The sequence below is a fragment of the Arthrobacter sp. B0316-1-20 genome (assembly GCF_059091865.1).
The window spans coordinates 57,672-168,422 of record NZ_JBNHHC010000009.1 but is presented as its reverse complement, the minus strand read 5'-3'; the positions used below and the strand labels follow the sequence as shown (position 1 = coordinate 168,422).

General features: G+C 67.7%; 106 protein-coding genes and 2 tRNA genes (1 of these 108 cut by a window edge). 51 read left to right on the top strand and 57 right to left on the bottom strand.

The window, feature by feature from the left end; all coding sequences use genetic code 11:
• The 3 genes from AC5RW2_RS16805 to AC5RW2_RS16795 form a co-directional block, all read right to left on the bottom strand.
• Positions 1-345, bottom strand: partial view of a hypothetical protein gene (locus AC5RW2_RS16805; protein WP_494074328.1) — the beginning only. The gene continues 531 nt to the left of window position 1, outside the view; only the first 345 of its 876 coding nucleotides appear in the window; the start codon lies at positions 343-345; its stop codon lies off the left edge, out of view.
• Between the two features lie 102 nt (positions 346-447).
• Entirely contained in the window at positions 448-795 is a 348-nt protein-coding gene (locus AC5RW2_RS16800) for a GNAT family N-acetyltransferase (RefSeq protein WP_494002200.1), read from the bottom strand.
• Between the two features lie 34 nt (positions 796-829).
• The gene (locus AC5RW2_RS16795; RefSeq protein WP_494002201.1) at positions 830-1,843 is read right to left on the bottom strand and encodes a pirin family protein; all 1,014 of its coding nucleotides are present in this window, start codon (positions 1,841-1,843) and stop codon (positions 830-832) included.
• Between the two features lie 84 nt (positions 1,844-1,927).
• Here AC5RW2_RS16795 and AC5RW2_RS16790 point away from each other — a divergent pair, with 84 nt between their 5' ends.
• The gene (locus tag AC5RW2_RS16790; RefSeq protein ID WP_494002202.1) at positions 1,928-2,551 is read left to right on the top strand and encodes a DedA family protein; all 624 of its coding nucleotides are present in this window, start codon (positions 1,928-1,930) and stop codon (positions 2,549-2,551) included.
• A gap of 44 nt (positions 2,552-2,595) precedes the next feature.
• Here AC5RW2_RS16790 and AC5RW2_RS16785 read toward each other — a convergent pair whose 3' ends face one another.
• The 3 genes from AC5RW2_RS16785 to AC5RW2_RS16775 form a co-directional block, all read right to left on the bottom strand.
• Positions 2,596-3,870: an ArgE/DapE family deacylase gene (locus tag AC5RW2_RS16785; protein ID WP_494002203.1), complete on the bottom strand. Its 1,275-nt coding sequence runs from the start codon at positions 3,868-3,870 to the stop codon at positions 2,596-2,598.
• A 135-nt stretch (positions 3,871-4,005) separates the two neighbouring features.
• Positions 4,006-5,334: an MFS transporter gene (locus tag AC5RW2_RS16780; RefSeq protein ID WP_494002204.1), complete on the bottom strand. Its 1,329-nt coding sequence runs from the start codon at positions 5,332-5,334 to the stop codon at positions 4,006-4,008.
• Between the two features lie 186 nt (positions 5,335-5,520).
• Complete coding sequence (locus tag AC5RW2_RS16775; RefSeq protein WP_494002205.1) at positions 5,521-6,717, bottom strand: helix-turn-helix domain-containing protein; 1,197 nt, start codon at positions 6,715-6,717, stop codon at positions 5,521-5,523.
• A gap of 162 nt (positions 6,718-6,879) precedes the next feature.
• Here AC5RW2_RS16775 and AC5RW2_RS16770 point away from each other — a divergent pair, with 162 nt between their 5' ends.
• Together AC5RW2_RS16770 and AC5RW2_RS16765 are read left to right on the top strand one after the other, a co-directional pair.
• Positions 6,880-8,574 carry an amidohydrolase gene (locus AC5RW2_RS16770; RefSeq protein ID WP_494002206.1) on the top strand — a complete coding sequence of 565 codons (1,695 nt, stop codon included), beginning with the start codon at positions 6,880-6,882 and terminating at the stop codon, positions 8,572-8,574.
• Positions 8,571-9,824, top strand: a complete 1,254-nt coding sequence (locus AC5RW2_RS16765; RefSeq protein WP_494002207.1) for a M20 family metallo-hydrolase — start codon at positions 8,571-8,573, stop codon at positions 9,822-9,824. The genes AC5RW2_RS16770 and AC5RW2_RS16765 overlap by 4 nt, the downstream gene beginning before the upstream one ends.
• A 27-nt stretch (positions 9,825-9,851) precedes the next feature.
• Here AC5RW2_RS16765 and AC5RW2_RS16760 read toward each other — a convergent pair whose 3' ends face one another.
• The 4 genes from AC5RW2_RS16760 to AC5RW2_RS16745 are packed head-to-tail and all read right to left on the bottom strand — an operon-like array spanning position 9,852 to position 13,662.
• On the bottom strand, positions 9,852-10,292 hold the full coding sequence (locus tag AC5RW2_RS16760) for an ATP-binding protein (protein ID WP_494002208.1): 441 nt from the start codon (positions 10,290-10,292) through the stop codon (positions 9,852-9,854).
• Complete coding sequence (locus AC5RW2_RS16755) at positions 10,285-10,617, bottom strand: STAS domain-containing protein (RefSeq protein ID WP_494002209.1); 333 nt, start codon at positions 10,615-10,617, stop codon at positions 10,285-10,287. Before AC5RW2_RS16755 ends, AC5RW2_RS16760 begins: the two co-directional genes overlap by 8 nt.
• Positions 10,601-12,553 (bottom strand): glycosyltransferase family 2 protein, encoded by a 1,953-nt coding sequence (locus AC5RW2_RS16750; protein WP_494002210.1) that lies wholly within the window; start codon positions 12,551-12,553, stop codon positions 10,601-10,603. Before AC5RW2_RS16750 ends, AC5RW2_RS16755 begins: the two co-directional genes overlap by 17 nt.
• Positions 12,550-13,662, bottom strand: a complete 1,113-nt coding sequence (locus AC5RW2_RS16745) for a response regulator (protein WP_494002211.1) — start codon at positions 13,660-13,662, stop codon at positions 12,550-12,552. Before AC5RW2_RS16745 ends, AC5RW2_RS16750 begins: the two co-directional genes overlap by 4 nt.
• Positions 13,663-13,720: 58 nt before the next feature.
• Between AC5RW2_RS16745 and AC5RW2_RS16740 the strand changes: the two genes are divergently transcribed.
• A complete protein-coding gene (locus tag AC5RW2_RS16740; RefSeq protein WP_494024395.1) occupies positions 13,721-15,478 on the top strand; it encodes a sensor histidine kinase in 1,758 nt (585 codons plus the stop codon).
• 205 nt (positions 15,479-15,683) lie between these two features.
• Here the strand turns inward: AC5RW2_RS16740 and AC5RW2_RS16735 are convergent, their stop codons facing one another.
• The gene (locus tag AC5RW2_RS16735; protein ID WP_494002213.1) at positions 15,684-16,907 is read right to left on the bottom strand and encodes a glycine cleavage T C-terminal barrel domain-containing protein; all 1,224 of its coding nucleotides are present in this window, start codon (positions 16,905-16,907) and stop codon (positions 15,684-15,686) included.
• Between the two features lie 430 nt (positions 16,908-17,337).
• Here AC5RW2_RS16735 and AC5RW2_RS16730 point away from each other — a divergent pair, with 430 nt between their 5' ends.
• Entirely contained in the window at positions 17,338-17,859 is a 522-nt protein-coding gene (locus AC5RW2_RS16730; RefSeq protein WP_494002214.1) for a CarD family transcriptional regulator, read from the top strand.
• 110 nt (positions 17,860-17,969) lie between these two features.
• On the opposite strand, the gene AC5RW2_RS16725 is transcribed toward AC5RW2_RS16730, so the two are convergent.
• Positions 17,970-18,653, bottom strand: coding sequence for a pullulanase X25 domain-containing protein (locus AC5RW2_RS16725; protein ID WP_494002215.1), 684 nt, complete (start codon positions 18,651-18,653; stop codon positions 17,970-17,972).
• 99 nt (positions 18,654-18,752) lie between these two features.
• Complete coding sequence (locus AC5RW2_RS16720) at positions 18,753-19,805, bottom strand: NAD(P)-dependent alcohol dehydrogenase (protein ID WP_494002216.1); 1,053 nt, start codon at positions 19,803-19,805, stop codon at positions 18,753-18,755.
• 102 nt (positions 19,806-19,907) lie between these two features.
• Between AC5RW2_RS16720 and AC5RW2_RS16715 the strand changes: the two genes are divergently transcribed.
• The gene (locus tag AC5RW2_RS16715; protein ID WP_494002217.1) at positions 19,908-20,630 is read left to right on the top strand and encodes a TetR/AcrR family transcriptional regulator C-terminal domain-containing protein; all 723 of its coding nucleotides are present in this window, start codon (positions 19,908-19,910) and stop codon (positions 20,628-20,630) included.
• 213 nt (positions 20,631-20,843) lie between these two features.
• Here AC5RW2_RS16715 and AC5RW2_RS16710 read toward each other — a convergent pair whose 3' ends face one another.
• Positions 20,844-23,438, bottom strand: coding sequence for an ATP-dependent Clp protease ATP-binding subunit (locus AC5RW2_RS16710; RefSeq protein ID WP_494002218.1), 2,595 nt, complete (start codon positions 23,436-23,438; stop codon positions 20,844-20,846).
• 211 nt (positions 23,439-23,649) lie between these two features.
• Here AC5RW2_RS16710 and AC5RW2_RS16705 point away from each other — a divergent pair, with 211 nt between their 5' ends.
• Both AC5RW2_RS16705 and AC5RW2_RS16700 read left to right on the top strand, forming a co-directional pair.
• Positions 23,650-24,024 (top strand): LexA family protein, encoded by a 375-nt coding sequence (locus AC5RW2_RS16705; RefSeq protein WP_494002350.1) that lies wholly within the window; start codon positions 23,650-23,652, stop codon positions 24,022-24,024.
• On the top strand, positions 24,017-25,372 hold the full coding sequence (locus tag AC5RW2_RS16700) for a Y-family DNA polymerase (RefSeq protein ID WP_494002219.1): 1,356 nt from the start codon (positions 24,017-24,019) through the stop codon (positions 25,370-25,372). Before AC5RW2_RS16705 ends, AC5RW2_RS16700 begins: the two co-directional genes overlap by 8 nt.
• 106 nt (positions 25,373-25,478) lie before the next feature.
• Here the strand turns inward: AC5RW2_RS16700 and AC5RW2_RS16695 are convergent, their stop codons facing one another.
• The 6 genes from AC5RW2_RS16695 to AC5RW2_RS16670 form a co-directional block, all read right to left on the bottom strand.
• Complete coding sequence (locus AC5RW2_RS16695; protein ID WP_494002220.1) at positions 25,479-25,694, bottom strand: hypothetical protein; 216 nt, start codon at positions 25,692-25,694, stop codon at positions 25,479-25,481.
• A gap of 74 nt (positions 25,695-25,768) precedes the next feature.
• Positions 25,769-26,248: a hypothetical protein gene (locus tag AC5RW2_RS16690; protein WP_494002221.1), complete on the bottom strand. Its 480-nt coding sequence runs from the start codon at positions 26,246-26,248 to the stop codon at positions 25,769-25,771.
• 62 nt (positions 26,249-26,310) lie between these two features.
• On the bottom strand, positions 26,311-26,529 hold the full coding sequence (locus tag AC5RW2_RS16685; RefSeq protein ID WP_494002222.1) for a hypothetical protein: 219 nt from the start codon (positions 26,527-26,529) through the stop codon (positions 26,311-26,313).
• Between the two features lie 82 nt (positions 26,530-26,611).
• A complete protein-coding gene (locus AC5RW2_RS16680) occupies positions 26,612-27,682 on the bottom strand; it encodes an NAD-dependent epimerase/dehydratase family protein (protein WP_494002223.1) in 1,071 nt (356 codons plus the stop codon).
• A 141-nt stretch (positions 27,683-27,823) separates the two neighbouring features.
• Positions 27,824-29,473, bottom strand: a complete 1,650-nt coding sequence (locus AC5RW2_RS16675) for a catalase (protein ID WP_494002351.1) — start codon at positions 29,471-29,473, stop codon at positions 27,824-27,826.
• 362 nt (positions 29,474-29,835) lie between these two features.
• Positions 29,836-31,062, bottom strand: coding sequence for an MFS transporter (locus AC5RW2_RS16670; protein ID WP_494074259.1), 1,227 nt, complete (start codon positions 31,060-31,062; stop codon positions 29,836-29,838).
• 225 nt (positions 31,063-31,287) lie between these two features.
• Here AC5RW2_RS16670 and AC5RW2_RS16665 point away from each other — a divergent pair, with 225 nt between their 5' ends.
• A complete protein-coding gene (locus AC5RW2_RS16665) occupies positions 31,288-31,767 on the top strand; it encodes a TetR family transcriptional regulator (RefSeq protein WP_494002225.1) in 480 nt (159 codons plus the stop codon).
• A 157-nt stretch (positions 31,768-31,924) separates the two neighbouring features.
• On the opposite strand, the gene AC5RW2_RS16660 is transcribed toward AC5RW2_RS16665, so the two are convergent.
• Together AC5RW2_RS16660 and AC5RW2_RS16655 are read right to left on the bottom strand one after the other, a co-directional pair.
• Positions 31,925-32,293 carry an iron chaperone gene (locus AC5RW2_RS16660; RefSeq protein WP_494074258.1) on the bottom strand — a complete coding sequence of 123 codons (369 nt, stop codon included), beginning with the start codon at positions 32,291-32,293 and terminating at the stop codon, positions 31,925-31,927.
• A gap of 58 nt (positions 32,294-32,351) precedes the next feature.
• Positions 32,352-33,287, bottom strand: a complete 936-nt coding sequence (locus AC5RW2_RS16655) for an NADP-dependent oxidoreductase (protein WP_494074327.1) — start codon at positions 33,285-33,287, stop codon at positions 32,352-32,354.
• A 170-nt stretch (positions 33,288-33,457) separates the two neighbouring features.
• Between AC5RW2_RS16655 and AC5RW2_RS16650 the strand changes: the two genes are divergently transcribed.
• Positions 33,458-34,084, top strand: a complete 627-nt coding sequence (locus tag AC5RW2_RS16650; protein WP_494002227.1) for a malonic semialdehyde reductase — start codon at positions 33,458-33,460, stop codon at positions 34,082-34,084.
• A 194-nt stretch (positions 34,085-34,278) separates the two neighbouring features.
• Here the strand turns inward: AC5RW2_RS16650 and thiD are convergent, their stop codons facing one another.
• Both thiD and AC5RW2_RS16640 read right to left on the bottom strand, forming a co-directional pair.
• On the bottom strand, positions 34,279-35,112 hold the full coding sequence (gene thiD, locus AC5RW2_RS16645; protein ID WP_494002228.1) for a bifunctional hydroxymethylpyrimidine kinase/phosphomethylpyrimidine kinase: 834 nt from the start codon (positions 35,110-35,112) through the stop codon (positions 34,279-34,281).
• A gap of 121 nt (positions 35,113-35,233) precedes the next feature.
• On the bottom strand, positions 35,234-35,686 hold the full coding sequence (locus AC5RW2_RS16640; RefSeq protein WP_494002229.1) for a hypothetical protein: 453 nt from the start codon (positions 35,684-35,686) through the stop codon (positions 35,234-35,236).
• A gap of 199 nt (positions 35,687-35,885) precedes the next feature.
• Here AC5RW2_RS16640 and AC5RW2_RS16635 point away from each other — a divergent pair, with 199 nt between their 5' ends.
• Positions 35,886-36,593: a queuosine precursor transporter gene (locus AC5RW2_RS16635; protein ID WP_494002230.1), complete on the top strand. Its 708-nt coding sequence runs from the start codon at positions 35,886-35,888 to the stop codon at positions 36,591-36,593.
• Here the strand turns inward: AC5RW2_RS16635 and AC5RW2_RS16630 are convergent.
• Positions 36,560-36,796 (bottom strand): hypothetical protein, encoded by a 237-nt coding sequence (locus tag AC5RW2_RS16630; RefSeq protein WP_494074257.1) that lies wholly within the window; start codon positions 36,794-36,796, stop codon positions 36,560-36,562. The two genes, AC5RW2_RS16635 and AC5RW2_RS16630, sit on opposite strands and share 34 nt — an antisense overlap.
• A 321-nt stretch (positions 36,797-37,117) precedes the next feature.
• Here AC5RW2_RS16630 and AC5RW2_RS16625 point away from each other — a divergent pair, with 321 nt between their 5' ends.
• From AC5RW2_RS16625 to AC5RW2_RS16615, 3 genes are all read left to right on the top strand, one after another.
• The gene (locus AC5RW2_RS16625) at positions 37,118-37,831 is read left to right on the top strand and encodes a TetR/AcrR family transcriptional regulator (RefSeq protein WP_494074256.1); all 714 of its coding nucleotides are present in this window, start codon (positions 37,118-37,120) and stop codon (positions 37,829-37,831) included.
• A 234-nt stretch (positions 37,832-38,065) separates the two neighbouring features.
• Positions 38,066-38,491 carry a GNAT family N-acetyltransferase gene (locus tag AC5RW2_RS16620; RefSeq protein WP_494074255.1) on the top strand — a complete coding sequence of 142 codons (426 nt, stop codon included), beginning with the start codon at positions 38,066-38,068 and terminating at the stop codon, positions 38,489-38,491.
• Positions 38,488-38,805, top strand: a complete 318-nt coding sequence (locus tag AC5RW2_RS16615; protein WP_494048889.1) for a hypothetical protein — start codon at positions 38,488-38,490, stop codon at positions 38,803-38,805. Before AC5RW2_RS16620 ends, AC5RW2_RS16615 begins: the two co-directional genes overlap by 4 nt.
• Positions 38,806-38,931: 126 nt before the next feature.
• Here AC5RW2_RS16615 and tgt read toward each other — a convergent pair whose 3' ends face one another.
• On the bottom strand, positions 38,932-40,191 hold the full coding sequence (gene tgt / locus AC5RW2_RS16610; RefSeq protein WP_494074254.1) for a tRNA guanosine(34) transglycosylase Tgt: 1,260 nt from the start codon (positions 40,189-40,191) through the stop codon (positions 38,932-38,934).
• A gap of 129 nt (positions 40,192-40,320) precedes the next feature.
• Here tgt and AC5RW2_RS16605 point away from each other — a divergent pair, with 129 nt between their 5' ends.
• Positions 40,321-41,379, top strand: a complete 1,059-nt coding sequence (locus AC5RW2_RS16605) for an FUSC family protein (protein ID WP_494074253.1) — start codon at positions 40,321-40,323, stop codon at positions 41,377-41,379.
• Positions 41,380-41,421: 42 nt separating this feature from the next.
• On the opposite strand, the gene AC5RW2_RS16600 is transcribed toward AC5RW2_RS16605, so the two are convergent.
• The gene (locus tag AC5RW2_RS16600; RefSeq protein ID WP_494074252.1) at positions 41,422-42,198 is read right to left on the bottom strand and encodes an SRPBCC family protein; all 777 of its coding nucleotides are present in this window, start codon (positions 42,196-42,198) and stop codon (positions 41,422-41,424) included.
• Positions 42,199-42,253: 55 nt separating this feature from the next.
• The gene (locus tag AC5RW2_RS16595) at positions 42,254-43,162 is read right to left on the bottom strand and encodes a DUF6707 family protein (protein ID WP_494002238.1); all 909 of its coding nucleotides are present in this window, start codon (positions 43,160-43,162) and stop codon (positions 42,254-42,256) included.
• Between the two features lie 359 nt (positions 43,163-43,521).
• Between AC5RW2_RS16595 and AC5RW2_RS16590 the strand changes: the two genes are divergently transcribed.
• Entirely contained in the window at positions 43,522-43,773 is a 252-nt protein-coding gene (locus AC5RW2_RS16590; RefSeq protein WP_494074251.1) for a hypothetical protein, read from the top strand.
• Between the two features lie 107 nt (positions 43,774-43,880).
• Here AC5RW2_RS16590 and AC5RW2_RS16585 read toward each other — a convergent pair whose 3' ends face one another.
• Entirely contained in the window at positions 43,881-44,420 is a 540-nt protein-coding gene (locus AC5RW2_RS16585) for an NUDIX hydrolase family protein (RefSeq protein WP_494002240.1), read from the bottom strand.
• 118 nt (positions 44,421-44,538) lie between these two features.
• Positions 44,539-45,297 (bottom strand): VOC family protein, encoded by a 759-nt coding sequence (locus tag AC5RW2_RS16580; protein WP_494074250.1) that lies wholly within the window; start codon positions 45,295-45,297, stop codon positions 44,539-44,541.
• A gap of 79 nt (positions 45,298-45,376) precedes the next feature.
• Between AC5RW2_RS16580 and AC5RW2_RS16575 the strand changes: the two genes are divergently transcribed.
• Positions 45,377-45,970, top strand: a complete 594-nt coding sequence (locus AC5RW2_RS16575; protein ID WP_494002242.1) for a YdeI/OmpD-associated family protein — start codon at positions 45,377-45,379, stop codon at positions 45,968-45,970.
• A gap of 105 nt (positions 45,971-46,075) precedes the next feature.
• On the opposite strand, the gene AC5RW2_RS16570 is transcribed toward AC5RW2_RS16575, so the two are convergent.
• Positions 46,076-47,236 carry a glycoside hydrolase family 76 protein gene (locus tag AC5RW2_RS16570; RefSeq protein WP_494074249.1) on the bottom strand — a complete coding sequence of 387 codons (1,161 nt, stop codon included), beginning with the start codon at positions 47,234-47,236 and terminating at the stop codon, positions 46,076-46,078.
• A gap of 154 nt (positions 47,237-47,390) precedes the next feature.
• Here AC5RW2_RS16570 and AC5RW2_RS16565 point away from each other — a divergent pair, with 154 nt between their 5' ends.
• From AC5RW2_RS16565 to AC5RW2_RS16510, 12 genes are all read left to right on the top strand, one after another.
• Entirely contained in the window at positions 47,391-48,167 is a 777-nt protein-coding gene (locus AC5RW2_RS16565) for a 3-hydroxyacyl-CoA dehydrogenase (RefSeq protein ID WP_494074248.1), read from the top strand.
• 271 nt (positions 48,168-48,438) lie between these two features.
• Entirely contained in the window at positions 48,439-51,441 is a 3,003-nt protein-coding gene (locus tag AC5RW2_RS16560) for a phosphoenolpyruvate carboxylase (protein ID WP_494074247.1), read from the top strand.
• Between the two features lie 538 nt (positions 51,442-51,979).
• Positions 51,980-52,666, top strand: a complete 687-nt coding sequence (locus tag AC5RW2_RS16555) for an HD domain-containing protein (protein WP_494074246.1) — start codon at positions 51,980-51,982, stop codon at positions 52,664-52,666.
• 351 nt (positions 52,667-53,017) lie between these two features.
• The gene (locus tag AC5RW2_RS16550) at positions 53,018-53,812 is read left to right on the top strand and encodes an IclR family transcriptional regulator (protein ID WP_494074245.1); all 795 of its coding nucleotides are present in this window, start codon (positions 53,018-53,020) and stop codon (positions 53,810-53,812) included.
• Between the two features lie 317 nt (positions 53,813-54,129).
• Complete coding sequence (locus AC5RW2_RS16545; protein ID WP_494074244.1) at positions 54,130-55,404, top strand: cytochrome P450; 1,275 nt, start codon at positions 54,130-54,132, stop codon at positions 55,402-55,404.
• 4 nt (positions 55,405-55,408) lie between these two features.
• The gene (locus tag AC5RW2_RS16540) at positions 55,409-56,599 is read left to right on the top strand and encodes a PEP/pyruvate-binding domain-containing protein (protein WP_494074243.1); all 1,191 of its coding nucleotides are present in this window, start codon (positions 55,409-55,411) and stop codon (positions 56,597-56,599) included.
• Between the two features lie 148 nt (positions 56,600-56,747).
• Positions 56,748-58,616, top strand: coding sequence for a PEP-utilizing enzyme (locus AC5RW2_RS16535; protein ID WP_494074242.1), 1,869 nt, complete (start codon positions 56,748-56,750; stop codon positions 58,614-58,616).
• A 104-nt stretch (positions 58,617-58,720) separates the two neighbouring features.
• Complete coding sequence (locus AC5RW2_RS16530; RefSeq protein ID WP_494074326.1) at positions 58,721-59,524, top strand: SDR family NAD(P)-dependent oxidoreductase; 804 nt, start codon at positions 58,721-58,723, stop codon at positions 59,522-59,524.
• A 23-nt stretch (positions 59,525-59,547) separates the two neighbouring features.
• Positions 59,548-59,868, top strand: coding sequence for a 2Fe-2S iron-sulfur cluster-binding protein (locus tag AC5RW2_RS16525; protein ID WP_494002250.1), 321 nt, complete (start codon positions 59,548-59,550; stop codon positions 59,866-59,868).
• A 2-nt stretch (positions 59,869-59,870) separates the two neighbouring features.
• Positions 59,871-61,181 (top strand): NAD(P)/FAD-dependent oxidoreductase, encoded by a 1,311-nt coding sequence (locus tag AC5RW2_RS16520; RefSeq protein WP_494074241.1) that lies wholly within the window; start codon positions 59,871-59,873, stop codon positions 61,179-61,181.
• A gap of 39 nt (positions 61,182-61,220) precedes the next feature.
• The gene (locus tag AC5RW2_RS16515; RefSeq protein WP_494013088.1) at positions 61,221-61,991 is read left to right on the top strand and encodes an HD domain-containing protein; all 771 of its coding nucleotides are present in this window, start codon (positions 61,221-61,223) and stop codon (positions 61,989-61,991) included.
• Positions 61,988-63,532 carry an aldehyde dehydrogenase family protein gene (locus AC5RW2_RS16510; RefSeq protein WP_494074240.1) on the top strand — a complete coding sequence of 515 codons (1,545 nt, stop codon included), beginning with the start codon at positions 61,988-61,990 and terminating at the stop codon, positions 63,530-63,532. Before AC5RW2_RS16515 ends, AC5RW2_RS16510 begins: the two co-directional genes overlap by 4 nt.
• Positions 63,533-63,590: 58 nt before the next feature.
• On the opposite strand, the gene AC5RW2_RS16505 is transcribed toward AC5RW2_RS16510, so the two are convergent.
• The gene (locus AC5RW2_RS16505) at positions 63,591-64,610 is read right to left on the bottom strand and encodes a glycosyltransferase family 4 protein (protein WP_494002254.1); all 1,020 of its coding nucleotides are present in this window, start codon (positions 64,608-64,610) and stop codon (positions 63,591-63,593) included.
• A gap of 160 nt (positions 64,611-64,770) precedes the next feature.
• Entirely contained in the window at positions 64,771-66,918 is a 2,148-nt protein-coding gene (locus AC5RW2_RS16500) for an amylo-alpha-1,6-glucosidase (RefSeq protein WP_494074325.1), read from the bottom strand.
• Between the two features lie 371 nt (positions 66,919-67,289).
• Between AC5RW2_RS16500 and AC5RW2_RS16495 the strand changes: the two genes are divergently transcribed.
• The 3 genes from AC5RW2_RS16495 (at position 67,290) to AC5RW2_RS16485 (ending at position 68,346) form a co-directional block, all read left to right on the top strand.
• On the top strand, positions 67,290-67,643 hold the full coding sequence (locus AC5RW2_RS16495; protein WP_494002255.1) for a DMT family transporter: 354 nt from the start codon (positions 67,290-67,292) through the stop codon (positions 67,641-67,643).
• The gene (locus tag AC5RW2_RS16490; RefSeq protein ID WP_494074239.1) at positions 67,643-67,960 is read left to right on the top strand and encodes a DMT family transporter; all 318 of its coding nucleotides are present in this window, start codon (positions 67,643-67,645) and stop codon (positions 67,958-67,960) included. The genes AC5RW2_RS16495 and AC5RW2_RS16490 overlap by 1 nt, the downstream gene beginning before the upstream one ends.
• 77 nt (positions 67,961-68,037) lie before the next feature.
• Complete coding sequence (locus AC5RW2_RS16485; protein ID WP_494013084.1) at positions 68,038-68,346, top strand: hypothetical protein; 309 nt, start codon at positions 68,038-68,040, stop codon at positions 68,344-68,346.
• Positions 68,347-68,370: 24 nt separating this feature from the next.
• Here the strand turns inward: AC5RW2_RS16485 and AC5RW2_RS16480 are convergent, their stop codons facing one another.
• On the bottom strand, positions 68,371-69,225 hold the full coding sequence (locus tag AC5RW2_RS16480; RefSeq protein WP_494024367.1) for a TspO-related membrane protein: 855 nt from the start codon (positions 69,223-69,225) through the stop codon (positions 68,371-68,373).
• Between the two features lie 26 nt (positions 69,226-69,251).
• The gene (locus AC5RW2_RS16475) at positions 69,252-69,911 is read right to left on the bottom strand and encodes a DedA family protein (protein ID WP_494074238.1); all 660 of its coding nucleotides are present in this window, start codon (positions 69,909-69,911) and stop codon (positions 69,252-69,254) included.
• A 46-nt stretch (positions 69,912-69,957) separates the two neighbouring features.
• Between AC5RW2_RS16475 and AC5RW2_RS16470 the strand changes: the two genes are divergently transcribed.
• Positions 69,958-70,479, top strand: coding sequence for an O-acetyl-ADP-ribose deacetylase (locus AC5RW2_RS16470; protein WP_494074237.1), 522 nt, complete (start codon positions 69,958-69,960; stop codon positions 70,477-70,479).
• On the opposite strand, the gene AC5RW2_RS16465 is transcribed toward AC5RW2_RS16470, so the two are convergent.
• From AC5RW2_RS16465 to AC5RW2_RS16455, 3 genes are all read right to left on the bottom strand, one after another.
• Entirely contained in the window at positions 70,476-71,354 is an 879-nt protein-coding gene (locus tag AC5RW2_RS16465; RefSeq protein WP_494074236.1) for an FRG domain-containing protein, read from the bottom strand. The two genes, AC5RW2_RS16470 and AC5RW2_RS16465, sit on opposite strands and share 4 nt — an antisense overlap.
• Positions 71,354-72,097: an MBL fold metallo-hydrolase gene (locus tag AC5RW2_RS16460; protein ID WP_494074235.1), complete on the bottom strand. Its 744-nt coding sequence runs from the start codon at positions 72,095-72,097 to the stop codon at positions 71,354-71,356. Before AC5RW2_RS16460 ends, AC5RW2_RS16465 begins: the two co-directional genes overlap by 1 nt.
• A gap of 61 nt (positions 72,098-72,158) precedes the next feature.
• Entirely contained in the window at positions 72,159-73,040 is an 882-nt protein-coding gene (locus AC5RW2_RS16455) for a manganese catalase (protein ID WP_494074234.1), read from the bottom strand.
• Positions 73,041-73,318: 278 nt separating this feature from the next.
• Here AC5RW2_RS16455 and AC5RW2_RS16450 point away from each other — a divergent pair, with 278 nt between their 5' ends.
• Positions 73,319-73,666, top strand: a complete 348-nt coding sequence (locus AC5RW2_RS16450; RefSeq protein WP_494074233.1) for a hypothetical protein — start codon at positions 73,319-73,321, stop codon at positions 73,664-73,666.
• Here the strand turns inward: AC5RW2_RS16450 and AC5RW2_RS16445 are convergent.
• On the bottom strand, positions 73,663-74,706 hold the full coding sequence (locus tag AC5RW2_RS16445) for an SDR family NAD(P)-dependent oxidoreductase (RefSeq protein WP_494074232.1): 1,044 nt from the start codon (positions 74,704-74,706) through the stop codon (positions 73,663-73,665). The genes AC5RW2_RS16450 and AC5RW2_RS16445 overlap by 4 nt on opposite strands.
• Positions 74,707-75,033: 327 nt before the next feature.
• Here AC5RW2_RS16445 and AC5RW2_RS16440 point away from each other — a divergent pair, with 327 nt between their 5' ends.
• Entirely contained in the window at positions 75,034-75,513 is a 480-nt protein-coding gene (locus AC5RW2_RS16440; protein ID WP_494002266.1) for a DUF4383 domain-containing protein, read from the top strand.
• Positions 75,514-75,558: 45 nt separating this feature from the next.
• Here the strand turns inward: AC5RW2_RS16440 and AC5RW2_RS16435 are convergent, their stop codons facing one another.
• The 12 genes from AC5RW2_RS16435 to AC5RW2_RS16380 form a co-directional block, all read right to left on the bottom strand.
• Positions 75,559-76,554, bottom strand: coding sequence for an RluA family pseudouridine synthase (locus AC5RW2_RS16435; protein ID WP_494013751.1), 996 nt, complete (start codon positions 76,552-76,554; stop codon positions 75,559-75,561).
• Positions 76,555-76,598: 44 nt separating this feature from the next.
• Positions 76,599-78,551: a DUF6541 family protein gene (locus AC5RW2_RS16430; RefSeq protein WP_494013077.1), complete on the bottom strand. Its 1,953-nt coding sequence runs from the start codon at positions 78,549-78,551 to the stop codon at positions 76,599-76,601.
• A 146-nt stretch (positions 78,552-78,697) separates the two neighbouring features.
• Complete coding sequence (locus AC5RW2_RS16425) at positions 78,698-79,486, bottom strand: Fpg/Nei family DNA glycosylase (protein WP_494013076.1); 789 nt, start codon at positions 79,484-79,486, stop codon at positions 78,698-78,700.
• Positions 79,479-84,449 carry an Lhr family helicase gene (locus AC5RW2_RS16420; RefSeq protein WP_494074231.1) on the bottom strand — a complete coding sequence of 1,657 codons (4,971 nt, stop codon included), beginning with the start codon at positions 84,447-84,449 and terminating at the stop codon, positions 79,479-79,481. The genes AC5RW2_RS16425 and AC5RW2_RS16420 overlap by 8 nt, the downstream gene beginning before the upstream one ends.
• A gap of 76 nt (positions 84,450-84,525) precedes the next feature.
• A complete protein-coding gene (locus AC5RW2_RS16415; RefSeq protein ID WP_494048866.1) occupies positions 84,526-85,167 on the bottom strand; it encodes a DUF4232 domain-containing protein in 642 nt (213 codons plus the stop codon).
• A gap of 99 nt (positions 85,168-85,266) precedes the next feature.
• Entirely contained in the window at positions 85,267-85,983 is a 717-nt protein-coding gene (locus AC5RW2_RS16410; RefSeq protein ID WP_494074230.1) for a YcnI family copper-binding membrane protein, read from the bottom strand.
• Between the two features lie 101 nt (positions 85,984-86,084).
• Complete coding sequence (locus AC5RW2_RS16405; RefSeq protein ID WP_494024650.1) at positions 86,085-86,711, bottom strand: hypothetical protein; 627 nt, start codon at positions 86,709-86,711, stop codon at positions 86,085-86,087.
• Positions 86,708-87,175 (bottom strand): 23S rRNA (pseudouridine(1915)-N(3))-methyltransferase RlmH, encoded by a 468-nt coding sequence (gene rlmH, locus AC5RW2_RS16400; RefSeq protein ID WP_494002273.1) that lies wholly within the window; start codon positions 87,173-87,175, stop codon positions 86,708-86,710. Before rlmH ends, AC5RW2_RS16405 begins: the two co-directional genes overlap by 4 nt.
• Positions 87,172-88,032 (bottom strand): thioesterase family protein, encoded by an 861-nt coding sequence (locus AC5RW2_RS16395; protein WP_494074229.1) that lies wholly within the window; start codon positions 88,030-88,032, stop codon positions 87,172-87,174. The genes rlmH and AC5RW2_RS16395 overlap by 4 nt, the downstream gene beginning before the upstream one ends.
• Positions 88,033-88,113: 81 nt before the next feature.
• Positions 88,114-89,739 carry a hypothetical protein gene (locus tag AC5RW2_RS16390; RefSeq protein WP_494074228.1) on the bottom strand — a complete coding sequence of 542 codons (1,626 nt, stop codon included), beginning with the start codon at positions 89,737-89,739 and terminating at the stop codon, positions 88,114-88,116.
• A 9-nt stretch (positions 89,740-89,748) separates the two neighbouring features.
• A complete protein-coding gene (locus tag AC5RW2_RS16385; RefSeq protein ID WP_494074227.1) occupies positions 89,749-92,034 on the bottom strand; it encodes a transglycosylase domain-containing protein in 2,286 nt (761 codons plus the stop codon).
• A gap of 463 nt (positions 92,035-92,497) precedes the next feature.
• Positions 92,498-92,707, bottom strand: coding sequence for a hypothetical protein (locus tag AC5RW2_RS16380; RefSeq protein WP_494013068.1), 210 nt, complete (start codon positions 92,705-92,707; stop codon positions 92,498-92,500).
• Positions 92,708-93,000: 293 nt separating this feature from the next.
• Between AC5RW2_RS16380 and AC5RW2_RS16375 the strand changes: the two genes are divergently transcribed.
• The 13 genes from AC5RW2_RS16375 (at position 93,001) to AC5RW2_RS16315 (ending at position 103,114) form a co-directional block, all read left to right on the top strand.
• Entirely contained in the window at positions 93,001-93,189 is a 189-nt protein-coding gene (locus AC5RW2_RS16375) for a hypothetical protein (protein WP_494013067.1), read from the top strand.
• Between the two features lie 126 nt (positions 93,190-93,315).
• Positions 93,316-93,669: an ArsR/SmtB family transcription factor gene (locus AC5RW2_RS16370; RefSeq protein WP_494074226.1), complete on the top strand. Its 354-nt coding sequence runs from the start codon at positions 93,316-93,318 to the stop codon at positions 93,667-93,669.
• A 298-nt stretch (positions 93,670-93,967) separates the two neighbouring features.
• Positions 93,968-94,576, top strand: coding sequence for a gluconate 2-dehydrogenase subunit 3 family protein (locus AC5RW2_RS16365; protein ID WP_494013065.1), 609 nt, complete (start codon positions 93,968-93,970; stop codon positions 94,574-94,576).
• A complete protein-coding gene (locus AC5RW2_RS16360) occupies positions 94,569-96,287 on the top strand; it encodes a GMC family oxidoreductase (RefSeq protein ID WP_494048859.1) in 1,719 nt (572 codons plus the stop codon). The genes AC5RW2_RS16365 and AC5RW2_RS16360 overlap by 8 nt, the downstream gene beginning before the upstream one ends.
• Positions 96,288-96,299: 12 nt before the next feature.
• Positions 96,300-96,500: a tautomerase family protein gene (locus AC5RW2_RS16355; RefSeq protein ID WP_494013062.1), complete on the top strand. Its 201-nt coding sequence runs from the start codon at positions 96,300-96,302 to the stop codon at positions 96,498-96,500.
• An 83-nt stretch (positions 96,501-96,583) separates the two neighbouring features.
• Positions 96,584-97,396 (top strand): cyclase family protein, encoded by an 813-nt coding sequence (locus tag AC5RW2_RS16350; protein WP_494024350.1) that lies wholly within the window; start codon positions 96,584-96,586, stop codon positions 97,394-97,396.
• Between the two features lie 153 nt (positions 97,397-97,549).
• Positions 97,550-98,959, top strand: a complete 1,410-nt coding sequence (locus AC5RW2_RS16345; protein ID WP_494013060.1) for an MFS transporter — start codon at positions 97,550-97,552, stop codon at positions 98,957-98,959.
• A 74-nt stretch (positions 98,960-99,033) separates the two neighbouring features.
• Positions 99,034-99,432, top strand: a complete 399-nt coding sequence (locus AC5RW2_RS16340; protein WP_494074225.1) for a GlcG/HbpS family heme-binding protein — start codon at positions 99,034-99,036, stop codon at positions 99,430-99,432.
• 9 nt (positions 99,433-99,441) lie between these two features.
• The gene (locus AC5RW2_RS16335; RefSeq protein ID WP_494074224.1) at positions 99,442-100,197 is read left to right on the top strand and encodes an SDR family NAD(P)-dependent oxidoreductase; all 756 of its coding nucleotides are present in this window, start codon (positions 99,442-99,444) and stop codon (positions 100,195-100,197) included.
• A gap of 256 nt (positions 100,198-100,453) precedes the next feature.
• On the top strand, positions 100,454-100,657 hold the full coding sequence (locus AC5RW2_RS16330) for a cold-shock protein (RefSeq protein ID WP_494002279.1): 204 nt from the start codon (positions 100,454-100,456) through the stop codon (positions 100,655-100,657).
• Between the two features lie 328 nt (positions 100,658-100,985).
• Positions 100,986-101,165 (top strand): zinc-ribbon domain-containing protein, encoded by a 180-nt coding sequence (locus tag AC5RW2_RS16325; protein WP_494074324.1) that lies wholly within the window; start codon positions 100,986-100,988, stop codon positions 101,163-101,165.
• Between the two features lie 269 nt (positions 101,166-101,434).
• A complete protein-coding gene (locus AC5RW2_RS16320) occupies positions 101,435-102,742 on the top strand; it encodes a Glu/Leu/Phe/Val family dehydrogenase (RefSeq protein ID WP_494074223.1) in 1,308 nt (435 codons plus the stop codon).
• A 174-nt stretch (positions 102,743-102,916) separates the two neighbouring features.
• Positions 102,917-103,114, top strand: a complete 198-nt coding sequence (locus tag AC5RW2_RS16315; protein WP_494002281.1) for a hypothetical protein — start codon at positions 102,917-102,919, stop codon at positions 103,112-103,114.
• Positions 103,115-103,250: 136 nt separating this feature from the next.
• On the opposite strand, the gene AC5RW2_RS16310 is transcribed toward AC5RW2_RS16315, so the two are convergent.
• A tRNA-Ser gene (locus AC5RW2_RS16310) sits at positions 103,251-103,338 on the bottom strand.
• Positions 103,339-103,399: 61 nt separating this feature from the next.
• The gene (locus tag AC5RW2_RS16305) at positions 103,400-103,879 is read right to left on the bottom strand and encodes a nucleoside deaminase (RefSeq protein ID WP_494074222.1); all 480 of its coding nucleotides are present in this window, start codon (positions 103,877-103,879) and stop codon (positions 103,400-103,402) included.
• 60 nt (positions 103,880-103,939) lie between these two features.
• Here AC5RW2_RS16305 and upp point away from each other — a divergent pair, with 60 nt between their 5' ends.
• Positions 103,940-104,575 carry a uracil phosphoribosyltransferase gene (gene upp, locus AC5RW2_RS16300; RefSeq protein WP_494002283.1) on the top strand — a complete coding sequence of 212 codons (636 nt, stop codon included), beginning with the start codon at positions 103,940-103,942 and terminating at the stop codon, positions 104,573-104,575.
• A 569-nt stretch (positions 104,576-105,144) separates the two neighbouring features.
• Entirely contained in the window at positions 105,145-106,008 is an 864-nt protein-coding gene (locus AC5RW2_RS16295; protein ID WP_494074221.1) for a winged helix-turn-helix domain-containing protein, read from the top strand.
• Between the two features lie 26 nt (positions 106,009-106,034).
• Here AC5RW2_RS16295 and AC5RW2_RS16290 read toward each other — a convergent pair whose 3' ends face one another.
• Entirely contained in the window at positions 106,035-107,486 is a 1,452-nt protein-coding gene (locus tag AC5RW2_RS16290) for a dihydrolipoyl dehydrogenase family protein (RefSeq protein ID WP_494074220.1), read from the bottom strand.
• A 55-nt stretch (positions 107,487-107,541) separates the two neighbouring features.
• On the opposite strand from AC5RW2_RS16290, the gene AC5RW2_RS16285 reads away from it, so the two are divergent.
• Positions 107,542-108,063 carry a SixA phosphatase family protein gene (locus AC5RW2_RS16285; protein WP_494013019.1) on the top strand — a complete coding sequence of 174 codons (522 nt, stop codon included), beginning with the start codon at positions 107,542-107,544 and terminating at the stop codon, positions 108,061-108,063.
• A 66-nt stretch (positions 108,064-108,129) separates the two neighbouring features.
• Here AC5RW2_RS16285 and AC5RW2_RS16280 read toward each other — a convergent pair whose 3' ends face one another.
• From AC5RW2_RS16280 to AC5RW2_RS16270, 3 genes are all read right to left on the bottom strand, one after another.
• Positions 108,130-109,218 (bottom strand): NAD(P)-dependent alcohol dehydrogenase, encoded by a 1,089-nt coding sequence (locus AC5RW2_RS16280; protein ID WP_494074219.1) that lies wholly within the window; start codon positions 109,216-109,218, stop codon positions 108,130-108,132.
• Positions 109,219-109,319: 101 nt separating this feature from the next.
• Positions 109,320-110,210 (bottom strand): RNA polymerase sigma factor SigJ, encoded by an 891-nt coding sequence (sigJ, locus tag AC5RW2_RS16275; RefSeq protein WP_494074218.1) that lies wholly within the window; start codon positions 110,208-110,210, stop codon positions 109,320-109,322.
• 315 nt (positions 110,211-110,525) lie between these two features.
• Positions 110,526-110,602: transfer RNA gene (locus AC5RW2_RS16270), tRNA-Arg, on the bottom strand.
• Positions 110,603-110,751 lie beyond the last annotated feature (149 nt).

The following is a 110,751-nucleotide window of genomic DNA, read 5'->3' as shown; positions in this document are numbered from 1 at the left end:
GTCCCGGCCGGCGGGTTGCCCGGGCCTGCCGTCGCGAGGCTGCGGCCGGGACGGATACCTTTGACCGCCGTCGCCCCCGCCACGGTTGTACCCGCCGTCGTAGCCGCGGTCCTGCCCATAACCACGGTCCTGACCGTAGCCGCGGTTGTAACCGCCGTCGTAGTTAGGGTCCTGGCCGTATTCGCGGTTTTGGCCGCGCCCGTAGCCTGCCTCCTGGCCGTAGCCGGGTCCCCGGCCGGAGTCCTGGGGCCGCGGCGGGCGCTGCTGTCCGGTGCGTTGGGCCAATTGCTCCTTGGCGTACTGGATGGCCTTTTGCTTGCCCTTTTGGACCAGCTTGTCAAACATTCCCACGGTTCCGCTCCTTGCCTGCCCGGTGGAAGCCGGTGCACGGGGTCATCTCTCCCCGTTAAGAACTGTTGGCGACGGCAAAGGGTTCCGGCGGTCTCCCTAGCCCGCGACGCGTTCGACCGCTTGCACGTGTTCGGGCCGCACCGGGGTGGTCTGGGGCAGGTACTCCGGGTGCTTTTCGACGTAGGCCTTAATGTAGGGGCATACGGTCACCACGGACACCCCGGCAGCGGCCGTGTCATCCAGCGAGTAGCGGGCCAGGCGTCCGGCCAATCCCTGCCCGGCATACTTCTCGTCAACGGTGGTGTGGAAGAAGACACGCTCGGGGCCCGACGGCCCCTCGAACGGCAACCAGTGGGCCTTGCCGATCACCTTGCCGCCGTCCACCAGTTCGTAGCGGCGCCGTCCGGCATTGCTGCGGACGGCGATGGGGGCGTCGGCTTCCATGGTTACTCCTGATGATGGGTCGGTCCGGCAGTGCTCAGCCGCGGGGTCGCAGCTGGACGGTCGGCAGCGTCGGGGCGGGCAGCGGTGCGGGCGTCCCGTCGGGGAAGGGGCCGAACCGGGGATACGGGGCACCGTCCGGATAGGTGCCGTTTTCGGGTTCCGGCGCGGGGTCGACGTCGATCTCGGCCTGCCAGGCGGCGCGGTACGCCACGATCTCCTCATGGCTCCGGCCCACGAAGTTCCACCACATGATGATCTGCTCGCCCAGCGGCTGGCCGCCGATGAGCAGCAGCCGGGCCGGGGCGTCCCCGGCCTCGAGGACGAGGCGCTTTCGCCCGGGGGCGAGGTAAACCAAGTGGTCCACCGGGACGTCGTTTCCGTCCAGCCGGAGGTCGCCGGTATCCAGCAGGACTCCGTGTTCGAACCCGGCGTCCAAGGCGAGTTCCAGCCGGGACCCCGCACGCAGCGTGGCCTCGGCACCGAGCAGCGGAGGGGTGTAGGTGTTGACGGGAGACGTGGAGCCGGCCAGCGAACCGAAGAAGACGCGCAACTCCGTCCCCTCGCCGACGACGGGTTCCGGTGCGTAATGTTCGAACGTCGGCGGCATGTTGCGGGTCGAGTCCGGAAGGGCGAACCAGAGCTGCGCGCCGTGCAGGACGGTGGTGTCCGGCGTCGAAAATTCCTGGTGGGAGATGCCCCGGCCGGCGATCATGAGGTTCACTTCCCCCGGGCGCACGATGGCTTCAAACCCGGCCGAATCCCGGTGCGCGATCTTGCCGGAGAACAGCCAGCTGACCGTGGCCAGGCCGGTGTGCGGGTGGCGGGGAACCTGCATGCCGCCGGTACCGGACACCAGGTCGGGCCCGTAATGATCCAGGAAGCACCAGGAACCGATCAGGCTGCGCCGTTTCTGCGGCAGGGTGCGGCGGACGTTCATGGCCCGGATGCCGCCCAGCGGGACGTCACGCGGCGCCAGGACCTCCGCGTCGGCGGAGTCTGCTTCCAGTGAACAGACAACTTCCCTCGGTGCCGCCTCCAGGTTGCTCATGGCCTCAGTTTAGACGGGCGCTTGCAGCGTGCCGCCAGATGCAGCGTTGCACCTGCACCGCCGTGCATCGGGGAGGATGGGGGGATGGACGAACTCGGCGAACTGCTGCGCAGCCTGGATTACTGGTGGATCTACCCTGCCGGTGCGCTCTTCGTGACCGTTTCCGCGCTGGTTCCTCCGGTGCCGAGCACCACGCTGTTCGTCGCGCTGGGGTCGCTCTCGGTGCACTCGGACCACCTCGACCCTTACGTACTGGCGGCCGCCATGCTGGCCGGCGCGGTAGCGGGTGACGCCGGCACGTTCTTTCTGGTGCGCCGCTTCAACCTCGCCGAGCGGAAGGTGTTCTCCGGGCGACACTGGCAGTCAGGCTTCCGCAAGGCCCGCACCGGGCTGGGCCGCAAGGGGCTGCCGCTGGTGCTGACGTCCCGGTTTGTTCCCATGGGGCGGGTGACGCTCAATGTGGCCGCCGCTATGATTCCCCAGCCCGGCCGCCGGTTCCTGGCGCACTCCGCCCTGGCCGGTGTGCTGTGGTCCGCCTACTCGGTGGGCATCGGCACCGCGTCGGGCGTGTGGCCGCAGCTGTCCACCGAGTTCGCGGTGCTGCTCGCCATCGCAGCGTCCTTGGTGCTCGGGTCGCTGATCAACCACACGTTGAAGTGGTGGGAAAACCGGCAACGGATGGAGTCCCTCCAGAAGCGGGGCCGCTAGGCGGTCGCCGGCACCGGCAGGAAGCGCGGGTGCCGGCGACTGTGTCAGGCCCGCTCTTCCACGCCGCACCAGTTGGCGATGAACAGAGCGATGCTCTTGGTGATTCGACGGACCGATTCGATGGATACCCGCTCGTCGAAGCCATGGATCGCTTCGGAGACCGGGCCGTAAACAAGCGCGGGCGTGTCGGCATAGAGCGCGAAGACACGCCCGTCCAGGTAGCCGGGAGTGGTGAAACTGCCAAGCTCCTGACCGAAGACTTGCTCGTGCGTGCTCTCCAGCAGGGACTCGGCTTCGCTGCCGGGCTCCAGCACGTAGCCTTCGGAGAAGAATCCGGTTTTGGTGGCGACGGCCTTGATCGGCTCGGGGCCGGCCCCCAGCCGGGCGAGGCATTCCTGCAGTTCGTGCCAGGCCTGCTCGGCCGGGATCCCGGGGTAAATGGCCGCCCGCACATCGAATTCACACCAGGCGGGCACGCTGGAGGGCCAGTCGCCGCCGATGATCTGCCCGAAGTTGAAGTTAATGGGGTGTTCCAGGTCCTCGAAGTAGCGGTGCCGGCCCCGCTCCGCGTTCCACTTCTCCTCGACTTCGCGCAGGGCGGTGATGGCGGTATAGGCGGCGTCGATGGCGTTGAAGCCGGTGCCCATCTCGCGCGGATGGGTCGGGTTGCCGGTGACACGCACCTTGAACCAGAGCACCCCGACGTTGGCCCGGACCAGCATGTCCTCTTCGGGCTCGGGAATGATGACCGCGTCCGCCCGGTACCCGCGCATCAGCGCGGACAGGGAACCGTTGCCGGTGCATTCCTCTTCGACGACGGACTGGAAGTGGATGCGGCCGGCGGGGTCGAGGCCGGCCGCCTTGACGGCGTCGAACGCGAAGAGGTTGGCGGCCAGGCCGGCCTTCATGTCGCCGGCGCCGCGGCCGTACATCCAGCCGTCGATGATGGGAGCATCCCAGGGGGAGCGCGACCATGCCTCTTCCGGCCCTTCCGGCACCACGTCGACGTGTCCGTTCAGGATGAGCGAGCGGCCGGTTTCGGCGGCAGGCCGGTAGGTGCCGACAACATTGTCGACGTCGTCGTAGGAGACGGTGACGGGGCCGAAGCCCGGATGCGTGGCGAGCTCGTCGGGATCCAGCTGCCAGCGGTCCATTTCCAGGCCGCGGGCGGCCATCGCCGTGTGCAGCAGGTCCTGGGCGCTGCCTTCCGCGGTCCGGAGCGACGGGTGCTTCACCAGCTCCTGGGTGAAGGCCAGCTGCGCGTCGAACGCGGCGTCGACGGCATCGAGAATACGTTGGGACTGTTCGTCATTGATCATCCGAATGCTCCTTGATATGGCGCGGGGGAGCCGCCCGGCTGGACGGCTCCCCCGCGAGGTGGTGAGAGGCTGGCTTCCGGAGGCGGTGTCCACCGGAGGCCGGAGCCCGCCCCGGGGTGGGGCGGGCGTGGGGACTTAGCTGTCGGCTACGATCTGCTTGTCCTTGACCCGCAGCCGTTCGCCGAGGAACCCGCCGAGGGCCGTGAGCAGCGCGATGATGGCAAGGATCATGGCCGCGCCCCAGGATTGGTTGCCGGAGACGCCGAGCATGGCGGTGGCGATCATGGGCATGAAGCCGCTGGTCGCGCCGGCGATGTTGTAGCCCAGGGCCACGCCGGAGTAACGCAGTTTCGCCGGGAACAGTTCGGTCAGCAGCGCGCCGTTGACCGCGTACGCCACGGCGATCAGCATGATGCCGAAGGTGATGGCCAGGGTGATCAGCAGCGGGGACTTGGTGTCGATCATGGCGAACAACGGGAAGGCCAGGACGGCGGTGAGGATGCCGCCCCACATGGTGACCTTGCCCGGGCCGATCTTTTCCGCGAGCCGGCCCATCAGGATGGTGACGATGATCTGGGCGACGGCGGCGATCAGGGTGGCGTTGACCATCACGTTGCGGTCCACACCCAGGGTGTTGACGCCGTAGCTGACCACGAAGGTGGTGATCATGTAGAAGCCGCCCACGCCCAGCAGGGCGGCGAGCACGGCAACCACCAGGCGGCCGCCGGCGTTGCGGAAGACGTCGAAGGCCGGGACCTTGGAGGTCTCTTCCTGGGCCAGCAGATCCTTGAAGATCGGCGACTCCTCCACCTTGAGCCGGATCCACAGGGCGATCAGGAGCATCGGGAAGGCCAGCAGGAAGGGAATGCGCCAGCCCCAGGCGTCAAAGAAGTCGGACGGGAAGAGCAGCACGAGGGTGAACGCCGTGGAGGCCAGCAGGGTCGCCACCGGCGAGCCGACCTGGACCAGGGCGGCGTACCGGCCGCGCTTCTCGGCCGGGGCGTGCTCGACGGCCATCGTGACCGCGCCGCCCCATTCGCCGCCCACGGCCAGTCCCTGGACGAGCCGCAGGACGGCGAGCAGGATCGGGGCCGCCAGGCCGATGCTGCCGAAGTCGGGCAGCAGGCCGATCAGGCCGGTGGCGACGCCGATCATGACGATGGTGGTCAGCAGGGCGGGCCGGCGGCCGTACTTGTCGCCGATGTAGCCGAAGAGCATGGCGCCGATCGGGCGGGCTGCGAAGCCGACGCCGAAGGTGGCGAATGAAGCCAGCAACGCGGCCGTGGGATCCAGTTCGGTGAAGAACAGGCGGTTGAACACCAACGCCGCGGCCGTGCCGAAGAGGTAGTAGTCGTACCACTCGAGAGCCGTTCCGACGAAGGCGGCCCGGGCGATCTTGCCTGCGTCCTTGCCGGAGACTTTCGGCGGAGCGCCGGGGGTGTTGAGAGATTGCGGCGTCGTCACGTGTTGCCTTTCAAGCTGTGCGGGGCCGGCATCGTTGGAGGAGGCAGCGGCAGCCCGTAATTCCTATGGCCCTGAACGGAGGACATCCCGAGGTAGAGCTGTGAAGTACCTCTCGACTGTAAGGTAGTGCCATTCCCCTGAACAATGACAATACTCACCGGCTTGACAACGCTTACTTGTGCCTTTTCACAACTTGTGCCCATTTTTGTAGTCCGCGAGCGCCACGAGTGCGAGCGCTGCCTGCGCCGGAACCGTCATGTCCAGCCCGATGACTTCCTCCAGCGAATGCAACCGGTTGACCACCGTGTTTCGGTGGCAGTAAAGTTCCTCCGCGGTTTCCTTGATCGAACCGGTGCGGCCGTAACTTTGCGCCACCTGCAGCAACCGCTGGCGCTCATGCGGCGTGCAGTGGTCCAGTGCCGTGGTGACGGGGAGCGAGAATCCGGGGAGCGCCTTCTCCAGGAGGTCCCGGGCGATGGACATCCAGGTGCCCGCGATGGTGGCCAGCCCCGTATCGGCACCGTGCTTGGCGGCCAAAACCAAAGCCGCCGCTGCCGCCTGCGGAATCGCGGCCAGGCCCTCCACGCCGGGCATATAGCCGGCCGGAAATTCGGGCGGATCGTCCTGCCAGGTCCGTCCGGCTCGGCTTACCCGGAAAAGGTAGAGGGCGCCGGCGCGTTCGTAGGAGAAGGTGTGACGGTCGGCCGCCGGCTGGTCCGGCAACTTCGCCGCGGCCTCCTTGGTGACCGCAATCAGTTCAAACACGTCCGAGCTTTCTACTTCCAAGCCGGCGGCGATGTCGGAGACCTCGCCGGTGTTTTGGGTGTCGGTGTTAAAGAGCCGCGAAAGCAGCCGTTGCCGGTGCAGCTGCTTGTCGCGGGCAAGCAGGGCTTCTTCTTCCGAAAACGCCTGCTGGATGCTGCTGACATATCTCTCCACAGTGTCCAAGACCCGGTCCATGTTGGCAACGAGCACGTCGGTGCCGTGCCCCCGCGCAACGCGTTCAAGGCCTTTCCACAGGACCCGGAAGTCGTTGCGTACCGCGCTCAGGAAGGCCTCCAGCGGAACCCCCTGGCGTGCCCGGCGGGAAGCCACATCCCTCGGCAGGGACCGAAGATCGGGCGGCAACTCGAGGCCGGCCATCTGGAACAGGAACATCTCCATCGTGTCCACCGCTGTCCGGCGGACATCCTCGTCCGGAACCAACGCCCCCTCATAGGAGATGGCCGCAAAGCGCGCCAGGAAGTCGCTGACCAGTAAATCGCGTTCCTGCCACAGGCGCCGGATAAGTTCGGTCCACTGAGGTTCGGCCGACGGGTCGGGATTGAAGTCCCAATGCCGGCTGGCGTCGTGGGGGAAGGGCTCTACGCGCGGCTCGCTCATGCATCCATCTTATGCATTTGCCTAATCCTTCCGCCGGAGATGGCGTCTTTTGTCCATTGAGCGTGACATTGCTCCAGTGTTGAAATGGAGGCGGCGCCGGGCACGGCTGGCTGCGCCATCTACCGCTCCGGGCACGCCGCAGCGAAAGCACGAAGAGGACTCATGCTCGTCGATCTCCTGATCCGCAACGCCCGCATACTGACCCAGGACCCCGGACATCCGGTGGCAGAAAACCTGCTGATCCACGACGGGAAGGTGCTGGCACTCGACGTCGACCCGCAGGCCGCGCCCCGGGCCCGGAGGGTCGTCGACGCCGCCGGTGCGGTCATCGTCCCCGGCTTCAATGACGTGCACGCCCACAGCGTCTGGTTCGGGCTCGGCCTGATGGAAGCGAATTTGGGGACCGTCGCCAGCCTCGATGAGGCCTATGCGGTGATAGCCGACGCCGCGTCCACGCTGGCGGAGGACGAATGGGTGGTGGCCTCGGGGTACAGCCCGCTGCTGCACGGCGGAGCCCAGCCTGACCGCGACCGGCTCGATGCTGCCGCCGGCGGCCGCCCGGTATGGATCAAGCACTCCTCCGGCCACGCCTGCAATGTCAACGGTGTTGCACTCGATCTCATCGCCGCACGCGGCGCCGACCTTGCCGCGCCGATCGATGGCGGCGTCGTTGTCACGGATGCCCAGGGCCGGCCCACCGGGCTGCTGGAAGAGAACGCCATGCGGTTGGTGCAGGACATCATGCTGCCCTACCCGCTGGCGACCATCGAACGCGCGCTGGACCTCGCGACCACCCACTATCTGACCGAGGGCATCACCAGCGTCACCGACGCAGGCATCGCCGGCGGCTGGATCGGCTACTCACCGCGCGAGTTCGGCGCCTACCAGAGTGCACGGGACAAGGGGCTGCTGAGCGTCCGGATGCAACCCATGCTGGTTCTGGATGCCCTGCACGAGGTTCCAGGGCACGACGCAGACCCGGTCTCGCGCGGCCTCGATGCCGGCATCCGCACCGGCTTGGGGGACGACTGGCTCCGGCTGGGACCGGTGAAAATCTTCAGCGACGGATCGCTGCTGGGCAGCACCGCCTACGTCACCGAAGAGTATGTCGGCTGCCCCCACAACCACGGCTACCTGCAAATGGACGCCGAAGTGCTGCGCGCATCGTCCCTCGAGGCGTACCGCGCCGGGTGGTCCATCGCGATGCACGCGATCGGGGATCACGCCATCGACCACGCGATCGACATCATCACCGAAGCCCAGGAAACCTACGGCCACAGGCCGCTGCCCAACAGGATCGAGCACGGCGGCGTGATCCGGCCGGAGCAGCTGGACCGCATCGCCGCGGCCGGCATCGTCCTGGTGCCGCAGCCGCATTTCATCACCGAGTTCGGCGACGGCATGGCGCGGCTGCTCGGTCCGGAGCGGACGGCGACGTCCTACCCGGCCAACAGCCTGCTGCGGCGCGGCGCTACGTTGCCGGGCAGCTCGGACCGACCGGTGTCCAACGGCCGTCCGCTCGACGTGATCCAATCGTTCGTGGAGCGGCTGACCCCGTCCGGCGAGGTATACGGCCCCGACGAGCGGATCACCGCGGCCGAGGCGCTGGCCGCCTACACCGTCGGTTCCGCGGCGGCGACGGGAGCGGGGGACATCAAGGGCCGGTTGGTACCGGGCCTGCTGGCCGACCTGGTCTTTTTGGACCAAGACCCCACCGCCGTCGAGCCGTCGCGCATCGGCGCCACGCAGGTGCTGGCCACCATGGTGGGCGGCGACATCCGCTTCGGCGCGGAGAAATTTCCGGCACTGGAATCCGCTGATGCGGCGACGGCGTCGACGGGGGAGGAAGCACGATGAGCACGACCGGCCAGGAATTTCTTGACGACTTCGGTGCCATGTCCGGGTTCGGCGCGACCGCCGGCGGCGGCGTGGACCGGCAGGCCGGTACGCCGGAGGACCATGCCACCCGCCGGTGGTTCGGCGAGTGGCTGGCGCGGCACGGCTTCACGGAAAAGGTAGACGCCGCCGGAAACCAGTTCGGGACCCTTGAACTTGTTCCCGGTGCTCCCTATGTCTTGCTCGGCTCGCACCTGGACTCCCAGCCGTTGGCCGGGCGGTACGACGGCGCCTACGGCGTGTTGGCCGGGGCCCACGCCGCGGCCCGCGTGGCGGCCGAAGCTGCCGCGGGCGGGATCGACCCGGTCTACAACGTGGCCGTGGTCAACTGGTTCAACGAGGAAGGCAGCCGCTTCACGCCCAGCATGATGGGCAGTTCGGTTTTCACGGGGAAGCTGCCCCTGGAAGAGGCGCTGGCCACCGCGGATCCGGCCGGGACGACGGTTGCCGCGGCCTTGGCCGCCGGCCACCGCACCGCCGACGACGGCGCCCCCCGGCTCGCCGACGTGGCCCGTTACGCCGAGATCCATATTGAACAGGGCCGGAGCCTTGAGGAAACCGGCGCGCAGGTCGGAATCGTGGACCGCACGTGGGCGGCGAGCAAGTACCGCGTCACGGTGGACGGGGAGCAGTCGCATACCGGCTCCACCCGGATGGAGGACCGCAGGGATGCCCTCTACGCAGCCGCCCTGGTCATCTCCGCCGCCCGCGACCTCGCCGCGGAGTTCGCCCCCGGCCAGCTGCACACCTCGGTCTCCGAGATGTACGTGTTGCCCAACTCGCCAGTGACCATTGCGCGCCAGGCCGTCATGAACCTGGACCTGCGGTCGCCGGATGAGGACGTCCTGGCCCGCGCCATGGAATTGCTGGACAAAAGGATCGCCGAGGCGGAGGCCGTGTCCCGGACGACGGTCGGTTTGGAGCTGACCCACCGGTGGGGACTGGTGTCCTACCAGCCCGCGGGCGTGGCGCTCGGCATCGCCAGCGCGGAGCGGCTCGGGTTCAGCCACACGGATATCATGACCGTGGCCGGCCACGACTCGACGAACCTGAAGGACGTTGTGCCGACGGTCATGCTCTTCGTTCCCAGCGTCGAAGGGATCTCCCACAACGAGGCCGAATTCACCCGGGACGACGACGCCGTGCGCGGCGTGGAACTGCTGACCGAGGTCGCGCGGCGGCTGGTCGCCGGGGAGCTCGCGGCCGGCTAGGAGCCGGTAAGCAGCCGGACGGCGGCTTCAGGCGCTGTCCTCGGAGGCATGGCGGCAGAGGACCCATACGTTGTCCTCGCCGTGGCGCTCGAAGGTGACGGTGCTGACCAAGGCATGGATCAGGTTGAGTCCGCGCCCTGACTCCGACTCGTCGTCGACGTCGTGCTCTTGCGGGTTCGAGATGCCGGGGCTGGAAGGTGCTGCGCCGATTTCGGAAATGCGTGCTTCCAACCGGCGGGACCAGATGGTGATCTCAACACCGAGCTGGAGGGGAGTTTCGGAAGCAGGGACGGCGTGCTGGACCACATTGGTGGCGGCCTCGATCACGGCAGTCGAGAAGGCCATCCGGTCCAAGTCCGGAACGAAGTCGGCTTTCGTCCACAGCGCCTCGAAGTCCTCGTGCAGGGCCTCGACGGTTTCGGCCGTGGCCAGCCCCTGGCGTGTCGTTCGGGCGAGGACCTCAGTCATCGGAAAACGCCGCGTCGACGCTCTGGTAAGGAGTCAGCACGCGGTGCATGCTGGTCAGCTCAAGCACCATCCTCACCTGCGGCTGCACGTTCGCGATGCGGAGGTCGCCCCCGGCTTGCCGGGCGATCTTCAGGCAGCCGATGAGCGCCCCGAGGCCGGAGGAGTCCATGAACTCCGTACCCGCCATATTCACCACCACATGGTGGTTTCCTTTAGCCACGACGGCCGCGACAACTTCCCGGAGGCGGGGTGCTGCGACCATGTTGAGCCGGCCGCTCCCGATGACTTCGGCATAGGCGGGCGTGGTCTCAACGGTGAACTGCATCCACGTTCCTTTCGTCGGGCTTGAACCCTTTGTACCTGACGGCCTTGACCAGCACGCCCAGAATCAGCAAATCAAACATAACCCAGGCCACGTTCACCAGCGTGCCCACGGGTTCGTTCAGTCCGGCCGCCAGTCTTGCCGCGCCCGTCAGGAGGGCAGCAACCAGCAAAGCCATGGTGACCAGCTGGGGTGTGATCAGGTTCCAGCTGCTCCCCCCGGATTGGCGGGCTTTCGGAGTGACGGCAAAGCCGAGGGGCCGTCCCAGCCACACGTTGCGGGCCGCCGTCGTGCAGGCCTTGATCCAGGTGGGGAAGAGGGCGAGGCTGTACTGCTGCCCGCGCCAAGTGCTGACGCCCTTGCCCACCACGGCGAACAGCAGTTGGTTGACCACCATGAACGGGATGAACCGGATGAAAAAGTCCGTGCTCAGGCTGTTGACGGGGAGGATGCCCAGGGTGAGGTAGACGATTGGCGCGGCGAAGTAGATCACCGCGGCAAAGCCACTGAGGTAACTCCACATCGTGGAGAAGTACATCAACCGTTGGCCGAGCCTCAGCCCGCGTTGCGCCAGCGGGCTCTCGCGCAGCATGACCTGGACGGTGCCCTGGGCCCAGCGCAGCCGCTGGGTCAGCATGGTTTTGAGGTCCTCCGGGGCCAGGCCGTGGGCGAGTACCTCGTGGTGGTAGACGCTGTGCCACCCCATCGAATGCAACCGCATCGAGGTCGCCATGTCTTCTGTCACGGAGATAGTGGCCAACGGCATCACCGGCTGGGCCTCGTCGGGGCGTTCTATCGAGACGGCGTCCAGCACCGCCTGCACTGATCCCAGCGCCCCCAGCGGCGACCAATCCCGCCGGGACATCCGCTCGACCGCGCCGTCCAATTCGTCCGGCTCGGGCACACCGGCCGTGCCCCCGAGTTCCATGGCGGCGATCTCGGCCAGGTCCGCTTCCACGGCCGCGAAGTTCTCGGCAACCAAGGACCGCACGGCGTCGTCGACCTTCTTCCGGAGGTCATAAGTGATTTCGCTGAGCGACCCGCCGCTTCGGAGGCTGGCGCGGGCCGTGTCGGTGGCGGCCTCCACGTCGTCGAGCAGCATTGCCACGAGTGGATCTGCCGCCTCCGGGGACCTTCGGGCCTTGCGGATGGCACTTCGCGCCCCTGCGAGCGCGCGGTGAACCCCGCGGTCGACTTCGGTGACATAGCCGGCCAGGCCCAGCTGCATCAACGCTTCGCGCCGGAGCAGGGCATTGGAACCGCAGAAGAACGCTGCGTTCCAGCCGTCCTTGCCTTGCTGAATGGGCCCGTAGAACAGCGGGGCCTGGCTGCCCAGCGGATCGTCGGCCGGAACGTTGCTGAAGTACTGGGGGGTCTGGACGAGGGCGACCCTGCGCTGGTTGAAATACCCCAGCGTCTTGTCCAGAATGTCAGGCCGGGGGACCTGGTCGGCGTCGAGGATCAAGAGGAATTCCCCGTGGGTCATCATCAGCGCGTTGTTCAGGTTGCCCGCTTTGGCGTGCCGCGGCTTGTCCGCCCAGTCACCGGTGCGGGTCAGGTAGCCCAGCCCGTGGCGGGCGGCCAGTTCGCCCAGCTCCGGCCTGGCGCCATCGTCCAAAATCCAGGTGCTGTGGGGGTAACGGATGTCCCGCGCCGCCAGCGCGGTAGCCATGACGAGGTCCAGCGGCTCGTCGTAGGTGGTGATGAAAACGTCGACGGTGGCGTCCGCAGGCGGTGGCGGCGCTTTGCGCTCCCGGAACCGCCAGACCGTTAAACCAAAGAGTCCGACGTCGATCAGGCTGTAGGTCTCGGCCAGCACCAAGGGGACGGCTATCCACCACGCCGACCAGTTGAGCGAGTCGAGCCATCGCCACGCGAGGTAGTTGGTTCCGAGGATGACCGTCAGAACCACCAGCAGCCGTATGGCAAAACGTTTCACAAGGGTACCGGGCTGTCCGCCGGGCACCGGCGCAGCATCACGGCGGTGATGTCGTCCGCCACCGCGGCGCCGGCCAGGTCCAACACGGCATCGCAGACGTCCCGGACATCGTCACCGGAGCTGGCAACGGCGGCCACCGCGTCCATGGCTGCATCCACCGAGTCGAAGGCGTCGAGAAGCCCGTCGCTGAGTACAAGGAGCGATTCGCCGGGCTCCAGCAGCAGGCGGCTTGCGGCCCACGTGCTGCCCGGGACGGCACCGACGGGCGGGCCACCGGAGGGCAGGCGGCGCAGGCCGCCGTCGTAGAGGTGCAGCCCAAGCCCGTGCCCCGCGTCCACGTAGTCGACCGTTGAGTTCCCCGCGTCCAGCCTGGCGTGAAAGATGGTGACGAAGGAGTCGGACTGGGCCAGGTCGCTCTCGAGCGACTGGCTTGCCGCCTGGAAGGCCGGGACGATGTCCGCGTGTCCGTGGGAGGCGCGCAACACCGCGCGGACCGTCGCGGCGATAAGGGCAGCGCCCATGCCCTTGCCCATGGCATCGGCGACCGTCAGTTGCAGTCCGTTTTCCGTGGCGCACCAGTCGAAAAAGTCCCCGCCCACGCTTCGGCTGGGCCGGCAACGGCCGCCGATCTCATAGCCTTGAAGTCTCAGGGGCTCGGCCGGCAGAAGGCTGCGCTGAACCTCGGCTGCGCGTTTCTGGTCTTCGCTAGGAATCGCCTCAACGGGTTGGGATCGCGGGCGGCGGAAAAGCGCTCCGATTCTTGCCTGGAGCTCCCGGGGGCTGAACGGCTTGCTGATGTAATCGTCGGCGCCCGTGTTCAACCCGCTGAGCCGGTCCAGCTCCTCAGCGCGCGCGGTAATCATCAGTATGTAGGCGTCGGAAAAGGTCCTGACTTGCCGGCAGACTTCAATGCCGTCTAAATCGGGCAGGTTCAAATCCAACGTAATGAGGTCGGCGCCGCCGTTGCGGACCAGCTCGAGGCCGTCCCGCCCGTTTTCTGCCTCCGCAACCGTGAAGCCTTGGTCGGAGACGATTTGGGCCAGCAACCGGCGGATGTCCGCGTTGTCCTCGACTATGACGGCACGGCGGTTGCTGGGGGCAGCTGGCATGCTTTCATTAAGGCGGTTATCTTCCCGTTTGTCACATCCGTCACTGCAGAATCCGCCCGTGACGACGATATTGGAGTTCGCCGCCATGGAAAAAATCCTCGACCTGCTGACCCTGCATCGGGTAAAGTTCCACGACCTCTCACTGCGCGGGCGGGTAGTGCTGAGCCAGTTGCCGCTGTCCATCACCATGCTGTTCCTGGGGGTGGGCACGTGGCTTTTTTCTCCCCCGCTCCTGGTGGATCCGCTCTTTGAACTCAGCATGGTGCTCAACGCGGTACTGCTGGCGGCGTGTTTCCTCGTTCCATGGGAGAAGCTGCCGTACCCGTCGTTCCTGATCATCCCGCTGCTGGATTTCATTCCGATCGGCCTGCTGCGCGAAGGCGCCGGGTCGCTCCTGACAGGGGTAGGGCTGCTGGCCGCTTTCCCGGTGATCTGGCTGGCGGCCTCCGGACAACTGCCGCGGCTGTCCGTCATCGGGGGCGCGCTGGCCGCCCTGGCGATGGTGTGGATTCCGGTGTTCCTCAAGCAGCCTGCCGTCACTTTCGATGCGTTAATCCACCCGCTGCTCATCCCCTTCATGATGCTGGCCATCGGAATCACCGTCCGGGTCATGACCGCGAGCATGCTGGAACAGCAGCAGGTGGTCGAGGCCAAGGACGCAAGGCTCCGCGCGCTGCTGGAAGCCAGCGACAAGCGCGAACGGCTCCTGTCAGCCGTCGTCAACGCCGTGAACGTGGGGGTCCTGGCCGTCGATGAGGACGGCAACCCGACTCTGCGCAACCGTCGGCAGGAAGAGCTGCGCCGCCTGGCGCTGCCGCCGGGCGACGAGGACGCGCCGGAATCCAGGCTCGAGCTCTATGCCGACGGAGGCAAATCGCTCATGCCCGTCCAGGATCGGCCCATCCGCCGCGCACTGCGCGGCGAGTCGTTTGCCGAATACCTGGTCTGGTTCGGCCGGCCCCCGCGGCAGCGGGTACTCTCCGCGTCCGCCCAGGCGATGGTCGACGGCAGCGGCCGGCGCGAAGGCTCCGTCCTCGCCTTCAACGACGTCACGGAACTGGTGTCCGCGCTGGAAGCGAAGAGTGATTTCCTGTCCAGCGTGTCCCACGAACTGCGAACTCCGCTGACCTCCATCCAGGGGTATGCCGAGTTGCTGGCGCTGACGCCGGACTTGCCGGAGAACATGGCGGCAGGCCTGGACACCATCCTCCGCAATTCGCACCAGTTGCTCGCCCTGGTCAAGGATTTGCTGGGGACGGCCGCCGGCTTCTCCGAGCTGCAGCCGGTTCCTGCGGATCTCGGGGATATCGTGGCGCAGGCCGTCGCAGCAGCAGAACCCCGGGCCGCCGCCGGCGGCATCACGCTCGCCGTACAGGCGCCGCCTGCCCTGCGGGTGGTCTGCGACCCGGCGCGGGTCCGGCAGGTGTTGGATAACCTGCTGTCCAACGCCATCAAGTACTCCCCGCAGGGCGGTGACGTCACGGTCAGCTGCACCGGCGGCGACGAAATGGTTCGATGCGAGGTGGCTGACCGGGGCATGGGGATGGGCGCCGAGGAAAGCCGCAACGTCTTCACGCGGTTTTTCCGCAGTCCCGCCGCCCGCCGAAGTCCCATCCCGGGGCTGGGCCTCGGACTCGCCCTGTCCAAGGACATCGTGGAACGGCACGGCGGCAGCATCAGCTGTGAGAGCGAGCCCGGCCGGGGCAGCGTCTTCACGTTTACCCTGCCCGTCGCTGGGCCGCCCCGGGACGATGAATCCGAAGCCGATAAGACCAGCGTCCAAGGCGCCACCGCCGGCGCCCGGCAGGAGCCGTAACCCCGCCGCCCTGCCGCAACCTGATCGTGCAAAACATCGGGCACGCCACCACGCTGCCCGCCAGCTGCCGGGTCGGCTTCTTCCCGCTCAAGCTCACCGCAGCGGACGGCGCCCCGGTGCGCGACGTCGCCTGGACGTAGCTGCGAACGACGGCGGGGCCCGCCTTTTACAGGTGGGCCACGCCGTCGTTGTGGTTTTGGCGGTTTCAGTCCTTGGGTGTGGACTTGGCGGGGTCGACGAAGGGCTTTTGGACGACCTGGCCTTCGCGGACTCCCTCGGGCGTGTGGATGGACAGCGTGGTGCCTTCGCCGCTGAGGTCGATCGGCACCATGGCCAGGCCGATGTTCCGTTCCAGTCGCGGGGAGTGGCAGGCGCTGGTGACCTCCCCGATGGGGGAGCCGTCGCCGACCGAGACCGGGAACGGCTCGATCATGGAGCCGTCGTTGTAGCTGCCCAGCGGCTCGCCGCCGATCTCCACGCCGACCATCAGCCGGTCGATGCCCTTCTCCCGGATGCGGCCGAGCGCTTCCTTGCCCACGAAGTCCGCTTCCTGGTCCAGATCCACCATCCAGTTGTAGTCGTAACCAACCTCCAATGGGTTGGTGCCGAGCGTGATGTCGCACCCGTAGGCCAGCATGCCCGCCTCGATCCGGCGGATGTGGCAGGGACCGATGACCCGCAGGTCGTGCGCCTGCCCGGCTTCCCAAACCGTGTCCCAGAGGCGCCCGGCGTTTGCGGTGGCGTTGTAGAGGTAGATCTCGTAGCCGACTTCGCCGGTGTAGCCGGTCCGGCTGACCACCACGTCCATGCCGTTGAGGGTGTGGTGCTGCATGTAGTAGTACGGCATGTCCAGGATCTGCGGGCCGAACAGGTCGGACATCAGCCCCTTGGCCTTCGGGCCTTGGACCTGGACGGGCGCCACGTCCACCTCTTCCACGGTGACGTCCCAGCCGCCGGCGTGCGCCAGGCCCATGGCCCACAGGTGCACGTCGCTGTCCGCCAGCGAGAGCCAGAACTTGTTCTCCTCCACGCGCAGCAGGATGGGGTCGTTGATGATGCCCCCGTCTGCGGCGGTGATGAAAGCGTACTTGCACTGGCCCACCTCGCACTTGGTCAGGTCCCGCGGGGTGAGCATGTTGGTGAAGTCGAAGGCCTGCGGGCCGCTGATCTGCAGCTGCCGCTCCACGCCGACGTCCCACAGGGTGACGTCGTTCAGCAGCGACCAGTACTCGCTGACCGGATCGCCGTAATGGCGCGGGTGGTAGGTGTGGTTGTACACGCTGTAGGCCGCGACGCCGTGCTCCCGCGACTTCCAGAAGTAAGGGGACTTGCGCAGCCGCGTGTAAAGGGTGACGGCCGGGTTGGGGTTAACGCGGGACGAATCGGTGCCGTTGAACTGGGCGGAGCCAGAATCGAGAATCTCCGACATAGGGGCTTACTCCTTCGAGGTTCTGGCGCCAGCCGGACCTGAAGAGTTGCGCATGATGCGCAACTTTGCGCCATGTGAGACTGCCATGGTGGCAGTCGCTCCGCCGGGGAGTCAAGGGGCAGCGCCAACCGGTTGCGCGGCGCCGCGGCGCCCCATCTGCCGGCGCGCGCCCCCGGACTCGAGGGGTCCCACCGGTTGGTACTCCCGGGGACATCAGGCGCACGCGTGAGATAATTGAGGCAGCCAAGCTCGCGGGTTTGGGGCGGGTCCATCCGCATGGATCCGAGCCGGTCCGCGTGCTCACAATATCGAAGCTCCGGTCTGCTGGCCGCGGTTTCGGTCCGTGGGACGACCGTCTGGCGCGAGGGCCCCGGGGCGCTCCGTCCACTGATGTCGAGTGTGGCGCTCGTGCGAATCAGAGGACTCTTAAATGCTGTTTGCTGAAGGTCAAACCCTTGTTCACCCACACCACGGTCCGGCCGTTGTCCGAGGCATCGGGACCCGGCCCCTGCGGCAGGACGCGGAATGCCGCTACGTCATGCTGGAAGTTAAGAACTCGAACCTGACGGTCGGTGTCCCGCTGGAGCGTGCCGAGCAGGTCGGCCTGCGGCCGGTCTTCGACGAGGGACAGCTGGAGGCACTGTTCGACGTGCTGCGCGCCGCCTCGCGGGAGGAGGATCCGCAGTGGTCCCGGCGCTTCAAGGACAACCAGGAACGGCTCCGCACCGGCGACATCTTCGTGATCGCGGGACTGGTCCGCGACCTCGCCCGGCGCCTGCACGCCAACGGCAACATGTCCCATGCCGAGAAGGACATGCTGCAGTACGCCAAGAAACCGCTCGTCACCGAAATTGCGCTGTCCAAGGGCATTGACCTGCAGGAAGCCGAAGAGGTCCTCGAGTCCGTGGCGACCGGTTCGGGGCCGGAGGTGGAGCACCTGGCCGGCGCCTGAACGACGACGACGCGCAGTGCGACCGTGCATGGGGTCCCTGCTTGGCGAGGGCGGGCTTGGACGACGGCGCGTATGACGGGCGGCGCGCATGACGCGCTCATCACGAAGGGTCAGGCGCGGACCAGACGGGACGTCGCGGCCAGGTCATGGATGGCGTGGTCGTACGCGATGGTGAGCGCGCCGCCGTCGTGCTGGAACTCGTGGTTGGCGCCGTCAAGCACGCCGTACGCCCCGTAGTTTTCCTCCCACGAGCGGTTCAGTGCGAACTTGAAGTTATACCGGCCGGCGGGCAGCTCGGCGTCCAGCTTCCACAAGCCGTCCGTGGCGTCGAAGCGCATCTGCACCGCCCCGTCGGCCGGGTCCCAATCTTGGTCGGCGCCGAGCAGCACGCCAAAGTCGCCCACCACGGCGACTCCAGCAGGTTGGTCGGCGGGCAGGGCGGGCTCCGCCGCCGGCGGCGACGGTTCCGGCAGCGGGGTTCCCGCCGCGAGGGCCGCGGCCAGTTCGGCCGCATCGGGAAAGGCGGTGACCGCCCGCAGCCCCTCCTCGGTGATGGCCCACCCGCCGCGGCCCTTCGACATCCAGCCGGCTTTCACCAGCCGCGCGGTCGCCGTCGTCAGGTTTTTGAAGCCGCGGGGCACACCGCCGCTCAGCAACTCCTTCTCGTGCGCGGTCGGCGGTACGCGCCGCAAGGCCTCGCTGATGACGTCCCTGGCGTCAGGCCGGGTGCCGGTTGCGGCTGCCGCCGCCAGAATCTCGAGGACAGGTTTGAGACGCAGATGGGTTTTGAGCATGGCCGTGGCTCCTTCGCGGGGCTGCCGGAACTGGTGACGCTCCCAGTCTGTTACCCGGCCATGCCGAGCACCACTATTTGGCGTTGTGTGTCGGCTCCCCTAGACCTTGATGACCACCTTGCCCCGCACCTCGCCGGCCTCCAGGCGGCGGAGTGCTTCCGGCATCTGCTCCAGCGGATAAGTGTGGTCGAGCACGGGCTTCAGCTGCCCCGAGACGATCAGCTCACTCAGCCGTTCGAGGTCCGAAGCCGCCTGTCGGGCCATGAACATGACAACACGCTGCCGGTTGAAGAGGGACAGGATCATTCCGCCCAGCGGCCTGAACAGGCCGCCCGTCCAGCGGTCGCCGTGCTCGCCGCCGACGATAACCGCCGTGCCGTCCGCTGCAAGGGCCCGGCGCACGCGCGACAGGGACGGGTTCCCGGCGATGTCCACGATCACGTCATACTTGTGTCCTGCTGCCGCAAAGTCTTCGCGGGCGTAATCGATGACGGTCCCGGCACCGAGGCTCCGCACCAGCTCCGCCTTGGCTGCGCTGCAGACGCCGGTGACCGTGGCGCCCAGGGCCGTGGCTATCTGCACGGCGTAGGTGCCGACGCCGCCGGAGGCCCCCGTGATGAGTACGCGGTGCCCGGCCTGTACGCGGCCGGCGTCCCGCAGCGCCTGCAGCGCTGTCACGCCGGAGACCGGAAGGGCCGCTGCCTGCTCGAAAGTCAGGTCTGCCGGCTTTCGGGCCAGCAGCGACTCCGCTGCCACCGCAAATTCCGCGAAGGAACCCTTGCCGAAACCGAAGACTTCGTCTCCGATCGAAAATTTCGTGACGGCACTGCCTACCGCCGCAACCGTTCCCGCGACGTCAAGCCCGGGGACCGGGTTCTTCGGGGACTTCCACCCGGAGACGGCGCGGACCGGGTACGGCAGGCCGGTGGCCATGTGCCATGTCCCGCGGTCCAGGCCTGCGGCGCGGACCTTGATGAGGACCTGGTTTTCGCCGACCTCCGGTACTGCGATTTCTTCGGGGTGCAGGGCATCGGTGACTCCGTACCGGGTCTGCACTATCGCGCGCATGGTGGGTCTTGTGGGGTCGGGGGAGCCGCTGCCGGGAACCGGCTGCGTGTTCGCGGCCGAAGGGGTGGATTCTGTTGGTTCCATGGGACTTCCTTCTCGAGGACGTGGATGACGTGGAGCCCAAGTACTTCGTACAATGTACGAAGCTACCGTACAATGTACGAGAATGCTATAGTCGCGGGAACAATGATCAAAAAACCGGGCAGCGCCCCCGCGCAACGTGAGCCACTCAGCAGGGAACGGGTGCTCCGCGCCGCCATGGAAATCGCCGACGGCGGCGGGCTGGCCCGCCTGACCATTCGTTCACTGGCCCAGGCACTGGACGCCAAACCGATGTCGCTCTACCACCACGTGCGGAACAAGGACGAGATCCTCGACGGCATCGTCGACGCCGTCTTCGAAGAGATAGAGCTGCCGGTGCCGGGCCGGGAGTGGAAGGCGGAGTTGAAGCGGCGTGCCGCCTCCGCCCGCGACGTGCTGCGCCGGCACCCGTGGGCCATAGCCTTGATGGAATCGCGCACCGCGCCGGGACCGGCAAACCTGCGCCACCACGATGCGACCCTGGGGACTCTTCGGGCTGCCGGGTTCTCGCTGCCGCTGGCGGCCCACGCCTATGCGGTGCTCGATGCGTACGTTTACGGGACGGCTCTCCAGGAGGCATCGTTGCCTTTCGACGGGCCGGACAGCCTGGCGGAGGTCGGCGGGCCGATGGTGGAGATGTTCACCGTCGAGGACTATCCACACCTGCGGGAGTTCGCCGTGGAGCATGTGCTGCAGCCCGGATACGACTTCAGCCACGAGTTCGACTTCGGCCTCGACCTCATTATCGGCGGCTTGGCGGCGTCGCTGCAGGGCCGCTCCGGGACTGGGGAAGAGACACCAGAGCGGGCCGAGGCGCCCTCGCCCTGAACCACCGGGTCGCGGGCGAGGCCATGGGCCCGGAACCCCTGGAACGCGATTGCAGGCAGGAGGGCCCGTGAGGCCCCGCCTTTATTCCGCATTGTCGTTGGCCTGAACCGGAGCGGCGGGACACCCCACTCCGGTGGAGTGCCCCGCCATCGCTCCGGGGTTGCGATTGGTGCGCGCGGGCACATCAACCGCGCCCGGCGTCAGTCGCCGCCGCTATGCCGCAGCGGACATGCTGTCTGCCGCGACGCGCAGCCCGTCGTCGCCGGCGGCCACGCGGATTCGCCCGCCGTCTGCAACGGCCTCGGCCACCAGCAGGTCCGCGATCCGGTCATCCAGCTCGCGCTGGATCACGCGGCGCAGGGGCCGGGCGCCGTATTCGGGCTCGTAGCCGGCCTCTGCGATCCATTCCACGGCGTCCTCGCCAACCTCCAGCGCGATGCCCTGGGCCGCCAGCCGGGCTTCGGTCTTGCGCAACTGCAGCCGCACGATGGAACGCAGCTGCTCCTGATCCAGCTTGCGGAACAGCACGATCTCGTCGATCCGGTTCAAAAACTCCGGCCGCATGGTTTCGCGCAGCCGGCCCATCACCCGGGCGCGCAGATCCTGCTCGCTTCCGAAGCCGTCCACCCCGTCGTTGGCGGTGAAGCCCAGCGCTCCGCCCTTGCTGGCCAGGAACTCCGAGCCGAGATTGGAGGTCATGATCACAACGGTGTTGCGGAAGTCCACGGTGCGGCCCTGCCCGTCCGTAAGACGTCCGTCGTCGAGGACCTGCAGCAGGAGATTGAACACGTCCGGGTGGGCCTTCTCCACCTCGTCCAGCAGCACCACAGAGTACGGGCGCCGGCGGACGCGCTCGGTCAGCTGGCCGGCCTCGCCGTAGCCGACGTAGCCCGGAGGGGCGCCGACCAGCCGTGAGACGGTGTGGCGCTCGCCGTATTCGCTCATGTCGAAGCGCACCATGGCGTCCTCGTCACCGAACAGCGACTCCGCCAGGGCCTTGGCCAGCTCGGTTTTGCCCACACCGGTCGGGCCCAGGAACAGGAAGCTGCCGACGGGCCGGCCCTCGTCCCCCATGCCGGTGCGGTTGCGCCGCACGGACCTGGCGATAGCGGCCACCGCATCGTCCTGGCCAATCACCCGGGCGTGCAGGTCCTCCTCCAACCGCGCCAGCCGCTGCCGGTCGCCCTGGGTCAGCCGGGCGGCCGGAATGCCGGTGGCGCGGGAGATGATCTCGGCGATCTCGGCCTCGCCCACCACATCGGAAGACGCGACGCCGGGGCGGGCCCCGCCGTCGTGGTCTTCCGTGGCACCCGGGGCCGACTGCTGGGCGGAGGCGGCTTCCAGCCGGGCCTTCAGCTCTTCGATCTCGTCGCGCAGCTTCGAGGCGTCCTCGTAGCGTTCCTCGGCGACGGCGGCGTTTTTGGCCGACTCCAGCTCGGCCAGCCGGCCGCGCAAGGCCTCCACGTCAACGCGCGGGCCGCGTCGCAGGCTCAGCCGCGCGCCGGCCTGGTCGATCAGGTCGATCGCCTTGTCCGGCAGGAACCGGTCGGTGAGGTAGCGGGAGGACATCTCGACGGCGGCCCGGATCGCTGCCTCGGTGTAGGCCACCTGGTGGTGTTCTTCGTAACGGTCCTTGAGGCCGGACAGGATGCGGACGGCGTCCTCGATCGAGGGTTCTGAGACCATGACGGGCTGGAAGCGCCGCTCCAGGGCAGGGTCCTTCTCCACCTTGCGGTACTCGCCCAGGGTGGTGGCGCCGAGCAGGTGCAGTTCGCCGCGGGCCAGCCGGGGCTTGAGGATGTTGCCGGCGTCCATGCCGCCCTCGCCGCCGCCGCCGGCACCGATCACGGCATGCAGTTCGTCGATGAACACGATCAGTTCGCTGCTCGCGGCGCTGATCTCGTCCAGGGTCTTGGTCAGGCGTTCCTCGAAGTCGCCGCGGTAGCGGGTGCCGGCCAGCATGCCCGGCAGATCCAGCGACACCACACGCTTGCCGCGCAGCTGTTCCGGGACGTCGCCGGCCACGATGGCCTGCGCCAGCCCCTCGGCGATGGCGGTCTTGCCCACGCCGGCCTCGCCGATCAGCACCGGGTTGTTCTTGGTCCGGCGCGCGAGGATTTCGATGGTCTGGGCGATTTCGTCCGCGCGGCCGATCACCGGGTCCAGCCGGTTCTCCCGGGCCAGGGCCGTCAGGTCGGTGCCGAACTGGTCCAGCATGGGGGTTTCCGACTCGGTGCCGGTGCTCTGTTGCGGGCCGGTTGCAGGGGTGGGGCCGTCGGGCTGCGCCGCAGCTGTCTCCGCCGCCTGCTGCAGTGCCTGCGGGGTGACGCCCGCGCCGGCCAGGATCTGGCCTGCGGGGGTCTCCTGGTTCAGCACGAAGGCGGCGAAGAGGTGCTCGGGGTCGATGTAGGTGGAGCCGAACGCGCGGGCCACTTGGTGCGCATCCAGCAGGGCACGCTGCGCCGACGGCGTGAGCGACGGCGTTTCCCGGGTCGGACCGGTCTTTTCCGGCAGGCCCTGCTCCGCGGAACGCGCGATGGCCTGCGGGTCCGCGCCGGTCAGCTTGATCTGGCTGGCGGCCGGCTCCTGGCCGACCATGACGTGCAGGATGTGCAGCGCGTCCACCTCGATGTGGCCGAGGCCTGCGGCGAACCGGGCTGCCTGCGCCAGCACCTCATGGGTGCGGCGGCTGAGCAGCCGGGTGAGGTCGACCGTGCGGGATTGGGCCGCCCGCTGGCCCTGCAGGTAGCGGGCCAGGAACTCGTCGAATGAACCGTTGCCGGAAGCTGGTCCGAAGAACAGTGGCATGGATAATCCTCCTGTGGAACGTGAGTGTCTTCGACTCATGTTAACGCCTCTACGGCAGGATTATTCCAGAAGTTACCCAAACTTGAGTGGAGCTGGCTCATATGTAGGCCACGGCGGGCCGGTGCTAGTGTTGTGTTCGAAGCTTTGTTCGAAGACGGGGGTCGGGATGTTCGGTGTAGAGCAGCCGTCGGGTGCTTCGGCGGGCCCGGAGATGGGCAGCGGAGCGCCCGAGGAGGCGCGCGGTTTCCCGTCGCCGGCCAGGGACTACTTCCACGGCGGCATCGATCTGAACCGGCACCTGATCCGCGACCGCACCAGCACCTTTGTGATGCGGGTGGCCGGAAACTCGATGGCCGCGGCCGGGATCAGTGATGGCGATGAGCTGATAGTGGATCGCTCTTTGACCCCGCGCGACGGTTCGGTAGTGGTCGCGGTGCTGGACGGGGAACTGGTGGTCCGGCGCCTGCATCTCACCGCGGACGGCGTGCGCTTGCAGGCGGACGACGGCGGCGTTCCCACCGAGGTGGGCGAACTCGCCGACCTGAGGATCTGGGGCGTCGCCACCCGTTGCCTGCACCATGTCTAGCGTCCCCGTGCCCGGGGCAGGCGGGGCGACCTCCGGCCAGCCGTCGGGCTCCGGCGGAGCGACCTCCGGCCGGCCCGGCGAACGGATCGCGCTGGTGGACGTCAACAATTTCTACGTCTCCTGCGAGCGGGTCTTCGATCCGTCCCTCGAGGGACGCCCCGTCGTCGTGCTCTCCAACAATGACGGCTGCGTGGTGGCGCGCTCCGAGGAGGCCAAACAGCTGGGGCTGAAGACCGGGACGCCGTGGTTCCAGGTGGCGCCGCGGGCCAAGGCCTGGGGGCTGGTCGCGCGGTCCAGCAACTACGAGCTGTACGGGGACCTGAGCGCCCGGGTGATGGAAGTGCTCGGCCGGTTCGGGGCCTGGCAGGAGGTCTATTCGATCGACGAGTCGTTCCTGGGCCTGCCCGGCGACGAGGCCCAGTTGCTGGAGACCGCCGGCCGGATCCGTGCCGCAGTTAGTCGTCAGGTGGGCGTGCCGGTCAGCGTCGGCGTGGCGCAGACCAAGACGCTGGCGAAGTTCGCCAACCACGTTGCCAAACGGAATCCCCACATGGCCGGGGTGTGCTCCTTGGGTTCGATGCCCGCTTCCGACATCGCCTGGATTCAGTCGCGCGTCCCGGTCACCGGGCTGTGGGGCGTGGGCGGACGGACGGGGAAACGGCTGAACGCCCTCGGGATCGAGTCGATCGCAGACCTCAAGGCCGCCGACCCGCAGGCAATCCGCAAAAAGTTCTCCGTGGTGCTGCAGCGAACCGTGCTGGAACTGAACGGGACGCCCTGTATCCCGCACGCGGAGGAGCGGGCCGACAAGCAGCAGATCATGTTCTCGCGCAGTTTCTCCACGCCGGTGACCACCCTCGAGGAGATGGACCAGGTGATGGCGGTCTATGCCCAACGCGGGGCGGCCCGAATGGCGGCCGAGGGGCTCCGCGCCTCGGTGCTGACGGTGACTGCGGGGACCAGCAGGTTCGCCGGCGGCGAGGCATCGTTTCCCGCGGCCAGCGTCAACTTGGCGGCGCCTACTCAGGATCCGATCCAGCTGACCAAGGCTGCCGTGGCTGCCATGCGCGGCTGCCTGACTCCGGGCGCCCACTATGTCCGGGCCGGGGTCCTGCTGTCGGGGCTGGAGCCTGCGGCCGGCCAGCAGACCTTCGACCCCTTCGTCAGCGATTTGGAACAGCGGCACATCGGCGACCTGCTGGGCGCGGTGCGTACCAAGTTCGGCGAAGCCTCGATCGGCCTCGGGCAGGGCGGGCTGGCGGCACCCGCGGCGTGGTCAATGAAACGCGAATTTTCCTCGCCTCGCTACACCACCGAGTGGAGCGACCTGCCGGTGGTCAAGGCGTAGCAATGGCGGCCCAACGGTCGCGGCAGCGGCCCAACGGGCACGGCAGCGGGCGAACAGGGCACGGCAGCGGCCGTATCCCGACGACCGCTGCCGTGCCCGCGGTGGATCAGTCGCTCGGGCTCGTGTCGGTGGTGAGCCCGCGGTCGTCCGGCGTTTCCTGGTCCTTCTCTTCAGCCGGCCCGGGCGCGATGTTCATGCCCTCCTTGCCCTCGGGCTCGGGGGCGGAATCGGCCGCCTGCTGCTCCTGAGCATCCGGCGGATCTGCCGGGGTGCCCGACTGGTCCCGCGGACCTTTGACCTGGCCGGTGTCGTTCTCCGTCATGCCAGTCCTTCCCTCTGCCGTTAATGCAGGCGGAGCCCCGGCGAGGGGCCGGGCCCGCCAAAATCCCGGGCGGGTTACACACCGGGCGGGCGCAGGTCGTCGTCCCTGTTGAGGGTGGCGGGTCCGTCCGGCATAGTGCCTCCCTCGCCCGTCCAGCTCTGCCCGAGTTCGTCGTTCTGCGCCGGATCCGACATCGTGGTGTCGCCCAAGGTGGTGCCAGTGGTGTCGCCGAGGGTGGTGGTGCCCGTGGTGCCGCCGGCGGTGGTGGTGGGGCCCGTGGTGCCGCCGTCGTCCTTACCCGAACCGTGGTTGCCGGGCAGCTTGGAGGTTGCCGCGGACCCTGCCTTCTTGGCCGCTTCGGTAACACGGTCGGCGACGCCTGGTGCCTTTTCCTTGACCATGTCGGTGGCTTCGTGCACTTTTTCCTGTACCGCTGGGTTCTGCCAGAACTCCTGGCTCTTGGCCTTCAAGGAATCGTAGGCGGACCTTCCGGATTTCGAACCCAGGACGAATCCGAGGGCGATGCCGGCGCCGAATGTGAGTTTCCCTTTCACAGCGTGCTCCTGTCTGTAGACGGTTGATGGGCGGTGCTAGGTAGAGGTGCGGGCGGTGCCAGTCAGCCGGGGAAAGGCGCGTTGGGCGCGTCCCCGCGGCCGTCCTGGTCCTTGTCGCCGTAGGCCTTCTTGACCAGGTCGTCGGCGAGTTTCTCGTCACCGTGGACCGGGATGTGGGCCTCGTTGACTTCCTTGTCGATGCCGCCTGCGTCGGCGGGAGTCAGAGTGTCGTCATTCGCGTCGTCCGGGTGTTCCGGGCGCCGCTCCTCGTTCGGATTCATCAGGTCCTCCTTCTCGAGCGGGTCGTCCTGTGGGATCAGACCGGGCAGCTGCGCTTTTCGCGCGGCTTCCCATGGGGCCACACTACGCGCCGGTCTCCGGCTTCGCACGGGTCCAGCGGCTGCGCGGGCGCATCGCGGGGGATTCCGTGACCCCTCCGGCCCCGGCCATTCCCGCCAGGACTTCACGGATCGCCGACAACGAATCCACCTGCGGTATCCAGCCGAGTTCGTCCCTGGCCCGGCTGGTGTCCATGACCGGAGCGTAGCGGGCCATGTCCACCCAGCCGGGGTCGCTGGCCAGCAGCCGGAGGGACCACGCGGCGCCGACCAACTGCCGCACCAGCGGCACGGGAACGGGCAGCCAGCGCCGGGCACCGAACAGGGAGGCGACGAGTCCGGGCGTTACCACCGGTTCGGCCGCCACGTTGAAGGCGCCCCTCGCGCCCTGGTCCAGCACCCGCCAGTAGGCGTCCGCCACGTCGTTGGCATGCAACGCCTGGAAGATGAACTCCTCGGGGAACGGGAACAGCGGCAGCCGCAGCCGGTTGACGAAGAACTTGGGGATCCACCGGCCCACAAAGTAGCGGCCGATCTGGCTGCCGGCCTCGGCTTGGAAAATCAGGCCGGGCCGCAGCCGCGCCACCTTGATTTCCGGGTGATCGTCGGCGAACTCGTCCAACAGCGCTTCCTGCTGGCCCTTGAACCGGCTGTAGTGCGAGCTGGCGATGCCTCTGGCGGGCCAATCCTCGCGGACACGGGAGTGCTTCGGTCCGGGGCTGTACGCGCCGACCGACGAGGCGCAAACCACTTGCCCGACGCCGGCGTTGGTGGCAGCGGCGAGCACGTTCGCGGTGCCGTCCACGTTCACCCGGCGCAACTGCTCTTCATCGTGGTTCGGTTGCAGCAGCCACGCGAGATGGACGACGGCGTCGCATCCCTTAAACGCCTGGGTCAGCCTTTCCCGGGCATCGCGGGAGGCGATGTCCAGCGAAACCCACGTGACGCCGTCGTACGGTTCCGTCGTGGCATCGGGCAGCCGCCGCGCGATGCCGACGATCTCCACGTCGTCCGCGCGTTCGCCCCGCGCCTTCTGCAGCCGGCGCAGCACTGCTGTACCGACGTTCCCGCTGGCTCCGACCACGGCGACTCGCATGGACAGACGCTACCGCGGATGCCACGGCTTGGCGAGGGCCCGGCTGGGCGGCCGGCCGCCGGAATTCGGGCTGGATTCGGCCGACGTCCGGGATTTCCGCAGGTCAGCCGCCGCTTAAACGTGGAGGTCGCGCGGTGACGGCTACCGCTCCACTTTGACACGTTCGTTGGGCACGCAGTGCGTCATGGTCAGCCCGGAAACGTCCCGCGGCCCGTTCTTGCCGAGGTTGGCCATCCACTGCTGCTCCGCTTCGGAAAGGTTCTGGCTGGCCAGAGGCCCAAGGTCCTTCACCTCGTCCAGCGAGATGCCGATGCCGCCGCCCACGCCCTGGCCGAGCTCGTCCGCAATCATGTAGAGGTGCCAGAGCATGCGCTCCTGGATCGGCCGGTCGCACTGCGCCAGCGCGTTGGTCAGGTTGGTGATCAGGTCCTCGCGCTCCCAGTCCTCTTGCAGGTAGAACCGCTGGCCGGCCTGCAGGTAGTCGTTGGTCCGCTCGATCCGTTCCCTGGTCAGCCGGCCGCCGATCTCGGGACCGACGGCGTGGTGGTAACCGGAATCCTTCGCCGCCTCCTGCAGCCCGCCGGTGATAGTCGGCTCGTAGTTCACGTGCGGGTTCTGGCCCGGCGCGGTGTCCACAAAGTGCGTCAACTGGCCGTCCCGCTGGTTGGTGGCCACCGGCACCTTCGGGCTGTTGACCGGAAGCTGCAGGTAGTTCGGGCCCACCCGGTGACGCTGGGTGTCGCTGTAGGAGAACGTCCGGCCCACCAGCATCTTGTCGTCGGAGAAGTCGAGGCCGTCCACCAGCACGCCGGTGCCGAACGCGATCTGCTCGCTCTCGGCGAAGAAGTTCTTGGCGGTGCGATCCAGCACCATCCGGCCGACCGGCCGGGGAGGGAACTGCTCCTCCGGCCAGACCTTGGTATCGTCCAGCGGGTCGAAGTCGAGCTCGGGATGCTCGTCGTCGGACATCATCTGCACCACCAGCTCCCACTCGGGGTAGTTGCCGGCTTCGATGGCGTCGTAGAGGTCCTTGGTGTGTGACCCGAGGGTCTGCGCCTGCACGTTCGCGGCGTCCTCGGCGGTCAGCGACTTCACGCCCTGCTTGGGCATCCAGTGGTACTTCACCAGCACCGTCTCGCCGGCGGCGTTGACCCACTTGTAGGTGTTCACGCCGAAGCCCTGCATATGCCGGTAGTCGGCGGGGATGCCGCGCGGGCTGAAGACCAGCATGACCATGTGCATGGATTCGGGGGACTGGCTGAAGAAGTCCATCGCCCGGTTCGGCACCGACGCCTCGAACGTTACCGGGTCCGGCTTCTGCGAGTGGATGAAGTCGGGGAACTTGATCGCGTCGCGGATGAAGAACACGCCCAGGTTGTTGCCGACCATGTCCCAGTTGCCGTCCTCGGTATAGAGCTTCACGGCGAATCCGCGCGGGTCGCGGGCCACCTCGGAGGAATCACGGCCGCCGGCCACGGTGGAGAAGCGGATGGCGAGGTCGGTGCGCTTGCCCGCTTCCTGGAACAGCTTGGCGCGGGTGAACCTGCCGATCGGCTCGTCCCCCCACTTGCCGTAGGCCTCGAAGTAGCCGAAGGCCGTGGTGCCGCGCGCATGCACCACGCGTTCGGGCACGCGCTCGCGGTCGAAGTGGCTCATCTTCTCCAGGAACTGGTAGTTCTCCAGGGTCGCCGGGCCGCGGGCGCCGATGGTTCGCGTGTTCTGGTTGTCGTAGACCTTGTGGCCCTGGCGGTTGGTCAGGGGCTGGTCCGGGAACTGGGCCGCATCGGTCATCACTGATCACTCCTGGGGAAAAGGGGGAGGCCGCTCGCCGTGATTCCAGCTTCCTCCTCGGCCGCGGCGAGGGCAAGAGCCCGACGACGACGCGGCCGGGCTTCGCGGAGGAGTGCCCGTCGCGGTGCGGCGGGAGCCTCGCGGGAGTGGACGTGGCGGTGCGACGGGAGCTTCGCGGGAGTTCCCGGTGGCGGTGCTTTTCGCTCCCACGTCTTGGCAGCGGCTCCCGGCGTTTCGCCTAGTCAGCGCGCTTTAGGGGTAGCCAAAGATGGGCAGTTAGTCCGAGACATGGGAGCGAACACACCGGACGCCCGGTCCGGACCCCGGGCCCGGGCCCGGACCCGGCCCCGCCCCGCCCGGACCTACCGGTGGGCGAAGCTAAGCCCCAGGCGTTTCTCGCTCAAGTACACGCTCAGGCCAATGCCAAGGGCCGCGAACGTGCAGGTCATCCACCAGGTGGACTGCCAGCCGCCGGTAACCGTGGCCAGCCAGGCGATCATGGCCGGGCCGGTGAAGTTGCCGACGTTGAAGATCTGCTGCATCAACCCCATGGCGGCTGGCGGGGACCCGTCCGCCGGCGCCAAGTCCACGGCCATGCGGGTGAGCGTGGACGGGATCACCGAGCCCACCATGGAAAACAGCGCCACACAGGCGAACTGGATGGCCATGCCGCCCGGCGCAACGGTCCAGTCGATGCCGAAGGTGAGCACCGTCGTCGTGCCCATCAGGATGAAGGTGGGGATCATCAGCAGCCGCGGGGGGACGCCGCGCTGCAGCAGGGGAGCGGCGCCGATGGCCCCCAGCGCGTTCAGGCCGCCGACCACCGCGGACAGGATGCCCGGCCAGATCCCGGTGACCCCGTTCTGCTCATAGATGGTAGGCAGGAAACCGACCACGGCCATCCACTGGACGGTGTAGCAGGCGAACACCACGCCGGCGATCCACGGCTTGGGGGACCGGACGGTGCGGCCGATGCGACGGGTGGCCGCGGGCAGGCCGGAACCGTCGCGCCGCGGGTCCTGCGGCACGAACTTCAGCACCAGCGGGATCGGAATGAGCGTCAGGGCGGCCATGATCCACCACCACGTGTGCCAGCTGGTGGCCTGCAGGATAAGCGCGCTGGCCACCAGGCCGGCGAAGGTCGCGAAGCCCTGGTACGCGCTCCAGAAGCCGACCGCCAGGTTGACGCGGACCCCGGCAGTGTTCGCCCGGATGAGCCCTGGCGCCACCACCGTGGTCAGCAGGAAGCCCGCCCCTTCAAGTGCGCGGCAGGCCATCAGCACGGCGGCCGAGTCGGCGAACCCCCCGATGACCGATCCGATGATGAGCAGCCAGAGGCCGGCCAGCAGGCAGCGGCGTGCGCCGATCATTTCCGCCAGCAGGGAAACCGCCAGGCCACCGACCATGCCGGCCACCTGCACCACGCCCAGCAGCACCCCGGCCTGCACCAGGGACATGCCGAGCTCGTCCCGGATCACGGGAATGGCCGACGGCAGCTTCCAGATGTGCATGGCGGCCGTGACGCCGGCCAGGACGACGACGATCCATGCCGCGTCTGCCCGCGGCCGGATGGCGCTGGTGGTGGCCACGCTGCTCCTTTCCGGCGGGTTCGATTAGTTGCCCGTACAGACTATCCGCGGCCGGAGAAGGGGGACGCGCGGCACGTAAGACGGGCGCCGGCGTCGTAATAGTTGACTACGATATGGGCGGAGCCGGGCTGGCTCGGCGCACCATGCCGAGGCGCGGCGGCACCGCACCGCCGTGGATAGACTGGCCAAGGCGGCAAACCCGCCGGGGAACTACGGGAGGGCAACATGTTCGAACCTGGGGCGCCGATCGACGAGGTCGAGCGCGACGTCGAAGCGATCATCATGGAATTGGTGCACGAGCTGGGCGAGCGGGCCGACGCCGATCCGGAGCCGCTGGGCGCCGAGGAGCGCGCCTACATCGCGGCGTTTTCCGACGCCAGGGCCAACAACGACCGCAACCAGACGGCGTTGCTGTCGACGGCGATACGGCAGCCGAACCTGGCCGAGTCGCTGGTCTACCTTAACCAGCGCCTGGACCGGCAGGATCTTGACCCGCGCGAGCCCGTGGGCATCATCGGGATCATCGTCCGGCTGGCGATGGACGGCCTGTGGGTCTCCGACATGCTGGACAGCACGCGGTTCAAGCCGGAGGACCGGCGCCGGATCACCGACGTGCTCACCGGCATGACGTACCTGACCGACGCGCGGCTCAAGGAACTGCTGGCCGAGCTGGCGCCGAAGGGACGGGCGTCGCAGAAGGACTGACCAGCGCCGACCGAGCCGCCGGGCCCGCCCGCAGCTTGACCGCTGAGGGTCGGGCCCGCTGTCGTAGGGGTGCTCCCGTCGCTGTAACCGGCCCGCCCGCAGCTTATCCGCTGGGGGCGGGCCGTCGTCGTAAGGGGTCCGGGACGTCCGAGGGGAGCTAGGCATCGGTTGCGTCGTGGCCGCGCTGCCGGGCCAAAGCCTTGGCCACCCGGGTGATCAGGTCGTACGGAACGGGCCTACCCAACGGAAACTTCAGGGTTCCCTTGGCCGCCAGATACGGTTCCATGTCGTGCTGCAGCGCCGCATCGGCTTCCGGTACGGGGTAGAGCGAGACGTGGTGTTTCCAGCCGGCGAAATAGACCAGATAGTGTCCCTCGAACATGATGGTCGGTATGGCGTAGCTGATCTTCTCTTCAGCCCCCGGGACCGCGCTGTGAATGGTCTGCCGGATTTCCTGCAGGATGATCCTGACGTCCTCGGGGAACGACGCGATATAAGCGTCGATCGTCGCAAACTGCTCCGCCATCCTGACCCACCTGCCGCCTTCCGGCCTTGCCCTATCAGACGTCCTATCCGGCCACGTGCTAGCCGGCGTGTCCCGCAAACGGCGTCAGCACGATCTTGCCGGACGCGTGGCCCTCCTGGCTGTAGCGCATCGCGTCCGCGGCCTGATCCAGCGAAAACGTCCGGTCGATGTCCACGGTGAGCTTGCCGGAGTCGGCCAGCTCGCTCAGCCGCGCGAGTTCGGCAGCGTCCGGGCGTACCCAGATGTAGTGGCCGCCGTGCTTGCCTGCGGTCGGATCGGCGATCGACGCGTGCCGGCCGCCATTGCGCAGCACGGCCAAGGTTTCCTCCAGAACCCCTCCCGCGAAGTCCGCCACGGCGTCCGCGCCCTGCGGAGCGAGCCCGCGCACGCGGTGCACCAGTCCGTCGCCGTATTCCACCGGTTCGGCGCCGAACTCCCGCAGCCGTTGGTGGTGTTGCCTGGAGGCGGTGGCGATGACCCGGAGGCCGCGCTCGACGGCGAGCTGGATGGCGATTCGACCGACGCCGCCGGACCCGTTGTGGATCAGGATTGTCTCGCCGGTTGACGGGGCCAAGGCGTCCAGGGTCCGCTGTGCTGTCATGCCGGTGAGCGGCAGCCCGGCGGCCTGTTCCCAGCCCAGCGATTCCGGCTTGCGCGCCACCATGGATACCGGCAGCGCCACGAACTCCGCGTACGTTCCGCCGCTCACGGTGTCCCGGCGGCCGTAGGCATAGACTTCGTCGCCGGGAGCGTATTCGGGCGTATCCGGTCCCACCTCCTCGACGACTCCGGCCACGTCCCATCCGGGAATCACCGGGAAGTGCACGTCCAGCATCGAGTCCAGTCCGCCGGCCATCACTTTCCAGTCCACCGGGTTCACGCTGGCCGCTTTGACCCGGATGAGCACCGCACCCGGTGCCACCTTTGGCCGCCGAACCTCCGACTGCTCCAGGACCTCCGGCCCGCCGTACCGCGAGTAGGTCATGGCCTGCATGGTCTTAACCAACGAATGCCGCCTTCCTGTTTTCGCTCCACCCTAGCGGCGGGTTGCAAGCCTTGCCTATGCCAGAGGGCCGCGTAACGAACCTCACAGGCCCGCAGGAAATTCCGGCATGGAGGGGCGGTGTTCAACCCTGTAGACCCATCCCGCAACTAAGGAGTCACATGAGCGTCGAAACCGTTGACGTCAGCCTCGAGAACGAACTGGCCGTGGACCGCGAGGCCGCGAACCAGCTGTTCCTGGAAGCCCGCACCGCGAACACCTTCTCCGCCGAGCCGGTCTCGGACGAGCAGCTCGCCGCCATCTATGAGCTGGCCAAGATGGGCCCGACCATGATGAACAACCAGCCGCTGCGCATCACCTGGGTCCGGTCCGCCGAGGCCCGCGAGAAGCTGGGCGCCCGCATGGCGGAGGGCAACCGCGCCAAGACGCTGACGGCTCCGATGGTCGCCGTGCTCAGCTACGACGCCGACTGGCACGAGCACTTCGAGACGTTCTTCCCGCACGCTCCCGAGCGCAAGGCAATGTTCGACGACAACGCCGAAATGCGCGCCGAGGTCGCCAAGAACAACGCGTGGCTGCAGGCCGGTTACTTCATCATGGCCGTCCGCGCCGTGGGCCTGCACGCCGGCCCGATGGGCGCGTTCGACGCCGCCGGCATCGACGAGGACTTCAACGCCGGAACCTCCCACCGCACGTTCATGGTGGTCAACATCGGCACCCCGGGCGAGAACCCCTGGTTCCCGCGGCTGCCCCGCCTGGACGCGGAAATCGCCGTGCAGACGGTCTGATTCCGTCAAACCGCTGACGACGGCGGTGCCCACCCACCGGGGGCTCGCTAGCTTCCCGGGGGAGGGCGCCGCCGTCGGCGTTTAAGGGTGGCGGGCGAGGGCCGCCACCGGAAGGACAGCCAGGACAGCACAGTGCCTGCCGGTCATGAAAGCGCGCGCCCCGCCGGACAGGGCGCCACGGCGTCGCCGGCCGGTCAGGACAGCGCGGCGCCGCCCTGCCAGAGTGCGTCGAACGGGGCGTGGGAGGAAACCCGCGCCTTGATGCCCTCGGTGACGAAGTGCTTGGCGGTCTTGGCCGCCTGCAGCGGGGTGGCACCCTTGGCGAGTTCGGCGGTCACCGCGGCGGCCAGCGAGCAGCCGGCGCCGGAGACGGCCACCTCGCCGACCTTCGGCGCGGAGAGCACTTCGAGGGTTTCGCCGTCATAGAAGACGTCCACCGCGTCCGGGCCGGCCAGTCGCACGCCGCCCTTGGCCAGCACCGCGGCGCCGGAGGCCTCGTGGATGATCTTGGCGGCCCGTTTCAGGTCCTCGACGTCGTTGATCGTGATCCCGGAGAGGGATTCGGCCTCGAAGTGGTTCGGGGTGACGAAGGTGGCCAGCGGCAACACCTGGGCCTTGAGCGCCTGGTCGGTGTCCAGCGCGTGACCGGGTTCCTGCCCCTTGCAGATCAGTACCGGGTCCAGCACGATGTTGTCCCATTCCTGGTTCTGCAGCGCCGCCGCGACCGTGTCGATGGTCGCGGGCGAGCCGAGCATGCCCAGCTTGACCGTCTTCAGCGAACCTTCATAGCAGGTTTGGATCGCCTCCAGCTGATCGGCGATGACGCCGGCGTCCACCGGGACGAAACGGTGGTTCCAGTTGTCCTGGGGATTGAAGGACACAATGCAGGTCAGGGCGGTGATGCCGTAGGTGCCCAAAGCCTGGAAGGTCTTCAGGTCGGCCTGGGCTCCCGCGCCTCCGGTGGCTTCGGAGCCGGCGATGGTCAGCGTGATGGCGGGCCGGTTGGTTTCGGTGATGGAAACAGACATGCGGCTATTTTCCACTGACACACCCTCCCGCTCCTAATGACGACGACGGCGGTGCCCACCGCCCGGCGACTGCGCGGTGGCCATCCGCTGAGCCGGCTGCCGCACTCAAGCGCACGCCGGCTCAGCGGATGTCCACCATCCGCCATACGCTAAACCGGCCGATTGCCGCGGCCAGCCCGATCAGCGCTGCCAGTTCCAGCGTGCCAAGCGGGTCGCCGCTGGAGAGCGAGACCAGGATCAGAAAAGAAGCAGCCGTCATGACCGCGAAGAACGCCAGCACGTGCAGCCATTGGTTAGCCACCGGCCGGAGCAACATGCCCAGCACGAAGGCGATGGGTGCACCGATGACCAGCCCGATGCCGCCGGCGTACAACCCGACGACCAGCGCCAGGAGCGCGGCCGACGCGAATTGGTGCCAGCTGAGCGGGCCGCCGGCCAGGGTGAGCAGCAGGGCGCCCAGCGCGAATACGGAGACGGCCACGAGGAATCCGACTACGAAGGCCCCGAACCCGAACGTCACCCGGTGGCGCGGGTTGTCGTCCTCGAAGTCGTCGGGTTCGGGCTCCTCACTCATACAGCCAGAATAGGACGGCGGCGCCGTGAAGCAGTCGGGCATCGCAGGTGCCGGAGCGCGCAGCCCCGCGCGCATGGGAGAATGGTAGGCGGTCCGGGTGGCAGACGGACCCCTAGTGCTAATACAGCGGACGTTTCTTCAGGTCACCGTGAGGTGCGAAACGTTGCGCGAACCACTACTACGAGGGTGAACACCACTGATGACTGAACTGAAATCCCGCACGCCTGCCCGCTTTGCCTCGATCGGCAGCCCCTACTTCGGCGTCATGCTTGCCGTAATGGCGGTGGTCCTGATCCTGTCCAACATCGGCGCCTCCAAGGGCGTGGCCCTGGGCCCGATCATTACTGACGGCGGATTTTTCCTGTTCCCGCTGGCGTACATTCTGGGCGACGTGATCAGCGAGGTCTACGGCTTCAAGGTGGCGCGGAAAGCCATCCTCACCACCTTCGCGCTGTCGGTCTTCGCCTCGCTGTGCTACTGGGTGATCATCGCGCTGCCGGGCTTTGACGACGAGTTCGGGCAGATGAAACAAGAGGCACTTGAGGGTGCGCTCGGCCCGGTGCCGCTGATCGTGCTGGCCAGCCTCCTGGGCTTCCTCGTGGGGCAGACGCTGAATTCCTGGGTGCTGGTGCGCATGAAGGAGCGCTGGGGCGAACGCCGGTTGTGGGCGCGACTGATGGGTTCGACAGGTGTGGGCGAGTTCGCGGACACGCTCATCTTCTGTTCCATCGCGGCCTCGGTGATCGGCATCGGCGATGTCCCCACGTTCATTAACTACGTGGTCGTCGGCTTCGTCTACAAGACAGCGGTGGAATTCCTCTTCGTTCCCGTCACGACCGCCGTCATCGGGCGGGTGAAGAAGCGCGAACCGTCCTACAGTGCGGCGCCTTCTTCGTCCGCCGGCTGATCCTCGGCGGCGAGCGCCGGGACGCGTTCACTGAGCTCCGTCGGCGACAGGTTCGCTGCCCCGCTGATCTCCTCCGGGGCAGCTCCGGCCTTCAGCGCTTCGTCGATAGCGGTGTCCAGGATCGTCTCCGCCTGGTCCATTTCGCCCTGCAGGGTTTCCACCGCTGCCGATGCGGTCCAGACCTGTTTCAAGTGCTCATCCATTGCTCTACTTCCTATCTTGCCGAGGGACTAATCCCGCCCGCAGGGCATGTCGGCATTGGTGGTGCGGAGTCCGGGGCCCGGAAGCCCCAGCTTACAATGTAAGGCCTGAGGAAATCGAGCCCCGCCGCCGATTTTGCGGCGTCTCCTGCCCAAAACTTTTCATACTTTGGCCAACGGCGGCAAAACCGCGGGTTACCGCGGAAAATCACGTACTTTCGGTACCGAATTAACCGGCTGCCGAGGGGGCTCCGGCCGGTCGGCGGGAGGACAGGGCGGAGCCCGGCGCGTAGGCTGGGGCGCGAATGCAGGAGGGAGCGGTCAATGGTCGAACCCGAAACATCTTCGACGGCTGATGCGGGCCATGGCGGCCACGACAGGCAGCGACTGGATCGACAGCGGATCCTGGAGGCGGGCGCGGCGTTCATCGAGCAGCACGGGGTCCGCCAGTTAAGCATGCGGCGGCTCGGCGCGGAGCTGGATGTCGAAGCCATGTCGCTTTACCGCTACGTCCCGTCGCGGGAGCATCTGCTCGACGGCATCGTGGAGATAGTGGTCGATGAGCTGTACAGCGACCCGGAAGTGTATGTAGAACCCCGCCACGGGTGGCAGGACTACCTGTTGCGGCTGGCCCACGGGCTGCGGCGGCTTGCGGTCAAGCATCCCGAGGTGTTCCCGCTGATCGCCACGCGCCCGACGGAGGCCCCCTGGGTCCAGCCGCCCTTGCGCAGCCTCAAGTGGGTGGAGTCGTTCCTCAAGGCCATGACCGGCGCGGGCTTCAGCAATGAGCAGGCGGTGGAGGCCTACCGGGCCTTCAGCAGTTTCCTTATTGGCCACTTGCTGCTGGAGGTGGCCGCGCTCGGTGCCGACATAGGGCCGGTCGAGGAGGGCACGCCACCGCCGCCCGGCCAAACCGATCTCACCAGCTATCCGCTGCTGCAGAAACTGCAGGGCCTACTTTCCCAAGACCGCGCCAAGCAGGAATTCGAAGCCTCGCTGGATTGGCTGCTCGAGCGCCTGGACAGCCAGCTTTCCTGAGCGCGGATACGATCCACGCCGTGCCGCGGCGGCGCTTCCGCCGTCGTACGTTATTGCGTCCGTAGTAAGGCAAATTAGCTGTGCCGTTTTGCAGATTGATAATAAGCATGCTTTGCTTACATCGTAAGCATGATTACCGTTCGGTCCGGCAGCGCCGGGTCTGAGGTTCCTAGCCAGGGGAGGCGGTCGCTTCACGGCCGCACCTCCGGTTGGAGACGCTAAGTGAGGAGAGGCATGCAGGTCATACGCAACAACTACGACGCATCACGCTTCGACGCCTATGTAGACGGAGAAGTAGCGGCGTCGCTGCAGTACAAGATCCAAGACGGTGAGATGTGGCTCCTCCAGATTGACGAAGACCGTTGGCACCACGGGCTCGGCCTGGCCGACGCATTGGTGCGCCGGGCACTCGTTGAAGCGCATCGCCGCCGCCTGCGGGTACTGCCGTTCTGCCAGGAAGCCAGGCAGCAAGTCTTTAACCATCCGGTGTTCCTCCGGCTGGTACCGCAGGAACAGCGCAACCGGTTCCAGAAGTCGTGGGCCTTGGAGGGCAAGTCCGGCCGTCGCCGGCGGCGGGCTTCCACCGCTGTGGCCCGGAATTCCACCGCGCCGAAGGCAGCGGCGCGAAATTCCACCGCGCCGAAGGCAGCGGCCCGATGAGTGGCAAACTCAAGGTCACGGTCCGGGTCGACTTGGAGTGCTCGGCCGCGCACATTGACGTACGCGGGCGCGTCGACGAGCGGAACGTTTTGGCCGTCTACTCATTGGCCAAGCGGGCCAACTCGCTGGCCGCAGGACTTCAGATAACCATTGACCTGCAGAATGCCTCCGTGGACGGGGCAGTCCTGGCACACCTCCAAGGATGCGCGGAGGCCGGAACACTGCCCGCACACGCCGATCCCGGGCAGTCCGACTGCCGACTGAGGATTCTGGCTCCGGCCACCGAGCTCTCCGACGTGGCGCTGGCCGCCTGATACCGGCCCGCACCAAGACACGGAAGGCCGCCGTCGTTCTCACGGAAACGACGGCGGCCTTCCGCCCGCCCGGACCTTGGCCCGCCTTCGGCCTGCCGAAACCCTGTTCCGGGCCGCGCCGGTAGATCAGGCGTAGTAGCGGCCGAGCACCTCGGCCTTGAAGTCAAAGAAGGAACCGTCGTCGATGGCCAGCCGCGCGTCGTCGACCAGTTTTACGGTGAAGCGCTCATTGTGGATGGAGATCAGCGTGTGGCTGACCATCTCGTTTGCCTTGTACAGGTGGTGGATATAGGCGCGCGTGTAGTTCGCGCAGGTGTAGCAGTCGCAGCCGTCCACCAACGGGCTGAAGTCCATTTTGAACCGGCGGTTGGACAGGTTTTTGCGGCCGTCGGGCGTGTAGAACGCGGAATTGCGCGCCACCCGTGTGGGGGAGACACAGTCGAAGGTGTCGGCGCCGTTCTCTATCGCGGTGAAGATGTCGTCCGGTTCCGAGATACCCAGCAGGTGGCGGGGCTTGTCCTCGGGCAGCTCCTCGGTGCACCAACGCACGATCGTGCCCAGGTTCTCCTTCTCCAGCGCGCCGCCGATGCCGAAGCCATCGAAGTTCATTGCTCCAAGGTCGCGGCAGGCCTTGCGGCGCAGGTCTTCATACTGGGCGCCCTGAATCACCCCGAAGAGTGCCTGGTACGGCCGGTGGGAGCGCTCCTCGGTGAGCCGCTCGTGCTCGGTCACGCACCGCTCGGCCCACCGCCGCGTCCGTTCCAGCGACTCCTCCTGGTAGCCGCGCGAATTCATCAGCGTGGTCAGCTCGTCGAAGGCGAACATGATGTCCGCCCCGAGCTGGTGCTGCACCTGCATGGAGATCTCCGGCGTGAAGCGGTGCCTGTCGCCGTTCAGATGCGACTTGAACCAGACGCCGTCGTCGTGCACATGGGCCAGGCGTTCCTTGCCGGGTGCCACCCGGTCGTCGGAGCCGCTGCCGGCCGCGGCCGCGTCCATGCTGATGACTTTCTTAAAGCCGGAGCCCAGGCTCATCACCTGGAAGCCGCCGGAATCGGTGAAGGTGGGCCCGTCCCAATTCATGAACCTGCCCAGCCCGCCGGCCGCATCGAGCACCGCCGCCCCGGGCTGCAGGTACAGGTGGTACGCGTTGGCCAGCAGGGCCTGCGCGCCGAGCTCCTTCATCGACTCGGGGAGGACGGCCTTGACCGTGGCCTTGGTGCCGACGGCGATGAAGGCGGGGGTCTGTATCTCTCCGTGCGGCGTGGTGATGGTTCCGGTCCGGCCCTGGAACGCGCCCCCGTTGTCTTCTACCTGGGCGGGGGCGGGGCTGGCGGTGTCGGACAGGCGGCTGCCGACGCGAAAGGAAAAATCAGACTGGGGCACCCCACCATTTTGCCTTACCGGGCGGCGGCCGGACTCCGGGGCACTGGGTGCGTGGGCGGTGCGTGCGTGGCTGCGCCCAATGAAAGACGGGAGCAAGGTAGCTACAGTAGGCAACCGAAGGGCGGCAAAATGCTGAAGCAGCAGGTACGCGAGTTCTTCCGGGTTGGTCCGGCGCGCCAAGACCATATTGTTGCCACGCGTTGCGGTCTCAGCGTGGGCCTGCCCTTGCTTGCCCTGCTGGCGTTTGGCCGGTTTGACCTGATGGTCTTCGCCGCCTTCGGCGCCTTCACGGGGATCTACGGCCGCGGCGAAGCACACGGCTCCAGGCTGCGGCATCAAGGCCAGTTTGGCGTCCTAATCCTCTTGGTCATGTTCCTCGGCGCGCTCACTGCCCGGGCCGGCCCCGGGCCCTGGGGGATCGTGTTCGGCACCACCGTGGTAGCCGGGTCGTGCTCCCTGGCAGTCAACTACCTCCGGCTGCGGCCGGCCGGGGTCATCTTCTTCACCTTCGGTTATGCCGCCATCGGCTCGATTCCGCCGACGGCGCCGTTGTGGCAGGCGATGCTGACCGGACTGGTGAGCGTGGTGCTGGCCATGCTGATCGGGATCAGCAGCCGGTTGGTGCCGTCCTGGCGGACGTCCATGGCCGCGCCGCCGAAACAGGAACTGACCGCCGCACACTGGCGGGAATTCGCGGTGGAGGCCGGCGCGAATGCCGTCGCGGCGCTCGCGGCCGGGACGCTCGCCACCATGGTGGGTCTGGGGCACAACTACTGGGCGATGGTGGCCGCGGTGGCCCCGATCGCCGGCCCCAGCCTGGTCCAGCGGGTGAACAAGGGCGTGCACCGCATCCTGGGCACCTTTGCGGGCGTGGCGGTTGCCGGGGTGCTGCTGGCCCCGCACCCGGCGCCGTGGGTGCTGGTGCTGATGGTGGTGGCGCTGCAGTTCGCGGCCGAGATGTTCGTGCTGCGCCACTATGCCCTCGCGCTGATCTTCATCACGCCGCTGGCCCTGATCATGACCGAGCTCGCTGCCCCCACGGATCCTCAGGAGCTGATGGTGGACCGGGCTTTGCAGACCGCGATCGGTGCGCTGGTAGGGCTCAGCCTGGTGTACCTGATGCACCAGCGCACCGTGCGCATGAAGAACCGGCGGCGCTTCCAACGCAAGCACCGCGGCGAGGGATGAGCGGGGTTCGCCCGCCCGCCCTTCGGACTGCTGCGGTGTGGTCTATTCGGCGACCGGCCCGGCGGTGCTGCCGAGCACCAGCGGGTCGGCGACGGGCAGCGCGCTGCTGCGCCAGCCGTCCCAGGCTTTCCGGATTTCGGCGAGCCGGCGGGCACCAAGGCCGTAACAGCTGATCAGCACCTGGCAGCCGCCCTCCGGCCGGCCCTCCGGATGCGGCGGCGTGGTCGCAAGAATCAGGAGGCCGCCGCCATGGTCGGCGTATGAATCCACCGTCAGCCCGAGCTGGCGCTCCGACCGGAACCACACCTTGCCGGAGAGAGCCTCACCGGTGGACAGCGTGGCGGAGTACGGCTCGTCCGGCTCCGGCAGGTTGTCGAGTCCCAGGCTGGCGAGCAGGCCGCCGGGCGGCAGCGAGTCGGCGCCGAGGTACGTGGTCTGGCGTGGGTCGTTGGGGTGCCGCTCCAGGGCGAACCGCAGCTGCTGCAGGAAGGTCAGCCAGCCTTCGGTGACGTCCTCCCACCACTCGTCGGACTTCTCGCCGGACTCCCGGCCGCGCTCGAGGCTCAGCTGGACGCCGTCGCCCACCGGCTTCAGGATAAAGGCATCGCCGTCGCTCAGCCTGAGTTGTTTGTGGTCTTCGGATTCGGTGGCACCGGTGAAGTAGATCTCGCGGATCTCCTCGTCCAGGCCCTTCATGTCCCAGCCGTGCCACTGTGCAATGGACCTGGGCTCGCGCAGCATGACCCAGACCTGGCGGGCGTCCGCATTAATGTGGACGCTCAGGGGACCGGTCGCCGGTGTAACGCCGCTATCCGTCATGCGGCCGACTCTACCCGCGGGGCCGCAGGGGTGGCCAGAGTCGGGCGGAACGGGCCTAGGAGTTCCGCTGCTGGGCGTCCAGTGCGCGGATCGCCACCAGCTCGTTGCTGATCCGGCGGTCCAACTCGACCGGCTCCAGGGTCTCCGATCCGCCGTGCGTGCGCAGGTACAACAATGAGCTCAAGCGCAGTTCGCGCCACTCACGCTCCACGTCGCGGTCGGCGGCGGCCATGGCGCGGTGGATTTCCTTGTCGTAGAGGTTCGGCTCGTTCAGCTGGCGCTGGCGGACCTCCGCGTTGACCTTCGCGCGGAACGGGTCCTCGTCGGCGTCGTCGGGGGTGCGCAGCGCCTCGGCCAGCCTCCGGGCTTCCTGCTGGTCCTCCTCGTCGCCGGACTCGCGCAGCATGTAGGCGGCCATGGCCATCGCCGACTGAATCCATTTCCACCGGCCGAAGTTCCCGTCGAACGGCTGGTCGATGATCAGCCGGCAGACCGTGAGTGCGCGTTCGCGATCGTCCAGCTCCACGAACAGGATATGGGCCAGGTCCCGCACGTCCTGCAGGTGGCTGCCGGCCTTGGTGTTGAGGCCCCGGCTCAGGCGTGCGGCCAGCCGCTGCACCCGGGCATTGCGTGCGTGTGCCCGCGCCACCTCGACCACCACCGCCTCGGGAGTGCCTTCCTCGGCCGGGATCAGTTCCAGTTCAGCCAGCGCCAGCGCGCCGGGCAGCGGCGCGGGCCGGCGGGAGGAAGCCACACGGATGCGCGAGCCATGGGCAATGCGCACCTTGCTGCCGTCTTCCAGCGTGGCCACCACCAGCGCCGGCGTGCCGAAATCGTCGGGTACGACGGCGGTGCTTGCCACCGGCGCCGAGTGCTCGCCGGAGCGGGTCAGGAACCGGGCGCCCGCGGCCACGGCCTCGGCCTTGACATGGTGAATGTATGTCTCGGCCTGCTGTTCCGTCATGGGTAAATCCTTAGTCACGCTCGCGATCGTCTGAACAGTATATGAATTCGTTATCTTTTCCGGGGGAGGTGCGGCCCGGTGTCCGGCCCGCCGTCCTGATGAAACGATGGATTGTGAGCGGCCTCTCGCGCGGTGCAAATCCTGGGAATAGGGACGGTGCGCCCGGGCGTTGATCTCGGCACCGGAGACCGCGGGCCCAAAAAATCGGTGTCCGGCTCGGGATCGAGGACCAAAGATGACCGCGATCGCCGATAGCGTCAAGACATCGAAGTTCCCGCCGGAACCGTACCTCGTCGGTTGTTCCGACGAAGCACCTCACGCACAGCAGCCCTACATCCTTGTGAAAGCTGAATCCAGCCATGACCATCATTCTTGCCCCGGAGGCCCGCCTTGGCGAAGCGCCGACACACGCCCCCGTGTACCCCGAGCAGTTCCGCAGCAGGAGCCGTTTGACCGTGCTGCTGCATGCCGCCGGCGCGGCCCTGACGGATCTGGCCAACCGCCGCAGCCAGCGGCCGGTCCAGCTGAAGCGGCTGAGCTACCAGGACCAGCACCGGGAGGAGTCCCGGGACCTCGCCGCCCAGATGTACGTCTGGATGCTGCCGAAGTAGCCGGGCGGTCAAGCCGCCGGCACTCGGCGGGAGGCCTGCGCCGGCACTCGGCCGCGGTCAGCCCGCCGACCCACCGGGCGGTAAGCCCTCCGACATCCGGGCGGCGGTCAGCGGCACCAGCCCGCGTGAGCCAAGGCCTGGCGCAGCAGGTTGCCGCGGCCGCCGATGAATTCGGACTGGACCGCCTGGCTCAGCGCATCTTCCGGCGTCATCCAGCTCAGTTCCAGGGCGTCCTGGCGCGGGTTGCATTCCCCGGTGACCGGGATGACGTAGGCCAGGGCCACGGCATGCTGCCGGTCATCGGTCAGCCCGGTCTCGGACGGCGAGGGGAAGTATTCCGCCACCGTGAAAGGCACCGGGCTGGCCGGCAGTTGCGGCAGGGCCAGCGGGCCGAGGTCCTTCTCCAGATGGCGCAAGAGGGCGGCCCGGACCGTCTCGCGGTACATGACCCGGCCGGAGACGAACGTGCGCACCATCTCGCCTTCGTCCGAAGCCTGCAGCAGCAGGCCGATCTCCGTGACATATCCCAGCGAGTCCAGCCGCACCGGCACCGCCTCTACGTAAAGCATCGGCAGGCGTTGCCGCGCCTCGTGCAGGTCCTCGTGGGACAGCCAGCCGGGATACGGGTCGGGAGTACGTACGCTCATGTACTTGTTCTACCGCACCCCTGCGACGCCAGTCACGCCGGCCGCCCCGCCGGCGCGTCCGTTCCAGTGCAGCCCAGCCACGGCCGGACCCGCCAGAACCGCGGAACCGCTGGTCCCGTCAGGGCCAAAGCGTCGGCGGCAGCGGGTGGTCTCCAGTCGAACCGTTTCGCGGGGCGCTGAACCGCAGGTACCCTCCGCTGGCCTGGTTCGCGCCGTCAGGATGCTCCACCAGTAGGACCACCCGGCCGGCCTCGTCCGCCCGGGAGCAGTCGTAACCGGCCGTGGCGAGGCGCTCCCGTAAGGCGCACAGGTCGCCGTCGTACTCAAAGGCCAGCCCAAGATGCTCCGTATCGCCTGGCTGTACCTCGACCAGCCCGCCGTTCTTCGCCGCGAAGACCACGCAGGTGCCGTCGCCGCTGAACCGGGGGCGCGCGCCGATTCCGCGGAGGGTGGCCGCAGCACCGGATACGTCCGGCGTCACCCAGACCGGCATGACGGCCAGCGCCGGATCGGGCGGGTTGTGCCCGGCGTCGTGCCCGAACGACGGCGCGGCGGCCCGTGCCAGGAAGCTGAGGCCCGAGGGTGCGGTGATCCGCGCGGACCGGCCGTCGCCGGCCTCCTCGATCCCCGCCAACGTGCCGTCGGCCACGGTGCGGCGGACAAACTCGTCGAGGTCGCGGACCTCGAAGCCCAGTTCCACGCGGCCGTCCGCGGCGTCGCCGGGATCGGCCGGGCGCAGGTCCAACCGCCCCGAGCCGGCGGCGAACTCATGCCAGGCACCGCCGCCGTGGGCCACGCAGGCCAGCCCCGCCGCGGTCAACAAGTCCCGCCACGGCCCGATGCGGGAGGTGGACAATACGGGACGGACGCGCAGCATCTGGGTTCCTCCTTGGGCCGGCACGGGACGATACCCCAAAACACTAGACGCCGCGGCCCTGCCGTGCTGCCATGAGGGCATGGCCGTTGAGCTTCCGGAGTTGCTGGTGCCAGACGCCGCCGCATGGCGGGCCTGGTTGGAGGAAAACCATGCCTCGTCGGCCGGCGTGTGGCTGATCCTGGGCAAGAAGGGCGGCACGGTCACAGCCTTGGATTATGCCGCCGCCCTGGACGAGGCGTTGTGTTTCGGCTGGATCGACGGGCAAGGCAAGCGGCGCGACGCGGAAAGCACCCTCCAACGCTTCACCCCGCGGACGAAGCGCAGCATCTGGTCGCTGCGGAACGTCGGGCACATCGAGCGGCTGGAGCAGGCCGGGAAGATGCACGAGGCCGGCCGGGCTGCAGTGGCCGCGGCGCAGGCCGACGGCCGCTGGGAGAAGGCCTACGCCGGGCCCGCCACGGCCGAGGTGCCCGAAGACCTGGCCGCGGCGATCGCCGCCGTCCCGGAAGCGCAGGCGATGTTCGAGGTGCTCACCTCGCAGAACCGCTTCGCGCTGATCCACCGGCTGGCCCAGCTGAAGACCGATGCCGCCCGGCAGCGCAAGATCGCCGGCTTCGTGGAGATGCTGGCCCGGCAGGAAACACCGTATCCGCAGCAGAAGAAGCCGTCCTGACGGCCGGCCGAAGACCCGTGCACGGGCCCCGGCCGTGCGCCGGTTCACACGGGCCGTTCCGACGTCCGTTCACTTCCCCGCGCCGACCCCCGTGCAGGCGCCCACTCAGGCGGGCAGCGTGGCGGCGGCCTCCAGGGTCATCCAGGCCTGCAGCTGGGTGGACAGCTCGACGGCGACGCGGGCCCCGCCCGCTGCGGCGGCTGGAACCGCGGGGTCGGGGGAGAAAACCAGCACCTCCCCGGTGCGGTGGTTTCCGATGGTCCGCCCGTCCCAGAAGCCTTGCGCGGTGTCCGAGACCATCCGCGCCGCCAGCTCCCGCGCCGAGTCCGGCAGCCGGTCCGAGCGGGCGGCCAAGGCCAGGTAGCGGGCCAGGATCCCGGTGAACAGGCCGCCGTCGCCGGCGCCGTGCGTACGCAGGACGAGTTGGCCCCCGTCCCCTGTGGTCGCCGAACGTCCTTGGACCAAACCGGCCGCGATGCCCTGCACCAGTTCGGCGGCCCGCGCCAGGTCGGCGTCGCGGCCCGTTTCCAGCAGTGCCCCGAGCACCGGCCCTTGGTTGTAGGTGTAGAGGTCGTCTACCAAAACCGGCCGGCCGCCGGCGACCCGGACGCCGTCGAGATACAGCCGCTGCCGGGGCGCGTACAGAGTGGCGTCCAACCAGTCCAGGAGCCGGGCGGCCTGCGCCCGGTCGCCCGTGCGCGCCAGATACAGGGCCGCCGGTGCGGTGGCGGGGGTGTTCTTGAAGTCCCTGGCGGTGTTCCAGAACAGGCCGCCGCCCAAGTCCGGGGTGTGCGCCGATTCCAGCTGTGGCAGCAGGCCGCGAGCCGCGGCCTTGTTCCGGAAGCGGGGTTTGTGCGCCTCGGCGGCCAGCATGTCCAGCCGCTGCGCCGCCAACGCGAGCCAGGCCATGTCGTCGTAGTAGGCGTTGTCGAAGCGGAATCCGTTGCGCCAGCGCAGCGTGCGCAGCAGCCGCGCGGCGAGACGGCCGGCGCTCGGCCCGGTGCCGCCGTCGTAATGCCGGCCCCGGCGCAGCTCCCGCCACCCGGCATCCACCAGGCAGTCCAGGAAGTGGGCCTGCCACCAGTAGTGCCACGGCCCGCCCCGGCCGGGGGAGGGCTGACGGACCGCGCCCAGCATGGTGAACGGAAGGCCCAGCAGGCGCTCGCGGAAATGGCGGACGACGGCGATGGCGGCCTCGTCCGCGCGTCCTGCCGCCAGAACGGGCTTGGGCGGGCGGAATGCTCCGCCGCCGGGCAGGGTGGGCATGTGGACCAGCCTAACGGCGGATCGGCGCGGCGCAGGCCGGAATTTGCCCGCGCTGCCCGGGGTGTGCGCCGGGCCACACTAGGCTGAGGGTTGCAATGCTGCCGGCAGGCAGGCGGCCGGAGAGACGAGTGTTGAGGACCCTGAGGAGGATCCAGTGGAGGTAGCCGGAACCGTAGCGTTGATCACGGGCGGAGCATCGGGGCTGGGGGCGGCGACGGCCCGGCGGCTGCACGCCGCCGGTGCGTCGGTGGTGCTGATGGACCTGCCCGGCTCACAGGGGAAAGAGCTCGCCGCCGAACTCGGGGACCGGGCCGTGTTCGCGCCCGCCGACGTGACCAATGAAGAACAGGTGCAGGCCGCGGTGGAGCAGGCCGCGACTCTGGGGCCGCTCAGGATTGTGGTCAACTGCGCCGGCGTCGCCACCCCGGGCAAGGTGCTGGGCCGCGACGGGGTGCTGCCGCTGGAGGCGTTTGCCAAGGTGGTACAGGTCAACCTGGTCGGCACCTTCAACGTGATCCGCCTGGCCGCAGCCGTCATCGCCGCCACCGAACCGGTGGAAACCGAACTGGGCGGGCCCGAGCGCGGCGTCATCATCAACACCGCCTCCGTGGCGGCGTTCGACGGCCAGATCGGGCAGCCCGCCTACGCCGCATCCAAGGGCGGAGTGGCGGCCATGACGCTTCCACTGGCCCGCGAACTGGCGCGCTCGCTGATCCGCGTGGTCACCATCGCGCCGGGCATCTTTGAGACGCCGATGATGGCCGGGCTGCCGCAACAGGCGCAGGAATCGCTGGGCCAGCAGGTGCCGCACCCGTCCCGACTGGGCCGGCCGGCCGAGTATGCGGAGCTGGCCGCGCACATCGTGGCTAACTCGATGCTCAACGGCGAAACCATCCGGCTGGACGGCGCGATCCGTATGGCGCCCAAGTAACCCGAGGGTCGGTGGCGGGGGAGTGATCGGCGCTCCCGGGCTGCGCGCAAGTACCCGGCACCTCCTAGATGGCGCGCGAGTCACCGCACGGTCCCGGTGGGCGGGGGAGTAACCGGCGCGATCCGCTGACGCCGGGCAACCAGCGCCTCCGGGACCCGGCGAAAGGCGAGGCGCCGCCGTCGTACGCTTGAGGTGGACCGTGCCGAAGCTTGGAGTCCCCGGGAACGGCACGCCCGCCGCAGCCGCCCGCAGGACGCGAAAGGACGCACCCATGCCGCACGCCGCCCGCGACCGGGACCTCGACGCGAGCCTGCGCGCCGACGTGCGCCGGGTGAGCACGCTGCTGGGGGCATCGCTGGCCCGCCAGCACGGGCCGGAGCTGCTCCACCTGGTGGAGCAGGTGCGGCTGCTGACGAAGGAGTCCAAGGAAGCGGCCCGGGGCGAGGGCGAGGCCACGGGGCCGTGGACCGCCCGCGAGGTGATCGATCAGGTCCGCGAACTGCTCGCGGGGCTGGACGTGGACGAGGCCACCGACCTGGTGCGGGCTTTTGCCTTCTACTTCCACCTGGCCAACGCCGCCGAACAGGTGCACCGGGTGCGCCAATTGCGTGCCCGGCCGGAGGAAGACGGGCAGTTGCTGCGCACCGTCGCCCAGATTGCCGAGGAAGCGGGGCCCGAGGCGCTGCAACGCGCGGTCAACCAGCTCGACGTCCGCCCCGTCTTCACCGCGCATCCCACCGAGGCATCGCGGCGCACCGTGCTGGACAAGCTGCGCGCCATCTCCGACCTGCTGTCCACCACGACGGCGGAGGGCAGCACGGCGCGGCGGCGGCAGGACCGGCGGCTGGCCGAGATCATCGACCAGATGTGGCAGACGGACGAGCTGCGGCACGTGCGGCCGAGCCCCGTGGATGAGGCGCGCAACGCCGTTTACTACCTGGGCAACATCCTCAACAACACCATGCCGGAGCTGATGGGGGACCTGGCCGAACTGCTGTCCGAACATGGCGTGACGCTGCCCGCCGACCGGGCGCCGCTGCGTTTCGGCTCCTGGATCGGCGGCGACCGTGACGGCAACCCGCTGGTCACCGTGGACGTGACGCATGAGGTCTTCCAGCTGCAGAACCAGCACGCGGTGCGGATCAACATCGGCTTTGTGGACAGCCTGATCGCCGTCCTGTCCAACTCGACGACGATCGTGGCCGCCAGCGACGAACTGCTGGACTCCGTGGCCACGGACCTCGAGAATTTGCCGGGCCTGGACGCCAGGGTGCGCGAGCTGAACGCAAATGAGCCCTACCGGCTGAAACTGACCTGCATCAAGGCGAAGCTGCTCAACACCAGCGCCCGGATCCAGCGCCGGCTCCCGCACGAGCCCGGGCGGGACTACAGCTCGACGGCGGAGGTGCTGGCCGATCTGGCCCCGATCGAGCGATCCCTGCGCGCCCACACCGCGTCGTTAGTGGCGGACGGTTCGCTGGCCGCAGTGCGCCGCGCGGTCTCGACCATCGGGCTGCACCTGGCCACCCTGGACTTCCGGGACAACGCGGGGAAGCACCACAAGGCGGTCGCGGCGCTGCTGGCCGCCCGCGATGCCGCGCGGACCCCGGCCGGCGTGACCGCGGCCCCGGGTGCTGCGGCGAGTGGAGTGGCGGGTTCGGGTGGGACGGCTGCGCAGGGGGCTGTGGCGACAGCTGGGGGTGGCGCGGCTGTTCCGGCGGGTGTGGTGACAGCCGGGGGCGGCGCGGCTGCTCCGGCGGGTGTGGCGACAGCCGTGGGCGGCACCGACTCTGCGGCCGACGCTGCTGCGCCGTCCGGCTACCTCGAGCTGGCCCGCGGACCGCGGCAGCAGCTGCTTTCCGCGCTGCTGCTCGAGCCCGGACCGCTGGCACCGCCGTCGTTGTTGAAAAAGAAGCGCGCACGCACCTTGGAGGTGTTCGGAGCGATCGCCGAGGCACTGCGCCAGTATGGTCCGGACGCCGTGGAGACGTACATCGTGTCCCGGGCACGCGGCGCCGACGACGTGCTCGCCGCCGCGGTGTTGGCGCGCGAGGCGGGACTGCTGGCGCTGGACGGCTCCGAGCCTAAGGCGCTGATCGGCTTCGCGCCGCTGCTGGAAAGCGTGGAGGCGCTGCGCAGCGGCGGGAAGATTTTGGACGACCTGCTTTCGGATCCGCAGTACCGCCGGATCGTGCGGCTGCGCGGCGACCTGCAGGAGGTCATGTTCGGCTACTCGGACTCCAACATGGAAGCCGGTGTGGCCACCAGCCAGTGGGAAATCCACAAGGCTCAGCTGGTGCTGCGCGACGTGGCCGCCCGGCACGGGGTGCGGCTGCGCTTCTTCCATGGCCGCGGCGGGTCGGTCGGCCGCGGCGGCGGGCCCACCTACGACGCGATCCTTGCCCAACCGAACGGCGCGCTCGCCGGCGAGATCAAGTTCACCGAGCAGGGCGAAGTCATTTCCGACAAGTACACCCTGCCGGAGCTGGCCCGGGAAAACCTGGAGCTGGCGCTTGCGGCGGTGCTGCAGGCGTCCGCGCTGCACCAGGAGCCGCGGACCTCGGAGGCCGAACGCGGCCGCTACCACGCGGCGATGGAAGCGATTTCCGGCGCGGCCTATGAGCGCTACCGGCTGCTGGTGGAGCACCCGGACCTGCCGGAGTATTTCCGGACGTCGACGCCGGTGGAGCAGCTGAGCGAGGTGAAGTTCGGTTCGCGTCCGGCCGACCACCCCGAGGCGGGCCCGGCCGCCGGCCAGGGGCTGGGCAAGCTGCGGGCCATCACCTGGGTTTTCGGCTGGACCCAGTCGCGGCAGATCGTTCCCGGCTGGTACGGCGTCGGCAGTGGATTGCGGGCCGCCCGGGCCGCCGGATTGCAGCCGCAGCTGCGCGAGATGATCAGCAACTGGCACTACTTCCAGTCCTTCATCTCGAACGTGGAGATGACGCTGGCCAAGACCGACCTGGAGATCGCGGCGCATTACGTCTCGACACTGGTGCCTGAGCCGTTGCGGCACCTGTTCGACGACATCCGCGCCGAGTTCGAGCTGACTGTGGCGGAGATCCGGAAGCTGACCGGCGAGAACGAACTGCTTGATAACCAGCCGGTGCTCCAGCGCTCGCTGCACATCCGCGACCAGTACTTGGACCCAATTTCGTACATGCAGGTGGAATTGCTGCGCCGCATCCGGACGTCGGAGCCGGATGAGGCACTGCAGCGGGCCATGTTGATCACCGTGAACGGCATCGCCGCGGGATTGCGGAATACCGGCTAGCGCGGGCTGGCGGCGTCGGGCGAGGCTTGTGCGCGCGGCCTACGCGGCGCGTCGGGCCGGGCTGGCGGCCTCGCTGGCAGCCGCGCGCGGCCTCGCGGTGTCAGAGTGCGCAGGATGCCTATCCTCGGCGCACGCGGCGCGTCGCGTTGGGCTGGCGGCCGGGCTGGCGGCCGCGCGCGGCCTCGCCGCCTCACTAGCGGCCTCGCGGTGTCAGAGTGCGCAGAATGCCTATCCGCGGCGGCTTGGCAGCGCACATCTGCCCATGTTTAGCCATAACTTCCCATGTCTTGGCCGACCCACCCACGTCTGACTAGGCAGGATGCTTAAGCATGCGGCTAAACGTGGGAAGTTACGGCGCAAGCTCCTCGTCTGCACCCCCCGTCTGCGGCCCGCCCAAGCCTTCCCCCCCCCCGCCAAGCCACTCAAGCGCCCCGTCCACCCCGCCTATGCCGCCCGCGCGCCCCATCCCGCCCGCCCGCCTTCCGTCCAGCGGAACCACCCGGTTGCCCGCCCCGCGATTGCTCGTCATGCTGTGGGCATGACGAAGCTGCTGCCTGCCGCCAACCTGTTCGGCCACGACGTCACCGCCGCCATCGAGGCCCAGCCGGACGGCGTGGTGCACCTTGATGCGCACTTGGACCGGATCTGGCAGCAAGCGGCTCCGTTGCTTGCCGTCCGCGACAACGATGCCCACACGCTCTACGCCTTTGGCCTGGCCCAAGCCCTGCTGGCTGCCCACCCGGAGGCCGACGCCGACGTCGTCCTTCCGGCCATCATGCTGCACGACATCGGCTGGTCGCAGGTGCCCCCGGACCAGGTCCTCGCAGCGATCGCCCCCGGCGGCGGCCGGCCCGACCTCGTCTTGCTGCACGAGAAGGAAGGCGCCCGACTGGCGGCCGGGATCCTCGAAGAGGTTGACCATGATCCTGCGCTCATTCCGCGCATTCTGGAGATCATCGACGGGCACGACTCGCGCAAGGAGGCCCTCTCGATCGAGGACGCCATCGTCAAGGATGCAGACAAAACGTGGCGGCTCAGCCCGCACGGCGTCGACACCGTGATGGAGTGGTTCGGGCTGGACCGCGGACAGGCGCTTCGGCTCTGCAGCCAGCGCGTTCTGGGCCATCTCTTCACCGAGGAGGCCAAGGCCATGGCGCTCGCGCTGTCTGCGCTGGAATCGGTAACGATGTGGCCGCAGCGCCGGGCGCTGCTGGCTGACGGCTAGACTCGGTTTCGGTCGGGTGCCGCGAGGGCACCGGCTGCGAAGCTCTGCGGCACGGACGACGGCGATGCCCGGCTTAGCCTGAACGACGGCGGTGCCCGGCTTCGCTTGGACGAAGGCTGTGCCCGGCTTAGTCTGAACGACGGCCGTGTCCGGCTTCGCTTGGACGACGGCGGTGCCGGGCTTTACTTGGGCGACGGCGGTTGCCCGGCTTTGCTTGGACGACGGCGGTTGCCCGGCTATGCCCGGACGACGACGGTGCCCCACTTTGCGGGGCGACAGGGCGGTGCCGGGCTTCGTCTGAACGACGGCGGTGCCGGGTTGTGTCAGACCGGCAGAATATGGGAGGCAGCTATGGCCGGCGGTAGCCGAGATCCGGGACGCACGGTCACGTCCCGCGTGCTGGCCATCCTTGAAGCCTTCGAGCAATCCCGCGGCGCGCTGAGCCTGACCCAGATTTCCGAGGGTTCCGGCCTGCCGTTGAGCACCACGCACCGGCTGGTCGCGGAGTTGACGGAATGGGGCTTCCTCTCCCGCGGCGCCAACGGCCGCTACCAACTGGGCATTCGCCTCTGGGAGCTGGCGCAGAATGCCGGCCGGCAACTGCGCGATGCCGCGCGTCCGTTCGTGCAGGACCTGTTCTCCCTCACCGGCGAGACGTCACAGTTGGCGGTCCGGGAAGGCCACGAAGTGCTGTACATCGAGCGTATCTACGGCACCAAACGCGTGCCCCGTGCTTCGCGGGTCGGTGGCCGGCTGCCGATGCACGCCACCGCCGTCGGGAAAGTCATCCTCGCGTACGAGGAGGAGTGGGTGCGCACCGCCTACCTGAACCGGCAGCTGGAACGTCCCACCGCCCACACGCACATCGTTCCCGGGCGACTGGCGGAGGAACTGGTCCAGATTCGCGAGCAGGGCTACGCCACCACGCTGGAGGAAGTCCGGCTCGGCTCCTGCTCCATCGCCGTGCCCGTTTTCCACACCGGACGGATCGGCGCCGGGCTGGGGCTGGTGTTGCTGACCTCGCAGGCCGCCACGATGACGCGGCACCTTCCGGCACTGCGCGGCGTCTCGGCGCAGATCGAACGCGCCACCGCGCACATCCCGCTGGAGTCTTTGCTGGGCAGCCACATCGCCCGGAAGGCGTGAGCGCCCGGCGCACATCCTGGTAATTCCCGGACAGCCGCACCGCGCTACGGCGTATGCCTGATTGGTCGTTGCCGGCAGCCATGAGGCGCGCAAGGCCTGGGCGCCCGGCCCAACAGCCCACCCCGGCTTATTGCTGGCCAGCCACATCGCGCCCAAGGCCCGTACGCCGCCGCATGCCACGAGATGCTAAGCACTATTCGTTTCCACTCAGTGGAAGAGCTCCTTAGGCCCCGCGAGTGACGTGGGCAACACTGGAGTCTAATCAGCCCGCTGACCGACAACGGCGACGGCGGGAGCAGACCCCCAAGGAGTTCCAGATGTCATCTTCGACCGAAACGGCAGCTTGCCCGTTCGGCCACGGTGCCGAGGCCCCCGCAGGACACCACGGCTACGAGCCGTTCCAGATGAAGGACCCGTTCCCGGCTTACGCCGAGCTGCGGAACGAACAGCCCGTCATGTTCGACGAGCGCGTCGGCTACTACGTGGTTTCCCGCTATGACGACATCAAGGCCGTTTTCGAGGACTGGGAGACCTTCTCCAGCGAGAACGCCCAGGCACCGGTGCGCCGGCGCGGCCCGCAGGCCACCAAGATCATGGAAGAGGGCGGCTTCACCGCCTACTCGGGTCTTTCCGCCCGCCGCCCGCCGGAGCACACCCGGATCCGCGCCGTCGCCCAAAAGGCTTTCACCCCACGCCGCTACAAGGCGCTGGAACCGTCCATCCGGCAGAACGTCGTGGACCAACTGGAAGCCATGCTCGCCAACCCGGATCGCCGCGGTGAACTCGTGAAGGACCTGGCCTACACCGTCCCGACTGTCACGATCCTCACGCTGATCGGCGCCGACGTCTCCCAGGTGGACACGTTCAAGCGCTGGTCCGATTCCCGCGCGGCGATGACCTGGGGCGACCTCAGCGACGAGGAGCAGATCCCGCACGCCCACAACCTGGTGGAGTACTGGCAGGAATGCCTGCGCCTGGTCCGTGTCGCCCACGAGGAAGGCGGCGACAACCTGACCGGTGACCTGGTCAAGGCCCAGCAGGACGGGGCGGAGATCAGCGACCACGAAATCGCCTCGATCCTCTACTCCCTGCTGTTTGCGGGACACGAGACCACCACCACCCTGATCGCCAACTCCCTGCGCGTGTTGCTGGCGCGTCCGGACCAGTGGCAGCAGCTGGTGGCGGAGCCCAAAAAGATCCCGGCAGCCATCGACGAGGTGCTGCGCTTCTCCGGATCCATCGTCGGCTGGCGCCGGAAGGCGCTCAAGGACACCGAAGTCGGCGGGGTCAAGATCCCGGAGGGCGGCGAATTGCTGCTGCTGATGGGCTCCGCCAACCGCGACGCCGCCCGCTTCGAAGACGGCGAGGAGTTCGACATCTCCCGCGGCAACGCCCGCGAACACCTGTCCTTCGGCTTCGGCATCCACTACTGCCTGGGCAACATGCTCGCCAAGCTGCAGGCCAAGATCGCCCTGGAAGAGGTGGCGCGGCTGGCACCGAACCTGAAGCTGGAGAACCCCGGGAACATCGAGTTCCGCGAGAACATCTCCTTCCGTGTCCCCGAAACCGTCCCCGTCAGCTGGGAGGCCTAAGCCCATGCGCAGCAACGAATTCATCCAGTTTTTCGACGGCGGCATCGAGCCCCGGCTCGAACACCTCGGCGGCAAGGGCGCCTCGCTGGTCACCATGACCTCTGCGGGCATGCCGGTGCCCCCGGGATTCGTCGTCACCACCGCCCAGTTTGACCGGTTCATGCAGGAAGCCGGGATCACCGAGCACATCAACCAACTGCTGGCCGGCCTGGACCCGGAAGACATCGCCCAGGTGGACGCGGTATCCGCCTCCATCCGCGAAGACATCTGCTCCCGCCCGGTACCGGCCGACATGCGCGCCCAGACCGTCGAGGCCTATGACGCCCTGATGTCCCGCTTTGACGCGCCGGTCCCGGTGGCGGTGCGTTCCTCCGCCACCGCCGAGGACCTGCCGGATGCCTCCTTCGCCGGACAGCAGGACACCTACCTCTGGCTGGAAGGCTTTGCCGCCGTCGGCGAACACATCCGCAGCTGCTGGGCATCGCTCTACACCTCGCGCGCCATCATCTACCGGCTGAAGAACAACATCCCGGACCAGGGCCTGTCGATGGCCGTCGTCGTGCAGAAGATGGTCAACGCCAGGGTCTCCGGCGTCGCCATGACGCTGGACCCGGCCAACGGCGACCGCTCCAAGATCACCATCGACGCGTCCTACGGCGTCGGCGAAATGGTGGTCTCGGGGCAGGTCACGCCGGACAACATCGTGCTGGACAAGGTCACGCTGGCCCCGGTCGCCGAACACCTGGGCGACAAGCACGCCGAACTGATCCCCGATGCCGCCGCGCGCACCCTCGTGGAGCGGGAGGTCGACGCCGAGCGGCGGGCCCGGCGCAGCCTGACCGACGACGAACTGCTCGCGGTGGCTCGGATGGCCAAGCGGGCGGAGAAACACTACAAGTGCCCGCAGGACATCGAGTGGGCGCTGGACAGGGACCTGCCCGACGGCGAAAACCTGCTGCTGCTGCAGTCCCGGCCGGAAACCGTGCACTCCTCCAAGAAGCCGGTCGCGGCGTCGTCCGCGGTACCGGGGGCCGGCGGATACGCCGCGGCCCTGGGTGCTGCGCCCGGGACGGCGGCGCCCGCCGGAGCCGGGAACGCCGGAGCCGCGAACGCCGGAGCCGCGAACGCAGGCACCGCCACCGGCGGCTTCAGCCTGGGCAGCATCACCGCCTCACTGCTGAAGCCCTCCGCCTGACCATTGCCCTGAACTGTTCCGCCTGTTCCACCGCAAGGCAGCAAGGCTCCAACAGCCCCACCGCAAGGAAGCAAGGCAACAAGGTTCCACCGTTCCACCGAACCGCCCACCGAAGGCTCAATGCAGAGCCGCCACCGAAAGGACCGCCATGTCTATGAAGTCCTTCCCGAAGCCCTCCGAACTGCCGGTGCCCGCCGGCGCCGAGGGCTGGGAGAAGATTTACCCGTATTACCTGGTGTTCCAGGACAAGCTCAAGGAACAGGAAGACGCCAAGTTCTGGTTCTGCGACAGCCAGCACTGGCCCACCGTCTACAAGCCGTTCGAGACCATCGGCGGCGAGTTCGCGGTCAAGTGCCTGGGCCAGTACAACGCCCGGCACTTGATGATCCCCAACGCCAACGGCATCGAGTTCCGGGTGCACCTGGGCTACCTGTACATGTCGCCGATCCCGGTGCCGGAGGACCAGATCGCCGCCCGGGTCCCGCATTTCGAGCAGCGCGTGGGCCACTACTTCCAGAACTGGGAGGAACTGCTCAAGCAGTGGCACGTGAAGGTCCGCGGCACCATCGACGAAATGGAAACCATCTCGTTCAAGAAGCTGCCGGACATGGTCCCGATGGAAGACATCACCACGGGCAAGGCCAAGGACGGCTCCGAGGTGCTGCTGGAGAACTACGACCGGCTGATCCAGCTGGCCTACCAGAACTGGCAGTACCACTTCGAGTTCCTGAACCTGGGCTACATCGCCTACCTGGACTTCTTCAACTTCTGCAAGGAAGTCTTCCCGAACATCCCCGACCAATCGATCGCCACCATGGTGCAGGGCGTGGACATGGAACTCTTCCGCCCGGACGATGAGCTCAAGCACCTCGCCAAGCTGGCCGTGGAGCTGGGCCTGCAGTCCGCCTTCGGCAACACGGACGACGTCGATGCCACCTTGGCCGCGATCCGCGCCTCCGAGGGCGGCGACCGCTGGATCGCCCGCTACGAGGAAGCCAAGGACCCGTGGTTCAACTTCACCGTCGGCAACGGCTTCTACGGGCACGACAAGTACTGGAACGAACACCAGGAAATCCCGCTGGGCTACATCGCCGACTACATCCGCCGGCTGGACGAAGGCCAGCACATCATGCGCCCGGTAGAGGAGTTGGTGGCGGAGAAGGAACGGATCGTGGAGGAATACCGCGAACTGCTCGACGGCGAGACCCTTGCCGCGTTCGACGCCAAGCGCCAGTTGGCCGCGACCGCCTACCCGTACGTGGAAAACCACAACTTCTACATCGAGCACTGGACCATGGGCGTCTTCTGGCGCAAGATCCGCGAGCTTTCGCGGATGCTGCACGCCGAGGGCTTCTGGACCGAACCGGACGACCTGCTCTACCTGAACCGCAACGAAGTCCGCGACGCACTCTTCGACCTGGTCACCGGCTGGGGCGTGGGCGCCGAACCGATCGGCCCCACCTACTGGCCGGAGGAAATCGAGCGCCGCCGCAAGATCGTGGACGCGCTGAAGACCGCGCGGCCGGCACCGGCACTCAACACCCCGCCGGCCTCGATCACCGAACCCTTCACCCGGATGCTCTGGGGCATCACCACCGAACAGGTCCAGCAGTGGCTGGGCGAGGGCGAAGAAGTGGAAGGCGGCGGACTGCGCGGCATGGCTGCGTCCCCCGGCGTCGTCGAGGGGTACGCGCGGGTGGTCCACGACTCCGACCAGCTCTCCGAAGTGCAGCAGGATGAAATCCTTGTGGCCACCGTGACCGCGCCGAGCTGGGGGCCGATCTTCGGCAAGATCAAGGCCACCGTCACGGACATCGGCGGCATGATGAGCCACGCCGCGATTGTCTGTCGCGAGTACGGACTGCCGGCGGTGACCGGCACCGGCTCGGCCTCCACCACCATCAAGACCGGCCAGCGGCTGCGGGTGGACGGGACCAAGGGCACCGTGCAGATCCTGGACGTTGAGGAAGCCGCCGAACCGGCCGTCGCCGGGCCGGGAGCACACAGCCACACCTGAGTTTCCGGCAGCACTGCAGCCAACTCAGGCAAACCAAGTGCCGGGCCGGGAAAGCCCGCCCCCAGCGGGTCCCGGCCCGGCACACCGAACATGAAAGCGTGACGATGACACAGCCTCCCCCCGACGCCACGGCCGGCCAAGGCTTCCCGAACCCCGACCAGGGGGCCGGCACCCGGACCGTGCTGATCACCGGAGCCGCCGGAGGGCTGGGCCGCGCCTTCGCCCTGGGCTTCGCGGCCCGCGGGTACCGGGTGGCAGCGGCCGACACCAACCTGGCCGGTGCCGAAAAGACTGCCGCACTGGTCCGCGAAACCGGTGCGGAGGCCGAGGCCTTCAAAGCCGACGTCACCGACGTGGCCTCCACCGAGGCCCTCGCCCGGCGGTGCGCCGACTTCGGGCAGGGGAGCATCGACGTCGTCCTTAACAACGCCGCCATCTATGCCACGGTGACCCGCACCCCGTTCGAGGAGATCGACCCGGCCGAATGGGACCTGGTCATGAACGTGAACCTCAAGGGCCCCTGGCTGGTGACCCGAGCCGCCAGCCCCTACCTGCCCGACGGCGCCCGCGTCATCAACCTTTCCTCCGCCACCATCTATTCCGGCTCGGAGCAGTGGCTGCACTACGTCGCCTCGAAGGGCGGCGTGGTGTCGATGACCCGGGTGCTGGCCAAGGAACTGGGCCGGCGCAACATCACCGTCAACGCCATCGCGCCGGGCTTCACGCTCACCGAGGCCAGCTACGGGCTGATGGAGAACGCCGAGAACTACGGCGTGGACCGCGGCGCGCTCAAACGCGCCAGCCAGCCCGAGGACATCGTGGGCGCGGCGCTCTTCCTGGCCGGGCCGGACAGTTCCTACATCACCGGACAAACCATGGTGGTCGACGGCGGCCGCCAGTTCATCTGAACCACTGCAACCCAAGGAGAACCATGCCTACGGTACATTTCACCGACGCTGAAGGCGCCGTCCGCGACGTCGAAGGCAACCCCGGCGACTCGGTCATGGAAACCGCGGTGCGCAACGGCGTGCCGGGCATCGTCGCCGAATGCGGCGGCTCGCTGTCCTGCGCCACCTGCCACGTCTTCGTCCGCGAGGACACCATGGACCAGCTTCCGGAGATGGAAGACATGGAAGACGAAATGCTCTACGGAACGGCGGTGGACCGCCAGGAAAATTCGCGCCTGTCCTGCCAGCTCAAGCTCGCCGAGGGCCAGGACGTGTACGTCACCACCCCGGAAACGCAGATCTGATCATGGAAACCACCACCACAACGACGACGGCGGCCCCCGCGCAGGCGGCGGAGGGTGCCGTGCAAACCGGGCTGCTGATCATCGGCGCGAGCCAGTCGGGAGTCCAACTGGCCGTTTCACTGCGGGCGCTCGGCTTCACGGAGCACATCACGCTGCTGGGCGAGGAAAACCACCGGCCCTACCAGCGCCCGGCCCTGTCCAAGGAGTTCCTGCAGGGCACGGTGGAGAGCGAATCGCTGATCTTTCGGTCGAACCAGTACTGGGCGGACCACAACGTGGCCCTGGTCAAGGGCGAGCGGATTGAGCGGATCGAGAAGGAAGCGGACGGCTCCGGGGTAGCGCACGCGGTCTCCGGGGCGCAGTTCCCGTTCCGCCGACTGGCCCTGACCGTGGGCGCCCGGGCCCGCAAGCTCCAGGTGCCCGGTGCGGATCTGGACGGCGTGGTCTACCTGCGCAACGCCGACGACGCCCTGGCGCTGAAGGCCCAATTGGAGGGCGTGCGGGACGCGGTGGTGATCGGCGGCGGCTTCATCGGACTGGAGGCTGCATCAAGCCTGCACAAGATGGGCAAGAACGTCACCGTGCTTGAGTACGGGCCGCGGCTGATCGGCCGGGCCGTGGGTGAAGAAACGAGCGACTACTTCCTGACCGCGCACCGTGAACGCGGCCTCGACATCCGGTTGAACTCCCGCATCCGGGAACTGGTGCCGGCGGACGGCGGGGGCAGGGTAGGCGGCGTCGGACTCGACGACGGCACCGTCGTTGCCGCCCAGCTGGTGTTGGTGGGCATCGGCGTCGTGCCCAACACCGAGCTGGCCGAGCAGTTGCGCCTGGAGGTGGACAACGGCATCGTGGTCGACCGGCACGCGCTGGCCTCCGACGGAACCACGGTGGCGGTGGGCGACGTGGCCAACATGCCCAATCCGCTGCCCGGCTCCCCGGAGGGCGAGCGAATTCGGCTGGAAAGTGTGAACAACGCGATCGAACACGCCAAGGTCGCCGCCTATTCGCTGATGGGCCGGCGGGAGGACTACGCCGGAATCCCGTGGTTCTGGTCGAACCAGGCGGACCTGAAGCTGCAGATCGCCGGCCTGACGCTGGGCTACGACCGGACCGTTGTCCGCCGCGACGACGAGCGCGGCAAGTTCTCCGTCCTCTACTACCGCGACGGCCGGATCATCGCCGCCGACTGCGTGAACGCCCCGCTGGACTTCATGGCGGTCAAGAACGCCCTGGCCAAGGGCCAGAACATCCCCGCGGACGCGGCAGCCGACCCCGCCGTCGTCCTCAAGACCATTGCGACGGACGACTGACTGCCCGCCGTGCGGCTGCACGACAAGGAGACCCACCCCATGAGCACCCCCGAGACACAGACCCCGGAGGCCAAGGGCCAAACCCCGGCATGGGCCGCCGGCGGCCAGCCAGACCCCGCCGAGGATCCGCGCGCCGCCGCCTTCGCGGCCGCCCACCCCGTGCGGCCGCTGCCGGCCACGGGCGACATCGACACCACGCCCATCGCCACCACCCCGGCGGCCGCCGCCGACCTGGACCCGATCTGGCAGGCCGTGGTGCCGGAGACACGCACCCGCGCCAACGACATCCACCTGCCGATTTCGCTGGCCTTCGCCGAGCGGCTGTGCCGGGCGTACCCGCAAGCCGACGCGGAACTGGTCCGGGTAGCCGTCCTGCTGCACGACACCGGCTGGGCGCACGTGGACGAGGAACGGATCCTCTCCGAGGGGTTCACCGGCGACTGGCGCAAGGCGGCCATCCGCTTCGAGCACGAGGCCGAGGGCTGCAAGGTGGCACGCACGGTGCTGCCCGGCCTCGGGTATTCGGAGGAGTTCGTCGACCGCGTCTGCGAGATCATCGACGGCCATGACACCCGCCATGTGCCGTACTCGCTGGAGGACGCCCTGGTCCGGGACGCCGACCGGCTATGGCGGTTCGACCACGCCGGCATCGCGGTGGCCGCCTCCTGGTTCGGCATGACGCCGGCCGTCTACACCGACCGGCTCGGCGCCGAAATCATTCCGGAACTGATCACCGAGGCCGCCCTTGCCATGGGAACGGCCGACCTGGAACGTTCCAGGGCCCTGCTGAAGACAGGAGTCATCCGATGACCACCACCCCCGGCACCACCACCCCTGCACCTGGGGGAGCGCCGGCGTCGTCCGCCCCGCCCGCCCTCGCCGCGCGCGCAGCGTTGCACCTGCCCTACACCCACGTCGACGACGTCTTCATCGACGGCGCCTGGGTTCCCGCCCGCGGCACCGGGCGCAATCCGGTGACCGACCCGGCCACCGGCGACGTCTGGGGGTCGGTGCCGGACGGTACCCCCGAAGACGTGGACGCCGCCGTGGCCGCGGCGCGGCGGGCCTTCGACTCCGGCCCGTGGCCGACGCTGGCGCCGTCCGAACGCGCGGCGTATTTGCTGCGGATTGCGGACGAAGTCGAGAAACGGTCCGAGGAGCTCTCGCTGACCAACACCCGCGAAAACGGTTCGCCGGTCTCCGAGTCGTCCCGGGCCGCCGGCAATGCCGCAGGAATCTTCCGATACTTCGCCACCCTGGCCGGCTATCTCGAACACGAGGACGTGCGCCCGTTCCCGCACGGCGGCGGCGAATCCGTGGTGCGCCGGGATCCGGTGGGGGTGTGCGGGCTGATCGCGCCGTGGAACTTCCCGATCAACCTCATGGTGATCAAGCTGGCGCCGGCGCTGCTGGCCGGCTGCACCGTGGTGATGAAACCGGCCTCGCCCACGCCGCTGTCCTTCCGCCTCATCGTCGACGCCGTGGCCGCCGCCGGAGTGCCGGCCGGCGTGGTCAATCTGGTCACCGGGTCGGGCAGGCTCGGCGACACCCTGGTCAAGCATCCCGGCGTGGACAAGGTCGCCTTCACCGGTTCCACCCCGGTGGGACGCAAAATCGCCGCCGCCTGCGGCGAGCTGCTGCGCCCCGTCACGCTGGAACTCGGCGGCAAGTCCAGCGCGGTGGTGCTCGAGGACGCCGACCTGGACGAGATGTCGAAGGTGCTGATCCGCTCCAGCATGCGCAACACGGGCCAGACCTGCTACATCTCCAGCCGCATCCTCGCCCCGGCCGCGCGCTATGACGAGGTGGTGGACATGGTGACGGCGACTATCGCCGCCGGCGTCCAGGGCGACCCGCTGGACCCGGCCACGGACTTCGGCCCGTCGGCCACCGAGTCGCAGTACCGGACAGTGCTCGACCATCTGGAGGCGGCCAGGGCCGAGGGGGCCCGTGCCACCACCGGCGGGCGGGCGGCGCGGCTCGGCGGCGGGCTCGAGGGCGGTTACTTCGTGGAGCCCACGGTGTTCGCCGACGTAACCCCGGACATGCGCATCGCGCGCGAGGAGGTCTTCGGGCCGGCCATGGCCGTGTTGAAGTACACGGACCTGGACGAAGCCGTGGCGCTGGCGAACAACACCGGGTTCGGGCTGGGCGGACTCGTGTTTGGCCAGGACCAGGACGCGGCGCTCGCCGTGGCCGATCGCATGGACACCGGCTCGGTGGGCATCAATTTCTTCGCTTCCAACCACTCCGCTCCGTTCGGCGGCAGGCACGACTCGGGCCTCGGCACCGAGTACGGGATTGAAGGACTCAACGCCTACGTCAGCTACAAGTCCATCCACCGTCGCTAGGGCCTGTCCGGCCGTCGCCTGGCCCGTCCCACCCGTCGGTAGGCCTGTCCCGCCGTCGTTAGGTTTGTCTGGCCAGCAGCCGGGCGTAGAGGTTCAGGTGGTCAGCCGTCATGCGTGCCGCGCTGAAGCGATCCTCGGCGGCCGCCCGGCAGGCGCGGCGGTCCAGCGCGGCGGCCTGGGGCAGGAACCTGGCCAGTTCCCGATGGTCCTCGGCCAGATGCCCGGTGGCGCCGGGCTCGACGATTTCCCGGGCGGCTCCCCGCGGCGTGGCGACCACGGGGGTCCCGGCGGCCAAAGCCTCGATCATGACGAGGCCGAAAGGCTCGGCCCACTGGAGCGGGTTCAACAGGGCGACCGCCTCGCCCAGCAACCGGTATTTGTCGCCGCCGGCGACTTCGCCGAGGAACTCCTCATCCGGCCCGAGCATGGGTTCGATGACGTCGTGGAAGTACCGCAGTTCCTCGGGCTCGCGCATCTTGGCGGCGATCTTCAACGGCATCCCCGCCATGCGGGAAATCCCGATGGCCTCGGCCACTCCCTTGTCCGGACACATCCGGCCCAGGAAACAGGCGTACCCGCCCCCGCCCGCGCCCACCGGGATGGCGGCGGTATCGATCCCGTGGTGAATGACGGCGGAGACGTCGAGGCCGGTACCGGCCACCTGCTGGTGAGAGATGGCGACGAGGGCGACGTGTCGTTCCGCGGCGCGGTAGATACCGGTCAGCTGCGCGGTCAGCCCGGTGTGGATCGTCATGACCCCCGGCACCGAACCCGGCCGGTCCCGGTAGAACGGCCCCGTCAGGGTGTGGTCGTGGATCAGGTCGACGCCGTGGAGCCCCTCGTAGGCGCGGATGATGTGGTGGAGCTCCGACCAGTTGGTCCCGATGGCCTCCGGATCGGACGGCTCCGTGCCCGGCACCAGGGGAACGGGGCATGTGCTGTCGGCGGCGGCGGCCAGCACCACGTCGTGTCCTGCGTCCACGAAGCCGCGGGCGAGGTTGTCAACGACCTCTTCGATACCGCCGTAGCCGCCCGGCGGAACCGGAAACCACGGTGGGGCGATCAGCCCGATACGCATCGTTGGCCTTTTCTCCCGGAGGGGCTCCGGCGTACGACTGCGCAGCCGGGGTTGGCGAGGCGCGCAGGTTCGACGCCTGTGGTCCGGCGGAGCGGCGGCCGGTCACCGGCGGCGGGCGGCGCGGGCCGCAAGGGTCGGCCAAGCAGGGCATCGAGGCGGCTCATCTGTCCCCGGCGGAGCTTTCAGACCCTTCCGTTTCCCGGCCGCTGAGCACCAGCAGCTCCGCCAGCGGCGACCGCGCGCCGTGACGCACCCTCACCTCGGGAGCCAGGCCCTCCACCGTAAAAGTTTTCCCGGTGGCGGCCAGTGACACCCGGGATTTCCCGAGCAGCAGGTTGTCCGCGCGGAACGAGCCGAAGTCTGCCGGAATCTCAGGAGCGAGCCACAGCTCATCCGCCGGGAGATAAGGATCCAGGCGCAGGAGCATGCGCATCAGATGGACCGGCGAGGCGGCGGCCCAGGCCTGCGGCGAGCAGGACGTGGGGTAGGGCACGGGCACGTCGTATTCGCTCCGGTCGAAACCGCAGAACAGTTCGGGCAACCGTCCGTCGAAGTGAACGGCGGCATCAAAGAGCCCGCCCGCCACCCTCCGGGCCTCCTCGACAAACCCGTAGCGCATCAACCCGCTGGCGACCAAGGTGCTGTCATGGGGCCACACGGAGCCGTTGTGGTAGCTGACCGGGTTGTAGGCGCCCATGTCCGATGCCAGCGTCCGGATCCCCCAGCCCGTGAACATCTCGGGGGACATGAGCCGGGCGGCCACTTGCGGTGCCTTGTCGTCATCGACGATGCCCGACCACAGACAATGCCCCATGTTGGAAGTGCAGGCGTCCACCGGCCGCTTTTTTCCGTCCAGGGCCACGGCGTAGTACCCCAGGTCGGGAAGCCAGAAGCGCTCGTTGAACTCCTCCTTCAGCCTTGCCGCGCGGCGCCCCCACTCGGCGGCAAGGTCCTGATCACCGGCCGCGGCGGCCAGCAGGCCGCGGCCGATGTAGGCGCTGTAGACATACCCCTGAACCTCGCACAGGGCGATCGGCGGCTCTGCCAGCCGCCCGTCGGCGAAGTTAATGCCGTCCCAGGAATCTTTCCAGCCCTGGTTGAGCAGGCCGTGGGGAACGGCCCGGTTGTACTCCACAAAGCCGTCACCGTCCCGGTCCCCGAAGTTTCGGATCCAGTCCAGCGCACGGTCCGCGTGCGGCAGCAGCGACTGCAGGACGTCCCGCTCCATGCCCCAGCGGTTCAACTCCGACATCAGGACGACGAAGAGGGGAGTCGCGTCCGCCGTCCCGTAGTACGCCGCGTGGTCGCCCAAAACTACTCCGGCCGCCACTCCCAGGCGCACCTCGTGGAGAATCCGGCCGGGCTCCTCCTCTGTATCGGGATTGAATTTGGTGCCCTGCCGGGCGGCGAGCGTCTGCAGCGTCCCGCGTGCCAGCGAGGGGTCCACGGGCAACGCCATGTAGGCGGACAGGAGCGAGTCCCGGCCAAAGAGCGCCATGAACCAGGGGGCACCGGCGGCAACCACGGCGCGTCCCGGATGGGCGGGGTCGAAGATCCGCAGCGCACCGAGGTCCTCGTGGCTTCGCCGCAGCACCGCTTCAATGTCGGTGTTGGCAATGTCCAGCTGCGGCGTTGATTCCCCCCAGGCCCGGTGGCGGCGTGCCGCTTCCAAGTCGGCGACGGAGCCGGTGGCGACGAACCGCTCGGCGGGCCGGTCCTGTTCCACCAGCGGAGTGACGATGACGCTCGTGGTCCACTTCCCGCGCGCCGGAATGATTGCCTCGAAGTGAAGGACGTCCTCGTTCACCGCTGCGCCGCGCCCGTGCACGAGGATGCCGCGCCGGCGGCCGCGGCGTACTACTTCGAGCTGGAGTTCATCGCCGTGGGCCTGCCGGACCAGCTGGACCGCAGGCGCCGCCCGCCCGCCTTTCACGTCAAAGAGGTCGGCAAAGTCGGCTTCCACCCGCAACTCCAGGACGCACTCCGCCGGCAGGGCCGAGTGATTGGTCACCACCAGGTCCTCGCGCAGGCCGGCCCCGACGAGGCGTTCGCGTTCGACCACCAACTGGGAGTCGGCCAGGCCGTCCGCTCGGCGGGCCCGCCCGACGAAGAGCGCACGGTACGGCTCCAACACGCGGGACAACAGGGGTTCGAGGGGAAGCCCGTTGACGGTCAGGCACCAGCCGGACAAGATCCGGGTGTCCTGGTAGAAGGCGCCCTGCGTCAGGCCGGGAAACATGTCGCCTCCCGCCGAGGAGATGCAGAAGGACGAACCTTCCACCACCGTCACCGCTCCGCCGGCGCTCATCGGCCCGGCCGCGGTATCGGCATTCCAGCCGCCGTCGGACTGCGCCTGCCCCGGCGCGGCGCCTTCTTGTTGAGCGGATGCAGGGGCGATCGATTGCTTTTCCACAGTTGACTCTCTTGAACTGCGCAGCGGAACCCTGATGCTGAAACCGGCCGTTGAGGGAGGCTGCTTCGGCGGCTTGCCTCAGCGGTTTCTCTTTATTTGATGTTCTGGCGGATTAGTACGTCAAGATGGCGGCGCCATAATTCCGGTTCGTCCTGCCTTTTGCCCGGGCACGGTGCGCGCCGCGCCGTCATACCGCACCCGGCGATCCGTGCTCCGGGCGTGCAATGAACCCCGTAACCTGTTGTGCTGGTGGGGGAGGTTGGTAGATGAAGAATTGGTTGCTCCTCGCGGGAGCGATTGTTTGCGAGGTGGCGGCGTCCCTGTCGTTGAAGGCTGCGTTGGATTCGCCGGGAATGTACGCGGTGGTGGTCGCCGGCTACGTCACGTCGTTTGCGCTCCTCGCCGCCGTCCTGCGTGCGGGAGTGCCCGTCGGGGTCGCCTACGGGATATGGGGTGCGCTCGGCGTCGCCCTCACGGCCGTCCTGGCGGCAGTGTTGTACCAGGAACCGTTAACGGCCTTGATGGTTGCCGGCATGGCGCTCGCCGTCGCCGGGGTGGTGCTCGTGCAATGGGGCGGGCACCGGGCTTCGTCGCGCAGGGCAGAGCGGGCGCGTACCTAATGGCCTGGGTCTTCCTCGCTGCCGCGATCGTCCTGGAGGTAGCCGCCACGCTCTCGCTGCGGGCCAGCATCGACGGGCACAAAGCCTGGCTGGTGGCCGTCGTGTCGGGCTACCTCGTAGCCTTTACCTGCCTGTCCTTCGCCCTGCGTCAGGGGCTGGGAATCGGGATTGCCTACGGCATCTGGACTGCCTGCGGCGTGGCCTTGACGGCGCTGGCCGGAAAGTTCCTCTTCGACGAACCGCTGACCAAGCTGATGGCGGCCGGAATCGTCTGCATCGCGGCCGGCGTGCTGCTGATCGAACTGGGCACGCCGTGACGCCCTCCGCCACAGGGCTGCGAACGCGCCCGGTTGACCGCGTGGGCGGGTGGCCCGGACGCAGCTAAAGTTGAGGGATGCCATCCTTCCGCGCCCAGTTGGAGATCACCGGACTGCGGCCGGGCAACCCTCCGGAAGCGGTGATGGACGCCGCAACGGCAGCTGTGGGTTCCGCCCACGTGGTGGAAGCACACCAGTTGGACGTGGTGGCCGGCGTCCCGCGGATCACCGTCCGCTTCACCGTTGACGCCAACGCTTATGCCGTGGAGAACCGCCAGGCGTTGCAGGCCGGCGCCAACATGCGTCATGCGGTTGAAGAAGTCGCCGGTACCGCCGGTCTGGCCGTGCTGCGCCGCTCGCGCGGCAAGTGGGCTCCGGTCCGCTAAGGGGGAGATGCGCCGCCCTCGGGGTTAGTCCAACGGTTCGCCCCGGCGGATGGCGAGGCGCTCGGCATGCCCCACCTGGAATCGGCGGGACATGCCGCACACGAGCACGAAGAACAGGCCGAAGCCGGCCGCCATCGCCACCGGCGGGGACGGTGAATCGCCCAGGAAACGGTCGTAGAGCAGCCAGCCCAAACCCCAGCAGACTGCCAGCACCACCGCCATCCGGCCGCGGCCGGTCATGGCTGCCACGGCCGCGGCAAAGGACACAGCCGCCACCGCCAGCACGGCCCAGGCCGCGGCGCCCCAGCCGAACAAGTCGGCGCCGCGACCGGTCAGCCAATCCGCGGCATGGACCGCCGCTGCGAGCAGCATCCACCCGGTGAAGAGACCGATCGGAGCATCCGCCAAGAGGGCTTCCACCGGTTCCCGGCCGGGGTGGCGGGTCAGTCCGTAGACCGCCCGGCCCAGGGATGCCAGCACCAACAGGGTAAGGGCCAGCGTAAGCCCCGCTTGTCCGGCCCGCGCTGCCACGACGCTGCCCGCGGTCAGCAGCATCGCTGCCGCGACCGGCCATCCGGTGGAGCGCTGCCGTGCCGACTCGCGCACGGCCGGCCACCACTGGAAGATCGTGTAGCCGAAGAGGCCCAGGTAAATCAGCGACCAGATCTCGGCTGCCCGGGCGTCCAGCGACAGCAGGGTCCGGTCGGGGGAGGGAGGCCCGCCGCCCGCATCATGGATCGGAGTGCCGCCGAGCAGGCCCACGCTGCTGGCTCCTGCCAGCAGGCACGCGACCAAAGCGACGGTCACCGCGCACTGGCGTGCCAGGTCGGCGGCGAGCAGGGATCGAAGCCGGCGGACCGGGGGCAGCGCGGTAGCCATCAAGGGTTCCATGGAAGGCGCAGTTTTCACTCTGCTCCCAGGTCGGCGGAAGGGGATGTGGCGGGACGCGGGACGACGGCGTCGGCAGCGCCATTGGCACGCAGGTAGGCCCGCCGGCGGAAGCCGATCACGGCCGTGATCACCGAAGCCACCAGGACGCCCACCACCGTCCCGATCAGGATGTTGACCCAAAACGGGAAGGTGGACACCGTGCCCGCGACGTAGCCCAGCCCGATCATCCACGCGGCCCACAGCACCGATCCGGCGGCGGAGGCGAGCAGGAACGGCTTGAACGGCACATCCGCCAGCCCGGAGGCCGCAACCGAGGCCGTCCGGCCGCCCGGGATGAAACGGGCCGCCACCACCGCGGCGTAGGTGGAGGATTCACCTGCTTTGCTCAGGGCCAGCGTCACCCCTCGGTCGATCATCCGGCCCCAGCTGTAACGGTTAAGCCAGGCGTTGACGCCGCGCTGAAACAGCAGGAAAAGCAGGAGATCGCCGAGCCAACTGCCCAGCACCGCGGCCAGGATAACCAGCGGCAGGATCAGTTCACCGTTGGCCAGCAGGGTGCCGCCGCCGATCACCATCACTTCCGACGGAGATGCCGGCATCGCGGCGTCGAGAATAACCAGCAGCAGCGTCATGGGGTAATACACCCACTGCAGCGGCCCCTCGGGAATCTCCATTGGCCCAATCTATCGGGAATACAGGCTCGGTGGCAGACTGGAAAAGATGGAAATCCGCATCCTTGAAGGCGACATCACCCAGCGTCAGGTGGACGCCATAGTGAACGCCGCCAATTCCAGCCTGCTCGGCGGCGGGGGAGTGGACGGGGCCATCCACGCCGCCGCGGGACCGCAACTGCTGGAAGCCTGCCGCATGCTGCGCGCCACCGAACTGCCGGACGGGTTGCCGCCGGGCCACGCGGCGGCCACCGAGGGCTACTTCCTGCCGGCCAAGTGGGTGATCCATACCGTGGGGCCCAACCGCCGTGCCGGCCAGACCGACCCGGAGCTGCTGGCCAGTTGCTTTCGGGAATCCCTCCGCGTGGCCGACGGGTTGCGGGCCGAGACGCTGGCGTTCCCGGCGATCGGTGCCGGCGTCTACGGCTGGGATGCGGAGACGGTCGCCCGCCGCGGCATCGGCGAGGTTCTCAAGTACGACGGCGGCGGGATCCGGGTGGTCGAATTTGTCCTGTTTTCGGCGGGGCTGGCGGAGACCTTCCGCCGCGTCCACGCGGAACTGGGCGGTTAGCCCTTATCCCGGAGGCCGTAGTAGCGGCGCAGCCACAGCGAAAGACCGTCCAGGCCCGGGAAGAGCACCCGTTCGGTGACATTGGCCTGGTCAAGGTGGTCCCGGATGCGCCACTTGAGTGTCGCCGGGATGATGATCTTGCGGTAGATCCCGGGATGGCGCCCCAGCCACTCGTCCAGGCCCGCCGATGAGTCCGACATGGTGGAAAAGATTGCCGCCTGGTTCACGATCCGCTCGTCCAGCGACGGCGGTTCGAAGAACAAGGGCACGCTGCGCCCGTCCGCGTCGGTGAAACGGTCGAACTCGTCCAGGGTGAAGGCGGCATGGGAGAGAACGCCGGTGGTGAACAGGCCGCCGCCCAGTGACTCGACCGCGGCGCGCAGTTCCTCGGGCAGCGTGCGGTGGGCGGCCGCATAGTCGACGCACCAGACGGCACCGTCCTCGTCGTACCTGCTGGTGTCCCGGGTGGCGAAGTGCAGCGCCACGTAGGGCGAGTGCGACCAGTCCAGCAGGCGGGTCGGCAGGCCATGGTGCTGGGCGACGCTCAGCCAATTCCAGTCCGAGTCCCCGGGTGAGGTGTCCCGGTGGGCGTACTTGCGGAAGTTGCGCAGGATGTGCCGTTCCACATCCGTCTCCTGCTGCCCGCGCAGCCGGACCAGCCCGGTGGAGAGATCCCGGGCGGCGGAGGTGTGACCGCGGTAGGCGACCGTCGGCCTGAACTTCCCCTGTGAGGATTGCCAGCGGCTCTCGGTCAGGGTGGCGATCAGGCCAAACAGGTCGTCGCCGTCCGGGTGGACGATGGACTCCTGCCCGTCTCCCGCGGGGGCAGGGCCGTTTTCGGCCACGCCTCCCGCGGGGTGGCCGTTTTCGGCCATCAGGACGGTCCGCGCTCGATGGCCTGCTGCACCGCCGAAGCGATGCCGCCGGCGAACGGCTCCCCGTGGCCCGGGAGGGCGATTCGTGCCTCCGTCTGCGCCAAGGCCTGGAGCGACTGGAGTGCTTGCCGAGTGTCCGCGGTGGCGGCGGCAGCTACTATGTGCGGTCCGCGGGCGCCGGTATACGGGTCGAGGGTGACCAGCGCGTCGCCGGTGATCAAGGCCCCGCGCCCGGGGAAGTGCAAGGCGCAGTGCCCGGCAGTGTGTCCGGGAGTGGGCACCACCGTGGGTGCGCCGGGCAGCGTTGCGGCGGCACCGTCGTCGAGCGTCCGCAGGTCCGTGACACCCTTGACCATGAGCGCGCCGGCTGCCGTCATCCGGCTCAGGATGGGTATGCACCGGGGGTACTTGACGGGATAGATGAGGCGGTTTTTCTCGTGCTTGTACCGGTAGGGATGGGCGGCGATGTAGTAGTCGCCGGGGTGGCAGTACACCGGGACGTCGAGGTCGTGCTGCAACCGGGCGGCAAACCCCACATGATCGAAATGGGCGTGCGTCAATACCAGGGCACTGATGTCGCGGGGCGAACGGCCCAGCTCCCGGATGGCTGCCACGGTCATCTTCCACATGGCCGGCAGTCCGGCGTCGACCAGCATGATCTTGTCGCCGTCCTCGACGATGTAGAGGTTCACATCGGCATGGCCGACGCGGTGGATGTTTTCGGCGACGTTGCGTTGAAACATATCTGCCTTTCGGACTCAGGGCATCCCCGCGGCGCTGGCGGCCGCGGGGATGCGTGGCGTGCTATTCCTTGCGCAGCTTGTCCTGGACTGCCCCGGCGGTCTTCTCGACCAGGTTGGGAAGTTCCGTGGTCCCGTAAAAGCGTGCGTCCGGGTGGGTCGGCTTCGGCATCGGGGCGGTGGTGGTGGGGCCGTCGTGGTAGGTGAACTCGCCCTTGCCGTCGGGGGAAGCCCCGCTCGCCCAGGATCCTTGTGCCGCGGCGGCCCCGTCCGAGAAGTTCTGGTACTGGTAGGCCACGTCCCGGTTCTCTTTGGACAGCGGGAAGTTGCTCGGCACCGGCAGGGTCTCGGACCCCTCTTCCTGGAGTTCCCGTGCCGCGGCGATCCACTGGTTCTGGTGCATGGTGTCCCGGGCGAGCAGGAAGGAGAGCATATCGCGCACGCCGTGGTCGTCCGTCATGTGGTAGAGCCGGGCTACCTGCAGCCGGCCCTGCATCTCCGCGTTCGCGTTGGAGGTGAAGTCTGCGAGCAAGTTGCCGCTGGCGGTGATGTAGCTTCCCGACCAGGGGTTTCCGTTGCTGTCCACCGGGCGGGCGCCCGCGCCTGCGACGATGGCCTGCTGGACATCGGTTCCGCCCACCACCGCGGCGATCGTCGGATCAGACTGGACGGCTTCGTCGGTGATGCCGAGCGGGGCTTTCTCCAGCAGCTGCGCAATCATCTTGGCCAGCATCTCCACGTGGCCGAACTCCTCCGCGGCAATGCCGAAGAGCAGGTCCTTGTACTTGCCGGGGATGTGGATGTTCCACGCCTGGAAGCTGTACTGCATGGCAACCGTGATCTCGCCGTACTGGCCGCCCAGGACCTCCTGAAGTTTCCGGGCGTAGACGGCATCCGGCTGGTTTGGTTCGGCTTTGTATTGGAGCTCTTGTTTATGGAAGAACATCTGCGGCAACCTCCGCGAAAATGGGCTCGCCGTCGCTACTGCCAACTCATCTGTCCGGGCTGGCCACGTGCGGGCCGGATGCCTTCCACGCTAGGCACGCTGAATTTAATAAGCAACCTTAGTGACCGGCAGCGGGGTGCCCGGACTTCGATTGAAGCCAGTCCTTCGGCAGCACGCGGGTCATGGCGGCGAAGCGTGGATTTTCATAGTCCCCTGCGGCACAATTGCCGCAGGCACACCGCCCAGATCCACTCCGACGACGGCGAGAGGTGTTCCGTATGCGCCAGGCAGGTTTGGCCGTCGCCCACGGCGTGTTCAACGTGGCCTTCGGGGTATGGCCGCTGCTGCACTACCGCAGCTTCGAAGCGGTTACCGGGCCGAAAGGGGAGCCTTGGCTGGTCAAGACTGTCGGCGGCCTGATGATTGCGGCGGGCCATGCGCAGATCAGGGGCGCCGGGACTTCCGGCGGCACAGCCGCTGCCCGGCGGATCGGCATGGGGGCGGCTGCCACCTTTGCGGCCGTCGACATCCTCACCGCGGTGCCCGGACGGATCAGCAGGATCTATCTTCTCGACGCCGTGGTCGAAGCCTGCTGGCTGGTCGCCTGGGCGCGGCGCCCGGTCTAAGGGCGTCGCCGCTTGCGGGTTCCGCGGAGCCCGGCGCGCGGGTGCCGCCGCTTCCGCGTCCTTCGGTAACCGGCCACCGCCAGGCCTGCCAGTCCGCCGGCCATCACACGGGCGCGTCCCGAACGCCAGTTCCCGCTGACTTTGTTCGACGGCGGATCCGGGGCGAAAACAGTCCCCGCCGATGGCGCGACGCCCTGTCCCCGAAGTGCCAGGGTGTCCATGAGTGGCCCCGATACGCGGTCGTGCAGGCCCGGGAACCAGCGCTGGAACGGAATGAATACGTGCTGGAGCCGGCCCACCACCACCTGGCGGCGGGGCTTTGAGGCCATCCGGGCGATGGCCCTGGCCACCCGGTACGGGCTGACGACCGGAGGGAGGGGGTGGACGCTGCGGCCGGTGTAGTTGGCCGCGTGCTGGAAGATCGGAGTGTCGACGGTGGCGGGCAGGACGGTGCAAACGTGGATGTTCTTCTCGTCGAGCAGTTCCTGTCGCAGCGCGTTGGCCAGCCCCAGCAGCCCGGCATTGCCGGCCACATACGCGGACACGTAGGGCGTGCTGATCTTGGAGTAGACCGAGCCGACGAGGATCAGGACTCCACGCCGCTGCCGTCGGAATTGCGGCAGCACGGCCCGAATGCTGTCGGCCTGGCTTAGCAGGTTCGTCTCGACTATCTTCCGGAACACGTCGGCCGGTGTTTGTTCGAACGTGCCGTAGCCATAAACGGACGCAGCCCCGATCCACACGTCGATCCGCCCGAACCGGTCCAGCGCAGCTTGAACCAGCCTCTCGGAGCCGCCCTCATCCGTGATGTCGGTGGGCACCGCGATGGCCTGTGCACCCAGCCTTGAGCACTCGGCCGCCGCCTCGTCGAGGCTGGAGGCGCTGCGCGCCGCCAGCACCAGGGCAGCTCCGCGCTTGGCCAGGATCCGGGCTGTCGCCCTGCCGATTCCGCTGGAGGCTCCGGTGATCACGGTGACCGGGCCGGTGGTCTGATCGGTGGACCGGCCGGTTGCCCGGCTACGGGGTGATTGCTCTGCCAATGCTTCTCCTCGCCTGGCCCTCTGGCGGACGTGGCATCAGCGTAGACCGCTACCCCGGGCCTGGCTAGGCGGCGGGACCTTAAACCGGCAGTGGCCCTGCCGTGTGACGGCCCGCCGGTCCGGAACAGCGGCGGCAGGAGCTGCCGCACCTGGCTATATCCGCAGCATAGGCAGCGGATTATCCGCAGGAAAGGCAGCCGAATTCGGCTGAGGCTGGCTGCGGGGGCTTAACTAGTAAGCAAGCTTATTGTAGAGTGTTTTGATCAGGGTCCATATCGAACGGCGTCGGGGCACGCACCTGCCAAGGCGTCAGAGGGGAAGATCGCCATGGCAAGAGAAGGCAACGTCCAGGCCCGAAGCACCGGACGGACCCCGCTCCAGACGGCGGCAATGGTCTTCGGTGCCGTTTTTCTGTTGATCGGGCTCTTGGGCTTCATTCCGGGAATCACCTCAAACTATGACCAGATGTCATTCGCGGGACACCAGTCCGAAGCCATGCTGATGGGCGTGTTCCAAGTTTCGATTCTGCACAACATCGTCCACCTCCTGTACGGCGTGGCTGCATTCGCGCTCGCGAGGACTGTGTCCGGTGCCCGGAACTTCATGATCTGGGGCGGCGCGGTCTATCTGGTCCTCTGGCTGTACGGCCTGTTTATTGACCAGCAGAGCGCAGCCAACTTCGTGCCGTTGAACACCGCAGACAACTGGCTGCATTTCGTCCTGGGCGTGGTCATGATCGCCCTGGGCCTGCTGCTCGACCGCCGGCGGGACACCAGCGCCCGCGGAACCGCTGCCGGCCGGGCCTGAAGCGGCCGAATCCCGTAGTCCGCCAGGCCCGAATCCCGTAGTCCGCTAGGCCTGCCGGGCAGGGGCGAACGCGCCGCCGGCAGCAATTGCTCCGGCGGCGCTATCTGCTGCCCCTTCGCGTCGTGCTGCCCATTCGGCTGGCGCTGCCCATTCGGACAGTTCCAGTTGGCTGCGGTATTCCACCGGTCGTCCGCTGATCGGGTCGGTGAAGGAGATACCGCGGGCCAGTAATTGCAGGGGACGCTCGAAGTCGTCAGGAGCCTGGTCCAGCAGCACCGGGTAGAACGGGTCGTGTAGGATCCCGATGCCCAACGACGCCAGGTGCACGCGCAGCTGGTGGGTCTTCCCGGTATGCGGTTCCAGTTTGTAGCGGCCCAGCCGTCCGCGCTGTTCCAGCAACTCGATCCGGGTCTCCGCGTTGGGCTCTCCCTCGACGACCTCGGCCAGCAGGTAGGTGCGGGACTTGACCATGCGGTTCCGCACCGTGTGCGGGAACTGCAGCCGCGGATCCACCGGTGCGATGGCCTCATATTCCTTCTGCACCAAGCGTTTCTCGAAGAGCACCTGGTACTTGCCGCGGGTGGCGGGATTAGTGGAGAAGAGCAGCACTCCGGCGGTGAGGCGGTCCAGCCGGTGCATGGGAATCAGATCCGGGATATCCAGTTGGCGGCGCAGCCGGACCAGCGCCGACTCCTGGATGAAGGTGCCGCCGGGGGTGGTCGGAAGGAAATGGGGCTTGTCCACCACCAGGATGTTCGCGTCCTGGTGGAGAATGCTGGTCTCCACCGGCAGCCGCTTCTCCCGCGGCAAGGTCCGGTAGTACCAAATGAACGTGTGGGCATCCAGCGGCGTGGTCCGGTCCAGCACGGCTCCGCCTTCGCCGACGATCTCGCCGCGGTCGAAGCGGTCCCTGATGCCGTCGGGATCCACATGGCCCCACCGGTGCAGCATGTAGTCCAGCGCCGTTTCCCACGGCCCCTCCCCGGGGAGGCGCAGGCGGGTGGCGTTGACGCCGTCACGCACCGGTAGCGGGGATTCCATCACCCATCAAGGGTACCGGGTGGCACCACCCGCAACCGCAACGCTCAGGGACAGCCGGTGACCCGGTAAAGCTTTGCTTCGCCCTCGGAGTCCACCAGCTCGAACCCGTTGGCCTCGGTCAGCTCCTGCAGGCCCGGCACCGAGGTCCTCTCGCCGGGGTGCACCGAGTGGTCTCCGAAGTCGAGCACGAACTGCACGTTCTGGGCCTCGACGGCGGCGCACACCGCCGGATCCGTCTTCATCTGATCCAGTTTGTCCATGATGAGCTTGCCGTCCACCCGCGGGGACGTGACTCCCGACGGGACCAGCGCGGGACGCCCGGTGTAGGCGTAGGACAGCGAGGCGCCGGTGAGCGGGTTGCCGGCGATGACCGCGCCTTCCGGAACGTGGGCGGGAATCCGCTTGATCAACGCGAGCTCGTCCGCGGTGAGCAGGTGGGAGCTGTCCGTGAACCGGTACTTGGCGGCGGCCTCGGAAATGCCCCGCTGCACGGCAAACAGCGGCACCACTGCCAAACTGGCGACCACCAGCAGCCCGGTGGCGGCCGGCCGGAACCACGACGGCGGCTTCTTCTCGCGACGAACCAGCGTGGCCCGGAAGAAGGAGCGCGCAGTCCCGGCCAGTGCGACGCCGCCGATGGCTGCGATCAACAGTCCGGCCACCGGAAGCATGGCGCTGATGCGGAAGAAGTCGTTGTACCAGATACCGGTCACCCACCAGCGCAGGCCCGGCATCTGGTGCCAGTTGCCGATCACGTAGAGGGCAGCCGCGATAGCGTACATTGCCAGCGCGAAGCGGTTTTTGCGGAGATTGAAGACGACCGCGGCGCCCACGATCGTCAGGACGGTCGCCAGGATGGAGATGGGGCGCTCGAGCGGCGAATGCAGCACCACGTCGGCCAGGGCCTCGGCGGCACTGCCCAGGTTGTCCCAGTTGGTGCTGCTGCTGCGGGCGGGCCGGAGCGTCATCCAGAGCGCGGCCAGCACCACCAGATAGGCGACGGTGCCCGCCAGGGCGCGCCGCCGTCGTCGTTGTTCTCCGGAGCGCAGCGCCGGGTGGGCGGCCGCGAAGACCGGCGGCACCGAGAGCGCCAGCAGTCCCATGATGGTGGCGGGATGGGACAACGCCATGCCCGGCAACAGCCCGACCAGCAGCAGCACGTTGCCTTCCGTTGACACACGCGTGTGCACGCCCACCCGGAGCAGTTGCAGCACCACCCCCAGCGCGGCCGGAAGCATGGCGATGGAGAGCATGAACGGATAGACGACGCCGAACTCCAGCAAAAGGTAGGGGAAGCTGCTGTAGGCGAGCGAGAGCACCGCGGCGACCAGCAGCGGCATGGTGCGTTCACCGGTGATCCGGCTGACCAGGAACAGGCAGCCGCTGCTCCAGATCCCGGTGATCAGCACCAGGTTGGTGATGTTGATGGCGGCCGCGGGCTGCAGCCCCGCGGTGATCATCACCAGGGAGACCACGTCGTGCCAGCCCGCCGGGTAGAAGGTGCCCCGGTCGGTGGTGCCCAGGTAGCCCAGCGTCAGCGAGGAGGCGTTGCCCGAGTCGGAGATGTAGCGCAGCGCGTTGAGGTGAAAGATGTTGTCGTGCGACTGCGCGATGTTGTCCGGGGCGCCGAAGATCCAGAGCATGGCGGCCGCCAGCGGCACGGCCGACACCGCCCAGGCCAGCACGACCGACCGCCAGGGCGCCGGCCGGTCCGGGGCTTCGGGATCGCGGTGCAGGCGGTGGCCGACGCGGCGGCGGAGCAGCCAGAGCAGGACGGCCACGAGCACGGTCACCGCCAGAAGTTGCGGCCAGGCCCAATCCAGCCCGACCAGGCGGCCAAGCTCGGCGGCGACCACGATGGCGGTGACACCGAACGGGCCGGCCAGTGCGACCAGGGACAACCGGCGCAGGCCGAGCACTGCACCCCAGAGCAGGCCGGGTCCGAAGACGAGGACGATGGCCAACAGCGCGGCCGGAATCGTCTGCAGCCAGCTCATGGGCCCCCTTCGTCGGTCATCGTCACCATATTACGGTTTGTGCCGCCCGGCCGCCGTCGGAGCAGGCCATGAGGGGCCTGTGGCAGGCGGAGGGCGGCCCCCTGGACCGGGGGCGGCGGGGGTGTGTCGGGCAAACGCCCCGCGCGTCAGGGAGCCAGCGGTTGGCAGTGCGGGCAGAAGTAGACGTCGCGCTGGTCGGCGTCGGTATTGCCTTGCTGGTCGTGGACGATCGGGGTGCCGCAGCGGCCGCACGGCCGGCCGGCCCGCCCGTAGACCCAGAACGATTCGCGGCGGGCGGGCGACGCGGTGGTGCTGCGGCTGCCGCGATCCTTGTTGACCTCCAGCAGTTGCTTGGACTTCAACACCATGGCAGGGAGATCCGGCACCTGGCCCACAGGGGTGGACGGGTGCACCCGGGCAATGAAACAGACCTCGCAGCGGTAGACGTTGCCGATCCCGGCGAGGTTGCGCTGGTCCAGCAGGGCCAGTCCGATCGGGCGGTCCGGTTCCTGCCGCAGCCGCCGCAGCGCCTCCGCCTCGTCCCAGTCCGGCCCGAGCAGGTCGGGACCGAGATGCCCCACCAGCGTGTCTTCCTCGGTCCGCGGCACCACGTCCAGCGCGGCCAGCGCGAAGCCAACCGCCGTCGTCGTGCCGGTGGAGAGGATGAGGCGGGCCTGGAAGGCGGGTTTGCGCCAGCGCTCGCCGGGTTGGTAGATCTGCCAGCTGCCGTCCATGCCCAGATGCGAGTGCACCGTCAGCGCACCGATCCGCATCAGCAGGTGCTTGCCGCGGGAGCGGACTTCGTCCACGGTCTGCCCGGACAGGTCCAGCGTGGCGTAGCGCGGCACCCGGAAGTCGCTGCCGGCGAGCTCTTGCCCGGCCAGCGCCGCATGCAAGCGCCGGGCGGCACGCCAGATGGTGTCCCCTTCAGGCACGGAACCTCAATCCCCGCGGGGTGGAATAGAAGCCGGCATCCATCAGCGCATGGGCCAGCGGCGTGTCCAAAATTCCGGAGCCATTGACCTTTTCCACGGCCATCTTGTCCGCGGCACCGCGACGGATCACCTGGACCAAGGCCCGGGCACACAACGCCAGCGCCTCCTCGTCCTCGGTGAAGGCCAGCAGCGTCTTGCCGCCGCGTTCCGCGTAGAGCGCAAGCTCTCCGTCCACCAGGACAACCAGCGCGCCCGCCTTGCGGCCGGGCCGGTGGCCGGAGTCCTGCGGGGGCCAGGGCAGGGCGGCCCCATAGGGGTTGGCCGGATCGGTCGCAGCAAGGGCCACGGCCGACGGCGCCTGCTCACCCAGCTGCGCATCGCGGCTGAAGGAGCGCAGCCGGTCAACGGTGGGGGAGACGGCGAACTGGGCCGCCCCGAGGTGTTCGATGAAGTAACCGCGGCGGCAGCGGCCGGTTTCCTCCAGTTTGCCCAGCACCTTGTACATCAGCCCGAACCCGCCCGGGATCGACTCGGCGGCCACCGAGCCGCGGGTGACCACGCCGTAGCGGTCCAACAGCAGTTCGGCGGTGGCATGTGCGCGCACGGTGGGGTCGGTCTCCGGCGCCGGCAGCAGCGACCAGCGCCCCGCGACGGTCGGTGGCGAGGTGCGCGGCTGGCCGGGACCCTTGCCGGGACCCGCCCCGGCGCCGCCGGGTTGCAGGCCGGTCCCGTGCAGTCCGGGCAGGCGTCCGAGCCGGCCCAGCCGCGCCGAGCGTGCCCGCGGCGGTGCGTTGCGCTGCCGGTGCGAGGTGGTCCCGCCGGCCAGCAGCGAACGCACCGGGGCGAACGTGTCGTTGGTGATCCGCCCGGCCCACAGCAGGTCCCACAGCGCGCTGGCGACGGCGTTGTCCCCCGGTTGGGTGCCGCTGGCCGCGAGCAGGTCGGTGAGCTGCCGGAAGAAGTAGGCGCCGCCGTAGCCCCCGGTCCCGGAGAGCGCGTTGAGCAGTTCGTATTGCAGCACGCTGGGTTCGAAATCCGGCTGGGGATTCAGCGTCAGGTGCGCGGCGTCGGCCAGATGCAGGCTGATCCAGCCGTCGTTGCCGGGCATCGACCCGGCGCCGGAGATCAGGATTTCGCCCGTGGCGGTCAGCTCGTCCAGCATGGCGGGGGCGTAGTCGCTCACGCGGGACGCCAGGATGAGGGGTTCCCACGCCGACGCCGGGATGGGTACCCCGGACAGTTGGTCCACCACCGTGACTACGCCGTCCAGGCCGCGCAGCTTCGCCCCGACGTTCTGCCAGGTCGGCAGGAACCGGCCATAGGTGGCAGGATCCACCGGTTCGACTTCCTTGCGCAGGGCGGCCAACGACCGGCGGCGGATCTTGCGCAGCACCTCGACGTCGCACCATTCGGTCTGGCGCTGATCCGTCGGGGCCGGAGAAGCCACGTCGGCCGTGCCGTGGGCTCCGCCCTCCTCAGCGGGCGATGCGCCGCCGGGCCGGAACTCGCCTTCGACCACGCGGCCGTCCTTGAGCAACCGTTGCAGCGCGGTGTGCACCACGGCGGTGCCCAGGCCCAGCCGCCTGGCACATTCACCGGCGGTGAACGGGCCATGAGTGCGGGCGAAGCGGCTGACCAGGTCGCCGAGCGGGTCGGCCACCGGCTCGATGAACGCCAGCGGCACGCCCACGGGCAGCGGCACGCCGAGGGCATCGCGCAGCCGGGCCGCGTCTTCCACCGCCGCCCAGCGTTCGCCGCCGGCGACGCCCACCTTCAGGGCGCGGTTGGCCCTCGCCAGCTCGGCGACCAAGGGCTCGACGTCGGCAATCCCGACGGGCGCGGAGCCGGCGGGAACGGGTCCGTCGACCGAGGCATCCGTCGACCCATCCGCCGGTCCGTCCACCAGCGCGTTCATGGGTCCGTTCACCGGTCCGTTCGCCGGTTCGGCGGGCCGGACGCGGGCTGCGATCTCCGCCGTCGTCAGCGGGCCCAGCAGCCGCAGCAAGTCGGCGATGCCCTCCGCGCCCCGCACCTTGCGGTCCTCGGTCAGCCGCTGCAGCTCCTGCTCGGTTTGGGCGATGATCCCTTCGTCCAGCAACTCACGCAGTTCGGCCCGGCCGAGCAGGTCGTTGAGCAGGCCCGGGTCCAGCGACAGGGCCGCGGCCCGGCGCTCGGCCAGCGGGGAGTCGCCTTCGTACAGGAAGCTGGCCACGTAGCCGAAGAGCAGCGAGCGGGCGAACGGCGACGGCTGCTGGGTGGTGGTTTCCACCAGGCGCAACTCCCGGCGCTCGATCCCGGCGGCAATCTCCTTGAGCGCGGGCAGGTCGTAGACGTCCTGGAGGCATTCGCGCACCGTCTCGAGGATGATCGGGAACGTCGGGTACTTGCGCGCCACATCCAGCAGCTGGGCGGAGCGTTGGCGCTGCTGCCAGAGCGGGCTGCGCTTGCCCGGATTCTTGCGCGGCAGGAGCAGGGCGCGGGCGGCGCATTCGCGGAAGCGGGAGGCGAAGAGCGCGGAACCGCCCACCTCCGCGGTGACGATCTGGTCCAGTTCCTCGGGGTCGAAGAGGAACAATTCGGCGCCGGGCGGCTCTTCTTCCATCATGGGCACGCGCAGCACGATTCCGTCGTCGGCGGCCATGGCGGAACCGTCCAGCCCGTACCTCTGATGCAACCGGGCGCCGACCGCCAGCGCCCAGGGCGCGTGAACGGGCATGCCGAACGGGCTGTGCAGCACCACGCGCCAGTCGCCGAGCTCGTCGTGGAAGCGCTCCACCACCAGGGTGCGGTCGCTGGGAACATCGTTGGTGGCCTGCTGCTGCTCGGCCAGGTAGGCCAGCAGGTTCCCCGCGGCCCAATCGTCCAGCCCGGCGGCGGCCAGCCGCTCGCGTGCCGGCTCCTCGGCCGTGCCGGACACTTCCCGGACGAAGCGGCCCAGCGCCCGCCCGAGCTCCACCGGCCTGCCCAGTGAATCGCCTTTCCAGAACGGCAGCTTGCCCGGCTGCCCGAAAGCGGGGGAGACGAGGACGCGGTCGTGGGTGATGTCTTCGATCCGCCAGCTGGTGGCGCCCAGCGCGAAGACGTCGCCCACGCGGGATTCGTAGACCATTTCTTCGTCCAGCTCGCCCACCCGGCGGCCGCCGCTGTTCTTCGCGTCCTCGGAACCCACCAGGTAGACGCCGAACAGCCCGCGGTCCGGGATGGTTCCGCCGGAGGTCACGGCCAGCCGCTGCGCCCCGGGCCGGCCGGTGATGGTCCCGGCGACCCGGTCCCAAACGATCCGCGGGCGCAGTTCAGCGAATTCGTCGCTGGGGTACCGCCCGGCCAGCAGGTCCAGGGTGGCCTCGTAGGCGGAACGCGGCAGCGTGGCGAAGGGCGCGGACCTGCGCACGACGTCGAACCATTCCTCCACGTCGACGGCGCCGAGGGCGGTGGCGGCCACGGTCTGCTGGGCGAGGATGTCCAGGGGATTGGCGGGGATATACAGGGGCTCGATGCGGCCGGCAAGCATCCGCTCGACCGTCACCGTGGTATTGACCAGGTCCTGGCGATGCTTGGGAAACAGCACGCCTTGGGAGACCTCGCCGACCTGGTGCCCGGCACGCCCTACCCGCTGCAGGCCACTGGCCACGGACTGCGGGGATTCCACCTGCACCACCAGGTCCACCGCACCCATGTCGATGCCCAGCTCCAGGCTCGACGTCGCGACCACGCAGCGCAGACGTCCGGACTTCAGGTCGTCCTCGATTTGCGCGCGCGCCTCCTTGCTGACCGAGCCGTGGTGGGCGCGGGCGAGGACGGCATCCGCGCCGGAGGCGGAACCGGCCTGGGCCATGATCTGGGCCGGCGGCTTGGTCTGCGTGCGGGAACCACCGGAACCCGAACCGGAACCCGAGCCGGGCCCCGGACCGGGAGCATTCTCGGCAGCGTCGTCATGGGCGGCGGCGGTGCCCCAGACGTCCTCGCCGGACAGCGGGAGGGACTCGCGTTCGGTCCAGATTTCGTTGAACCGTGCGGTGAGCCTCTCCGCCAACCGGCGCGAGTTGGCGAAGACGATGGTGGACCGGTTTTCGGCAATCAGGTCCACGATCTTCTCTTCGACGTGCGGCCAGATGGACGCGGGCTGCGCGCCGGCTCCCAGTTCCTCCTGGCTGGGCGAGGCCAGCGCGGTCATGTCCTCCACCGGCACCGTCACAGTCAGGTCCCATGACTTCCGGGCGGGAGGGGCGACAATCTCCACCGGGGAATTGCCGCCCAGGAACCGGGCCACGGTATCCAGCGGCTCGACGGTCGCGGAGAGGCCGATCCGCTGGGCGGGCCGCTCCAGCAGGGCGTCCAGCCGTTCCAAGGTGACCGCCAGGTGCGCGCCGCGTTTGGTCCCGGCCACGGCGTGCACTTCATCGATGATCACGGTGTCCACCGACGCCAGGGTTTCCCGCGCCCTGGAGGTCAGCATCAGGAACAACGATTCCGGCGTCGTGATCAGGATGTCCGGCGGGTGGGTGAGCAGCCGGCGCCGTTCATTGGGCGGAGTGTCGCCGGAACGGACGCCGACGGTGATGGACGGGGCGGGCAGGTCAAGCCGTTTGGCGGTCTGGGTGATGCCGATCAGCGGCGCGCGCAGGTTCCGCTCCACGTCCACACCCAAGGCCTTGAGCGGCGAGATGTACAGCACCCGGGTGCCGCGGGACTCCTCGCGGGCGGCGCGTCCCCGCTTGGGCGCCGCTTCCGGCACAAGGACTGGAGGTTCGGCCTGAGTCTGTGCGCGGGAGATGAACGTGTCCAGCGCCCAGAGGAAGGCCGCCAGGGTCTTGCCGGAACCCGTAGGCGCCACCACCAGGGCATGGGAGCCGGCGGAAATGGCGTTCCACGCACCGGCCTGTGCGTTGGTGGGCGCGGCGAAGGCGCCGGCGAACCACTCGCGGGTGGCCGGGCTGAAGCGTTCGAGCACAGACGTCGTCATACCGATGTCTTGAGCCTAGCGGCCGGCACCGACGCTGTGCAGTTCCCGGTGTGCAGTCCGGGGAGCGGGCGGGCGGCTACGGGGCCTGGAAGGTGCCCACGGTCATCAGCACCACGGAGGAGTCCGAGCAGCCGACCGTCTCCTGCTTCGCGACGAGCGATTCCTTTTGGTTCGGCGGGTAGACCCTGACCCCCGCCACATCCGTGAGTCCGCATTCCTCGCCGTAGTTCTGCGCGTTGGTCTGCTGCAGCTGCGCCTCGGCGGTTCCGCCCGGCTCCAGCGTGACGGCAGCCGCCGCTGCGGCCGGGTCCCGTTCGGCCGGCGCGCCCACCTGTGCGCCGTCGGCGTCGACGTAGGAGACGCCGGGGTACCCCTGGAGCGTGCAGGACCCGGTGCCGGTGTTCGTCAGTACCAGCGTGCGGTAGACGCTGCCGGCGGCCCCGGCGCCGGGCTTGGTTTGAATGGCCGCTTCCAACTGGCCGGCGCGGCAGGAACCGTCCGCGGCGCCGCCGCCGGACTCTGGGGACGCGGTGGCGCTTCCCGCGTTTCCGGTCTCCGGGGCGGGTGCGGGGGACGACGACGGCGCGCTGGCCGCGGGGGCGGACGACGCAGCTGCGGTGCCGGGTTCCTGAGCCGGTTGCCCGCATCCGGCCAGCAGCAGTGCGGATCCAACGAACAGGGCCGCGGCGGCCGGGCGCGCCCGGAAACGATTCATCATGGTCATATTAAACACCCTCGCCAGCCGCCCTCCGGCTTGGGACTCCAGCCGGCGGACGGCCGCCTTCAGGCGGGCCGCCCGCCGGGAGCAGCTTGTGGGTCAGGGCCTCTTGCGTGTGCGGACCAGCGCGGTCACGCCGGCGGCCAGGCCCAGCACGCCGGCCCCGAGCCCGGTCCAGCCTGCCACCGTCGCCGCGCCGTTGCCCGCTGCCCCGGCCGCCCCGGCATCCGGAGCCGCGCCGCCGTCGTCGTGCCCTCCGTGGCTGTTGGCGGATGCTTCGCCGATCACGAACGACGGAGCCGGGGAGTCCAGGTCATGGGGATCTTGGCCCTCCGCGGGCAGCTCTGCCCAGTTGATCTCGCCCTTCTCGCAGGTCTGCAGCGTGGGGAAGGCCAGGCTCTCGCCGGGGGCATCGGGCAGCAGCATTTGGAGCTGCAGCGCGTCGCGCAGCCCGTCGGCCACCGGTTCCTTGGCCGTGTAAACAATCTGGCTGACCCGCTCGGTGATGGTGGCCCCGCTGTCCAAGGTTATGGGGGCATCGAGGGTTTCGGTCACCTTCTCAACGTCCCAGTTGGGGTGCACGGTGGGCGTGGCGTCGGCCAGCTGCTCGGGCAGCGAGATAGCAATCTTCGTGGTCGGTGAACCCTCACATCCATGGGAGAAGGAGAACGTCAGCACGGAGCTGCTGCCGGCGGCGTTGTCCTCGGGGGTGACGCCCACGTGGGCGGAGGCTGCTCCGGCGCCAACAGCCAACAGGCCAGCCGTGGCTCCGACGGCCAGTAAAGAGCGAAGGGTAGTGCGGTGAATGGTAGTCACAGAATGCCTTTCGGGAGGCGCTGGGCCGCGGTCCGCGTAGCAAGGCCATAGCGGCCCGTCGCGGCGCAGGGCCGGGGAATCGATGATGTTTAGGACTTGGGTTAGGTCCGGTTTTGGAAGCTCGCCGGCACCGGCGGTCCCCGCAGCGGCACGAGTGTGACCAGGTACTGGGTTAGGAGAGGCAACGGATCTTGCTTGGCGGCAAGGGCGACGCCGGCGGGCGGCAGCGCCGTCACGGTCGACTGGCGGACCAGCGGACGCAGCCAAGCGGCCAGGCTCCACAGCGCAGCCTCGCCGCGCGCCAACATGAGCGCGGTCAGTGCTGTGGCCAGCACATGGGCGGCGAGCATGGCAGGCGAACTCCCGGCGTGGGATGTGGCCGCACAGTCGAGTGCCACGGCAGTGGATCCGGCGTGGCCCGCATGGCCCACGTGTACGGCGTGTCCGTCAGAGTATGGGTCCGGCGCGCAGCGGACGGCTGCGAGAAGTTCAAAGGCTTGGTGCAGTGCGAGCTGTCCGACGGCCAGTACCGCCAGGATCGTCACCAGTTGGAGTTTCCGCCCGGCCAGGATCATCACCGGCAACCATGTCAGCGCGCCCAGCGCCAGGACGACGGCGGCGGGTGGCAGGGTTCCTCCGGCCGCAGTGTGCGCGCCGGCGGCTACGCTGAAGACAGCGGCGGCGACTGCCGCGGACCGCCCGAATCGCAGCGCGCTACCCAAGATCATTCATGGTGGTAGGGACGCCCGCCGGCGATCTCCTGGGCGCGGTAGAGCTGCTCCATGAGGATCAGCCGGACCAGCTGGTGCGGGAAGACCAATTTGGAAAGGGACCAGACGAAGTCGGCCCGCTGGTGGATCGAGTCGTCCACCCCGTACGCCCCGCCGATGATCAAGGTGACGTTGCGGGAGCTGTCCAGCGGCTGCTGGAGGGTGCGCGCGAGGGTGGGCGAATCGATGTTCTTGCCGCGTTCGTCCAGCAGCACCACGAAGTCGTTGGCGTACTTGCCGCTCAGCTTGGCCAGCAGGGTTTCGGATTCTTCCTTGCGCGCGGCGTCATGCTCGCGGGAGGAATGGGGGATCGGCTGCCAGCTGACGTCGAAGGGCTTCTTCATCCGCTTCTCGTAGCGGTCGATTCCTTCCGCCACCCACGACTCGTGTTTGCGGCCGATGGTCAGGATGCGCAGGGTCATCCGGCTGATCCGGGGAATTTGCGGACGGTCAGGATCTGGGCGGCGCGGCCCACCGGACCCTGTTCGTCGAACAGTTCGGTGTCCGTCAGGCCGACGCCGTCGTCGCCGAAGCTCACGCGGGTGTCCAAACCCGTCCACTCGCCCTGCGGCTGGCGGAACAGGTGGATGGTCAGGTCAAGGTTGGGGAACATGTACTCGCGCGGATCCTGCCGCACCGCGATGCCGTTGGCGGTGTCCACGATGCTGACGAAGCGGGCCAGCGGGTGGCTGTCCTCGCCCTGAACCAACGGGTGGAGGGTGCGCGCCCAGACGGTCCGGTTGCCGGGACCGAGGTCTGCCGCGGTGCGGAACTCCGTGGACCGGATGAAGCCGCCGTCCCAGACGCTGGTCATGGGCGCCGGGGGACAGCCGCCGGGTCCGGGAATGGGCCGGCTGAAGGTGCCGGCGACGGCGGCGGTATCACCGGTGAGCAGGCGCCAGACCTGGGCGCGGATGGCCGTGCGGCCTTGCGCGGTGAAAGTGGCCTCCAAAAGCTCAATCGTCTTGCCCGGCCGCAGGACCCGGGTCTGGATCTCGAACTCACCGCCGTGGATGATGCCCAGGATCTCGAAATTGATCCGGCTCATCACCATCTCGGGGCGGGGATGATTCCGCAGCAACTCGTGCACGATCAGGCCGGAAGCCGGTGCCATGTGCTGTTCGTGGTCGTTCCAGGCTCCTTGGGAATGCAGCGTGGATTGGAAGCGTCCGCCGTCCAGGCGCACGTAGTAAGCATCCGGAACTGTACCTCCATCGGCGCCGAGGTGCTCGGTGGCGGCAATGCCGGCGGTGGCCGCGGTGGTGGTGGAATCAACCATGCCCCCACTCTAGCCAAAGCGCGCGGCAGCCTTGCCTCCCGGCACAACGAACCCCACGCCGGCAAACGGGCGGTGCAGGGGTCAACGTTCTCCGACAGGGCGGGGATCGGGCGGGGGCGCCGGGGCGGCGGGCTCGGCCGGCGGCGCCCAATCCAGGATGGCCGGCGGGCCTATCGCATCACAATCCGCGGGCTCGGGCGGGGAAGGCTCCCGGGGCGGACTGGGCGGCTCCGGCTGCTCTTCCTCCTCGTCTTCGTCGCCCTGGTTTTCTTCGGCTGCTTCCACCGCCTTCCGGTAATCTTCCAGCGCCTTCTTGTACTCCTGCCGCGCGTTTTTGTACTCCTGCTCCGCGTTCCGGTTGTCCGCTTCGCACTGCGCCAGGGCGTTCCGGTAGCCGGCCCGTGCATTATCCCGCTGGGTGAAGAATGCCGATCGCTCCGCCAGGGCCTGCTGGTAGACGGCGTATTCGGCCCAGTAGTCATTCCACTGTGCCGCGATCTTGTCCCACTCCTTGTTCACCTTGGCCACCGCGGCGGCGTAGTCCTTGTACTCCTGCACGTCCGTCCGGTAGTGGTCGTAGGCGGCCCAGTAGTTCAGCACGGCCTGTTGCCATTTCCTGGCGCCGGCGGCGAGTCTCGACTCTGCGGCCTGGACACGTTCCCGGTTGGCGGCGGCTGCGTCCCTGGCGTCGAAAGGCACCGGTGACATGCCGGTGAACTCCCAGCCGCAGCCCGGCCCGGCGGCGTCCTCCGTCAGCAGATGGACCTTCGCCGACCTCGCGGGCTCGTTCGCGGGGCTCTTGGGCGGCCGGGGGAACTCCCGGGCGTCCGGCATCGGCGGCCAGACCGGGTAGGCCGGTAGGGCCGCCGGATTGGCCGGCTTGACCTTCAGGTCCGGTGCCGGGAAGGACACGGTTTCGTAGTCGGCGTCAGCCGGGGCCTTCGGCAGCGGAACGGCGGGGATGGATACCGTTCGGGTGATCGTGAACGGCTTGTAGCCTGCGGTCGACCAAGGGGAGCGGGCAGCGTCGCCGGCTTTGGATTCCTGGTCTGCGCAGACGTCGGCGAGCGCGGCCGCGAGCTTCTTGTCCAGTTGCCTGGCCAGTTTCTGCAGCGGTGCGGCTGCCTTTCCCGTCACGAAGGCCAGCACGTCCCCGCGCCGGAAGGTGAGCACCTGCATGGTGCCGTGGCCGTTCTTGGCCGCGTAGATCCGGTGGGCCTGGACGCCGGGGCCGTCCAGTTCCTCGCTCCGGACAGCAATCGCCGCCCCGGCGCAGTTGGCCGCGTTGTCCGCCAGCTCGTCCATGGCTTCGGCGCCGAGGCCGGCGGTGTAGGCGGCGGCGAGCACCTGCACCCTCTCGCCGCGCACCCTGAAGGAACGGGACAAAGCCACCGAGGGCGCCGCGCCGATATCGCACGCGTAGGGCACCGGCAGCGTCGCTCCGCGCTCCACCGGACCCTCCGGCTTCCACTTTCCGGGCGGTTCGGCCAGCAGCCCGGTCAAGGAAATGGAGGCCGGGCTGTCCGTGAGCACCGCGCTGATTGCCACCGGTGTGGCAGGCTCGGCCACCGCCGCGGCCTGTTCCTGCGCGAAGAACATTGGCAGCCCCGATGCCTGCAGGGCCACCAGCCCCGACGCGGTGAGAGACGCCAGGCACAGCGCACCGGTGGCCAGGGCAAGGGCCGGATGTTTCTCGAAGATGGACACCGGGACTCCTTACAACCCGTCGGGGATTGTGATGGCAGTGTTGCTGCCGGCGCTGAGCGTGATGGTCACTTCCTGGCGGAAGGTCAGCCTGCTGCCCGGCGGTGCCGACTGCGCGGTCACCACGTTTTGATCCACCCGCGGGTCCGGTTTGGCCGTTTCCTGCCCGACCACCGGCACCAGGTTGTTGCGCAGCAGCACCGTGATGGCCTCGTTCACGCCCAGCCCGCGGAGGTCGGGCATGGAGCGGGACGTTTCGACGCTGGTGGTCAGCGGGTCGGCCTCGGGCATCGGCTCGGCGGGCAGGCCCTTGTGCAGGCCTTCCATGGTGTCCTTCCATACGGGGCCGGCCAGTTCGGAGCCGGTGAGGTCGTAGAAGGTTTTGCCGTAGGCATGCACCGTCTTCAACGGGTGCTGGGTCCCGCCGCGGGGGTCGCCGAGCCACACCGCCGTCGCATACTGCGGGGTGACGCCCACAATCCAATTCGTGGCGAAGTCATTCGTGGTACCCGTCTTGGCTCCGGCCTGGCGGCCCTTCGGCATGCCCAGGGCGCCCAGCGTGCCCGCCGGGTGGAACGGTTCGGTCAGCACGTCGGCTACCGTGGCCGCCACCGAAGGGTCGATGGCCTGGTGGCAGTTTGAGGCGGGAACCGGGAGCTTCTCCCCGGTATCGCTGCGGATGGCTGCGGTGATGGTGACCGGCCGGCACAGCACCCCGCCGCTGACGAAGGTGGAGTAGGCGTTGGCCATCTCAAGCGGGGAAATCTCGTAGGAGCCGAGCGCCAGCGATGCCTCCCGGCCGTGCAGCTTATCGACGGGGATCGAGGTGATGCCCAGGGTTTCCGCGAACTCGGCGACTTCCTTCACGCCCGTGCGCTCGATCAACCGCACGAAGTAGATATTCACCGAAGCGCGCACGGCCTGGTAGGCGTCGATAGAGCCGTAATTCTCGTAGCCGTAGTTGTGGAAACCACCGGGCGGATTATCCAGCGAGGAGTAATAGGGGCCGTTGGCCAGCAGCTTTTGGCGCGGTGAAATCCCCTGGGACAGCGCCGTGGCGAGCACGATCGGCTTCATCGCCGACCCCACCTGGAAGGCACTGTCGGCGAAGACCACCTCGGTCTTGCCCTTGCCTTCGCCCCAGGACCGGTTCTGTGCCACCGCCGTGACATGCCCGGTGCCGGGTTCGACGACGGCGGTGCCCAGCGCCGCGCGGTTCTTGTTGCCCATCGCTTTGTGCACGGCCTTTTCGGCCGCGTCGATGGCCTTGCGGTCCAGGGCCGTGGTCAGCGTCATGCCGCCGCGCGAGAGCCGGTCCCCGCGTTCTTCCTGGGTCTTGCCGAAGGCAGGATCGGTAAGAATTTCATCCCTGACCAGATCGCAGTAGAACGGGTACTCGGAGCCGCCGCAGCCCGAGGGCACAGATCCCGGGTCGAGGCCGAGCCCGCTGCCGCGGGCCGCCGCAGCTTCGTTCGCCGTGATCGCGCCATGACGCTCGAGCACATTGAGCACGGTGTTGCGGCGGCTGAGCGCTCGATCCGGGTATTTCATCGGATCGTAGTAGACCGGTCCCTTGAGCAGTCCGACGAGCAGGGCCGACTGGGGCAGGGTGAGCTTGGCCGCCGTCGTATTGAAATAGATGCGCGCCGCCGCCTGGATGCCGTACGCGCGGTTGCCGAAATAGACGGCGTTGACATACATGTTCAGGATCTGGTCCTTATCCAGGCGCTTTTCCAGCTGGACGGCGTACTTGGCCTCGCGGATCTTGGCGTTGTAGGTTTCGCCCACCGCCACCGACTTCTCGGTTTCATCCCGGGCATTGTTGACGAGGATGTTCTGTACCAACTGCTGGGTGATGGTGGAGCCGCCCTGGCGCTCGCCGCCCACCGAGTTGCTCACCATCGCGCGGGTGACGCCCATGGGGTCCACGCCGTGATGTTCGTAAAACCGGGAGTCCTCGGTGGACAGCAGCGTGTCCAAAAACGCGGGCGAGACCTGATCCAGGTCCACGTCAATCCGGTTTTCGCTGTAGAAGCGGGCGAATTCCTTGCCGTCCTTGTCGAGCAGGACCGTATGTTGCGGCAAGGCGGTGTCCAGTGGAAGCTCGGCGGGCAGGCCTTCCCACAGGTCCAGCACGGAATCCGTGGCAGCAGAGAAGGCGATGGCCCCCGGCGCTACCAGGGATCCCGCGCTGAGCGCGACGACGGCGACCGCACCGGCCCATCCGGCCACGCGGATCAGGGTGCCCTGCCGGTGCTCCGGCCGGGCCGCAGGCCGCAGCAACTCATCCAGCCCCACGGTTTCCCGCCGCCGGGGCCACCACCGCCGCGTTTTTCTCCGCAGGTGGGCGGCGCTTGGGCCCGCCGGAGCCGGTGTGTGACCGGCAGCCGTTATCGGGGCGCCGCTGGTTGCGCTGCCCGCCGGATCACGATCCTCGTGGTTCACCCGTAGCCCCCGTCCCCCTCAGCAGGCCCTGGACGTCCCCCGACGCCACCACAGGGAAAACCTGCAGACGAATTACCTCAAGGAGGCGGCTCTCGTCAGCCGCCGCGACCTGTGAGGTGGTCTTAGCGTACGGCTAAAATTCCACGACTCAACCTCTTTTTCCGGCGCTTTTCGATAGCTGTCGAAATGTGACATGGGCGGCATTTTTGTGATGGATGTGAAAGGCCGGATTGCGCCTGAAAGCATTGACAGGACCGCTGCCTGGCACTAAAGATGGCACCCGCCCAAGCGCCATCCGCGGCATGGAAGCACGCTGCTAGAGCACGCGCTGGTGAACCACGGCCGACCCTTCGGCGGGTACCGGGACCGGTTGCGGAACTCCCTGCAGATAGACCAGGAAATCCTCGCTGTGCTGCCTTCGGTGGAATGCGGTCAGGACGCCGACATGCTCGTCCCCGTTGGCCGTGGTCACTGAGACGACCCGGCCGATGGCGGTGGGCTTCAAAGCCTTGGCAGGGGTGGCCATTCTCTTACCTCCGAAAGCCAGAGAAGGTGCATGGATCAAGGCTACGCCCCACGTGGCGCAGCGGCAGGATGTTCAGCGAGACCAAGGTCCCGTGAGGGTCGGGTTGGCCGCGCCCGAGGGGTTGTGGACGTGTGCCGGATCGGCGACAGTGATAAGGAGCCGTGCTACGGGTTGGATGAGGGCGTTTGAAAAGAGCGCTGGACATCGACGCCTTCGTTGCGGGCGTGCTCCGGGGCCCCTGACGAACACCTGGTAAATCAGCTAAACAAAGTATCTCCGGATCAGGAGCAGTAATGACGGAAAACGTTCAGCCCGGCGGCGAAGACGCCGTCAGCGAAAACATCGAAGAGTATCAGCAGGATGACCGGCTTACCCCGGCCGACCGCATGGACCTCATTGCCAACGCCGTCGCCGAGGACGCCGACCGGGACGACGAATCCCGCAACCCCGTCAAGGACGAAGGAGCCGGCGATTCCTCCTAGAGAACCTGCGGCACGCTGCGGGACCGGCGGGCAGCCGAGGTAACGGCAGGACAGGGCTACGGCGACCGCTCGCGCCGACAACCCGCGGGCCTGGCCCCTCCGGTACGTGTTGAGGAAACAAGCACCATGATCGACTCCGTCCGGGCATCGAGTCACGGGCACCCGATCGCACTAAACCGGCACCAGCTGGAGGGTGCCGCTGAGACGCTGCGGCTGCTTGGAGAACCCACGCGATTGCACCTGCTGTTGGTCCTGACCGCCGGACCGGCGGGTGTCGCGGAGCTGGTCGAGGCGACCGGTTCTGCCCGCACCATCGTGAGTCAGCACTTGGCGAAGCTGCGCCTCAGCGGCCTGGTCAGTGCCCGCAAGGAAGGGCGCAAAGTCATTTATTCGATAAGCGACAACCACCTGAATCGGTTGATTCAGGAAGCCATCAGTCACGCTGGCCACGCCACGCCCGGGCACCCCGAGAAGGACTGAGGGCAGGTATCGGCCGGGCTCCGACATCCAGCGTGCCGAACCGGCAGCACCACCCGACGGAGGCGCCGTTACGCCGTCCTTCAAGCCGCCACGGGCATCTTTTATTGGGCAAGGCACTCCCGTTGACACTGGGTAATTACGGGGTGGAAAATTCTGAACATACCGATAGGTGCGCAGTTGCGGGGATATTTTTGCAACGGCGCAAACCTTCGTCCGGGTCTTCCCTGGTGGCGCTGAGGCAACCGGAGCGTCGGCGCATCTCGCGATTTGACGCGGGCGACGCCGAAGGAGGCGTTCTATGGACGCGAAGGATGGATCTCGGGGCGCGGTTACCTTCCTCAACAGGCATGAGGCGGAGACCCTCGATGCGCTGGCAGGACTGATAATACCGGGATCAGAGGAAGATCCAGGGGCCCAGGAAGCGGGAGCGGTTATCTATATCGACCGCGCTCTTGCGGGGCCTTACGGGAAACTGCAGCGGTTGTACCGTGCCGGCCTCGCAGCCCTTGACGAGAGTTGCGTCCAGCGACAGGGGCGTACGTTCGTCGAGCTTGACGAGGGAGAGCAGAACTCCGTCCTGGAACAGCTTGCAGGAAGTGGGCTGGACAGTGCGGTGGGCGCCGAACGTGCGGAATCCGACGGGGCGGAGAGGCCCGACCTCGGATTGCTGCCGTATTTTTTCGCCGTAGTGAGGCAGCACGTGGTCGAGGGGACATTTGGAGACCCCGTCTACGGGGGCAACAGGAACGCCGTCGGTTGGCGATTAGTTGGATTTCCGGGCGCCCATTGGGGATACGGCGAAGACGAGATGGACTACGGATTCGACGCCGCGGCCCTGCCCGTCGTAACCCTTCAGGACCTGCGGCATGAGCGAGAGCAGCGTAAAGGAGAGCCGGACCATGGCTGAGCATGTGGACATCGTGATTGTCGGCCTTGGTGCAGCCGGCGGGGTAATGGCGAAAGAGATGGCTCAGGCCGGCATGAGGGTTGTTGCCCTCGACAAGGGTCCGCGCTATGTGGATGAAGATGTCGAGGTCAAGCACGACGAGTTGCGGTACTTCGTCCGGCAGGAAATTTCCCCCAACATGGGCAGCGACCCCGTGACGTGGCGGCCCAACAGGGAGGGAACCGCAAGCGTTTTGCCGTGGTCGGTCGGACCACTCGCTCTCGGTCCTTTGTTTGTGCCTCCCTCCATCGGGGTGGGCGGGGGAACGATCCACTGGGCCGCGTGGGCTTGGCGGTTCCGCGATGCGGAGCTGCGCCTGCGGACTACGCTGAGCGAGCGTTTAGGCGCGGAAGCAGTGGCGGACACCGCCATTGTTGACTGGCCGATGGGGTACGACGAACTCGAACCGTATTACGAGCGGGCCGAGTACGAGATCGGAGTCGCGGGTAAGGCAGGTAACCTCGACGGGGAGATTCAGGAGGGTGGGAACCCGTTTGAACCGCCGCGGAAGCGTGACTATCCCATGCCGCCGCTGCGGATGACGGCGGGTGACAAACCATTCTCGGAGGCAGCGAAGCGGCTTGGCCTGCACCCCTTCCCTGCTCCGGCAGCGGTGAACTCCGTGGAGTACCAGGGAAGAAGCGCTTGCGTGTACTGCGGATTCTGTCGGGACTACCCCTGCCACGTTGGCGCCAAGTCGAGCAGTGCGGTCGCCCTCCTTCCGCAGGCTCTCGAAACGGGCAACCTCGAGATCCGCCCGTACTCGCGTGTTTTCGAGGTGAAGCGGGATGCGACCGGGAGGGCCTCCGGTGTGCGATACATCGATCTCGTGCGGGAACAGGAACGAGAACTCGACGCCGACTACGTAGTGCTCTCGGCATACGCCTTGGAGAACACCCGGCTGCTGTTGGCTTCGGGCATCGACGGGAACGGCGTCGTCGGCAAGTACTTCATGACACATAACTACGGCTGGTTCACCGGCACTCTTCCGGACTGGACTAACCCGTTTGCCGGTCCCGCGGTTGCGACCAGCGTGATCGATGACTACACCTCGGAGCTCGTATCCGGTGACGGCGCGGTCTGGGGCAGCCCGATTATTGGCTTTGGCGGGGATGTTCAGCCGGTGGAAGCCACCCGGAATATGCCGGATTCGGCACCGAAATTCGGGCAGGGGTTCAAGGACTGGATGCGGGACAACTACCGGCGTACTTTCAGCATGTACCACCAGACCGCGACCTTCCCACGTGAAGACTTCTTTTGCGATCTGGATCCGAAGGTTAAGGACGCGTTCGGTCAGCCGGCGCTGCGGATCACCCATGACTGGACGTCGCGCGACGAACAGGACGTGCAGTTTATGCAAGGCAAGAAGCGTGAAATCGCACGTGAGATGGGAATGCTTGAGTGGTGGGAGGCGCCGACCGCGCCGCCTTACCACGTGTCCACCCACGAGGTAGGTACCCACCGAATGGGCGACGATCCGGGCACCTCGGTCGTGGATCGCTACGGCCAATGCCACTCCGTGCCCAACCTCTTAGTTCTCGGCGGAGGACAGTTTCCCACCTACGGCGCCTATAACCCCACGTTGACGATCTATGCGCTGGCTTACATGGCGGCCGATCATCTTCGGGCGGAGACCGGGGCGAAAGCGCGCGCCGAGGTTCCTCATCGCTGAAAGGTTGGAAAGATGCCGGTCGTACAGGTCCACATGCGGGCGGGCCGGTCCGCAGAGGACAAGCGCAGGCTCATCGAGTCCATTACCGACGTCGTGGTAGATGTCCTGGGCTCAAAGAGGGAAAGAGTAGTGGTCCTCTTGGATGAGATCGATCCGGGGAGCTGGGGTCAGGGCGGCCGGCTTCTTGCTGACGAGTTATCGGAGAAGACGTGATGGGTGGTTCCCATGTCCTGTCCGGTGAACGATCTTTCGACGCGGTTCCGTAGCTCGAAACCTGGCACAGGGCGGGCGATGAGATGACTGTTTCCTCGGTGGCCTCGCTGCTGGCGACGCTCAACCAGGCCACTGTCTACGACCTTGAACAGCCCCGGTACGCCGGTGCACCGATCTTTGCGGCGCACCGTCCCGGGTTCATTTACACACTCCACCGGCGGCATGAATCCGGGCTAGGTGAAGCCAGGACCAGTGCCTCCGGATTGATCGTCACCGCAGAGCACGCCGGCACGCACATTGATGCGCTCTGCCACCAGGCGGTGGACCTGCGGATGTTCGGAGGCCTGCCGGCCGACGCCAGGACGCAGACTTCTTCCGGTTTCACGGAACTTGGCGTGGAGACAATAGCTCCCATCATCGCCCGCGGCGTGCTGGTCGACATCCCGCGGCATCGCGACGTGGAGCGGCTTCCAGCAGGCACGGTCGTTGGAGCGGATGAGCTGGAGGCTGCCGCCTCAGAGCAGCGTGTTCGGGTGACCGCGGGCGACGTCGTCCTCGTCCGCACAGGCAGCGGGTCTCTTTGGAACGAACCGGATGAATATCTTCAAGGCGCCGGCCTTTCCGCCGAAGCCTCGGAATGGCTTGCGGATCGTCGGGTGCAGGCTGTAGGAGCTGACAACGTTGCATGGGACGCCGTGCAACCGGACCCCCGGCGCGGGAGCCTGCCGGGGCACGTGGTGCTCATCGTCCGCAACGGGATTTACATCATCGAGAATCTGCAGCTCGAGGAGCTCGCTGCCTCCGGCAGTCAAGAATTCATGTTCATATGCCTGCCGCTCAAGATGGTCGGCGTGACAGGATCACCTGTTCGCCCGTTGGCTGTGGTGCCGGCATGAACAGCCGGCTGGATGCCGCCTTGCGGGCTATCTGCCGAGCCGACCCTTGCCTGCGCGGCCGGTGCCTTCGGCGGCTCCCCGGGACCCAGGGCCAGGCTATTGCAGACGCGTCAAGACCACTACGGTGACCGCCTGAGGAAAGGAGAAGGCGAAATGGCACACAAGGACGTGCCGGCTACCGGGCCGGCACAGGAAGGTCCCAAGAATCGGGGCCGCGTTCCGGCAACCGCCGTTGGAGCGCTCATTTTCCTGTGGCTCGTCTATGCGATGAACGCAAATACGCGCCAAATCTTCTACTACGTCCTGCCCCCGATGGTTGAAGAGTTCGATCTGACGCCGGAGGAAGCCGGTGTCGTCAGTACGATCGTGACGGTAGCTGTGGCATTGGTGGCAATTCCCGCCGGCGCCTGGTTCGATCGGGGCGGACATGGCTGGGCCCGCAAATACCGCAACGCGATCGTCGCGGCCGGATACTTCCTGTTCTCCATTCTCACGGGCATAGTCGCACTCACGAAGACGATCTGGAACGTCGTCGTCATCCAGTCCATCAAGAACGCCTTCGGCGGCGCAGGCGAAGCGGTCGAGGTCACGTCGATGGTCGAGTGGTATCCCGTGGAAAAACGGGGTCTGGCGCTCGGGATACAGCACGCGGCATACCCTTGGGGCACAGGCTTGGGCGCCATCGCCACCGGGGCGATTCTGGCCACCTTCGGGCCGGAGAACTGGCGGTATGTATTCCTGATCATTCCGCTGGCGATGATTCCTATCTGGATCGGCTGGTGGTGGTATAGCTCTCCGAAGCGCTACGAAAAGTTCGAAGACGACACCCAGGCCGCGGGGCTAACCAAGCCTCTCGCCGGTGGGGCCGGCGCCGAGCAGCGGCACGCCGAACCCGGTGCGCTGCGCCGCAGCCTTGCGAATCCGAACATCTTGGTTCCCGCGCTGGCATCAATGTTCGGGATCATGATCTACACGGGGATCAGCTTCTGGCTGCCACAGTACATCGCCTTCGTGGGCGGTTTCAGTTTCGCGGAAGCCGCCGCCTACAGCGCCGTGTTCACGATCACCGGCGGTATCGGGCAGATCTTCTGGGGTGTCGTTTCCGATTACATCGGGCGAAAGCTGAGCCTGATCATCGCCTTTGTGTGGCTGGCGATCGGCCTCTATCTCCTGCGGTTTTCGGCGGTGAGCTTGACCGTTCTGATCGTGGTGCAGCTCATCGCAGGTCTTGCGACGAACGCCATCTTCCCTGTCCTTTACGCGTTCGGCTCTGACTCGGCAGAGCCTGGTGCCATGGGGACGGCGAACTCGATTCTCCTGTTCTTCCTTTACATTGGAGGCGTTTCCCCCCTCGTCCTTGGATGGCTGATTGGACTCGGAGGCGGGTTCGAAAGTGAAACCGGATACTTCTACGGCCTCTACTTCTTGGTGGCCGTGGCGGTCATCTCGGCAATCATCATTGCGCTGTTCACACGCGAGACGGTGGGGCGGTTTAAGGACCGCGATAGGGCTCTGGTCTCCCGCGAGCGCACCCACGTGCGTCCGGGGCTGCCCCAGGAGTAAGTCGTCACCCTTGCGTCCCCGGGCCGCGGCCCATGGCAGTGATCTCAATCGATGATAAGGAGAAACCGATGGGAATGAGTTACCAACAAGCACGGCAGGCGCTGGAAGCGGCGCTCGACAAGGCCACGGAGATCGGGTCCCCCTCCAGTGTGGCCATCGTCGACTCCGGGCGTGAACTGGTTGCGTTCGCGCGGCAGGACGGGGCGCTTCTGGCTAGCACCGAGATTTCGGTGGGCAAGGCCTACACAGCGTGTTCGATGAAGATGGCAACGAAGGACATCGGACCCTTGACCCAGCCAGGTCAACCCCTCTATGGGCTCGAGTACACGCACCATCGCCCCCTCGTTACCTTCGCCGGAGGACGGCCCTTGGAGATCGCGGGGGAGATCGTCGGTGGCGTCGGAGTAGCCGGGGGAACCGTCGACCAGGATGACGAGATTGCGGCCGCCGCGTTCGCGGCTCTCACCTCGTAGGAGGAATGCATGCAGCTCCAGGGGAAAAAGGCGATCATCACGGGGGCGGCAACGGGTATCGGGGCGGTCACCGCCAGGGCGTTTGCTCAAGAAGGTGCGGCCGTCGTTGTGGCCGACATCAACGAGGACAACGGCTGGCGTGTGGTCGAGGAAATCCGCAGTCAGGGCGGCGCAGCAGAGTTCGTCCGCACCGACGTAACCAAGGAAAGCGACGTAGAGGCGCTCGTGAAGCAAGGCGCAGAGACGCTGGGTGGTCTCGACGTCTTGTTCAACAACGCAGGGGCCCAGCGCTCGGGGGCCATCACCGGTTTCGAGCAGGATCAGTGGGACCTGCTCATGGCGGTCAACCCCCGCTCCTGCTTCTTCGGTGTCAAGCATGCCGTACCTGTCCTTCGCGAACAGGGAGGCGGGTCGATCATCAACATGGCATCGCTGGCTGCAGTAAAGGGAGGTGCCGGCTTGACTGCCTACTCCGCGTCCAAAGGCGCCATAGTGGCTTTCACCAAGGCACTGGCCCCCGAGCTCGCGCCTTACCGCATCAGAGTTAACAGCGTTTGCCCCGGATGGATCGACACTCCGTTCAACCGGCCGGCAATCGAGTTCATGGGCGGTGCGGAGGAGCAGGAACGCGTCGTCAAACAGATCGTACCCATGGGCCGTCAGGGAACGCCGGAGGAAATCGCGCCCATCGTGGTGTACCTCGCCTCGGACGGCTCCACCTATATGACCGGACAAGCACTGGTAGTGGACGGAGGCGTGTACTGACGGGGCGCTTTACGGGTTCGCGCATGGAGCGGGTCGGTGACCTCGTCGCTCGCCCTGCCAGCGGAGTGTGCAAGGCGGTAGCGGTGTGGCCGGGGCAGGAGCTCACCTCAAAGTAGGGGAATCTCCCACTGCTTCTTTTGCGGTCCGGGCGCCGGCTCTTGCTGCACGGCCGGTGCTCACCTAGGTTGAAGGTGGACGGTCGCGGGCAGGTTCCCGTTGGGGGAGTCGGCGCTGCCGTTCCAGAAGGAAGATCAGCATGGCAACAGGCACCGTCAAATGGTTCAATGCCGAAAAGGGGTTCGGCTTCATCAGCCAGGACGACGGCGGGCCGGACGTGTTCGCACACTTCTCGGCCATCGCCGCCAGCGGCTACCGCTCGCTGGAGGAAAACCAGAAAGTTGAGTTCGACGTCGTTCAGGGACAAAAGGGACTGCAGGCCGAGAACATTCGCCCGCTTTAACACACGCTCAAACCAACGCCCCGCTCTCCGAAAGTGCGGGGCGTTTGTGTTGTAGCCGCCGTGAACCGCACAGGCTAGGGGACTCATTACTTACGCTGCGTCATCTTGGCAGACGTGAGAGCCCTCGAATTCCTTTCGCTCCGCGCTGGTAGGTAATCGCCAAGTATGCTTACTATCTTGACAAGGGCGTCCTCTGCCAAGAGAACGGAGATCCATGTCTGCGATGCCCGCATCCCATCCGGGACTGACTGGAAACAACCTCTGAAAGGCACGCACAGTGTTTCTTCTCTTCGGTCTCAAGACCGCCCTTCGCGATCTGCCCGGACGGATGGCTACGTGCCAGTATTGCGGCCGGTTCGTGCACCATCGCCTGCGGGAACGCGCCACCAAACTCACAGTCTTCTTTATTCCGGTCTTCACAACATCCAGGGGCTTAGTCATCACCTGCACGAACTGCGGGCGGAGCTCCACAACGAAATCCCGACAGAAGAACGCACTCTTTAGCTAGCTGAGAGACTGCGTTTCACCTGGAAGGACATTTTTCCGAGGCGGCATAGGGCCTCGTTGTCTTGGCCGCGCCGTTCATACCGGCAGGCGCGCGGCGAAGCGGAGCGGGCGTCTCGTCGCCGCTGGCCGGGTCTCAGGCCGCGGCCGCTGTTGAAGCTGCTAGTTGCGTCACGCCGTTTTGTGCACTCGCACACTGACGTCCCTTTCGCGCCCTTGTAGCGTCACATGCACACCCTCCGAAAGACCTAAGCCAAGAAGGAACCTCTGTCGATGACGACACCTGTCTTATCTCTGTCAACCGCACCATCCGAGCACGGCACGTCGGCTCCCACCCAGGACGCGGGACCGCTGGAGAACGCCCACAGGCAGCTTGCTTCAGCAATCCGTACGCTGGGATACAGCGAAGGGCTGCACCAGTTGCTGGCCCAGCCGCGCCGGGAGCTTTCCGTGAGCATCCCCTTGCGCCGGGACAACGGCAGCGTTGAGGTTCTCACCGGTTACCGCGTGCAACATAATTTTTCCCGCGGACCCGCCAAGGGCGGACTGCGTTACAGCCCGCACGTCTCCTTGGACGAAGTGCGTGCACTGGCAATGTGGATGACGTGGAAGTGCGCTCTGCTGGACGTCCCTTACGGCGGCGCCAAGGGCGGGATCACTATTGATCCGCGGAATTACTCGCAGCAGGAATTGGAGCGCGTTACGCGCCGCTACACCAGCGAAATCCTGCCGATCATCGGCCCTGAGAAGGACGTGCCGGCGCCCGACATCGGCACTGACGAACAGACCATGGCATGGATGATGGACACCTATTCGGTCAACGTCGGATACACGGTTCCAGGCGTGGTGACGGGCAAGCCTGTCAGCGTTGGCGGTTCCCTCGGCCGTTCGAGCGCCACATCCAGGGGCGTCGTGCACGTTGCGCTGGCAGCGCTTGCCCACGCCGGGCTTGATCCACGGCATAGCACCGCGGCTGTTCAAGGCTTCGGCAAGGTGGGAGCCGGAGCCGCAGAGTTCCTTGCCGACGCCGGAGTCAGCGTTGTGGCTGTGGGCGACCAGTATGGGGCCATCCATAATGCTGACGGCTTGAACATCCGTGCCCTGCAAGACCATGTCAAGGAGACTGGCAGCGTCGTCGGCTTTGCCGGCGCAGGTGCCATGCCTTCGGATGAGCTGTTGGAGCTTGAGGTGGACCTGCTGGTCCCCGCAGCAGTAGAAGGCGTGCTGCACGGCGGCAACGCCAACAAGGTGCGCGCCAAGGTCATCGTGGAAGGCGCCAACGGCCCCACCACGGCGGCGGCGGACGTCATTCTGCAGGACAAGGGCGTGCTCGTTGTTCCGGACATTCTCGCCAATGCGGGCGGCGTCATCGTCTCCTACTTCGAGTGGGTGCAGGGCAATCAGGCCTACTGGTGGACTGCTGCCGAAGTTGAAGAAAAACTGGAACACCGGATGTTGGCGGCGTGGGAGAACGTCCTGTCCATTGCGTCCAAGCGCGGCCTGAACCTGCGCGAAGCCGCTACGGTGACGGCGGTCGACCGTGTGGCACAGGCGCACCTGACCCGCGGGCTCTACCCCTGATCCTGACTGCGCGCGTCGGCGGGGTTTCGCATGCCCCGCATCAGGGACCGGGCCGGTTGGGGGATGTTGCGGAACGATGGCGACATCCCCCAACCGGTGGCTGCACCCTCGTTTTGCCTCTCTTACCACCACGCAGCGGTCAAAATACTGCACAAGATTGAGGAAAGGTCTCCCATGACGGTAGACAATTGGAAAGACCTAACAGGCCAGCACGTTCAGATCCGCAAGGATGGGAAGGCCGTCCGGAAGGGCCGGGTCGAAGAGGTGACGCGGGCAGCGGACGCGTTGTGGCTGGAATGGCACGGCGGACACCTGAGGCAGCTGTATGAAAAAGCTGAAGGTTATTCGGTAGAGCTCGTTCCAAGCCCGTAAGGCGCGGAACAGAAGAAGCTCTGGCCGTTACGGGTGGTCGTCGAACGGCGACTCAAGGTTGGCAAACTGTCCCGATCTGCGGCGAAAGCAAAAGGCCCCACTTCCCTTCTTTAGGAGGGGAGCGGGGCCTTGCTAGTGGCGGTGACGGTGGGATTTGAACCCACGTTGGCTTTCACCAAACAACATTTCGAGTGTTGCACCTTCGGCCGCTCGGACACGTCACCAACGCGTCAACTTTACCCGCTGTTGGCCCTGAGCCCCAAAACGGCGCGGCCGGCACCTGAGTCAGAGGGGGAGATCGCCGCGGTGCCGCGCGAAGAACGCGCGCAGCATGGCGGCTGATTCCTCCGTGCGGACCTCAGGGTAGACCTCCACCCAGTGGTTCAGCCGACGTTCGCGCAGGATGTCGAAAACACTGCCGGCCGCGCCGGCCTTCTCATCCCACGCCCCGAAGACAACTTTCGGGATGCGGGCGAGCACGATGGCGCCGGCGCACATGGCGCAGGGCTCCAGCGTGACCACCAGCGTGCAGCCGTCCAGGCGCCAGGAGCCAAGCTTTCTGGCCGCCTCCCGGATGGCCACCATTTCGGCATGGCCGGTCGGGTCGTGCAGCGCCTCCCGTTCGTTGCGTCCGGAACCCAGCACCGCGCCGTCGGGACCCATCACCACGGCGCCGATCGGCACGTCGGAGGTCTCCAGGGCCAACCGGGCCTGGTCCAGGGCAAGACCCATCCACTGGTGGTGCTGCGGATCAATTGGGCCCATGCCACCATTCTGGCAGGCCGATGTTTGTCCCTGCTATCCGGCTGCCGGTAGTTTTGTGGAATGCGCGTACTCGAAGTGGATCATCCCCTTGTTGCCCACAAACTCACCGTTCTCCGCGACAAGACCACTCCGTCGCCCGTATTCCGCCAACTCACCGAAGAACTGGTGACCCTGCTGGCCTACGAGGCCACCCGCGACGTCCACACCGAGCCGGTGGAAATCGAGACCCCGGTCACCCGGACCATCGGGACCGCCTTCACCAAACCAACCCCGCTGGTGGTGCCCATTCTGCGCGCGGGCCTCGGCATGCTCGAGGGCATGACCAAGCTGGTGCCGACCGCCGAGGTCGGTTTCCTGGGCATGGCGCGCAACGAGGAAACGCTGGACATCATTACTTATGCCGAGCGGTTGCCGGCCGATCTCACCGGCCGTCAGGTATTCGTGCTCGACCCCATGCTGGCCACCGGCGGCACGCTGCGCGAATCCATCAAGTTTCTCTTCGCCCGAGGCGCCGCCGACGTCACCTGCATCTGCCTGCTGGCGGCACCGGAGGGTCTGCAGGCCCTGCGCGATGAGCTCGAAGACAAGAACGTGTCGATTGTGGTGGCGTCCATCGACGAGCGGCTGGATGAGAAGGCCTACATCGTGCCCGGCCTGGGTGACGCAGGGGACCGGCTGTACGGCGTTGCCGGCTGAACCAGCCGGCGAGGTGGCACCACTCACGGAACTGCCGGCTGAACCAGCCGGCGAGGGGCACCACGCAGGAACTGCTGGACCGAAGATCGGGGGCCCGCACGTTCCAGTGCGTGTCCACATTTTGGACGGTTTGCAAACGCCGGCGCTTTGCATCTAGTGCGCCTCACCACGAGGCAAAACCAACAATGCATATTTATTCATTGGCGCCCCGCATGAGCGGTGTTCGGCTGATATTTATGCACGGGCGTGGTGTGATGTGTGGCACAAAAGCACTGTTTCTTCTCACTATGTGAGACAAGCAGGCTTATATTACTTGCACGTAGGCATTGTTACGCGCCAAACTCATGGTTGTGAACAACAACGCAACAGCATCTGCAGCCGCAGCCTTCAGTTACGGGACGTATCCCGGCGCACTGGCGGACTGTTGCCGAATGCAGGCCTAACTCACCACCCCTCGAGTTATTCCAGGCAATTCATCTGTCCAATGGCGGGCGCCAGAAACACATCCCGTGCGGGCATACCCATGCATTCGCGCCGTGATGACGGCCATTTTCACACATGAGGTTCTAATGTCAGTTTCATCCGGATACGTCCACATCTCCGTCCGCAACGCCCAGAACCGTGCGGCAGCCGCGCAGCGACAGGCAGCCGGGCAGAACCCGCAGTTCGCCGGACAGCCGTCTTACCCGGGGGAGCAGCAGGCCTACCGCGTGCTGCGTGCTGTTCCCGGCCAGTTCGACGCCGCTGCCCCCCATCCGACCACTGCCCCCACCCCCGTGGTCACCCCCAATGGAATTCCCGGCCCGCAGGCGGTGTCGAATGACACTGTTGCCCGCGGGTTCGTTCTTTATGTCGGCCTGGACGAGGAGGCTGCCGCCGCCCAGGGGACCACGCTGAGCAAGCTGGCTTCCCAGGTGCGCGCCTACGTGCAGTCGCTCGCTCCCGACGCACAGAGCCACGGGGCCGTGGCACTGGCGCCGGCCGATGCCCCGGGCGAGAACATTGACGTAGTGCGCCAAGCCCTGGGCGATCCGACCGTCAGCCGCCGCCCGCGGACCGCGGCCGTGGAAATCCAACGCCAGCCGCAGCCGGCCTCGCATGCCAGCCGTCCCAGCGGCGTCCTGATCGATCTGTCCCGCCGCGAGGTGCACCTGGACGGCGAGACCCTGAACCTGACGTTCAAGGAATTCGAGCTGCTCAACTACCTCGTGGAGAACGCCACCCGCACCGTCGGCCGCGAAGAGCTGCTCTCCGGCCTGTGGAAGAACGCCGAGGAAGTCCCGAACGAACGCACCATCGACGTGCACATCCGCCGGCTCCGGTCCAAGCTGGGCCGCCTGGCCAACACCGTGCGCACCGTCCGCGGCCAGGGCTACCGGTTCTACGAGCACCCGGAAGTAGTCGTTTGGGCTGCCCCGGAGTACTCGATCTAGGTCCTGCCTGACTTCGCCCCGCCGCGCTACAGCCCGTAAGCCTCGAGCAGGCGGAGCCAGACTTCGCTGATGGTGGGGTAGGAGGGCACCGCGTGCCAGAGCCGGTCCAGCGGGACCTGGCCGACGACGGCGATGGTCGCCGAGTGCAGCAACTCGCTGACACCGGGGCCGGCGAACGTCATGCCCACGATGACCTGGCGGTCCTCGTCCACCACCATCTGGGCCCAGCCCTGGTAGCCGTCGGCATACAGCGAGGAGCCGGCGACGGCGATCGGCAGTTGGGTCGCGGACACGGCCAGCCCGCGCTCCCGGGCCTGCTCTTCGGTGAGACCGACGACGGCGACCTCCGGATCGGTAAAGATCACCGAGGGAACCGCCGCGTCGTCGGCGGTGCTGGCGAAGCGGCTCCACGCTTCCGGGTCGCCGTCCAGCTCGCCGGCCGCCCGGGCGGCGATCGCGTCCCCCGTGGCCCGCGCCTGGTACTTGCCCTGGTGTGTCAGTTGGGCTTTGCCGGCGGCGTCTCCGACCGCATACAGCCAGCCCCCGTCGACGCCGACCACGCGTCCGCTGGCGTCGACCTGCAGCCGCTTCGGATCCTGTCCCAGCTCCTCCAGGCCAAGGCCGGAGAGGGCAGGCCGTCGTCCGGTGGACACCAGGAGCTTGTCGGCTGTGAAGGTGCCCGCCGCACCGGTCTCCCCGTCCGCACCCGCAGCCGTCAGGGCGAGGCTGACGCCGCCGTCGTGCGCAGCCACCCGTGACGCCGCCGTGTGGAGCCGGAGCCGCACCCCGTCGCGGCGCAGCCCGGCTTCCACCAGCCGCCGCGCGGGTTCGGGGACGCTCGCCAGCAGGTCTCCGCGTGCCACCAAGGTGACGTCGGTGCCCAACCGGGCATACGCCTGCGCGAGCTCGCAGCCGGAGACGCCGCCGCCCAGCACCAGCAGGCTCTCCGGAACCTCCTGCGCGGCGGTGGCTTCGCGGGTTCCCCAGAAATCGACGCCGTCCAGCCCGGGCAGCGGCGGCACGTTCGGGGAGGAACCGGTGGCCAGCACGACGGCGTGCCGTGCGGTGATGCGGGTCAGCGTCCCGTCGTCGTCCGTTGCCGTCACTTCGCGCGGACCGCTAAGCCGGGCGGTGCCCCGGACCAGTTCGATGCCGGCGCCCTTCACCCACTCCACCTGCGAGGCGTCGTCCCAGCCGGAGGTGAAGGAATCGCGGCGGGCCAGCACGGCCTCCGCCGCCAGGCCGCCGGTCACGGCTTCGGCCGCGCCCTTGACGCTTCGCGCGGCCTGCAGGGCCGTGCCCGGGCGCAGCAGGGCCTTGGAGGGCATGCAGGCCCAATAGGAACACTCGCCGCCGACCAGCGCCGATTCCACCAGGATGGTCTTAAGTCCGCCGCGGGTGGTCCGGTCCGCCACATTCTCGCCGACCGCCCCGGCCCCGAGTACCACGACATCCGCTTCCAGGGTCCGCTCTGCCATGTCCCGAGCCTCGCATCGCGCGGAGGCGCTGACAAGGGCCGCATACACTCGTGGTGTGAACGACCACCACCTGAAGAAGCTGATGATCATGCGCCACGCCAAGGCCGCGTGGCCGCTGGGCGTCGAGGACCACGAGCGGCCGCTGGCCCAGCGCGGCCACGACGAGGCGCCGCAGATCGGACGGTGGATGGTGGAGCACGACTGCATCCCGGACTTCATCCTGTGCTCGTCGGCACTGCGGACCCGCCAGACCTGCACCTGGGTGTGCAGCGAGCTGGGGGAGAAGGCGCCGACTCCCATGCTGTCCGACGAACTCTACGATGCGCCGGCCGTGCGCGTGCTGTCCGAGATCAACCGGCTGCCCGACACCATCACGTCCCTGCTGGTGGTGGCCCACATGCCGGCGGTGCAGGACCTGGCGATGCGGCTCGCATCGGTGGATTCGGACGAGGAGGCCGTGGTGGACATGGCCACCCACTATCCGACCTCGGGCCTGACCGTACTGCAGCACGGCAAGAGCTGGGCGGAGCTGGACGGCCGCGACGCCGCGGTGACGGACTTCGTGGTGCTGCGCTGACGCGTGGCCGGCCGGCGCCTGGTGCGGACGCGTTTCAGCCGGGCGCGGATCCCGCCGGTCAGCCGGTCAGAAGAGGAGGATCGGCTTGATCGTGGAACCGCCGGCCGAATCCTCGAACCCCTGGTTGATGTCGGCAAAGGGGTAGGTCTTGACCAGCTTGTCGTACGGAAACCGTCCTTGCTTCCACAGCTCGATCAGGCGCGGGATGAAGACCTGGTACACCGAGCTGCCCTGGACGTTCATTTTAAATGTCCATCCCTTCACCTGGGACTCGCCGATCTCGAACGGTGCCTCGGTGCCGAAGGTCGTGTTGCCCACGGCCACGAGCGTGCCGCGGAAGGCCAGCGCGCGCGCAGCCTGGTTGAGCACAGCGGGCACCGAGGTGGTATCGACGATGTAGTCCACACCCTCCCCGCCGGTGATGCGGTTCAGTTCCTCGCCCATGTCCGTCTTGGCGGAGTTAATGGTGTGGGTGGCGCCGAGTTCGAGGGCCGTCTCCAGGCGGTTGTCGTGCAGATCCACCGCGATCACCGTCGTGCAGCCGGCGATCTTGGCCGCCATGATCGCCGCCGAGCCGACCGCCCCGGCGCCGATCACCGCCAGCGATGATGCCGCCTCCGGCCGCAGCTCGTTGAGCACCGCCCCAGCACCGGTCTGCAGCCCGCACCCCAGCGGGGCGAGCATCTCCAGCGGAACGTCGGGGTCCACCTTGACCACGCAGCGCTCCAGCACGTTCGCGTACGACGAGAAGGACGACTGGCCGAAGAAGTGGGAGGCCACGGATTCACCGTCGGCCGAGAGCGCGGTACGGCGACCACTGAGATTAATGCCGATGTAGTGCTCGCAGTAGGCCATCTCCCCGCGGCGGCACTGCTTGCACGTACCACACGATGCCGGCGCCAGCACCACGTGGTCACCGGCCTTGACGCTCGTCACCGCTATGCCCACATCCTCCACAACGCCGGCGCCCTCGTGTCCGAGCACCGCCGGCCATTGGAGGGGATACGCCCCGTCGCGTGCGGTCGAATCCGTGTGACAGATGCCGGTGGCGACCATGCGGACCCTCACCTCGTCGGGCCGGAGATCGGCGAGCTCCAGTTCTTCGACTGAAAGCGGTGCGCCCGTCTCGCGTACGACGGCGGCGGTGACCTTCATGGGTATTCCTCCTCAATACGGGACCAACACATAACAGGAGCGCACACGATGGCGCGGACTCCTGTTTCAACCGTCTCATGACGGCCGGGTCAGTGCACCTGCTAGATGCGGATGCGGCCAAGCTTGTCCGGGTTGCGGATGAGGAAAATTTCGCGGACCAAGCCCTCATCGATCCGGAAGCCGGCGACCGTGTCCACTGCACCGTCCGCGTCAACGGCCACCAACCCGGGCAGCCCGTTGACGTCGGCGACGTGCAGGTGGAAGGGGGCGTCCGGCTTGCCGGTGATGCCGAGCAGGAAGCGCAGCACCTTCTCCACCCCGAAGATGGGCCGCAGCGCCGAGGTCTTCTGTCCGCCGCCGTCGCTGGTCAGCACAACGTCCGGGGCCAGCAGGCCCAGCAGCGGCTCGATGGCCCCGGTGTTGGCCGCCTGCAGGAACTGCTCGGTGATCCTCCGGTGCAGGGCAGGATCCACCTGGTTCCTGGCTTGCCGGCTGGCAACGTGGCCGCGGGCACGCGAGATGAGTTGCCGCACCGCCGCGGGCGAGCGGCCCAGCGTCCGGGCAATCTCCGGTGCCGGGTAGCCGAAGACCTCGCCCAGGATGTAGGCCGCACGTTCCAAGGGGGAGAGCTGTTCCAGGACCACCAGCATGGCCAGCGAAACATCGTCGGCCAGCACGGCGGCTTCGTCCGGTGCGGGAGGGCTCGGCGCATCCGGCAGGGAACTGACCGGCTCGGGCAGCCAGGGCCCGACGTAATTTTCGCGACGGCGCTGCTGGGCGCGGATCTGGTTCAGCGCCAGATTGGTTACCGTTCGCAGCAGGAAGGCACGCGGTTCCCGGACATGGTCCTGCGGCACGTCGGAGAACCGCAGCCATGCCTCCTGCAGGACGTCCTCCGCGTCGGCGGCGCTGCCCAAGAGGCGGTACGCCGCCCCAAAGAGCAGCCCGCGGTGCTGCTGGAACACGGCCAGGTTTGCCTGGGTCGCCGTCATCTCAACCTCCTACGCTGCAGGTTTCCGTGAAGCCCTGGCTGGCCAGGCCTAGGCCTAACGCGGCGTTGACCCTCGACCGCTGGTGCTCCACACACCGAGCACATCGCGCTCCAGCTGAGTGTAGACGGTAGCCGGTGTGCCAGCGCGGAACCTCCCGCAGTTTCTCCGGGTCCACGCCCTGGTGATGAAATTCCCAGTATCCGAAGTTGAGACACTGGAGCCCGGAGAGGGGAGTGGCCGGTAAAACCGCTGGAGCCGCGGCACGTTGCCGGCAAAGAAAAATGCAGCCCGGTCGATGACCGGACTGCATTTCGTTGGTGCGCCCAGAGGGATTCGAACCCCCGGCCTTCTGTTCCGTAGACAGACGCTCTATCCAGCTGAGCTATGGGCGCTTGGCCTCGCGGCCGGATACAACTGTAGCGTGTTTGCCGGACAGTCGCCAAATCGAGGGAGCCCCGCCCGCCTCCGCCCCGGAATTCCGCGCATCGCTGCTTGTGGGAGCGCCACCTCACCCCTCGAGGCCCGTCTGCCTGACCCAGAG

Excerpts from the sequence above, each read along its gene's own strand:
- AC5RW2_RS16520 (WP_494074241.1), top strand. The coding sequence starts at position 59,871 with ATGGAAACCACCACCACAACGACGACGGCGGCCCCCGCGCAGGCGGCG.
- AC5RW2_RS16795 (WP_494002201.1), bottom strand. The coding sequence starts at position 1,843 with ATGAGCAACCTGGAGGCGGCACCGAGGGAAGTTGTCTGTTCACTGGAA.
- AC5RW2_RS16710 (WP_494002218.1), bottom strand. The coding sequence starts at position 23,438 with ATGCCACTGTTCTTCGGACCAGCTTCCGGCAACGGTTCATTCGACGAG.
- AC5RW2_RS16640 (WP_494002229.1), bottom strand. The coding sequence starts at position 35,686 with ATGAGTGAGGAGCCCGAACCCGACGACTTCGAGGACGACAACCCGCGC.
- AC5RW2_RS16325 (WP_494074324.1), top strand. The coding sequence starts at position 100,986 with ATGGCTACGTGCCAGTATTGCGGCCGGTTCGTGCACCATCGCCTGCGG.
- AC5RW2_RS16545 (WP_494074244.1), top strand. The coding sequence starts at position 54,130 with ATGTCATCTTCGACCGAAACGGCAGCTTGCCCGTTCGGCCACGGTGCC.
- AC5RW2_RS16320 (WP_494074223.1), top strand. The coding sequence starts at position 101,435 with ATGACGACACCTGTCTTATCTCTGTCAACCGCACCATCCGAGCACGGC.
- AC5RW2_RS16370 (WP_494074226.1), top strand. The coding sequence starts at position 93,316 with ATGATCGACTCCGTCCGGGCATCGAGTCACGGGCACCCGATCGCACTA.
- AC5RW2_RS16560 (WP_494074247.1), top strand. The coding sequence starts at position 48,439 with ATGCCGCACGCCGCCCGCGACCGGGACCTCGACGCGAGCCTGCGCGCC.
- AC5RW2_RS16495 (WP_494002255.1), top strand. The coding sequence starts at position 67,290 with ATGAAGAATTGGTTGCTCCTCGCGGGAGCGATTGTTTGCGAGGTGGCG.
- AC5RW2_RS16735 (WP_494002213.1), bottom strand. The coding sequence starts at position 16,907 with ATGTCGGAGATTCTCGATTCTGGCTCCGCCCAGTTCAACGGCACCGAT.
- AC5RW2_RS16775 (WP_494002205.1), bottom strand. The coding sequence starts at position 6,717 with ATGAGCGAGCCGCGCGTAGAGCCCTTCCCCCACGACGCCAGCCGGCAT.
- upp (WP_494002283.1), top strand. The coding sequence starts at position 103,940 with ATGCGCGTACTCGAAGTGGATCATCCCCTTGTTGCCCACAAACTCACC.
- AC5RW2_RS16540 (WP_494074243.1), top strand. The coding sequence starts at position 55,409 with ATGCGCAGCAACGAATTCATCCAGTTTTTCGACGGCGGCATCGAGCCC.
- AC5RW2_RS16590 (WP_494074251.1), top strand. The coding sequence starts at position 43,522 with ATGACCATCATTCTTGCCCCGGAGGCCCGCCTTGGCGAAGCGCCGACA.
- AC5RW2_RS16620 (WP_494074255.1), top strand. The coding sequence starts at position 38,066 with ATGCAGGTCATACGCAACAACTACGACGCATCACGCTTCGACGCCTAT.
- AC5RW2_RS16685 (WP_494002222.1), bottom strand. The coding sequence starts at position 26,529 with ATGAATCCGAACGAGGAGCGGCGCCCGGAACACCCGGACGACGCGAAT.
- AC5RW2_RS16355 (WP_494013062.1), top strand. The coding sequence starts at position 96,300 with ATGCCGGTCGTACAGGTCCACATGCGGGCGGGCCGGTCCGCAGAGGAC.
- AC5RW2_RS16405 (WP_494024650.1), bottom strand. The coding sequence starts at position 86,711 with ATGATCTTGGGTAGCGCGCTGCGATTCGGGCGGTCCGCGGCAGTCGCC.
- AC5RW2_RS16480 (WP_494024367.1), bottom strand. The coding sequence starts at position 69,225 with ATGGCTACCGCGCTGCCCCCGGTCCGCCGGCTTCGATCCCTGCTCGCC.
- AC5RW2_RS16510 (WP_494074240.1), top strand. The coding sequence starts at position 61,988 with ATGACCACCACCCCCGGCACCACCACCCCTGCACCTGGGGGAGCGCCG.
- AC5RW2_RS16465 (WP_494074236.1), bottom strand. The coding sequence starts at position 71,354 with ATGGCCGAAAACGGCCACCCCGCGGGAGGCGTGGCCGAAAACGGCCCT.
- AC5RW2_RS16360 (WP_494048859.1), top strand. The coding sequence starts at position 94,569 with ATGGCTGAGCATGTGGACATCGTGATTGTCGGCCTTGGTGCAGCCGGC.
- AC5RW2_RS16760 (WP_494002208.1), bottom strand. The coding sequence starts at position 10,292 with ATGACTGAGGTCCTCGCCCGAACGACACGCCAGGGGCTGGCCACGGCC.
- AC5RW2_RS16305 (WP_494074222.1), bottom strand. The coding sequence starts at position 103,879 with ATGGGCCCAATTGATCCGCAGCACCACCAGTGGATGGGTCTTGCCCTG.
- AC5RW2_RS16700 (WP_494002219.1), top strand. The coding sequence starts at position 24,017 with ATGTCTAGCGTCCCCGTGCCCGGGGCAGGCGGGGCGACCTCCGGCCAG.
- AC5RW2_RS16455 (WP_494074234.1), bottom strand. The coding sequence starts at position 73,040 with ATGTTCTTCCATAAACAAGAGCTCCAATACAAAGCCGAACCAAACCAG.
- AC5RW2_RS16530 (WP_494074326.1), top strand. The coding sequence starts at position 58,721 with ATGACACAGCCTCCCCCCGACGCCACGGCCGGCCAAGGCTTCCCGAAC.
- AC5RW2_RS16475 (WP_494074238.1), bottom strand. The coding sequence starts at position 69,911 with ATGGAGATTCCCGAGGGGCCGCTGCAGTGGGTGTATTACCCCATGACG.
- AC5RW2_RS16730 (WP_494002214.1), top strand. The coding sequence starts at position 17,338 with ATGCTGTTTGCTGAAGGTCAAACCCTTGTTCACCCACACCACGGTCCG.
- AC5RW2_RS16790 (WP_494002202.1), top strand. The coding sequence starts at position 1,928 with ATGGACGAACTCGGCGAACTGCTGCGCAGCCTGGATTACTGGTGGATC.
- AC5RW2_RS16720 (WP_494002216.1), bottom strand. The coding sequence starts at position 19,805 with ATGGAACCAACAGAATCCACCCCTTCGGCCGCGAACACGCAGCCGGTT.
- AC5RW2_RS16435 (WP_494013751.1), bottom strand. The coding sequence starts at position 76,554 with ATGGAATCCCCGCTACCGGTGCGTGACGGCGTCAACGCCACCCGCCTG.
- AC5RW2_RS16525 (WP_494002250.1), top strand. The coding sequence starts at position 59,548 with ATGCCTACGGTACATTTCACCGACGCTGAAGGCGCCGTCCGCGACGTC.
- AC5RW2_RS16395 (WP_494074229.1), bottom strand. The coding sequence starts at position 88,032 with ATGGTTGATTCCACCACCACCGCGGCCACCGCCGGCATTGCCGCCACC.
- AC5RW2_RS16415 (WP_494048866.1), bottom strand. The coding sequence starts at position 85,167 with ATGATGAATCGTTTCCGGGCGCGCCCGGCCGCCGCGGCCCTGTTCGTT.
- AC5RW2_RS16675 (WP_494002351.1), bottom strand. The coding sequence starts at position 29,473 with ATGACCGATGCGGCCCAGTTCCCGGACCAGCCCCTGACCAACCGCCAG.
- rlmH (WP_494002273.1), bottom strand. The coding sequence starts at position 87,175 with ATGACCCTGCGCATCCTGACCATCGGCCGCAAACACGAGTCGTGGGTG.
- AC5RW2_RS16470 (WP_494074237.1), top strand. The coding sequence starts at position 69,958 with ATGGAAATCCGCATCCTTGAAGGCGACATCACCCAGCGTCAGGTGGAC.
- AC5RW2_RS16340 (WP_494074225.1), top strand. The coding sequence starts at position 99,034 with ATGAGTTACCAACAAGCACGGCAGGCGCTGGAAGCGGCGCTCGACAAG.
- AC5RW2_RS16615 (WP_494048889.1), top strand. The coding sequence starts at position 38,488 with ATGAGTGGCAAACTCAAGGTCACGGTCCGGGTCGACTTGGAGTGCTCG.
- AC5RW2_RS16380 (WP_494013068.1), bottom strand. The coding sequence starts at position 92,707 with ATGGCCACCCCTGCCAAGGCTTTGAAGCCCACCGCCATCGGCCGGGTC.
- AC5RW2_RS16570 (WP_494074249.1), bottom strand. The coding sequence starts at position 47,236 with ATGCCCACCCTGCCCGGCGGCGGAGCATTCCGCCCGCCCAAGCCCGTT.
- AC5RW2_RS16765 (WP_494002207.1), top strand. The coding sequence starts at position 8,571 with ATGAGCACGACCGGCCAGGAATTTCTTGACGACTTCGGTGCCATGTCC.
- AC5RW2_RS16350 (WP_494024350.1), top strand. The coding sequence starts at position 96,584 with ATGACTGTTTCCTCGGTGGCCTCGCTGCTGGCGACGCTCAACCAGGCC.
- AC5RW2_RS16515 (WP_494013088.1), top strand. The coding sequence starts at position 61,221 with ATGAGCACCCCCGAGACACAGACCCCGGAGGCCAAGGGCCAAACCCCG.
- AC5RW2_RS16695 (WP_494002220.1), bottom strand. The coding sequence starts at position 25,694 with ATGACGGAGAACGACACCGGCCAGGTCAAAGGTCCGCGGGACCAGTCG.
- AC5RW2_RS16585 (WP_494002240.1), bottom strand. The coding sequence starts at position 44,420 with ATGAGCGTACGTACTCCCGACCCGTATCCCGGCTGGCTGTCCCACGAG.
- AC5RW2_RS16785 (WP_494002203.1), bottom strand. The coding sequence starts at position 3,870 with ATGATCAATGACGAACAGTCCCAACGTATTCTCGATGCCGTCGACGCC.
- AC5RW2_RS16595 (WP_494002238.1), bottom strand. The coding sequence starts at position 43,162 with ATGACGGAACAGCAGGCCGAGACATACATTCACCATGTCAAGGCCGAG.
- AC5RW2_RS16420 (WP_494074231.1), bottom strand. The coding sequence starts at position 84,449 with ATGACGACGTCTGTGCTCGAACGCTTCAGCCCGGCCACCCGCGAGTGG.
- AC5RW2_RS16505 (WP_494002254.1), bottom strand. The coding sequence starts at position 64,610 with ATGCGTATCGGGCTGATCGCCCCACCGTGGTTTCCGGTTCCGCCGGGC.
- AC5RW2_RS16600 (WP_494074252.1), bottom strand. The coding sequence starts at position 42,198 with ATGACGGATAGCGGCGTTACACCGGCGACCGGTCCCCTGAGCGTCCAC.
- AC5RW2_RS16630 (WP_494074257.1), bottom strand. The coding sequence starts at position 36,796 with ATGGATGAGCACTTGAAACAGGTCTGGACCGCATCGGCAGCGGTGGAA.
- AC5RW2_RS16580 (WP_494074250.1), bottom strand. The coding sequence starts at position 45,297 with ATGCTGCGCGTCCGTCCCGTATTGTCCACCTCCCGCATCGGGCCGTGG.
- AC5RW2_RS16295 (WP_494074221.1), top strand. The coding sequence starts at position 105,145 with ATGTCAGTTTCATCCGGATACGTCCACATCTCCGTCCGCAACGCCCAG.
- AC5RW2_RS16605 (WP_494074253.1), top strand. The coding sequence starts at position 40,321 with ATGCTGAAGCAGCAGGTACGCGAGTTCTTCCGGGTTGGTCCGGCGCGC.
- AC5RW2_RS16635 (WP_494002230.1), top strand. The coding sequence starts at position 35,886 with ATGACTGAACTGAAATCCCGCACGCCTGCCCGCTTTGCCTCGATCGGC.
- AC5RW2_RS16490 (WP_494074239.1), top strand. The coding sequence starts at position 67,643 with ATGGCCTGGGTCTTCCTCGCTGCCGCGATCGTCCTGGAGGTAGCCGCC.
- AC5RW2_RS16280 (WP_494074219.1), bottom strand. The coding sequence starts at position 109,218 with ATGAAGGTCACCGCCGCCGTCGTACGCGAGACGGGCGCACCGCTTTCA.
- AC5RW2_RS16655 (WP_494074327.1), bottom strand. The coding sequence starts at position 33,287 with ATGCAGGCCATGACCTACTCGCGGTACGGCGGGCCGGAGGTCCTGGAG.
- AC5RW2_RS16660 (WP_494074258.1), bottom strand. The coding sequence starts at position 32,293 with ATGGCGGAGCAGTTTGCGACGATCGACGCTTATATCGCGTCGTTCCCC.
- AC5RW2_RS16575 (WP_494002242.1), top strand. The coding sequence starts at position 45,377 with ATGGCCGTTGAGCTTCCGGAGTTGCTGGTGCCAGACGCCGCCGCATGG.
- AC5RW2_RS16680 (WP_494002223.1), bottom strand. The coding sequence starts at position 27,682 with ATGCGAGTCGCCGTGGTCGGAGCCAGCGGGAACGTCGGTACAGCAGTG.
- AC5RW2_RS16330 (WP_494002279.1), top strand. The coding sequence starts at position 100,454 with ATGGCAACAGGCACCGTCAAATGGTTCAATGCCGAAAAGGGGTTCGGC.
- AC5RW2_RS16440 (WP_494002266.1), top strand. The coding sequence starts at position 75,034 with ATGGCAAGAGAAGGCAACGTCCAGGCCCGAAGCACCGGACGGACCCCG.
- sigJ (WP_494074218.1), bottom strand. The coding sequence starts at position 110,210 with ATGACGGCGACCCAGGCAAACCTGGCCGTGTTCCAGCAGCACCGCGGG.
- AC5RW2_RS16800 (WP_494002200.1), bottom strand. The coding sequence starts at position 795 with ATGGAAGCCGACGCCCCCATCGCCGTCCGCAGCAATGCCGGACGGCGC.
- AC5RW2_RS16755 (WP_494002209.1), bottom strand. The coding sequence starts at position 10,617 with ATGCAGTTCACCGTTGAGACCACGCCCGCCTATGCCGAAGTCATCGGG.
- AC5RW2_RS16430 (WP_494013077.1), bottom strand. The coding sequence starts at position 78,551 with ATGAGCTGGCTGCAGACGATTCCGGCCGCGCTGTTGGCCATCGTCCTC.
- AC5RW2_RS16500 (WP_494074325.1), bottom strand. The coding sequence starts at position 66,918 with ATGAGCGCCGGCGGAGCGGTGACGGTGGTGGAAGGTTCGTCCTTCTGC.
- thiD (WP_494002228.1), bottom strand. The coding sequence starts at position 35,112 with ATGTCTGTTTCCATCACCGAAACCAACCGGCCCGCCATCACGCTGACC.
- AC5RW2_RS16770 (WP_494002206.1), top strand. The coding sequence starts at position 6,880 with ATGCTCGTCGATCTCCTGATCCGCAACGCCCGCATACTGACCCAGGAC.
- AC5RW2_RS16745 (WP_494002211.1), bottom strand. The coding sequence starts at position 13,662 with ATGCCAGCTGCCCCCAGCAACCGCCGTGCCGTCATAGTCGAGGACAAC.
- AC5RW2_RS16705 (WP_494002350.1), top strand. The coding sequence starts at position 23,650 with ATGGGCAGCGGAGCGCCCGAGGAGGCGCGCGGTTTCCCGTCGCCGGCC.
- AC5RW2_RS16450 (WP_494074233.1), top strand. The coding sequence starts at position 73,319 with ATGCGCCAGGCAGGTTTGGCCGTCGCCCACGGCGTGTTCAACGTGGCC.
- AC5RW2_RS16650 (WP_494002227.1), top strand. The coding sequence starts at position 33,458 with ATGAGCGTCGAAACCGTTGACGTCAGCCTCGAGAACGAACTGGCCGTG.
- AC5RW2_RS16315 (WP_494002281.1), top strand. The coding sequence starts at position 102,917 with ATGACGGTAGACAATTGGAAAGACCTAACAGGCCAGCACGTTCAGATC.
- AC5RW2_RS16335 (WP_494074224.1), top strand. The coding sequence starts at position 99,442 with ATGCAGCTCCAGGGGAAAAAGGCGATCATCACGGGGGCGGCAACGGGT.
- AC5RW2_RS16365 (WP_494013065.1), top strand. The coding sequence starts at position 93,968 with ATGGACGCGAAGGATGGATCTCGGGGCGCGGTTACCTTCCTCAACAGG.
- AC5RW2_RS16535 (WP_494074242.1), top strand. The coding sequence starts at position 56,748 with ATGTCTATGAAGTCCTTCCCGAAGCCCTCCGAACTGCCGGTGCCCGCC.
- AC5RW2_RS16665 (WP_494002225.1), top strand. The coding sequence starts at position 31,288 with ATGTTCGAACCTGGGGCGCCGATCGACGAGGTCGAGCGCGACGTCGAA.
- AC5RW2_RS16555 (WP_494074246.1), top strand. The coding sequence starts at position 51,980 with ATGACGAAGCTGCTGCCTGCCGCCAACCTGTTCGGCCACGACGTCACC.
- AC5RW2_RS16485 (WP_494013084.1), top strand. The coding sequence starts at position 68,038 with ATGCCATCCTTCCGCGCCCAGTTGGAGATCACCGGACTGCGGCCGGGC.
- AC5RW2_RS16725 (WP_494002215.1), bottom strand. The coding sequence starts at position 18,653 with ATGCTCAAAACCCATCTGCGTCTCAAACCTGTCCTCGAGATTCTGGCG.
- AC5RW2_RS16345 (WP_494013060.1), top strand. The coding sequence starts at position 97,550 with ATGGCACACAAGGACGTGCCGGCTACCGGGCCGGCACAGGAAGGTCCC.
- AC5RW2_RS16375 (WP_494013067.1), top strand. The coding sequence starts at position 93,001 with ATGACGGAAAACGTTCAGCCCGGCGGCGAAGACGCCGTCAGCGAAAAC.
- AC5RW2_RS16460 (WP_494074235.1), bottom strand. The coding sequence starts at position 72,097 with ATGTTTCAACGCAACGTCGCCGAAAACATCCACCGCGTCGGCCATGCC.
- AC5RW2_RS16715 (WP_494002217.1), top strand. The coding sequence starts at position 19,908 with ATGATCAAAAAACCGGGCAGCGCCCCCGCGCAACGTGAGCCACTCAGC.
- AC5RW2_RS16550 (WP_494074245.1), top strand. The coding sequence starts at position 53,018 with ATGGCCGGCGGTAGCCGAGATCCGGGACGCACGGTCACGTCCCGCGTG.
- AC5RW2_RS16625 (WP_494074256.1), top strand. The coding sequence starts at position 37,118 with ATGGTCGAACCCGAAACATCTTCGACGGCTGATGCGGGCCATGGCGGC.
- AC5RW2_RS16290 (WP_494074220.1), bottom strand. The coding sequence starts at position 107,486 with ATGGCAGAGCGGACCCTGGAAGCGGATGTCGTGGTACTCGGGGCCGGG.